Annotated in this window: 116 protein-coding genes, 1 other RNA gene, 2 pseudogenes and 2 riboswitches (1 of these 121 running past the window's edge); of the genes and pseudogenes, 52 read left to right on the top strand and 67 right to left on the bottom strand. The window is 57.9% G+C overall.

Annotated elements, in window-relative coordinates:
- Positions 1-643, top strand: a 643-nt coding sequence (locus CLH62_RS14350; protein ID WP_211285749.1) for a hypothetical protein, incomplete at its 5' end; no start/stop codon positions are given.
- A gap of 14 nt (positions 644-657) precedes the next feature.
- Here the strand turns inward: CLH62_RS14350 and CLH62_RS14345 are convergent.
- The 13 genes from CLH62_RS14345 to CLH62_RS14285 all read right to left on the bottom strand — a co-directional run bounded on the left by CLH62_RS14345 (position 658) and on the right by CLH62_RS14285 (position 8773).
- Positions 658-1641 carry a phage integrase gene (locus CLH62_RS14345; protein ID WP_099618803.1) on the bottom strand — a complete coding sequence of 328 codons (984 nt, stop codon included), beginning with the start codon at positions 1639-1641 and terminating at the stop codon, positions 658-660.
- Complete coding sequence (locus tag CLH62_RS14340; protein ID WP_099618802.1) at positions 1638-2903, bottom strand: hypothetical protein; 1266 nt, start codon at positions 2901-2903, stop codon at positions 1638-1640. Before CLH62_RS14340 ends, CLH62_RS14345 begins: the two co-directional genes overlap by 4 nt.
- A 130-nt stretch (positions 2904-3033) precedes the next feature.
- Complete coding sequence (locus CLH62_RS14335) at positions 3034-4248, bottom strand: zonular occludens toxin family protein (protein WP_099618801.1); 1215 nt, start codon at positions 4246-4248, stop codon at positions 3034-3036.
- A gap of 13 nt (positions 4249-4261) precedes the next feature.
- On the bottom strand, positions 4262-4582 hold the full coding sequence (locus tag CLH62_RS14330; protein ID WP_099618800.1) for a DUF2523 family protein: 321 nt from the start codon (positions 4580-4582) through the stop codon (positions 4262-4264).
- A 5-nt stretch (positions 4583-4587) separates the two neighbouring features.
- On the bottom strand, positions 4588-5913 hold the full coding sequence (locus CLH62_RS14325) for a hypothetical protein (protein ID WP_099618799.1): 1326 nt from the start codon (positions 5911-5913) through the stop codon (positions 4588-4590).
- Between the two features lie 118 nt (positions 5914-6031).
- Positions 6032-6301, bottom strand: coding sequence for a hypothetical protein (locus CLH62_RS14320; RefSeq protein ID WP_211285747.1), 270 nt, complete (start codon positions 6299-6301; stop codon positions 6032-6034).
- Positions 6302-6321: 20 nt separating this feature from the next.
- Positions 6322-6585, bottom strand: a complete 264-nt coding sequence (locus tag CLH62_RS14315; RefSeq protein WP_099618798.1) for a hypothetical protein — start codon at positions 6583-6585, stop codon at positions 6322-6324.
- The gene (locus tag CLH62_RS14310; protein WP_099618797.1) at positions 6582-6824 is read right to left on the bottom strand and encodes a hypothetical protein; all 243 of its coding nucleotides are present in this window, start codon (positions 6822-6824) and stop codon (positions 6582-6584) included. The genes CLH62_RS14315 and CLH62_RS14310 overlap by 4 nt, the downstream gene beginning before the upstream one ends.
- Positions 6825-6863: 39 nt before the next feature.
- Positions 6864-7160: a hypothetical protein gene (locus tag CLH62_RS14305; protein ID WP_099618796.1), complete on the bottom strand. Its 297-nt coding sequence runs from the start codon at positions 7158-7160 to the stop codon at positions 6864-6866.
- Positions 7161-7507: 347 nt separating this feature from the next.
- Positions 7508-7774 carry a hypothetical protein gene (locus CLH62_RS14300; protein WP_099618795.1) on the bottom strand — a complete coding sequence of 89 codons (267 nt, stop codon included), beginning with the start codon at positions 7772-7774 and terminating at the stop codon, positions 7508-7510.
- Entirely contained in the window at positions 7771-8298 is a 528-nt protein-coding gene (locus CLH62_RS14295) for a hypothetical protein (RefSeq protein ID WP_099618794.1), read from the bottom strand. The genes CLH62_RS14300 and CLH62_RS14295 overlap by 4 nt, the downstream gene beginning before the upstream one ends.
- Positions 8295-8573 (bottom strand): hypothetical protein, encoded by a 279-nt coding sequence (locus CLH62_RS14290; protein ID WP_099618793.1) that lies wholly within the window; start codon positions 8571-8573, stop codon positions 8295-8297. Before CLH62_RS14290 ends, CLH62_RS14295 begins: the two co-directional genes overlap by 4 nt.
- Positions 8570-8773: a hypothetical protein gene (locus tag CLH62_RS14285; RefSeq protein WP_041646358.1), complete on the bottom strand. Its 204-nt coding sequence runs from the start codon at positions 8771-8773 to the stop codon at positions 8570-8572. The genes CLH62_RS14290 and CLH62_RS14285 overlap by 4 nt, the downstream gene beginning before the upstream one ends.
- Positions 8774-8937: 164 nt before the next feature.
- Between CLH62_RS14285 and CLH62_RS14280 the strand changes: the two genes are divergently transcribed.
- The gene (locus CLH62_RS14280) at positions 8938-9597 is read left to right on the top strand and encodes an XRE family transcriptional regulator (protein ID WP_099618792.1); all 660 of its coding nucleotides are present in this window, start codon (positions 8938-8940) and stop codon (positions 9595-9597) included.
- 3 nt (positions 9598-9600) lie between these two features.
- Here CLH62_RS14280 and CLH62_RS14275 read toward each other — a convergent pair whose 3' ends face one another.
- The 11 genes and pseudogenes from CLH62_RS14275 to tnpA all read right to left on the bottom strand — a co-directional run bounded on the left by CLH62_RS14275 (position 9601) and on the right by tnpA (position 17468).
- Positions 9601-10701, bottom strand: a complete 1101-nt coding sequence (locus CLH62_RS14275; protein WP_099618791.1) for an MBL fold metallo-hydrolase — start codon at positions 10699-10701, stop codon at positions 9601-9603.
- Positions 10694-11317 (bottom strand): hypothetical protein, encoded by a 624-nt coding sequence (locus CLH62_RS14270; RefSeq protein WP_099618790.1) that lies wholly within the window; start codon positions 11315-11317, stop codon positions 10694-10696. The genes CLH62_RS14275 and CLH62_RS14270 overlap by 8 nt, the downstream gene beginning before the upstream one ends.
- Before the next feature lie 4 nt (positions 11318-11321).
- The gene (locus CLH62_RS14265) at positions 11322-11996 is read right to left on the bottom strand and encodes a hypothetical protein (protein ID WP_099618789.1); all 675 of its coding nucleotides are present in this window, start codon (positions 11994-11996) and stop codon (positions 11322-11324) included.
- Positions 11997-12730: 734 nt separating this feature from the next.
- Positions 12731-13135 carry a hypothetical protein gene (locus CLH62_RS14260; protein WP_099618788.1) on the bottom strand — a complete coding sequence of 135 codons (405 nt, stop codon included), beginning with the start codon at positions 13133-13135 and terminating at the stop codon, positions 12731-12733.
- A gap of 143 nt (positions 13136-13278) precedes the next feature.
- On the bottom strand, positions 13279-13620 hold the full coding sequence (locus CLH62_RS14255) for a hypothetical protein (protein WP_099618787.1): 342 nt from the start codon (positions 13618-13620) through the stop codon (positions 13279-13281).
- Between the two features lie 59 nt (positions 13621-13679).
- The gene (locus CLH62_RS14250) at positions 13680-13961 is read right to left on the bottom strand and encodes a BrnT family toxin (protein ID WP_099618786.1); all 282 of its coding nucleotides are present in this window, start codon (positions 13959-13961) and stop codon (positions 13680-13682) included.
- 467 nt (positions 13962-14428) lie between these two features.
- On the bottom strand, positions 14429-15754 hold the full coding sequence (locus tag CLH62_RS14245) for a hemolysin family protein (RefSeq protein ID WP_099618785.1): 1326 nt from the start codon (positions 15752-15754) through the stop codon (positions 14429-14431).
- A gap of 159 nt (positions 15755-15913) precedes the next feature.
- Positions 15914-16138 (bottom strand): annotated as a pseudogene (locus tag CLH62_RS21670) (transposase domain-containing protein); the annotation flags it as partial.
- A pseudogene (locus CLH62_RS14240) lies at positions 16135-16689 on the bottom strand (IS66 family transposase zinc-finger binding domain-containing protein); the annotation flags it as partial. The pseudogenes CLH62_RS21670 and CLH62_RS14240, both read right to left, overlap by 4 nt.
- 75 nt (positions 16690-16764) lie before the next feature.
- Entirely contained in the window at positions 16765-17100 is a 336-nt protein-coding gene (gene tnpB, locus CLH62_RS14235; protein WP_099618784.1) for an IS66 family insertion sequence element accessory protein TnpB, read from the bottom strand.
- Positions 17097-17468, bottom strand: a complete 372-nt coding sequence (gene tnpA, locus CLH62_RS14230; RefSeq protein ID WP_099618783.1) for an IS66-like element accessory protein TnpA — start codon at positions 17466-17468, stop codon at positions 17097-17099. The genes tnpB and tnpA overlap by 4 nt, the downstream gene beginning before the upstream one ends.
- Before the next feature lie 142 nt (positions 17469-17610).
- On the opposite strand from tnpA, the gene CLH62_RS14225 reads away from it, so the two are divergent.
- From CLH62_RS14225 to CLH62_RS14215, 3 genes are all read left to right on the top strand, one after another.
- Positions 17611-18267 (top strand): SDR family NAD(P)-dependent oxidoreductase, encoded by a 657-nt coding sequence (locus CLH62_RS14225; RefSeq protein WP_099618890.1) that lies wholly within the window; start codon positions 17611-17613, stop codon positions 18265-18267.
- A 19-nt stretch (positions 18268-18286) separates the two neighbouring features.
- The gene (locus tag CLH62_RS14220; protein WP_099618782.1) at positions 18287-18883 is read left to right on the top strand and encodes an exopolysaccharide biosynthesis protein; all 597 of its coding nucleotides are present in this window, start codon (positions 18287-18289) and stop codon (positions 18881-18883) included.
- 187 nt (positions 18884-19070) lie between these two features.
- Complete coding sequence (locus CLH62_RS14215; protein WP_099618781.1) at positions 19071-19958, top strand: chemotaxis protein; 888 nt, start codon at positions 19071-19073, stop codon at positions 19956-19958.
- On the opposite strand, the gene CLH62_RS14210 is transcribed toward CLH62_RS14215, so the two are convergent.
- The 5 genes from CLH62_RS14210 to mqo form a co-directional block, all read right to left on the bottom strand.
- Positions 19955-20818: a hypothetical protein gene (locus CLH62_RS14210; protein ID WP_099618780.1), complete on the bottom strand. Its 864-nt coding sequence runs from the start codon at positions 20816-20818 to the stop codon at positions 19955-19957. The two genes, CLH62_RS14215 and CLH62_RS14210, sit on opposite strands and share 4 nt — an antisense overlap.
- A gap of 46 nt (positions 20819-20864) precedes the next feature.
- Complete coding sequence (locus CLH62_RS14205) at positions 20865-22535, bottom strand: acetolactate synthase large subunit (RefSeq protein ID WP_099618779.1); 1671 nt, start codon at positions 22533-22535, stop codon at positions 20865-20867.
- 48 nt (positions 22536-22583) lie between these two features.
- Positions 22584-24608, bottom strand: a complete 2025-nt coding sequence (locus tag CLH62_RS14200; protein WP_099618778.1) for a hypothetical protein — start codon at positions 24606-24608, stop codon at positions 22584-22586.
- Positions 24609-24660: 52 nt separating this feature from the next.
- Positions 24661-25893, bottom strand: coding sequence for an ATP-grasp domain-containing protein (locus tag CLH62_RS14195; RefSeq protein WP_099618777.1), 1233 nt, complete (start codon positions 25891-25893; stop codon positions 24661-24663).
- A gap of 157 nt (positions 25894-26050) precedes the next feature.
- Entirely contained in the window at positions 26051-27532 is a 1482-nt protein-coding gene (gene mqo / locus CLH62_RS14190; RefSeq protein WP_099618776.1) for a malate dehydrogenase (quinone), read from the bottom strand.
- Between the two features lie 320 nt (positions 27533-27852).
- On the opposite strand from mqo, the gene nhaD reads away from it, so the two are divergent.
- The 4 genes from nhaD (at position 27853) to sorU (ending at position 31926) form a co-directional block, all read left to right on the top strand.
- Positions 27853-29103, top strand: coding sequence for a sodium:proton antiporter NhaD (gene nhaD / locus CLH62_RS14185; RefSeq protein ID WP_099618775.1), 1251 nt, complete (start codon positions 27853-27855; stop codon positions 29101-29103).
- A 9-nt stretch (positions 29104-29112) separates the two neighbouring features.
- On the top strand, positions 29113-30096 hold the full coding sequence (locus CLH62_RS14180) for a calcium/sodium antiporter (RefSeq protein WP_211285745.1): 984 nt from the start codon (positions 29113-29115) through the stop codon (positions 30094-30096).
- 225 nt (positions 30097-30321) lie between these two features.
- Entirely contained in the window at positions 30322-31548 is a 1227-nt protein-coding gene (sorT, locus tag CLH62_RS14175; protein WP_099618774.1) for a SorT family sulfite dehydrogenase catalytic subunit, read from the top strand.
- A gap of 57 nt (positions 31549-31605) precedes the next feature.
- Positions 31606-31926 (top strand): SorU family sulfite dehydrogenase c-type cytochrome subunit, encoded by a 321-nt coding sequence (sorU, locus tag CLH62_RS14170; RefSeq protein ID WP_099618773.1) that lies wholly within the window; start codon positions 31606-31608, stop codon positions 31924-31926.
- Between the two features lie 35 nt (positions 31927-31961).
- Here the strand turns inward: sorU and msrB are convergent, their stop codons facing one another.
- The 3 genes from msrB to chrA all read right to left on the bottom strand — a co-directional run bounded on the left by msrB (position 31962) and on the right by chrA (position 34347).
- Positions 31962-32387: a peptide-methionine (R)-S-oxide reductase MsrB gene (msrB, locus tag CLH62_RS14165; RefSeq protein WP_099618772.1), complete on the bottom strand. Its 426-nt coding sequence runs from the start codon at positions 32385-32387 to the stop codon at positions 31962-31964.
- 10 nt (positions 32388-32397) lie between these two features.
- Entirely contained in the window at positions 32398-33051 is a 654-nt protein-coding gene (gene msrA, locus CLH62_RS14160; protein WP_099618771.1) for a peptide-methionine (S)-S-oxide reductase MsrA, read from the bottom strand.
- A 114-nt stretch (positions 33052-33165) separates the two neighbouring features.
- Positions 33166-34347 carry a chromate efflux transporter gene (chrA, locus tag CLH62_RS14155; protein ID WP_099618888.1) on the bottom strand — a complete coding sequence of 394 codons (1182 nt, stop codon included), beginning with the start codon at positions 34345-34347 and terminating at the stop codon, positions 33166-33168.
- A gap of 158 nt (positions 34348-34505) precedes the next feature.
- Here chrA and CLH62_RS14150 point away from each other — a divergent pair, with 158 nt between their 5' ends.
- Complete coding sequence (locus CLH62_RS14150) at positions 34506-35480, top strand: metallophosphoesterase (RefSeq protein WP_099618770.1); 975 nt, start codon at positions 34506-34508, stop codon at positions 35478-35480.
- Positions 35481-35485: 5 nt separating this feature from the next.
- On the opposite strand, the gene CLH62_RS14145 is transcribed toward CLH62_RS14150, so the two are convergent.
- The 12 genes from CLH62_RS14145 to exaC all read right to left on the bottom strand — a co-directional run bounded on the left by CLH62_RS14145 (position 35486) and on the right by exaC (position 47735).
- Positions 35486-35968: a CDP-archaeol synthase gene (locus CLH62_RS14145; protein ID WP_099618769.1), complete on the bottom strand. Its 483-nt coding sequence runs from the start codon at positions 35966-35968 to the stop codon at positions 35486-35488.
- A 40-nt stretch (positions 35969-36008) separates the two neighbouring features.
- Positions 36009-37385, bottom strand: coding sequence for a class II fumarate hydratase (locus CLH62_RS14140; protein ID WP_099618768.1), 1377 nt, complete (start codon positions 37383-37385; stop codon positions 36009-36011).
- Positions 37386-37440: 55 nt separating this feature from the next.
- The gene (locus tag CLH62_RS14135; protein ID WP_099618767.1) at positions 37441-37725 is read right to left on the bottom strand and encodes a hypothetical protein; all 285 of its coding nucleotides are present in this window, start codon (positions 37723-37725) and stop codon (positions 37441-37443) included.
- Positions 37726-37855: 130 nt separating this feature from the next.
- On the bottom strand, positions 37856-39616 hold the full coding sequence (locus tag CLH62_RS14130) for a PAS domain-containing hybrid sensor histidine kinase/response regulator (RefSeq protein WP_099618766.1): 1761 nt from the start codon (positions 39614-39616) through the stop codon (positions 37856-37858).
- Complete coding sequence (ercA, locus tag CLH62_RS14125) at positions 39600-40763, bottom strand: alcohol dehydrogenase-like regulatory protein ErcA (RefSeq protein ID WP_099618765.1); 1164 nt, start codon at positions 40761-40763, stop codon at positions 39600-39602. The genes CLH62_RS14130 and ercA overlap by 17 nt, the downstream gene beginning before the upstream one ends.
- A gap of 44 nt (positions 40764-40807) precedes the next feature.
- Positions 40808-42646, bottom strand: a complete 1839-nt coding sequence (locus CLH62_RS14120) for a S9 family peptidase (RefSeq protein WP_228152847.1) — start codon at positions 42644-42646, stop codon at positions 40808-40810.
- A gap of 52 nt (positions 42647-42698) precedes the next feature.
- Positions 42699-43853, bottom strand: a complete 1155-nt coding sequence (gene pqqE, locus CLH62_RS14115; protein WP_099618764.1) for a pyrroloquinoline quinone biosynthesis protein PqqE — start codon at positions 43851-43853, stop codon at positions 42699-42701.
- Positions 43850-44125 (bottom strand): pyrroloquinoline quinone biosynthesis peptide chaperone PqqD, encoded by a 276-nt coding sequence (pqqD, locus tag CLH62_RS14110; protein ID WP_099618763.1) that lies wholly within the window; start codon positions 44123-44125, stop codon positions 43850-43852. The genes pqqE and pqqD overlap by 4 nt, the downstream gene beginning before the upstream one ends.
- Positions 44125-44880 carry a pyrroloquinoline-quinone synthase PqqC gene (gene pqqC, locus CLH62_RS14105; RefSeq protein WP_099618762.1) on the bottom strand — a complete coding sequence of 252 codons (756 nt, stop codon included), beginning with the start codon at positions 44878-44880 and terminating at the stop codon, positions 44125-44127. Before pqqC ends, pqqD begins: the two co-directional genes overlap by 1 nt.
- Positions 44877-45806 carry a pyrroloquinoline quinone biosynthesis protein PqqB gene (gene pqqB, locus CLH62_RS14100; RefSeq protein WP_099618761.1) on the bottom strand — a complete coding sequence of 310 codons (930 nt, stop codon included), beginning with the start codon at positions 45804-45806 and terminating at the stop codon, positions 44877-44879. The genes pqqC and pqqB overlap by 4 nt, the downstream gene beginning before the upstream one ends.
- Positions 45807-45861: 55 nt before the next feature.
- Positions 45862-45933 carry a pyrroloquinoline quinone precursor peptide PqqA gene (pqqA, locus tag CLH62_RS14095; protein WP_007153157.1) on the bottom strand — a complete coding sequence of 24 codons (72 nt, stop codon included), beginning with the start codon at positions 45931-45933 and terminating at the stop codon, positions 45862-45864.
- Positions 45934-46214: 281 nt separating this feature from the next.
- Positions 46215-47735, bottom strand: coding sequence for an acetaldehyde dehydrogenase ExaC (exaC, locus tag CLH62_RS14090; RefSeq protein WP_099618760.1), 1521 nt, complete (start codon positions 47733-47735; stop codon positions 46215-46217).
- Between the two features lie 376 nt (positions 47736-48111).
- A riboswitch (guanidine-I (ykkC/yxkD leader) is annotated at positions 48112-48218 on the top strand.
- Positions 48219-48276: 58 nt separating this feature from the next.
- Between exaC and CLH62_RS14085 the strand changes: the two genes are divergently transcribed.
- The 5 genes from CLH62_RS14085 (at position 48277) to CLH62_RS14065 (ending at position 55273) form a co-directional block, all read left to right on the top strand.
- Entirely contained in the window at positions 48277-49002 is a 726-nt protein-coding gene (locus tag CLH62_RS14085) for an urea amidolyase associated protein UAAP1 (RefSeq protein ID WP_099618759.1), read from the top strand.
- Positions 49003-49014: 12 nt separating this feature from the next.
- Positions 49015-49653, top strand: coding sequence for an urea amidolyase associated protein UAAP2 (locus CLH62_RS14080; protein WP_099618758.1), 639 nt, complete (start codon positions 49015-49017; stop codon positions 49651-49653).
- Entirely contained in the window at positions 49644-53279 is a 3636-nt protein-coding gene (gene uca, locus CLH62_RS14075) for an urea carboxylase (protein ID WP_099618757.1), read from the top strand. Before CLH62_RS14080 ends, uca begins: the two co-directional genes overlap by 10 nt.
- 91 nt (positions 53280-53370) lie before the next feature.
- Positions 53371-54438 carry a putative urea ABC transporter substrate-binding protein gene (locus CLH62_RS14070; RefSeq protein ID WP_099618756.1) on the top strand — a complete coding sequence of 356 codons (1068 nt, stop codon included), beginning with the start codon at positions 53371-53373 and terminating at the stop codon, positions 54436-54438.
- A gap of 223 nt (positions 54439-54661) precedes the next feature.
- Positions 54662-55273, top strand: a complete 612-nt coding sequence (locus CLH62_RS14065) for a TetR family transcriptional regulator (protein WP_099618755.1) — start codon at positions 54662-54664, stop codon at positions 55271-55273.
- Here the strand turns inward: CLH62_RS14065 and CLH62_RS14060 are convergent.
- Complete coding sequence (locus tag CLH62_RS14060; protein WP_099618754.1) at positions 55256-56155, bottom strand: bifunctional transcriptional activator/DNA repair enzyme AdaA; 900 nt, start codon at positions 56153-56155, stop codon at positions 55256-55258. The genes CLH62_RS14065 and CLH62_RS14060 overlap by 18 nt on opposite strands.
- A gap of 90 nt (positions 56156-56245) precedes the next feature.
- Positions 56246-57604, bottom strand: coding sequence for a type III glutamate--ammonia ligase (glnT, locus tag CLH62_RS14055; protein ID WP_099618753.1), 1359 nt, complete (start codon positions 57602-57604; stop codon positions 56246-56248).
- 160 nt (positions 57605-57764) lie between these two features.
- Between glnT and CLH62_RS14050 the strand changes: the two genes are divergently transcribed.
- The 3 genes from CLH62_RS14050 (at position 57765) to CLH62_RS14040 (ending at position 60764) form a co-directional block, all read left to right on the top strand.
- Positions 57765-58796, top strand: coding sequence for an alpha/beta fold hydrolase (locus tag CLH62_RS14050; protein WP_099618752.1), 1032 nt, complete (start codon positions 57765-57767; stop codon positions 58794-58796).
- Positions 58797-58989: 193 nt separating this feature from the next.
- A riboswitch (guanidine-I (ykkC/yxkD leader) is annotated at positions 58990-59097 on the top strand.
- A gap of 66 nt (positions 59098-59163) precedes the next feature.
- Entirely contained in the window at positions 59164-59979 is an 816-nt protein-coding gene (locus CLH62_RS14045) for an ABC transporter permease (protein WP_099618751.1), read from the top strand.
- The gene (locus CLH62_RS14040) at positions 59979-60764 is read left to right on the top strand and encodes an ABC transporter ATP-binding protein (RefSeq protein WP_099618750.1); all 786 of its coding nucleotides are present in this window, start codon (positions 59979-59981) and stop codon (positions 60762-60764) included. The genes CLH62_RS14045 and CLH62_RS14040 overlap by 1 nt, the downstream gene beginning before the upstream one ends.
- An 87-nt stretch (positions 60765-60851) precedes the next feature.
- Here CLH62_RS14040 and CLH62_RS14035 read toward each other — a convergent pair whose 3' ends face one another.
- The 3 genes from CLH62_RS14035 to pedF form a co-directional block, all read right to left on the bottom strand.
- Positions 60852-62627: a PQQ-dependent methanol/ethanol family dehydrogenase gene (locus CLH62_RS14035; protein WP_099618749.1), complete on the bottom strand. Its 1776-nt coding sequence runs from the start codon at positions 62625-62627 to the stop codon at positions 60852-60854.
- 193 nt (positions 62628-62820) lie between these two features.
- Entirely contained in the window at positions 62821-63777 is a 957-nt protein-coding gene (locus tag CLH62_RS14030; protein WP_099618748.1) for a substrate-binding periplasmic protein, read from the bottom strand.
- Between the two features lie 76 nt (positions 63778-63853).
- A complete protein-coding gene (gene pedF, locus CLH62_RS14025; protein ID WP_099618747.1) occupies positions 63854-64282 on the bottom strand; it encodes a cytochrome c-550 PedF in 429 nt (142 codons plus the stop codon).
- Between the two features lie 262 nt (positions 64283-64544).
- On the opposite strand from pedF, the gene CLH62_RS14020 reads away from it, so the two are divergent.
- From CLH62_RS14020 to CLH62_RS14005, 4 genes are read left to right on the top strand one after another with little or no spacing between them, the layout of a single operon-like run.
- On the top strand, positions 64545-65735 hold the full coding sequence (locus CLH62_RS14020) for an ABC transporter substrate-binding protein (protein WP_099618746.1): 1191 nt from the start codon (positions 64545-64547) through the stop codon (positions 65733-65735).
- 43 nt (positions 65736-65778) lie between these two features.
- The gene (locus tag CLH62_RS14015) at positions 65779-66753 is read left to right on the top strand and encodes a YVTN family beta-propeller repeat protein (protein ID WP_099618745.1); all 975 of its coding nucleotides are present in this window, start codon (positions 65779-65781) and stop codon (positions 66751-66753) included.
- 7 nt (positions 66754-66760) lie between these two features.
- Positions 66761-67483: an ABC transporter ATP-binding protein gene (locus CLH62_RS14010; protein WP_099618744.1), complete on the top strand. Its 723-nt coding sequence runs from the start codon at positions 66761-66763 to the stop codon at positions 67481-67483.
- A 1-nt stretch (position 67484) separates the two neighbouring features.
- Positions 67485-68288 carry an ABC transporter permease gene (locus CLH62_RS14005; protein WP_099618743.1) on the top strand — a complete coding sequence of 268 codons (804 nt, stop codon included), beginning with the start codon at positions 67485-67487 and terminating at the stop codon, positions 68286-68288.
- 230 nt (positions 68289-68518) lie between these two features.
- On the opposite strand, the gene CLH62_RS14000 is transcribed toward CLH62_RS14005, so the two are convergent.
- The 3 genes from CLH62_RS14000 to CLH62_RS13990 all read right to left on the bottom strand — a co-directional run bounded on the left by CLH62_RS14000 (position 68519) and on the right by CLH62_RS13990 (position 70981).
- Positions 68519-69190 (bottom strand): ATP-binding cassette domain-containing protein, encoded by a 672-nt coding sequence (locus CLH62_RS14000; RefSeq protein WP_099618742.1) that lies wholly within the window; start codon positions 69188-69190, stop codon positions 68519-68521.
- Positions 69183-69881, bottom strand: a complete 699-nt coding sequence (locus CLH62_RS13995) for an ABC transporter permease (protein ID WP_228152862.1) — start codon at positions 69879-69881, stop codon at positions 69183-69185. Before CLH62_RS13995 ends, CLH62_RS14000 begins: the two co-directional genes overlap by 8 nt.
- 74 nt (positions 69882-69955) lie before the next feature.
- Positions 69956-70981, bottom strand: a complete 1026-nt coding sequence (locus CLH62_RS13990) for an ABC transporter substrate-binding protein (protein WP_099618740.1) — start codon at positions 70979-70981, stop codon at positions 69956-69958.
- A 265-nt stretch (positions 70982-71246) separates the two neighbouring features.
- Between CLH62_RS13990 and CLH62_RS13985 the strand changes: the two genes are divergently transcribed.
- A complete protein-coding gene (locus CLH62_RS13985) occupies positions 71247-71927 on the top strand; it encodes a response regulator (protein WP_228152861.1) in 681 nt (226 codons plus the stop codon).
- Between the two features lie 55 nt (positions 71928-71982).
- On the opposite strand, the gene CLH62_RS13980 is transcribed toward CLH62_RS13985, so the two are convergent.
- The 4 genes from CLH62_RS13980 to CLH62_RS13965 form a co-directional block, all read right to left on the bottom strand.
- Positions 71983-74253, bottom strand: coding sequence for a hybrid sensor histidine kinase/response regulator (locus CLH62_RS13980; RefSeq protein WP_099618886.1), 2271 nt, complete (start codon positions 74251-74253; stop codon positions 71983-71985).
- Positions 74231-75400, bottom strand: coding sequence for a nitric oxide-sensing protein NosP (gene nosP / locus CLH62_RS13975; RefSeq protein WP_407657785.1), 1170 nt, complete (start codon positions 75398-75400; stop codon positions 74231-74233). Before nosP ends, CLH62_RS13980 begins: the two co-directional genes overlap by 23 nt.
- A gap of 200 nt (positions 75401-75600) precedes the next feature.
- Positions 75601-76704, bottom strand: coding sequence for a porin (locus tag CLH62_RS13970; protein ID WP_099618737.1), 1104 nt, complete (start codon positions 76702-76704; stop codon positions 75601-75603).
- Between the two features lie 172 nt (positions 76705-76876).
- Positions 76877-78310: a WS/DGAT domain-containing protein gene (locus CLH62_RS13965; protein WP_170005805.1), complete on the bottom strand. Its 1434-nt coding sequence runs from the start codon at positions 78308-78310 to the stop codon at positions 76877-76879.
- 323 nt (positions 78311-78633) lie between these two features.
- Here CLH62_RS13965 and CLH62_RS13960 point away from each other — a divergent pair, with 323 nt between their 5' ends.
- Both CLH62_RS13960 and CLH62_RS13955 read left to right on the top strand, forming a co-directional pair.
- Positions 78634-79557: an alpha/beta hydrolase gene (locus CLH62_RS13960; RefSeq protein ID WP_099618735.1), complete on the top strand. Its 924-nt coding sequence runs from the start codon at positions 78634-78636 to the stop codon at positions 79555-79557.
- A gap of 90 nt (positions 79558-79647) precedes the next feature.
- Complete coding sequence (locus tag CLH62_RS13955; protein ID WP_099618734.1) at positions 79648-80397, top strand: DUF8198 family protein; 750 nt, start codon at positions 79648-79650, stop codon at positions 80395-80397.
- Positions 80398-80418: 21 nt separating this feature from the next.
- On the opposite strand, the gene CLH62_RS13950 is transcribed toward CLH62_RS13955, so the two are convergent.
- Positions 80419-80697 carry a polyhydroxyalkanoic acid system family protein gene (locus CLH62_RS13950; protein ID WP_099618733.1) on the bottom strand — a complete coding sequence of 93 codons (279 nt, stop codon included), beginning with the start codon at positions 80695-80697 and terminating at the stop codon, positions 80419-80421.
- A 125-nt stretch (positions 80698-80822) separates the two neighbouring features.
- Between CLH62_RS13950 and ubiE the strand changes: the two genes are divergently transcribed.
- From ubiE to CLH62_RS13905, 9 genes are all read left to right on the top strand, one after another.
- The gene (ubiE, locus tag CLH62_RS13945; RefSeq protein ID WP_099618732.1) at positions 80823-81614 is read left to right on the top strand and encodes a bifunctional demethylmenaquinone methyltransferase/2-methoxy-6-polyprenyl-1,4-benzoquinol methylase UbiE; all 792 of its coding nucleotides are present in this window, start codon (positions 80823-80825) and stop codon (positions 81612-81614) included.
- Positions 81614-82255 (top strand): ubiquinone biosynthesis accessory factor UbiJ, encoded by a 642-nt coding sequence (locus CLH62_RS13940; RefSeq protein WP_099618731.1) that lies wholly within the window; start codon positions 81614-81616, stop codon positions 82253-82255. Before ubiE ends, CLH62_RS13940 begins: the two co-directional genes overlap by 1 nt.
- The gene (gene ubiB / locus CLH62_RS13935) at positions 82252-83895 is read left to right on the top strand and encodes a ubiquinone biosynthesis regulatory protein kinase UbiB (protein WP_099618730.1); all 1644 of its coding nucleotides are present in this window, start codon (positions 82252-82254) and stop codon (positions 83893-83895) included. The genes CLH62_RS13940 and ubiB overlap by 4 nt, the downstream gene beginning before the upstream one ends.
- A 27-nt stretch (positions 83896-83922) precedes the next feature.
- Positions 83923-84339 carry a phosphoribosyl-AMP cyclohydrolase gene (gene hisI, locus CLH62_RS13930; protein WP_099618729.1) on the top strand — a complete coding sequence of 139 codons (417 nt, stop codon included), beginning with the start codon at positions 83923-83925 and terminating at the stop codon, positions 84337-84339.
- A gap of 12 nt (positions 84340-84351) precedes the next feature.
- Complete coding sequence (locus CLH62_RS13925) at positions 84352-84681, top strand: phosphoribosyl-ATP diphosphatase (protein ID WP_099618728.1); 330 nt, start codon at positions 84352-84354, stop codon at positions 84679-84681.
- An 89-nt stretch (positions 84682-84770) separates the two neighbouring features.
- Positions 84771-85004, top strand: coding sequence for a Sec-independent protein translocase subunit TatA (locus CLH62_RS13920; RefSeq protein ID WP_099618727.1), 234 nt, complete (start codon positions 84771-84773; stop codon positions 85002-85004).
- Positions 85005-85015: 11 nt separating this feature from the next.
- Complete coding sequence (gene tatB, locus CLH62_RS13915) at positions 85016-85507, top strand: Sec-independent protein translocase protein TatB (protein WP_099618726.1); 492 nt, start codon at positions 85016-85018, stop codon at positions 85505-85507.
- Positions 85504-86289 carry a twin-arginine translocase subunit TatC gene (tatC, locus tag CLH62_RS13910; protein ID WP_099618725.1) on the top strand — a complete coding sequence of 262 codons (786 nt, stop codon included), beginning with the start codon at positions 85504-85506 and terminating at the stop codon, positions 86287-86289. The genes tatB and tatC overlap by 4 nt, the downstream gene beginning before the upstream one ends.
- A complete protein-coding gene (locus CLH62_RS13905) occupies positions 86286-87011 on the top strand; it encodes a 16S rRNA (uracil(1498)-N(3))-methyltransferase (RefSeq protein WP_099618724.1) in 726 nt (241 codons plus the stop codon). Before tatC ends, CLH62_RS13905 begins: the two co-directional genes overlap by 4 nt.
- On the opposite strand, the gene CLH62_RS13900 is transcribed toward CLH62_RS13905, so the two are convergent.
- From CLH62_RS13900 to CLH62_RS13880, 5 genes are all read right to left on the bottom strand, one after another.
- Positions 87003-87917 (bottom strand): DUF808 domain-containing protein, encoded by a 915-nt coding sequence (locus CLH62_RS13900; protein WP_099618723.1) that lies wholly within the window; start codon positions 87915-87917, stop codon positions 87003-87005. The two genes, CLH62_RS13905 and CLH62_RS13900, sit on opposite strands and share 9 nt — an antisense overlap.
- 70 nt (positions 87918-87987) lie before the next feature.
- Positions 87988-89211 carry a UbiH/UbiF/VisC/COQ6 family ubiquinone biosynthesis hydroxylase gene (locus CLH62_RS13895; protein WP_099618722.1) on the bottom strand — a complete coding sequence of 408 codons (1224 nt, stop codon included), beginning with the start codon at positions 89209-89211 and terminating at the stop codon, positions 87988-87990.
- On the bottom strand, positions 89204-90487 hold the full coding sequence (ubiH, locus tag CLH62_RS13890; protein ID WP_099618721.1) for a 2-octaprenyl-6-methoxyphenyl hydroxylase: 1284 nt from the start codon (positions 90485-90487) through the stop codon (positions 89204-89206). The genes CLH62_RS13895 and ubiH overlap by 8 nt, the downstream gene beginning before the upstream one ends.
- Before the next feature lie 6 nt (positions 90488-90493).
- Positions 90494-91813, bottom strand: a complete 1320-nt coding sequence (gene pepP, locus CLH62_RS13885; RefSeq protein ID WP_099618720.1) for a Xaa-Pro aminopeptidase — start codon at positions 91811-91813, stop codon at positions 90494-90496.
- Positions 91814-91839: 26 nt separating this feature from the next.
- Positions 91840-92439: a UPF0149 family protein gene (locus CLH62_RS13880; protein WP_099618719.1), complete on the bottom strand. Its 600-nt coding sequence runs from the start codon at positions 92437-92439 to the stop codon at positions 91840-91842.
- A gap of 182 nt (positions 92440-92621) precedes the next feature.
- Between CLH62_RS13880 and CLH62_RS13875 the strand changes: the two genes are divergently transcribed.
- The gene (locus CLH62_RS13875; RefSeq protein ID WP_099618718.1) at positions 92622-93191 is read left to right on the top strand and encodes a ZrgA family zinc uptake protein; all 570 of its coding nucleotides are present in this window, start codon (positions 92622-92624) and stop codon (positions 93189-93191) included.
- A 117-nt stretch (positions 93192-93308) separates the two neighbouring features.
- Here CLH62_RS13875 and CLH62_RS13870 read toward each other — a convergent pair whose 3' ends face one another.
- A complete protein-coding gene (locus CLH62_RS13870; RefSeq protein WP_211285740.1) occupies positions 93309-93830 on the bottom strand; it encodes a DUF3299 domain-containing protein in 522 nt (173 codons plus the stop codon).
- Between the two features lie 68 nt (positions 93831-93898).
- Here CLH62_RS13870 and CLH62_RS13865 point away from each other — a divergent pair, with 68 nt between their 5' ends.
- The 6 genes from CLH62_RS13865 (at position 93899) to CLH62_RS13840 (ending at position 97399) form a co-directional block, all read left to right on the top strand.
- Positions 93899-94615, top strand: a complete 717-nt coding sequence (locus CLH62_RS13865) for an ABC transporter ATP-binding protein (RefSeq protein ID WP_099618717.1) — start codon at positions 93899-93901, stop codon at positions 94613-94615.
- Complete coding sequence (locus CLH62_RS13860; RefSeq protein WP_099618716.1) at positions 94612-95886, top strand: ABC transporter permease; 1275 nt, start codon at positions 94612-94614, stop codon at positions 95884-95886. The genes CLH62_RS13865 and CLH62_RS13860 overlap by 4 nt, the downstream gene beginning before the upstream one ends.
- A gap of 125 nt (positions 95887-96011) precedes the next feature.
- Positions 96012-96218, top strand: coding sequence for a TIGR02449 family protein (locus tag CLH62_RS13855; RefSeq protein ID WP_099618715.1), 207 nt, complete (start codon positions 96012-96014; stop codon positions 96216-96218).
- A complete protein-coding gene (locus CLH62_RS13850; RefSeq protein ID WP_099618714.1) occupies positions 96218-96514 on the top strand; it encodes a cell division protein ZapA in 297 nt (98 codons plus the stop codon). The genes CLH62_RS13855 and CLH62_RS13850 overlap by 1 nt, the downstream gene beginning before the upstream one ends.
- A 63-nt stretch (positions 96515-96577) precedes the next feature.
- A non-coding RNA gene (gene ssrS / locus CLH62_RS13845) (6S RNA) lies at positions 96578-96759 on the top strand.
- Between the two features lie 4 nt (positions 96760-96763).
- Positions 96764-97399 carry a 5-formyltetrahydrofolate cyclo-ligase gene (locus CLH62_RS13840; RefSeq protein WP_099618713.1) on the top strand — a complete coding sequence of 212 codons (636 nt, stop codon included), beginning with the start codon at positions 96764-96766 and terminating at the stop codon, positions 97397-97399.
- Here the strand turns inward: CLH62_RS13840 and CLH62_RS21130 are convergent.
- Both CLH62_RS21130 and ilvA read right to left on the bottom strand, forming a co-directional pair.
- On the bottom strand, positions 97381-97542 hold the full coding sequence (locus CLH62_RS21130) for a hypothetical protein (protein WP_170005804.1): 162 nt from the start codon (positions 97540-97542) through the stop codon (positions 97381-97383). The genes CLH62_RS13840 and CLH62_RS21130 overlap by 19 nt on opposite strands.
- Before the next feature lie 275 nt (positions 97543-97817).
- Positions 97818-99353: a threonine ammonia-lyase, biosynthetic gene (gene ilvA, locus CLH62_RS13835; protein ID WP_099618712.1), complete on the bottom strand. Its 1536-nt coding sequence runs from the start codon at positions 99351-99353 to the stop codon at positions 97818-97820.
- A 150-nt stretch (positions 99354-99503) separates the two neighbouring features.
- Here ilvA and rpiA point away from each other — a divergent pair, with 150 nt between their 5' ends.
- The 3 genes from rpiA to ppa all read left to right on the top strand — a co-directional run bounded on the left by rpiA (position 99504) and on the right by ppa (position 102468).
- Complete coding sequence (rpiA, locus tag CLH62_RS13830) at positions 99504-100184, top strand: ribose-5-phosphate isomerase RpiA (protein WP_099618711.1); 681 nt, start codon at positions 99504-99506, stop codon at positions 100182-100184.
- A 143-nt stretch (positions 100185-100327) separates the two neighbouring features.
- Complete coding sequence (locus CLH62_RS13825; protein WP_099618710.1) at positions 100328-101467, top strand: acyl-CoA dehydrogenase family protein; 1140 nt, start codon at positions 100328-100330, stop codon at positions 101465-101467.
- Positions 101468-101940: 473 nt separating this feature from the next.
- Positions 101941-102468, top strand: a complete 528-nt coding sequence (gene ppa, locus CLH62_RS13820) for an inorganic diphosphatase (protein WP_099618709.1) — start codon at positions 101941-101943, stop codon at positions 102466-102468.
- Between the two features lie 74 nt (positions 102469-102542).
- Here the strand turns inward: ppa and CLH62_RS13815 are convergent, their stop codons facing one another.
- Entirely contained in the window at positions 102543-103595 is a 1053-nt protein-coding gene (locus CLH62_RS13815) for a DUF2333 family protein (protein WP_099618708.1), read from the bottom strand.
- A gap of 7 nt (positions 103596-103602) precedes the next feature.
- Complete coding sequence (locus CLH62_RS13810) at positions 103603-105603, bottom strand: bifunctional diguanylate cyclase/phosphodiesterase (protein ID WP_099618707.1); 2001 nt, start codon at positions 105601-105603, stop codon at positions 103603-103605.
- Between the two features lie 198 nt (positions 105604-105801).
- Between CLH62_RS13810 and CLH62_RS13805 the strand changes: the two genes are divergently transcribed.
- The 8 genes from CLH62_RS13805 to fis all read left to right on the top strand — a co-directional run.
- Complete coding sequence (locus CLH62_RS13805) at positions 105802-107412, top strand: GGDEF domain-containing response regulator (RefSeq protein WP_099618706.1); 1611 nt, start codon at positions 105802-105804, stop codon at positions 107410-107412.
- Positions 107413-107685: 273 nt separating this feature from the next.
- Complete coding sequence (gene aroQ, locus CLH62_RS13800) at positions 107686-108126, top strand: type II 3-dehydroquinate dehydratase (RefSeq protein WP_099618705.1); 441 nt, start codon at positions 107686-107688, stop codon at positions 108124-108126.
- Between the two features lie 27 nt (positions 108127-108153).
- On the top strand, positions 108154-108603 hold the full coding sequence (gene accB / locus CLH62_RS13795; RefSeq protein ID WP_099618704.1) for an acetyl-CoA carboxylase biotin carboxyl carrier protein: 450 nt from the start codon (positions 108154-108156) through the stop codon (positions 108601-108603).
- Between the two features lie 18 nt (positions 108604-108621).
- Positions 108622-109968 carry an acetyl-CoA carboxylase biotin carboxylase subunit gene (gene accC / locus CLH62_RS13790; RefSeq protein ID WP_099618703.1) on the top strand — a complete coding sequence of 449 codons (1347 nt, stop codon included), beginning with the start codon at positions 108622-108624 and terminating at the stop codon, positions 109966-109968.
- A gap of 2 nt (positions 109969-109970) precedes the next feature.
- Positions 109971-110867: a 50S ribosomal protein L11 methyltransferase gene (prmA, locus tag CLH62_RS13785; RefSeq protein WP_099618702.1), complete on the top strand. Its 897-nt coding sequence runs from the start codon at positions 109971-109973 to the stop codon at positions 110865-110867.
- A 61-nt stretch (positions 110868-110928) separates the two neighbouring features.
- Positions 110929-112152 carry a DUF3426 domain-containing protein gene (locus tag CLH62_RS13780; RefSeq protein ID WP_099618701.1) on the top strand — a complete coding sequence of 408 codons (1224 nt, stop codon included), beginning with the start codon at positions 110929-110931 and terminating at the stop codon, positions 112150-112152.
- 224 nt (positions 112153-112376) lie between these two features.
- Positions 112377-113375 (top strand): tRNA dihydrouridine synthase DusB, encoded by a 999-nt coding sequence (gene dusB, locus CLH62_RS13775; protein WP_099618700.1) that lies wholly within the window; start codon positions 112377-112379, stop codon positions 113373-113375.
- Positions 113372-113532: the 5' portion of a DNA-binding transcriptional regulator Fis gene (gene fis, locus CLH62_RS13770; RefSeq protein WP_099618699.1), read on the top strand. It continues 157 nt past the right edge of the window; only the first 161 of its 318 coding nucleotides appear in the window; the start codon lies at positions 113372-113374; its stop codon lies off the right edge, out of view. The genes dusB and fis overlap by 4 nt, the downstream gene beginning before the upstream one ends.

Raw genomic sequence — 113532 nt, 5'->3', positions numbered from 1 at the left:
TCAAGCAGGCTTGCTGGAAGTGACACTCAAATCGATTTCAAGCGCAATTGAATCAATGAAGAATGCTATTCTCTCTGAGGTATCGAAAGAAAATTTCCGGTTATCACAAGCTGCTTTAGAAACGATTGAACACAAAATAGCTTCAATGGAGATGAACGTTGGACTGGTAATAATGCCGATTGAGAGGTCGAAGAAAGATGAACTTCTTTCCGATCAGATCAAATTTATCAGAGAGATTACAAACCGATATCGCACTATAAGTCTAGGCTTAGAAAAGTGCGCGAATTTCCATAGATACCTATTCGAAACAGGGTTAGTAAAAAACATAGACTTCGATTCGACTGTCATAGAGAAAGAGGTAAACGGGTTCATCAATGAGTACGTACTTTACAAAAACTTCGAAGATGCAATTTCGGAGTCTTTGGACGATGAGGGCTCTTTAAAACAACCGGGACCCGACGGCGTGGCAATGTTCAGAAGAAGAATTCTCGACATCAAACACAACCTCGACATCAATAAAAAGGACATCTCGATCGTTGAAACGGTGCTTCAGCACCACCTACCACCCCGGGCAACCCTTGCCATACTTACCCACGCACCAGAGGAATGGAAAAATAGGATTTCGCTCAAAGCTAAGCGCTAGAGTCTGCAGCATTTTCAATACCGGGGTCCAAGGCCCACGGCTGCGCTCAAATAACCTTTTGATAAATGAGCGTATCTCATTGTTATACCGACAGACGAATGGCCAAGAATTCGTTGAAGAGACAAAATATCCCCGCCGTTCATGACAAAATGACTGGCAAAAGTGTGCCTTAACACGTGTGCAGCTTGACCTGGTGGTAACGCGATACATGATCTATCAAGTGCACGCCGGAACGCCGATAGCGAAAAGCTGAAACATCCATGCTCTTTCAGATGCTTTCCAATTTCCTCAAACAGTTCTTTGCTCACAGGAACGGATCTCGACTTTCCGCTTTTAGTGTTCACGAACGTGAGCTTCCCCTCCTGGACGTGGCGTAGCTGCAGATTCTCAGCCTCTCCCCACCTTGCGCCGGTTGCCAGGCAAATCCTTGTTAGAAGGTGGACGTGCGGGTTGTGGCTGAATTCCTCGATGGTTTTGAGTAGGTGGCGGATCTGCTCGACCGTAAGCCAGGATAGCTCCCGTTCATCCAGGCGGATCATCTCGACCTTCCTGATGGGGTTTTCGTAGTCGATCTCGTTCAGCCGGTGCAGTTGGTTGTAGACCGCGTTGAGGTAGCCCAGGTGGTTGTTCAGCGTTTTCTTGCTGGCCCCTTTCTGGATCTTATGGGCGCGGTATGCCAGGAAGGATGCGGGTTTTACGGTCCTAGCAATCGGGTTGCCCATGAATTCGGCCATCGCATCGAGACACCGCTTTCTCCGTTCACCGTCTTTCAGATGAACACCCTTCGCGTTGAACCATAGGTTGATCAACTGCTTCAAAGTTCGGTTGTCGGCTTTCGTCGGGTTCCACTCTCGCCCTTCTGCACGCTTGGCCAAAACGAAGGTTTCGAAGCGCTTTGCCTCTGCCTTCGAATCAAAACTTTTCCGGATGCGCTTAGAGCCACGGCCATCCGTGCGCAGGTCTACCTGCCATCGTCCCGACGGTAGTTTCTTGATCATGCGGCCACCTTGGTCAGCAGTCGTCGTCTTATCAGTCCATCCTGGACGAGCTGGAACAGCTCGTTTTCATAGATTTCCCGTCGCCGGTAATAGGCGCACAGGTCCTCCCAGAGTCCGGATTTTTTGAGACAGTCCCAGGCCTGACGAGGGTTAAACCGGTTGCGTGCGTATATGGACAGGAGATTGCCAAAGGCCAGGGAGACGTTCTTTTCGTTGCCGCAACCGGGTTCCTTTTTTGCGCGTTTGTAGAGCAGATCCGGGGCTGAATAGCCGAAGCCGATGTCTTCCCGGAGCTTGGTCCAGATGGGGTGTACCCATTCCCGCCTGACTTCGTAGCGGTTGCCCTGGAGGGCGTATTTCCAGAGGCCGGTCAGGTGCGGTACCGCATCCATGAAGGTGTAGATGGGCTTCATGTTGGGCGTGCCCTGGGAGATCTCGTTGACGATCCGGTGATGGAACCGGATTTCCAGGCGCCAGACGGGCTTCTCCGGGTCATAGCAGGTGTCCGGGAAGCACTCTTCGTTGCTGGCGCATTCCCAGATGCTTTCCATGAAGGCACGCTTGTCGGAGACGTCGATTTCCCTGGATTTGTCGTAGAGGCACACCTGCAGGCTGTTGGCCTTGCCGAAGGTGTAGGTTTCGCCTCGTCCGTTGACGGTGGAGCCTTCCAGGCCCTTGAAGTGCAGGTCACTGATCCCGTTGTGGACGCTGACGGTTTTGGCGCGGGTGACGAAGTGCTGCGGCAGATCCTGGGATGGTTCCCAGCCCTGGAAGTCGACGGCCAGGTGTAGGGCAATGCCAACGGGTTTGATCCCTTTCAGGAAGTACATGCCCCACTCTGCCAATTCGTCGTGAATCTCCTGGCTGGAGCGTTCGTAGAGCCAGCGGGGGGACGTTTCGATCTTGACGTGCGTGCCCTGGGTATCGGCTTCGGCGTAGAAGTTCTGGAGCAGGATCGTCAGGCCGTATTCCCGGTTTTGCAGGATGTATTTAAACCCCCCTCGCCTACCGGACTGGAGCCGGAACGGGATGTTTCGGATGGTCAAGGTGGCGTCGTAGCCGGATTCGTATTCCGTGGCGATGTCCGCGAGGATTTCCGGTTTGAGTCGTCCCTGGAACAATTGCCGGACGGTATCAACGCCGGTCCAGAGGACGTTGACCTTGCCCAGGTTCACCTGCTGACCTTCGGGACCGATAAACAGGTTCCCTTTCCCGATTTCGCCGGTTTCTACATCGATGCGTTCAAAGTCTCGAATCGTCATGTGTGGCTCACTGTGGTTCTCTGTGGTTGTAAATCGACTGTCGTCGTTTCCTATGAGACGTGTTACAGGGACGTCTCCGGGCTCCGCCCGCTCCCTGCCGCTCCTCGCCATCGTCGCGGCCGTCCGCGGGCTACGCCTCTTCCTTGGCTTTCATTAAGGGGTTGGGCAACGCGTAGGTGTCCGGCTCGATCTGTGGTCGTGGGTCGGGTTCTCTTATGCGGTCACGCTGGCAGAAGATGTCCTGGACCTTTTCCCCTTCCCACCAGAGCTGGGCGTAGCAGGGGCGCAGGTAGAGCACGCGGTAGCCGTAGCTGAACAGGTCCCGTTGGGTCAGGGAGAAGTCGCCCTGGCGATCCTGGCCGTGGAACAGGTAGGCGTGATTGACGTTGCCGGCAATTCTGAGGGCGGCATCCTGGAAGGGGTGGGGGTGTCTGTCCTGGGCTAGGCGACCGCCGTTCTCAGGATCAGCCTGAGGATCGCGGACATCACGACCATCAGACAGAGCATCAGGCCCAGCCGCATCGATACTCTGAATATCCGCCGGATCAACCGGGCTGTAAGCTCTTTCCCTCTGGAAGATGCTGACCGCAAGGTAGGCAAACACCAGTAGAGAAATAACTGACAGCGAAAGATAACCCACAACGCGTTTATCTTTAAAAACGCTTTGGGGTCCTTGATTGGACTGATGGTCGCCGGTCTTTGTGCTCTGGTAGGTGGCGAAGATCGTTGGGTCCGATTTGTATTCTTTCGGGACACCGTATGCATGGCTTTTGGCTTTGCCGTTGTTTTCCGGATCATGTTCAACCTCCCTCCATTTGCCCTTTTTCCAGGGCAGCAGTTCGCCCATGGAGTAATGACGGAAGGCCACCTGGGCGGCCTGTCGGATGTCCATGTGGACCTTGGATATGTTCGGGGTGCACAGGAAGACGTCCCAGTTGTAGTGCCGGTGCATGTCGTAGGCTTCGAACATGTCGGCGGGGCGTTCGTCCTGTTTGGCCTGGTCAGCGCCGCCTGGGTAATCCAGGTTCTCCGGCTTGAAGTCCTTGCGCTTGGCCGGGTAGATGGCCTGGGCTTCGTCGATGATGACCATGGCGCCTTGTGGGGCCCAGTGGAACCAGCGGGCCATGTAGTCCTTTTCGTCCCGGCCTTCGGTATTCACATTCAGGATGGCCGCCTCTTCGGGGAGGGTTTCGTTCAGGGCGTCCTCGACTTTTTCGAGTGAGTCGAAGCCTCTTATGTTGGTGACGACGGTGCGCCCTTCCTTGAGGGCGGGGATGGCGTGGCGCTGGAGGACGCCGAAGGACTTGTAGGAACCTGGGTGGCCGTGGTGGATGACGATGCTCATGGGTTACTGCTCCTTAGCCGATGACGTCCATGACGTAGCGGGTGACTCTGGCATTGATGATCATGTTGAAGGCCTCCGGGAGTTTCAGGTACGTGGCCACGCCCAGCACCTGGCTGTCGAGCTGGCCCCAGTAGGTTTCGATGGTGTCGGAGACGTTGAGCTGGCTCAGGACTTCCTGGGCGACGTCCCAGCTAAAGCCGATGAAGGCGATCTTGGCCTTGGTGGCGGCGATGACGAACCAGGCGCCAGCCTTGACCATCCAGTCGTCGATCAGGGCCGGGATGCTGTCGAAGAAGGCCCAGATGGCGTCGAAGAAGTTGGCGATGAATTCCATGGTGATTACCCCCTTGAGGTGAACAGGATGCCGGCGCTGATGAACGCGGCGCAGAACAGGACGATGGCCCCGAGGATGTCGAGACCCGGCAAGAAACGATTCAGGGAGAAGTTGACGTCCACGCCCATGATGGTTTTGGTGTTGTCGTCGACGGAACCGCCCCCGGTCAGGTTGGTGCTGAACATGGACTGGACTTCGCCTTTGATGTCGTTGAGCTTGGCCTGGTAGTCGGCCATGACCTGGTCGTACTCTTCGGTCGGGTCAGTCAGTTCGGTGTCGATGGGCTCACCGCTCCAGGTGACAGGGTCCGGGGTTTCTCCGTCACCCGTCCCATCACCACTGCCTCCGCCCCCTCCGCCGGGGATGTTGCCGATGGCGTCGGTAATGGATTGGGTGCCGTCCTTAATGTTCTTGCCGATGCCCTTGAGGGTTTCGTTGATGTTGTTGGTGTTGCTGTTCCCTTCCTCCTGGTTCTTGATGATTTCCTGGAGCTGTTTGGCCATGCCGTTGGTGTCGGCCTCTCCATCGCCATCACTGTCACCGTCGGGGTTGTCGGTTTCGCCGTCGGGCTGGTCTTTGTTGATCTGGGCGCACTGGAAGGTGGTATCGTCCGAACCGACGACAACCACCGATCCGGAGGGGCATTTCGGCGGGTTTGCGTCTCCCGGCAGGCACTGGGCCTGATAGTTGCCGTCACTGTCCTGTTTGAACGCATAGTCCCCGCCGTTGGGGCATTGGTTATCACCGCAGACGGAGGATTGCTGGTCACCAAACCCGATACTGCCGACGTAATCCTCAGATTCCGAGGTGCATTCGGAGGTGGGGTCATCCAGGCAGACGCTTCCGAGGGCGGAACCGGAGGCGCATTCCGGGGCACAGTATCCGCCCTGTTCGTAGTACTCGCCTTTTTCGGCGCAGTCTTCTTTTTCTTCCTGGAGCTGGCATCGCGGGTTCTCGCCCTCGCCAACGTCAACCCAACCTTGCTCACAGCCACATTCACCGACGGGCTGCCGTCCGGTAACCGGGTCGGGTTCGTGCATGAAGGCCGGGCACTCGGCGCCGTTCTTGTAGATGGTCACGATGCCCAAAAATTGGTCGAGCTTGTTATAAGCGACACAGGTGTAGCTTGCCGATCCGTCCGGGTTGGAATTCGTCTGTTTGATGTCGAGGTGATGATAGGACTGACCGGCCTCGGAATAGTACGCAGCACAGGCGCTGTTCGCGGTGGAATAGGGATAGGTTCCGTTATGTTTCCAGTCGTAACCCGCAAGCGCCGGAACAGAGAGCAGGCACAGGGCCAGGGTGATCAGGTGTTGGTGAATGCGTGCCATGGCGGTGACCGAATGAAAGAGGGCCGGATGGCCGGCCCTCTGGGTTTGCGTTAGTTGCCGTTGTATCCGAGGGCAAACATCGAGGCCCAGAGGGCCCCAATGAGGACTCCGGTAAACATTACCGGCGCAGGATGCTGACGATCATGCCCAGGCCGGTCACGATGGCGACCAGGGCAATCACGCCAGTGACGGCGGTGGTGACGTTGGTGGAGCCGTCGGTGAAGGCGCCGTCGATGGCGGCGGAGTGGTCCACAGCGGCGGCGGTACCCGCTGCAAAGCCTGCCACCAGGGCGGTGCCGAGTTTGGCGGCACGGCGGCCCCAGCGAGCCCGGGCCATTCCCCAGGTTTTGCCGTTTTCTTGCTGTTCCATTTCGATGAGTTGAGACATAGCGTTTTCTCCGGTTTGGTTTAAGTGACCTTCCGCATGACCTGGACAACCCGGCTCAGTGCGATTCCGATGGCCCAGAAGACCAGGGCCGAACCCATCACCAGGCCGATCATTTCAGGATCAGGCGAGAGGTATTCAGCAAACACCGTTTCGATGTCTTGTTGCTGAATCTGTTGAACCGTCCAGGTACCGCCGCTGCAGCCCATGACCGCGCTGCCGTTGATGACTTCGCTGGTCAGCGTGCCGGTGCATTGGTAGTTCTGGACGGTGTTTGCCTGAGTCACGCGTTTGCCCTCAGGCTGATGTTTGCGGGAAGGTGCAGCGGCAGTTTGATCCGTTGCACTTTCACCTGGTTGGCCTTCCGGGCTTTCCTGGAAGGCAGTTCGCAGTAACAGGCTTTGCAGGGCTGCTGGATCTTCCCGTTGCTGCTGTAGAAGAACTCGGAGTCTTCGGGCCAGTACTCGTTGCACTTGGTGCAGCGGCGTTCTGTGCCCAGTTCGGTGCGTATGACTTTTGCGACCATGGTTTAGATCTCCTTTTCCGACAGCCTTGCGTGTCCTGGTTACGCGGTTTTCTTGATGGGTTCCTGGGGCTTGAGCTCCAGGGCCTTGAAGGTGATCTTGCCGCCCTGCCCGGCTTTCATTTGGGCCTTGACGGTGAACATGGCCGGGAGGCGTTCGGCGTGGTTGCGCAGCTGGTCGATGTGCTTCCAGTCGCAGGCGATTTTCATGACTTCGTTTCCGACTCGGTTGTCGTCATCCGCTTCAGCGGGGGAGTAGGCCCACAGGGAACCGCCCCGGTTGCCGTCGATGTCGTAGCGGGTGGCGCCGATGATCATGAGGTTCAGGTAGTTTTCCATTGCGTGTGTCCTCTGGTTTCGTTGGGTGTTGCTGTTACTTGTGTTGCTGGTTGTCTTCCGTTTCCAGGTTGGAAATCAGGAAGGGCGTTGAATCTGGTGTTTTGCGACCCCTTCGGGGCGGGCTCTACTCGCTGCGCTCCTGGCCACTAAGGTGGCCACCCTTACGGGTAACGATCCCTGTCGCCTGCCGCGCTCCGCTTGCCTCCTGTGCTCATGGTTCGGAATCAAGGGGCGGCCGTCCTCCCCCGACATCCTCACCACTCTTCGTGCGCACTGTGGACCAGCCAGAGCCCGCCACAAGGCCAGGGGGCCTGCGGCCCTGGCGCTGCGCGCCAGCCTTGCAGCGGTCACTGCCCGGCCCCCTTTTCGTGCGCGAGTGGTGACGATGACGGGGGCGGACTCGAAGGCTTTTCAGGGGGTTGGTCCTGAGTGCCAAAGGTCGGGCAGCCAGCCTCCAGCCAGGCGCGCAGGACGGAACCGCCGAGGGTCCACAGGTCGGTGCCGCGTTGGATGGCTTCCTGCTGAAGTTGCAGGTAGATGGAGGACGGAGCGCAGACGTAGAAACGGCGCTCTTTGTCTTCCACCTGGTCCTGCCTTGGGGGGATGGTGCTCATGGTTGGGTCTCCGTGACGTTGGGAAGATCCAGGTGGCCACAGTCCCAGGCGTCCCTCAGTTGGATGAGGCGGTCAAAGGCCGGGCTGTGGTGGTTACTGGCTTCCAGTTCGTGGATCAAGGCGTCGGTGAATCCCGCCTTGCAGCGGGCCATGTAGTCGCACGGGTAGTCGGTGCGGACTTCCTGCAGGTGGCTTAGCCGGTGCAGGAGATTGTCAAAAAGGCCTTCCAGAGCCTGGGCAGTGAGCGCAGAGGACGGACGAGGGCCCTGGAAGGCAAAAGCGTTATCCCGGATTTCTTTGGCCAGAATCCGGTTTGTGAGCTGGCCGTGCAGGCGCTGGGCGACCACCTGGTGATGGAGTTTGCCCAACACGAACAAACGAGCGGCGGACTTAATAGCGGCGTCCACATCGTCGCTTTTCAGGGCCTTCAAGCCGGTTTCGAACACTTTGAGAGGCTCAGTCTTCGGGCGCTGAAAGGCGAAGCTGGTTAACTTGCGAGTAACATCTAGGCGAGCTGATTTCATGCGGCGGCCCTCAGTGCGGTGCAGGCCTGCCCCACAGCCCAGGCGTTGAAGTCGCGGGTGTCGTCCTGGAGGTAGAACTCGCCCCAGGTGATGGTGAGGTTGAGGCCGAACCAGTAGAGGTCGGAATCGGCGCCCATATAGGAAGACACCATTTTATGGATCTCGCTGACGCGTTGGGCGGTTTCCTCGTACTGACCGTCCTGGTGGGCTTCACAGGCTTGCTGGAAGCGTAGGCGCATGATGGTTTTCTTCTGGTTGCGAACGTCCGGAGTCATTGCCAGTCCTCCTGGTCCAGGGCCTGTTGAGAGAGCGCAGCGATGTTGACCATGCGCACCCGGCCGATTTTGAGTGAAGGCAGATGTCCTTTTTCGATCTGGCCCCTGACCTGCCCTTCCGTTAAGCCCGTGAGCTGGGCGTAGCGGTCCTGGGTCATGACGGGGGTTGCGATCAGAATGATTTGCTTTTGCTCGTCCACTGTTTTGCACTCTGCTACACTGACTTGCACGTTTATACGCTCATAATTGAGCGTTTAATTGCATGATGAGCAAAATTTAGCGCAGTCGGCTCGAGTCGTCAACGTTCTTTTGCGCACTTTGCGCTATTAATTGTTAAATTACGTGATTTATTAGGCGGCATGACATGAGTTCTGAAGAAAACATTGACGAAACTGGCTTCGCTGAGAGGTTAAAAGCGCTGATAGGGACTCAGTCAGCACGCGGCTTCGCACAAAAGGCAGGCATGGGTGACAGCACCCTAAGAGCAATATTGAATGGTGCGATGCCTCGCCTAGACAATCTATTGCGCATCGCTGCGGCAGCAGGCGTTTCTGTTGAGTGGCTTGCAACGGGAAAAGAACCGACGAAATCAGATTCTCAATTTGAAGAGGAGTTCGCGTTGATACCTGGATACAACGTCCAGGTAGCAGCTGGCCATGGATCAATTGCTGGCGATGAGACACCTACCAGAGAGCTGGCTTTTAGAAGGAAATGGCTTAGATTCCGGGGACTTAATGAGAATGATCTCGCTCTGGTATTCGCCAAAGGAGATTCAATGGAGCCCACGATCTCAGACAACGAGACCCTGATGGTGGACACCAGCGAAAAAAGGCTTCGGGACGGACAGATCTACGTGATTCGAAACGGCGACCATCTGTTGGTAAAAAGGATTCAAACTCTTTGGAACGACGGGGTTCAATTGCTGAGCGACAACACAGAGTATCCTCCGCAAGAGATACCACTTTCAGATTTGGAAGGTTTAGATGTGATTGGTAAAGTCGTATGGGTGGGAAAAGACCTCTAAAGCTTAAACCTTCATAGCCGCTTCATTAAGGTCAACGCTAAATTCAAAATTTTCATCTAGCGTGAGAGTGATTTGACCCAAAGTACGGGAATAAACAAGCCGCCTGCTCTTAGCAACCTGTTCTATTTGGCGCTCGACCTCACGTTCACGCTTGGGAATACGAACACTCTTAGGAACGGTTGTACAGTACAGATTAGAAGTTAGGGCAGATAAGCGTTTAAGATCCTCTGTTCTTGGTAGATCTTGTCTTGAAAAAGTAGTCAAAAATCCGACAGGATCGGCCTCTGTTAACTCAGTCCAAAATTTATCATGATGACCCGTAATGGAGCCATGATGCGGAATTTTAACGAATTTCGCCTTGAGGTCCGGACGCGTTTGAGAATTGACAACAGCATTCCAACCGATTAATTGGTTGGAGTGAGTTTCAAGGTCAGCACCAAGGATAATGCCAACGCCTTTTAAATTAACATGCAGAGCTGAGGCGCATAAGTTACTCTGAGGCCTCGGTATTATTCGTGAACGAGAACGACCTTTTTGGATCTCCTCATTAAACTCTGTCATTGCAGAAAGAATCGCATCCGAGGATGGAGATAAGCTAACTATTTCAACGCCATCTTTGCGATATAAAGGAGTTTCATCACTCATTAGCTTTATTGGCTTTGTAGCAGACGAATCCTTACCTGCGGCTTTAAGTCTAGGCGTCAGCAGTTCGATGACTTTCGCCAATTCCGAAACACCGGACGCCTGCTCTGAAGGTTGACGCCAGTGCCCGGAATAGGCCTTAGCGAGAGCAATGAATTCTTCCTTCATAAGTGCTGACGGAATAAAGATCGTCGCTAATCGACAGATTGAGACTATATCAGCCATTCCGCGGATATGATCATCGTGCCAATGGGAAATCACAACTCCCTTGACAACCTCACAAGGGTCCAGTCCCAGAGACTCAATGAACTGAATAGCCGCTGGCTTTTTAGTTTTTGGATCTAAACACGAATCTATTATAAACCAGTCACCATTACCAAGATTCAAACATAAACTTTCTCCGACACCCGGGCCAAAGAGCGTGAGACTGGCACTGTGACAAGCATCTTTTTGATCAGTCATCCATGAGAGATCCGACTAAATCAGAAATTTCTTTGGCTTTCAGTTGCGCATATTGGACTTCTGCATCCCGGAAGCCAACCAATCGCCTCAAACGAATGTCAGAAACCCTAGATACAGTTCCGGCAGGAGATTTTTCTCGACCAATCGTCCAAAAGAATTCAGCACCGATCTCGAGTGCATCTTGATCTGGAGGGCTAAGCTCATCAATTGAGATCGTTACTTCTTCATCTGGAGCAGATGGGTTTGTCTTATCTTTGATGACCGCGACGAATTCACCATCATTAACCGCAATAACGTAACCAATCCACGTTTGCAGGAGATGAAAGCTTCTCTTCAGTGGCTCTGAGACATTTTTCTCATACTGAACAGGTACTTTTGTACGATTATTTCTTACGATAAAGTTCGATGTATTCTTAAAAAAGCTGACTTTCTGAAGTAGCTTCTTATCAAAGGAACTTGTACTAATTTCTTTAATCAGGCCACCGCTAGCAGTAAGAAACGAATTCAAGTCTGAATCCATCAGTTCATTATTGACGCCAAATGAAGATCCCTCATAGTCGCCAGAAGAACTACCTGAAAAGAAGTTAGGATCAACAACTCTTATAATTGTTTCCATGTCATTAAACCCTTTCCAAAACATGCGTGAAAACTTTATCAGCAAACTCTACTTCCGCATCAAAACATGACATCAAGAAATCATATAAGGATTCGACTTTTTCCTCTTTAATAGCTTCTTTTATCTCTACATGGGCATTTTGTGAAAAACCGACATGATCTTTAGCAACACCATCTTCACCCGTAATTGCGAATACACCAGTGTTATACATTCCTGGCAACCCGTCAGTCCTTCCGGTTCGCAACTCAAGTCTGTTCATACCAACATGAGATTCTGGGAAGATCTCGTGCCAAATATCCTTGGGAGCCAACGTATCCCCTAACGCGTGCCATGATTTAGTATCTGGACAACGAAAAACACTCTTTTTATTTATCCCGATAGCATCGACAGGAGTTTCAGCTAAAATTTTGAAGGTACTAGCTACGAAATCCCTTAAATCCTCTAAACGTCCAGTATGCTTGGTTCTAGCTGTAAAACGGGCGTGAATAACCTCCACCTGAAACCACTCAGCAACGAACCTCGTGACATCGGAATGGCAGACCTCAAGCTCTGCAGCGGCTACCTCTTGCTCAGTCATTAATCCTTTAGACTGAAACCAAACAGGATGAAAGATTGCAGGATTGAATGACCCCACCAAAACAATCTGTACCTCTTGCTCAATCAGCTGATAGCCGTGCATCTAAGCCTCTTAAATCAAGGTGGGGAGCAAGCCCCAAGTAATAAACTCGATATGGAGAGGGAAAAACAGGTCCTCAACCCTAACCACACTTTCCCAATAATACGTTTCATTGAAAAGCTCAACAACTGTCACACGTGCTAGTAGCGAACGCAAATCGCAATCGGTTTTACGGGTTCTGAGTTGGTGCCAGATCTCTCCCTGACCAGTCACACCACTATGCAGGTGTCGCGCTTGCCAGGCATCCTTGCCAGCGGTGAGCCCTGGTCTTCCTAACCAGGTGGCTCGACGTCCATTGTGCTGCAAAAGAAACGTCAAACAACCAGACACCACTGAGTTCCGTGTGAGAGATAGCTTACATCCGCCCTCTAGACGTTCTCTAAATCTATTTCCTTCTGTTGAACTTTCTCAAGGAGTTGCTGATTTATAGTGAGGCTTTCCCATAAGTAATGTGCAGCCCTGTGACAATTTGGACAAGTTGCATATTCCGGCCCATCATGAACACCCATTCCGGACGAACGTGAACACCTATTCTGGTTCAACGTGAACAGTCATTCCGATTGAAGGTGAACACTTTTCCCGAGAAACCGGGACAGATTTATTTCTCCACAGAGGCGGGTTTGTACGCGAATGGGAATGCCCAGGATTTCGAGAAGATCGTGAACTAGTGGGTCGTCGATTACGTTGTAGCGACCGCACATATCCACCTGCCGTATCAAATCTGGAGAACTTGACCCTCAGTTAAGCAGATTTCGGTATCGGGAACACGCCATATCGCGATAGCCACGACTCTCTGGATCGCGATCTTGTTTGTACTGTGCTGTCCAGAAGTCGCAACTCTTTTTACTTTGGGAAATAGCGTTTTGTTTTCTTGCAGCCTCGTGCTTTGCCCGTCGACGTTCATCCGCCAAGCGCGTTTCCCGCTCCTGCCTGGCTTGAATTTCTTCAGGTGTTGGAGACGGCGCAGAAGGTTCGGAGATCGTCGGAAACTCTATATCAGTCGGCGTCGAAAGCCTTTTGCCCAGGGCATCGTTGAATGAATCCAGGACCACGAAGAAAATGAACCACCCTAGAACCGTTACGATGATCCAGGACACAATATTTGCTACAAGAACAGCGGAAAAGATTTTAAACCAAGACATCGTTCACTCCATTGAAACACGAGTAGGAAGCTTATCGAAGGTGTCAGCATAGTGTCCACGGAGTGGTTTTACGTGCGACTTTGCCTGGCGCTTAGAGCCCGTAATGGGCATCCCTGCCACATTCGGATCAAGATAACCTGAGCTCACCCACAAGCAACTTTGCCATTAGACTCATCAGGATCATCATCGCCGAGTTCACGCAATTCCGCTGCTCTCTCCCGTAGAATTCGCTTTTTCTCTGCATCGGCAAACCGCTTTAACACCTGGCGAATCAGGGGCTGGTAGCCAATGCCGTTGATCTCGGCAATCATCTTGAAGTCTTCAATCAGGGATTTCTGTAGCCGGATAGAGATAGGCTGCAGCCCAGCCGCTTCGTTCAGGGCTGCGTCATCCACGTTCTTGGATACGCGGACATACTCTTCATCACGACCCAGGCTTCCGTCTTCCCAGGCTTCTGGAGTGCCTTCAATCTTCTTTTTGCTCATGCTCTTCCTCCCGTCGCGTTCATTCTTCTGTTCTCTGTCACTGCGACTGTTGCGATGGGTTACCCAAATTTCCGGTAAATTCTCTCTTCCGTCTGGTTCGGTTCGTACGCTGTCTTAATAATGATGTCACCATTCTTAAGCATAAATGCCACTTTGAGGCGTCGCCCATAGTCTGTCTCAGCAATAAACCACTGGGTTGGTGGGTCGGTCTTGTGCTCTTCCCTGATGTCTTCCAAAAGGTTACCTTCCCGGTTTGCGAAACATTGCTGGACCTCCTCAAGGCTGACACCGTGTTTCTGTGCCAGCTTCTGCTTCACTGCAGATGAACATTTCAGCGTCATCGTGTCCCTCACCGAATTTGTATATACAAAGTATATACTGAAGGTTGACCAAAACCAACCAAGCCAAGTGTCAACAAAGTGTCCACCGCGCTGTGTTATTCTGTGGTTGTGTGTGGGGCTAGATTTTCGTAACTCACTGAGTTTACGAATATTGTGGTTTACTGTGTTGCTTTGAAAGGGTCCGGCATCGGGTTCAATTCCCGCCGTCTCCACCAAACAACCGCAAAAAAGCCCCTGATTTCAGGGGCTTTTTTTGTGCCTTTCGTAAGCGTCTGGCGATCACACATTGCAACAATCGCAGGCGTCCACTTTCGTGGTAACAACGCGTAGATCCCGTTGTTCTTATACTCGGTCAGAAAGGGGCAACAAATGCCCAACCGCGAGGCTCTTCACAATTACGGCCTTCTGATGGCTGCCATGGTTTCGTTATTACACGGCTCTTGGTACTGGTAGTAGAGCTTGTAGTTTTAATCCTGATGCGGTGCTGTGTTGTCTGCGTCGTCATCTACGTTAGGTGAAACCTGCCGAGTTACCAGCACTTTATCGACACGATTACCATCCATGTCGACGACCTCCATTCGAATCTCTTCGAAATCCAGGCGATCTGTCACACGCGGCAATCGCCCCAGGGTGGAAAGAATGAAGCCAGCGAGTGTGTGGTATGTGGATTCGTTCTCGCCCGGCAGGGTCTTGATTTCAAAATGTTCTTTGAATGACAGAAGGTCAACCTGTCCATCGACAAGCCACGTACCATCATCCCGCGCGATAAAATCTGGATCCGCAAACGCCTCTGGTAAATCGCCTACGATAGCTTCCATCACATCCCTTAGCGTGACCAAACCAAACACATTACCCAAATCATTTGCCACCAGCGCCAAATGATTTTGCGATTGTTTGAGCGACTCAAGCAATTGCAGGGCGGTGGTCGTTGGCCGGACCTTTAGTACTGGCTTTGCTAATGCGTACCAGTCAATAGGCTGCCCTTGCATCAGATTCTCAATGACATCCTGAGCCCGGACAATACCGATGACCTCTTCAAGGGCCCCCTTTACAACGGGGAATCGTGAGTGACCGCTGGCATTAATCCGTCGGCAATTTACCTCCAGGCTGTCCTCAACATCGATCGTAATGATTTCCTGCTTCAGACGCATGATATTGCCCACACGCAAGTCGTCTAGACGCAGGACATTGCGCACCATCACATGTTCGGATTCCTCCAGCACACCGGCGGCTGTGCCTTGTTTCATCAATGAGTGAATTTCCTCCTCGAACATCGGAGCATCTTCTGCGGGTTTTGCCCGTAGCAGCCGCAAAACAAGTTCTGTCGATTTACCCAAGAGTATTACTAAAGGACGTGCCGCCAGAGACAGATAATGCAAAGGGCGTGAGATGAGTTTAGCGATGCCCTCGGGGTTAAGTAGCGCCAGACGTTTTGGCACCAGTTCGCCAAAGATCAGCGAGAAATAGGTAATCAGAATAACCATTAAGGTCAGCGAAAGGGGTTGTGCATAAGGCTCCAGGATTGCCACGTCTAAGAGCGCTGCCTCGATCCTTCGCGCAATGGAGGCTTCGCCATAGGCTCCGGCCAAGATGCCGATAAGCGTGATCCCAATCTGAACCGTGGAAAGAAAACGCGAAGGTTCACTAGCCAGCTGCAACGCCACTTTTGCGGACTCACTACCGTCGTCAGCCGCTTGCTGCAATCTGATTTTGCGGGAAGAAACGAGTGCAATTTCTGACATGGCGAAAACGCCATTGAGCAGGATCAATCCGAAGATGATCGCGATGTCCATACAATCCTTAAATTGTCCGAGATCGAGCGAGTATAAATGACGGTCCTCAGCGTTGCACTTTGTTTCCGCTGGCGAAAATACGCTGTTAGGTCATTGAGTGGCGTCATTGCCGGAAATCACTAAATGTGCGACCACCGCAGTGAGTTGTAAATATCCCCATCACACCTTTTCGGCGATAGCCGGCTCCCAATTGTAGGGCAATAGCTCGTCGATGGCGTTGTTCTTCTGCGTCGGCAGCCGGGTCAAAACATCCTTCAGATAAGCATACGGATCATGCCCGTTCAGCTTAGCCGACTGGGTCAGTGTCATCACAGCGGCAGCACGCTGGCCACTGCGCAGTGATCCCGCAAACAGCCAGTTGGAACGACCCAGCGCCCACGTCCGGCGGTGGGGATGCCCTTGTCGATGACCTGCGGTGGCACCGGTGCCTGGATCAGGGTCTCGCAACTGTCACAGGCCCACTTGCCCCGGATATGGCCCTCTACAGTGAACTCGCCCGGGATGTAATCCAGCTTCTCACTGATGTCCTCGCCAATGCGCTTGAGCTGACAGCCGCAACGGCACTGGGTGTTTTCGGGCTCGTGGTGGATCAGGGTGCGGGCCAGTTCCGGTGGCAGTGGGGTGCGCTTGGGTTTTTGCTTTGGCCGGGCAGCTTTCTGCTCCTCGGTCATCACCTGTTCAAGCTCGGCTTCGATGGCCGCCAGGTCACTGTCGATCAGCTCATCCAGCAGCTTTCCCTGAACCGCATTGAGTTGTTCGCTGCGCCGGGCATACTTGTGGCGCTTGAGTATGGCTACTTCGTGAGTCAGCTTCTCAATGACCGCATCACGGTGCACCAAGGCGCGCTCCTTGTTCTCGACTCGATCGAACAGTTCCGTGGCAAGAGCACGGAGCTGTTCGGCAGAGAGTTGGTCGAGATCGGGGCGCTGAGTCATGCCGCCTAGTATGCCAAGTCCCTGTGCGGCAAGCGATTCGCGGTTCTGGCTATAGCGGCACCACGGCACTTGTGGTTACAGGATGGAGATGACGCCTTCCACGCCAATGCGCTGCCAGGGCAGGCCCTGAACCAGAGCGGACAACTGTTCCTCGGTCAGGGGCAGTTGGTCACCACGCCAGGTTTCGCCCCAGTGGAATTTGCCCCGGTTCAGCCGGCGGGCGCAGAGCCAGATACCGAGGCCATCGTGGATTAGCACTTTCATCCGGTTGCCCCGTTTGTTGGCAAACAGGTAGGCGCAATGGGGTCTGGCCGAACCGAAGACCTGGATGACTCGCGCCAGCGCCTTGTCCGGCCCCGCCCGCATATCCAGCGGCTCGGTAGCCAGCCAGATCTCATCGATACGGATCATCCCAATAGATCCCGCAGTAATGCGGCACACTGATGGGCCTGCTCCGCAGGCCACTCCACCACAACCGCACCGCCGGGGCGGGGAATCTCGATGCGGATGGTGCTACGCTTATCCGAGACCGATTGGTTGCCCGGTGCAGAGGTTGCCGCTGGCAGATTGACCGGAATAAATCCCGATGTTGCTGGTGTTTTATCCGCTCGCTGCGCCTCACTCATCCAGCGCCGGACCATGTTGGCGTTGAGACCGTTATCCAGTGAGATCCGGGAAACGGAGGCACCGGGTTCCAGGCATTTGGCGACAATCTCGGCTTTGAATTCCTGGGAAAACCGACGACGTTGGTAGGGTTTGGTTACGCTTAAGTTGTTCATGTTAAGTGTCCACTAGAAAATAGGTGGACACTATCCTGACGGCGGCAGCGCCAGGCTCAAGATGGGATTACCGGACGCTTACCGCCTTTCGACTTATCAGCCAGAGCGATTGATCAACAACACCATCAGAAAGGGCAAAACCATGACGATTTTGATCACAGGAGCCAATCGTGGCATCGGCAAGGGACTTGCCGATGCATGGAAGAAAGCGGGCGCTGAAGTCATTGGAACGGCTCGAAGCGAACCGGGCATGGAGCAGCTGGATGTCGCCGATCCGAACAGCGTTTCCGCTCTGGGCAAACGCCTGGAGGGTCAATCTGTATCAACACTGGTATGCAATGCAGGTATCCTGCTGGATCGCCATGAACAGCTGGATGATGGCTATCCACCGGAACTCTGGGCCAAGCACTTTCAGGTCAATGTGACGGGTGTATTCCTGACTGTGCAGGCGCTTCTGCCCAACCTCAGGTTGGCCCTGGACAGTGGCGCTACTCCGAAAATTGCCATTATTTCCAGCAAGCTGGGATCACAGACCTCTGCCGGTGGCGGACGCTACATCTATCGAGCCTCCAAAGCGGCCGCGCTCAATCTGGGCCGCAATCTCGCGATGGATCTTCGCGAGCAAGGCATCGCCGTGGGCATCTACCATCCTGGCTGGGTCGCCACGGATATGGGGGGCAGCCAGGCCGAGGTGTCAGTTGAACAGTCGGTCGCTGGCCTGCGCCGGCAGATTGATAATCTCACTTTGGCCGAAACCGGATGCTTCAAAGCGTGGAACGGCCAGGATCTGCCATTCTGAGGTATCTCTGGACGGACCTGTGAACTCCCCAGACGACCCAGCCAGCCTCGCCGAACTTCTGGACCGCCTTCGGACGGAAACCGAGGGTACGGCTCATGTCTCCGTGGGCAATGTCCTGAACGCCGTGGGTGAGCGCTCCTTCGGGCCGGTGGCTCTGGTTGCCGGTGTGATTACCCTGGCGCCACTGATCGGGGATATTCCGGGGGTGCCTACTCTACTGGGACTTTTGGTGTTGCTGACTCTGGGACAACTGATCTTTCAACGCCATTCGATCTGGATTCCCGCGAAGCTGGCGTGTCGGAATATTGAAAGGAAAAAACTGGTCAAAGGGCTGGACTGGATGGAGAAGCCGGCCCGTTTTCTGGATTGCTGGACGAAGCATCGGATGCCGTGGTTGGTCACTGGCCCAGGGCAGTACATTATGGCCACCCTATGCGTGTTGGTCGCCGCGGCAATGCCGCTTATGGAGATCGTGCCCTTCAGCGCCAATGGCGGTGGTCTGGCCCTGACGGCCTTCGGGCTGGCGATTATTGCCCGGGATGGGCTGCTTGCCCTGCTGGCGGTTGTTTCCACCGGGGCCACCGCCTGGCTAATACTCACCAACCTTCCCTGGTGATCCGGTGCTGAAGGATTCTGTCACCATTTGAAACAAAGCTCCTGAATCCCGTTCCACCCTAAAGCTGCTACTATTGCTACATACCTTAGTCCCTGGGCTATGCAGTCTCCGGCAAGCACCATACTGAACCATCCCTTGAAAAAGCTCCTGCCGCCGGGGGCTTTTGTATTAGAAAGGATCCGGCATTATGTCCAGCAAAGCGAAGCAGTCCCAGAAACTTCTGCTGTTCCGGCTTTCCGGCGAACGACTGTTCGGAATTGGCACCCTGAAGATCCGGGAAATCCTGCCTTTCATGCGGCTGACCAAAATGCCTCACAGCCATCATGCGGTGATTGGTACGGCAACCTTCCGGGGCTCCGCCGTTCCCGTTATTGATATGGCGGCTGCGGTGGGCTACCCGCCCCTGACCCGGGAAGAGCAGGAAAAAGCCTCGATTATCGTTACTGACATCCAGCGCCAGGAGATCGGTTTTCTGGTCCGCAGCGTTCAGCAGATAATCGAAACTGACTGGAAAGAGGTGAAGCCACCGCCCAAGGCTTTGGGCACCAGGGCATTTATCACCGGGTTACTGGACCTGGATGGCGATATCATCCAGCTGCTGGATGTGGAATTGCTGTTGGCCAAGGTGTACCCGGAATCATTGAACACGCAAGATGTGGTGCTGACGGATGTTCAGAGCGAGACCCTCAAAGCACTGAACATCCTGATGGTGGATGACTCCCAGGTGGCCCGCAAGCAGCTGTCGGACGTGCTGGACAGCAAGGACATTCCCTATCAGGTAACCTCCAACGGCGATGACGCCCTGCAGATCCTGCTGAGGGACGACGAGCTGGGCCGGCCGACAGACATTCTGGTCAGCGATATTGAAATGCCGGGCCTGGATGGTTATGAACTGACTTTCAACGTGCGGGATAACTCAGCGCTGAAACAGCCTTACATCATTCTCCACACGTCATTGAACAGTGAGATGAGCCTGAGCTATGCCAATCAGGTAGGCGCTAACGAAGCGCTCACCAAGTTTGATGCAGAGGAATTGCTGCAGGCGATGCTGAGAGGGGCGGAGCAGGCCCGCTAAGGTCTCAGCTCCTCAATGAAAGCGCTGGCGTCAGCGCGCATTTCGGCCAGTTTCAGCTCCCATTCTTCCCGGTAGCGATTCAGGGTCTCGTCACTGAGGCGGGTAAAACGCTCGCCGGTTTCCGCTACCGTCCGGCTGGCGTTGGCCAGGGCTTCCATGGTTGGCTCGTCCAGTTCATCGGCCTGGCGGTCCAGATCCCGGGCTGCCTGCTCGAGGATCACCTGGTCTTCCTCCGGTTTAGGCTTATCATCCTTCAGGGCCTCTTCCACGGATCGCTCAAGCTCCCTCATGGCCTCCTGCAGCTTTTCACCAAACTCGTCCATGGCGCTCTGGGCCTGGCGGCTCATTTCTTCAGAGTAGGCTTCCAGATCGCGGGCCAGCTGATCCATCTGCTGTTCCATCTCCCCCGAGGACGAGGAAAAACTGTCACTGAGTTTCTGTCCCAGCTTGGTCAGCTCGCCCATGATGTTGCTTAACGGAGATGGGTTCAGGATAGCGTCACCGGTGCGGTCGTAGTCCACCAGCCATTGATCGTTGAAACGCACGAGGTAGGTGATGAGCTCCAGCCGCTCGCCCTCGGTGCCGGCTTCCGCAGGAAGACGGGTCACAATGGTTGCCTCACGGCCTTCGATTATGACCCGGCCGAAGGAAGGGACTGCGTCGGTCCAGCTTCGTTTGTAGCCGTCGAAAGCAGCGGAGTCGGCCAGCGTGGAGTATTCCACAACGTCACTGGCATCGTTCTCTGCCATGGCCTGCCAGAACGCCGCGGCAACTTCCTGAGGGGTTTCTGGGTTACTGCAACCGGCGAGTACAACCAATGCGAGGGTGGCAATCAGGCCTCGAAAACAGGAACGGATCATTACTATGCTACCTCCGGTTTAAAATCCGAGGAGCATGATACACCGCTTACAGCCTGCAGGTCAGTTCCGCCAGCTCCTCATCGAAGACCCGGCGGTTTTCGCTGTAATCCACCGGCACTTCCACCAGGTGAACACCGCCTGCGGCGAGGGCGCTTTCCAGCGTTGGTCGCAGATCTTCTGTTCGGCTAATGTGATGCCCAGTGGCGCCATAGGATTGGGCGTAGGCAACAAAGTCCGGATTGCGGTAATCCAGGCCAAAGTTGGTGTAGCCTTCCTGCTCCTGCTTCCACTTGATCATGCCATAAGCGCTGTCGTTGATGATCAGCACCACCAGATTAAGATTGAGGCGCACCGCGGTTTCCAGCTCCTGGCTGTTCATCATGAAACCGCCATCGCCGCAGATGGCCATGACCTTGAGCCCGGGATACAGCATGGAGGCCATCATACCGCTGGGCAGGCCGGCACCCATGGACGCCAAGGCGTTATCCAGCAACACAGTGTTGTTGTCGTAAGCCGGGTAATTGCGGGCAAACCAGAGTTTATACATGCCGTTATCCAGCGCAATGATGCCGTCTTCCGGCATAACCTGGCGGACGTCGTGGACAATCCTCTGGGGAATCACCGGGAAGCGGGGGTCTTCGGCCCGCTCCTGCAGGTGGGAGTCCACCGCCACCTTCACCTCCATCAAGCGGGTGAAATCATGGTTGGAACACTGGCCACAATTCTCCGCCATGTATTCCACGCTGTTGGCGATATCACCCACCACTTCGTGCTGGGGAAAATAGACAGGATCCACATCGGCCGCGCTGAAATTCACGTGAATGACTTTCTTGCCGCCAGGGGTCATGAAAAACGGCGGCTTCTCCACGACATCGTGGCCAACGTTGATCACCAGATCGGCGCGGTCGATGGCACAGTGGACAAAATCGCCCGCAGAGAGGGCGGCATTACCCAGGTAACGGGGGTGTCGTTCATCCACAACACCCTTGCCCATCTGGGTCGTAAAGAATGGAATGCCGGTGACATTAACCAGGTGAAGCAGCGCCTGGGACACCCGCTTGCGGTTGGCACCGGCGCCGATCATGATCAGCGGATGTCGGGCTTCCCGGAGCATGTCGCAGGCCATTTCCAGGCTCTTCGGGCTGGCCGAGGGCCGGCGGGCATCGCTAGGCTTGAAGATATGAGTGTCGGAATCCGGCGTCTCATCCGCGATATCCTCCGGCAACTCCAGATGCACGGCCCCCGGGCGTTCTTCGGAGGCAAGCCGGAAGGCTTCGCGCACCTTGGCGGGAATGGTGTTGGCGTTGCTGATCTGCCGGGTGTACTTGGTCAGTGGCCGCATCAGATCCACTACATCCAGGATCTGGAACAGGCCCTGTTTCGAGGATTTGATCGGCTTCTGGCCTGAGATCATCATCATGGGCATGCCGCCCAGCTGGGCATAGGCAGCAGCGGTAACGAGATTGGTGGCGCCGGGCCCCAGAGTGGAGAGGCAGACACCGACCTGACCCGTCAGGCGCCCGTAGGTGGCCGCCATAAATCCGGCCGCCTGTTCGTGACGATTGAGCACCAGCTTGATGCTGGAGGTCCTCAGGGCTTCGAGGAACGCGAGGTTTTCCTCGCCAGGCACCGCGAAAATGTATTTAACGCCTTCATTTTCCAGCGCCCGGATGAACAGCTCGGCTCCGTTACGGGCCGGATGTTGCTCGTTGGCCATGAACTTCCTCTCGATCAATGAGTTCCAGGTGATCAGCAGGTTCCGGGATCAATCGATTCTTGGTGGCTCCGCCTGGAGGGCATCAGCGGGCACCCGGTCTTCACCCCAGCTGCGATACACACCCTCCGTTACGCGGCGAAGCTCATCTTCGCTCACTTCCGCCGGCTCACCCCGTTCCAGTGGATCGTAGTGAAAGATATAAAGCCGTGACGTGAACATCTCAAAAGGCAGTGACGACTCCCCGAAACGCTCGCCGCAACCGGAGGTACTCACCTGCACTCCGTCACCCCAGTTCTGGCCGCTGTCGTTGTTCGGGTTGAAGAAATACACCCGCATCTCGCCTTCCGGATCCAGCGTCACCCGAAGAATGGTAATGGCGTGCCAGCCTATGAACCGGGCGGCACTGTCGGTAACCGCGATGCCCGCTGGTTGGGGGTGTATCAGCGGCTGACTGCCATTGTAGTAGGGATGGTAACTGGCGTAAAAATGCCGGATAAATCCTTCCAGGTCGGTTAGATTGCCGGTTGCCACATCCACATTAATGGCAAACCCGCGGCCAGCGGACCAGCCGTGGAATTCAGGGTTCACCCATCGATGGGGGTCACCTTCACGGCCGACGCATAGTCGGCCCATCTCAGCGTAGATCCGGTCCAGGTGCGGCACCACCACAAGAGAAACCGGATCAAGGTCCAGAGTTACTTCAGAAGCCACGCCGCCCGCGCTTCGGGCAGAGGAAACCGGCTGGCCCTCGAAATGCATGACGATTTCGTTGTCCCGGGCCGCCCAGGCAACCATCTGCAGCAGGTAATCCGGGTCGTTGTAGGCCCACATGGACAAAGCTCGGGCCGACTGGCAAGTGGGGTTGTTACCCTGCCCCACACCCAGAGGCTGTCCCAGCATGTTCATCACCCCCTGCATCAGCCAGGCGGCGGGCTGGGGCTGATAGCCATAGGCGAACTGAATTCGCTCCCGCGCCTCGGGGCACAGGTTCAGGCGAGCCTGACGCCAGAGCGCAGGCGCCACCGGAGGCTGATAAAGTATGCCCCGCTCCAGAAGCAGCGCCAGGCCATAGAGGCCCTGGGCTGTCTCGGGAAAAATGGACCCATCAATCAGGGTCCGCACCAGGTCCCGGTAACACAGCAGGCAATCCCGGCCAGTACTCGACAGCCCCAGAGCTTCACTCAGCAGGGAGTCCTGTCCCTCCAGAATAAATCGAACGAAACAGGCGTGGTATGGCGATACCAGGCCGGTGTCATGCATAGACCGGGCAAAACCGGTGGCTTCGTTCTGTAACGCAGCACTGTCCATGGTTTCCAGCCGTTGCTGGTATACCGCTGTGCCCGGGTCCTCACTGCAGGCCCGTGTAGGCCCGTACAGGCTGGAAATCAGCCGGTCGGCACCCCGGCCGGCACTACCCAGATCGGCGTCCGGATCTGCCCGGCAGATCGCGATCTGGGTAATCATCCTGCGCACGTCACTCACACGGATCGGCCGTTGCTCGAGAATGCGCCAGATCTCCTCGATCAGGCTGTCGATGACGTGTTCATAACCAATATGACTGGCCACGTATTGAACCAGGGACTGACTGATCAGTGCCAGTTTGCCCTGCTCCCGCTCCGCTTCGCCGGTCATCCCGAACAGCAGCCCCAGATTAATAGCCAATACCTGGGTCAGGTAGTGATGGGCCTGCTCCGCCGAAACGCTCGGATGCAGATAACTTCCGCGGGCGACTAATAACAGACGGAGTTCACTGAAGGCTTCGATCACCACGGTGTCGGCATTCTGGCTCTGCAGCGAGTAAGTGGTGAGCGAAGGCACAAGGGTGGCGGGATCAGCCCAGTCGGTCCCTTCAAACACACCGGCCTCTTCAAGCCGCTGTGCTCGCGCTTCGATGGCCTGACATCCCTCCGGCTGCAAAAGCACACGCCGGGCAATATCAAACAGTTTGGGAAGTTTGCCGGCCTTTGCAAAAGGCCGGCTCTCTTCCATCGCCACAATGGACTCGTCCAGTTTTTGCACCAACTTGTCAAAGTTGACCACAGGTGCCTGACTGGCCGGTTGATTTTCACTCAAACGAAATTCCTCAGGGCCTGCATCAAACCCTTTTCATTAATGCATGCCTCGATTATACATAGAAATCGAGTTCTTCCTGATGTTTGAGCAGATCCCGCATGACATACGGGTCTTCGCCGAAGAAATAAATCAGCCCCCAGTGGGTACCGAATGCGGTGCGCTTGGTAACGGTCTCTTCCACCGGTGGTGTCAGTTCGTGGGATTCAAAGTACTCGTGATTCTCGGTTTCTTCCGGAATCTCAAGGCGGCTGACCACACGACGACGCGGGTAAACACCGAAACAGCCGGCGTAACCCTTGGCATCCACCACTTCTTTCGGGAAGAACGCGGCAATTTCCTCTTCGGTGGTTTTCGGATCGAACGCCAGAATCATGCCCTGGTAGGCGTTAAAACCGTAGGCCCGTTCCAGCAGTTCAAAGACCTTGAAGCCGGGCGGCCGGTACGCCACCTCGCCAAAGTACATGGTGCCGTCGCTGGTCACGAAATACTCCGGATGGACAAAGCCGAATTCAATATCAAAAGTCTTGATCAGCTTTTCGATCTCAGCGGTGATCTGGGCACGGTATTTTTCCAGATCCGGCGTCGCTGGCACGAACACCGAATAACCGAGAGTGACGTACTCGGAAATGTTGAGGAAGCGTATCTTTCCGTTATGAACCCAGGCCTCAACGGCGAATTCCCAGCCATCCAGGTGTGATTCCATCAGCACCGGAAATTCTTCCTCAGGAATGGTGTCAACTTCGTCCGGGGTACGAATCACCCGATGGCCCAGGCAGCCAGCCTTGTCGAAGGCCTTGAGGTGAATGGGGTCGTTGGGATCCCCGTCCAGCTTCAGCAGGGTCTGGTTCACTCGCTTCAGAAAGCGGATTACGTCATCGCGGTCATGGGCTTCTTCAAAGATACCCACACGAATACCGCCCAGCTGGGCGCGACGCTTCATCAGTGCCTTGTCGCGCAGCAACATGGCCTGACCAAAGAGCCTTGGGTTGCCCATCAGCACCGAGTTGATGGCTCCGGCCCACTCTACGGTCTCTTCAAATAGCGGAATGGCGACGTCTACACCCTTATCCTGGAGGATATGGGCGATCTCGACGGAACGGTCATTCAGGCGTTCGAAATTCCAGGGCACGTAAGGAATGTCGTGCTCTGTGCAGTAAGCTTCGGCCCAGTCGGGCGCAACGACCACATAGCGGCGGTCGAACTTGTCGGCTGCTTCAATGGCATTCAGGCTCCAGCCTAACAGCGCAATATACCCTTTCTCAGGATTGTAGTTTTGCTCGGTCATAGGCTCTCTCCTTTACTCAGGGTTAGCCTTATAACCCTACGCGGACAGTACAAAATCGCAAATTTTGTGACCTGCTTAACCAAAAAAAGCACTGTGGCTGGCTGGAGCGAATCCAGCAATCACAGTGCTTTCCAGTTTCTTAGATCGTTTCGGTATATCAGCCCAATTTCAGGGTGGACAGGGTCCGCTCACGCACTTTGCTCAGCAGTGCTTCATCGTTTACCAGCGACTGGCCATAGGACGGCACCAGCTCCCTCATGCGCCCCTGCCACTCCGGCGTCTTGATTTTTTCCGGGAAGCACCGCTCGATGACGTTGATCATCGCATTGGCCGCCGTGGATGCTCCAGGCGAGGCCCCCAGCAGTGCTGCCAGGGTGCCGTCTTTGGCCGCCACAATCTCAGTGCCGAATTCCAGTTTGCCGCCACCATCGTCAACCTGCTTGATAATCTGAACCCGTTGGCCGGCCATCCGCAGCTGCCAGTCTTCCTCTTTCGCTTCCGGGAAAAAATTGCGCAACGATTCAACACGGTCCGCGTGCGACTGGAACACTTCGCCGATGAGGTAGCGGGTCAGGTCCATATTGCTCTTGCTGACCGAGAGCATTGGCCGCAGATTGGTGGGTTTCACCGAACCGAGCAGGTCAAAAATGGAGCCCTGCTTCAGAAACCGGGTGGTAAAGCCTGCGAAGGGCCCGAACAGCAATGCCGGCTCACCGTTGATGATGCGGGTGTCCAGATGCGGCACGGACATCGGGGGCGCCCCGATTGGTGCCTTGCCGTAGACCTTGGAGTGGTGCTGCTCAACGACGTCCGGCTTGCGACATACCAGCCACTGACCACTGACCGGGAAGCCCCCGTAACCACGGGCCTCATCAATGCCGGATTTCTGCAGCAGCGGCAGCGCGCCACCGCCGGCACCCAGAAACACAAAGCCAGCTTCCAGCTTGGTCAGCTCTCCGGTTTTCTGGTTTTTGACACGCACTTTCCAGCGGCCGTTGTCACGCTGGTCGATGTAGTGCACGGGACAGCTGGTCATCAGCTCGAAGTTGGGCTGGGTTTCCAGCCACTTCACCATGCTGCGGGTGAGTGAGCCAAAATCCACGTCCGAGCCATGCCTGATCCGGGTCGCAGCCACGCGCTGCATCGGATCCCGGTTCTTGACCACCAGGGGCATCCACTCTTCCAGATCGTTCGGGGACTCGGTGTATTCCATTTCACGGAACAGGTGGTGAGCACTCAGACGCTCGAACCGGCGCTTCAGGAAGGCAACATCTTTCTCACCCCAGACAAAGCTCTGGTGTGGCGTACGATTAATAAAACTGCTGGGCTCCGGCAGAATGCCCTGCTCAACCAGATACGACCAGAGCTGCAGCGACACCTCGAACTGGGCATTGATCTGCAGGGCGCGTTCGATGGCCACGTCGCCATCGTCGGATTCGGGAGTGTAATTGAGCTCGCAGTAGCCGGCGTGGCCGGTGCCTGCGTTGTTCCATCCGTCCGTACTTTCATGGGCAACGTGGTCGAGACGCTCCACCATGACGATGTCCAGGGACGGATCCAGCTGCCTGAGCATCATACCGAGAGTGGCGCTCATGACGCCACCGCCGACCAGCACTACGTCTGCCTGTCTAACGGCCATTGGTTTTCACCCTAGCTAATGTTGAGCTTTTCGCCCCCTCACGATCAGCAAGAAGGCCTGTCGGAAGCCGGCCGGGCGCGAGGTAACCGACGCCGCCGTCTGCTTCCGGTCTGAATGCGCGCGCAATTATCCCGATTTCCGCCAAAATAATAAATTGCGATTGTCAATCGATGCGCTTTTTCCGGAAATCGCCGATATTCGGGTGCTGCAATTCCCACTTACGAACAGTGGTTTGCTACGGGTCAAAGGTCTAAAATCCGGCCGCGTGATCTGTCTGGCCGGGTCTGGCCTTTATTCTGAAAACCAGGACGGGATATCCCATGTCTGCCCTCGAAGCGATTCTGATTACTTTCGCAGTTCTGGCGCTGTTGGGCGTCATCTTTGAAGAAGCCATTCACATCAATAAGGCCAAGGTTACACTGTTCTTTGGCACTATGAGCTGGATGTTTCTGTTTCTGTTCAGCGATAACGCTGAAGAGACCTCAGCCATCTCCGCAGGACTCTCAGAGAGCATTGCCGAAATCGCGGGGCTCTGGCTGTTTCTTGTAGCAGCCATGACATTTGTCGCTTACCTGAACAAGAAAGGTATGATCGAAAACGTGATTTACCTGATCATGCCGAAGCAGGTAAGCGAACGGCGATTACTGTTCCTCACCGGCCTTTTCTGCTTCATTTTCTCCTCTTTGGCAGACAATATCACCGCCACTTTAGTCTCATGTTCACTGATTCTCTCCCTGGATCTTGAGCTGAAAAAGCGGATCCAGTTCGTCACCCTAGTGGTTTTTGCGGTCAACTCCGGAGGGGTATCACTGATCACCGGAGACGTCACCACGTTGATGATATTCCTGGCGGACAAGGTGGAAATACTGACCTTGCTGACCCTGGCCATCCCGGCCTCGATTACGGTTTTCATCCTTGCCCTGTTCCTCTCTGGGGGACTGACAGGAACGGTCACACTTCGCTCCAACAACACTCCGGTCCGGCCCGTGGACGCCATCATCAGCGGCCTGTTTTTGTTAACAATCCTGTGCACCATTGCCGGCAACGCCCTGTTCAGTATTCCGCCGGTTCTGACCTTCCTGTTTGGCCTCTCGATCATGTTTCTGGTGTCGCGATTCATGAGTGATGACTCCGATCTGGACCCGATTCTGGAATACATCCGTATTATCGAATTCGAGACCTTGCTGTTCTTCCTGGGCATCCTGCTGCTGGTGGGCATGCTCAAGGAGATTCACGCGCTCGATTCCCTGGTGGCCATATACGACGTTCTGCCGCCACTTTACGCCAACTACCTGATGGGCATCTTCTCGGCGGTTATCGATAACGTGCCGCTGACCGCAGCGCTGCTAAAAGCGGGCATCAACATGAGCCCCGGCGAGTGGATGGGGCTGACCTACGCAGTTGGCGTGGGAGGCTCATTACTGGTGATTGGCTCTGCCGCCGGGATTGTCGCCATGAGCAAGATCCCGGGGCTGACCTTTGCGGCCTACATGCGGTATCTTGCACACCTTCTCGCAGCTTACACCCTCGGTTATGCAGGGGTTTACATGCTTGGACGTTTCATCAACTGAGGTTTTTCTATGCTAATGGCATTGGGCGCAATCATCGCTGGCCTGGTTCTGCTGGTCTGGAGTGCTGACAAGTTCGTGGAGGGCGCAGCGGCGACCGCCAAACACCTGGGCATGCCAACCCTGCTGATCGGCATGGTGATCATCGGTTTCGGAACCTCAGCCCCGGAACTGGCGGTTTCCGCCATGGCTGCCGCGGACGGCAATCCCGGCCTGGCACTGGGTAACGGTTACGGTTCCAACATTACCAACATCGCCCTGATCGTCGGCCTGACCGCGATCATCGCGCCGATTGCCGTGCACTCCCAGGTTATTCGCAAGGAGTTACCGCTGCTGGTCGTGCTGACACTGATTGCCGGTGCCCAATTGCTCGACGGCGAACTGTCACGGCTTGACGGCTGGGTACTTCTGGGCGTTTTTGCTGCGGTAATGGGCTGGTCCATCTATCAGGGCATGAAGGGCAAGGCCGACCCGCTGGGCGGCGAGGCAGATGCCGAAATCATTGCCCACCCCATGCCGCTGAAAGCCGCCATCATCTGGCTGGTTATCGGCCTGATCCTGCTGGTCGTCAGCTCACGCCTGCTGGTATGGGGCGCGGTGTTCATCGCCCAGAGCCTGGGCGTCAGCGATCTGGTGATCGGCCTGACCATCGTCGCCATTGGCACGTCCCTGCCGGAACTCGCCTCGGCCCTCGCTGCCGTTAAGAAGAACGAGCACGATCTCATTCTTGGTAACATCCTGGGCTCGGGCATTTTCAACACCCTGGCCGTCGTCGGTCTGGCTGCGGTGATCCAGCCGCTGGCTGTTGATCCGGAAGTTCTCTACCGGGACTGGACACTGATGCTGGCGTTAACGGTGGGCCTGTTCCTGATGGGCTTTGGCCTGACCGGCTGGCGCAAAATGGTCAGCCGGGTTGACGGCACCATCCTGGTGCTGGTTTACGTCGCCTACACCGGCTACCTGCTCTCCACTGTGGTCAGCGCCGGAGCCGCCTGATCCGGCAACGGTGAAGCCGGGCTACCCGGCTTCACCGACACTCCCGAAACCCCAACCAATAACAAGGCTCGCCATCTCGCGAGCAGTGCGTCCCACCCCGAATAACCCACAAAAATATTGCTCAATTATTGGCCAGGCTCTATAAGTAATAAGGATATTACCTGCTCAAGTCAGCTGAGCAGCTCCTCACCGTCCAATGACAAGCCCAACAAGGAGAGACGGATCATGAAACCCGAAACAGCCCTACAGCGAGGCCTGAATGATCCGGGCCTTGAAAACCCGACCCGCCGCAGCCTTCTGCTCGGCAGTGCCGGCGCCATGGCAGCCGTAAGCCTGCTTGGCTTCACGCCGCTGGCCAGGGCGGAGGAGCCGAAATCGCTTCCCGATTACGCCGCCTGGAAAGAGCGCAACGCCCTGATTGTGCACAGCGCCAACACCATGGAAACCCAACGGGGCGCCATCGGAAACGGCGTCATCACGTCCAGCGATCGCCTGTTCGTTCGCAATAACCTGCCAGCCCCGCCGGCTTCGGTAACCGAAAACCCTGACATCTGGGAAGTTCGTATCGAAGGTGTCAAAAACCCTCGCACACTGACGGTCGGAGATCTCAAGAAGATGGGGGTAACCACCGTTGCCTCCGTGCTCCAGTGCTCCGGCAACGGCCGGGCCTTCTTCCCGCATGGTGCCAGCGGCACCCAATGGTCTGTCGGTGCCGCCGGCTGCATCATGTGGACCGGCGTGCCACTGAAAGACGTGGTGGAAGCGCTGGGCGGCCCGGCAGACGGTGCCCGTTACATAACCAGTACCGGCGGCGAAACACTACCCGACGGTCTTGATCCCAAGACAATCATCGTGGAACGCTCAGTACCCACCCGGGCCATGGAAACTGCGCTGCTGGCCTGGGAGATGAACGACGAACCACTGACCCATACCCATGGCGGCCCGTTGCGCATGGTAGTGCCCGGTTACTACGGTGTGAACAACGTCAAGTACGTGAAAAACATCGCCTTCACCGAAAACCAGACCGATGCCAAAATTCAGGCGTCAGGCTACCGGATTCGCGAAGTTGGCGTGAAAGGGGCACCAGACCAGCCGTCGATGTGGGAAATGAACGTCAAATCCTGGGTTACTGCACCACTGGAAACGGCGCGAAGTGGCCGGAACATGATCTATGGTGTGGCCTTTGGCGGCACGGTAGCCCTGGAAAAAGTGGATGTTTCCCTGGACGGTGGCAAAACCTGGAAACAGGCCCGATTCCTGGGGCCGGACCTGGGCCCCTATGCCTGGCGACCCTTTGTGATGGCGGCAGACCTGCCTGCCGGCGAACATCGCATTGTCAGCCGGGCGACGGATACTCAGGGCAACAGCCAGCCTGAGGGCCGGACCGAGAATGAGCGTGGCTATGGCCACAATGGCTGGAGCGACCACGGAGTCACGGTCGCCGTCAGTTGAAAACCCTCGGGGCTGGCCGTGAGACCGGCCGCCCCGACTCTCCCGGAATACAAGAACATGAGAAAGACTGCAGTACTGTTGGCGGCATCCCTGATCGGGATCTCGTCTCTGGCAAAGGCCGATGATATCGAGAAGGGAAAACAGGTTTTTACCCAGGAGGCGCAGCCTTCCTGCACCGTGTGTCACACTCTTGCAGACGCAGGCTCTGCAGGCGCTATCGGCCCGAATCTGGACGAACTGAAACCGACCAGAGAACGGGTAATCAACGCGGTCACCGGTGGCGTTGGCATCATGCCGGCGTTCAATGAATCCCTGTCTTCAGAACAAATCACGGCCGTGGCACATTACGTCTCCAGGGTAACCGGAGGGGATAAGTAACATTCGGGGGCGGGGCCCGCCCCCGAATGTTAGCTTTAGCCGTTTTCCTTGAACACCATCGCGTTCGAATTCAGGCAGTAACGCTGTCCGGTCGGTGGCGGGCCATCCGGGAAGACGTGCCCCAGATGGCTGTCGCACCGTGGACACCGGATTTCGGTACGGCTCATGCCCAGGCTGGTGTCTTCGATATATCGGATATGGTCTGAATCAAAGGGCTGAAAGAAACTCGGCCAGCCGGTCCCTGAATCAAACTTGGAGTTGGAACTGAACAGTGGCAGGTCACAGAGCCGGCAGTGGTAGACGCCGGCTTTTTTGTTGTCCAGCAAGGTACCGCAGAACGGATGCTCGGTCCCGTGGTCCAGCAGCACACGTCTTTCATCAGCCGTCAGATCCGCAGCCTTCTCCTCAACCTGTGCTTTGGTCAATGGTGTCAGGTCGTAACCTGCAGCGGAAACTCCCATGTGTGCCTCCTCAGGCCATGCTGCCTGTGTCGTTGTCCGTGTATTCCGGTTTCAGGCTGTCACCATAGCTGTCCGCCAGTTTTTCCATTTTCGGAGCAGCAACGGCCATGATGTAGGGCTGGTACGGATTCCGGGCAGCAAAATTCTGGTGGTACTCCTCCGCAGGGTAAAACGCCTCCAGCGGTTCCAGCGTGGTCACAATCGGGTCCGGATAGACGCCGGCCTGATTGAGCTGATGGATATAGGCCTCGGCTACCCGTCGCTGTTCCGGTGTCTGGTAGAAAACGGCAGAACGGTACTGGGTGCCACGGTCATTGCCCTGACGGTTGAGTTGGGTAGGGTCATGGGCCACGGAAAAAAACACTTTCAGCAGCTCACCAAAACCGACCTTTGCCGGGTCGTAGTGAACATCCACCACCTCAGCGTGTCCTGTGGTACCTGTGCACACTGCCTCGTAATTGGCTGAGCTGGAATGCCCCCCGGCATAACCGGACTGCACACTGGTAACGCCATCGATGGCCAGGAACACCGCCTCGACGCACCAGAAACAACCGCCAGCCAGAACGACTCGCTGTTCACCCTCTGCCGCAGGCAGATCCTGCTCCGGATCCGGAAAACGGCTTCGGGGTACGTTCAGACCTGGAATACTGCACGATGTCGTCATGGTGACCTCTGCGTTCGGATTTTCTGCCTGTTAGGCATCGATTGTGGCTGGAAAACGCCCAATTTGCCAACCGCCATGCCAGTATGGGCGAGAGCAGTCGAAAATATACGCTGATCAGCGCAGCAGGATCACTCCCGCCAAGGCGCTGGCGGGTGCCAGCAGCCACACCGGGACACGCCAGACGGCCAGACACAGCCATAAAACCAGTACCAGACCAAGATCGCCGGGGCCATGAACCGCCGACGTCCAGACGGGATCGTACAGAGCCGCCAGCAAAAGCCCGACGACACCCGCATTTACGCCCGCCAGGGCAGCCCTGGCCCTTCGATGCTCCCGCAGCCAGCCCCACAAGGGAAGACCCGCGAACACCAGCAAGGTTCCGGGCAGGAACACTGCGATCACAGCAACAATACCACCGGCCATGCCGGCCTCGGCTGCACCGAGAAAACCGGAGAAGGAGAACAGCGGCCCCGGCATTGCCTGTGCCACTCCATAACCCGCCAGGAAGGTGTCCGCAGGCATTGCCCCGGACGCGACGAAGCCCTCCTGCAACCAGGGCAGAACGACGTGCCCGCCACCAAACACCAGTGCCCCGGCCCGGTACAGCTCAGCACCAATCCAGCCGAGACTGCCCGACGTCTGCGGCAAAAAGGAGACCAACAGGAGAACGATAAATGCCAGTGCAAACAGAGCCGGCTTGCGGGACTGCACAGGCACATGCAGGGGTTCGGACGCCTTGCCACTGGTCAGATTCAGAAACGAACCCACCACACCGGCAACAGCCAGGGCCAGTATCTGCATCCAGGTCTCACCCAGCACCAGCAGACTCGCAGCCACCAGCAAGGCCATGGCAATGCGGGGGCGATCCGGACACAGTGTTTGCCCCATCTGCCAGACTGCCTGGGCCACCACTGCGACCACGAAGAGCTTGAGACCGTCCACCCAGCCCCCACTGCCGGCCTCGGGCCAGAAGCTCAGCCCGAGTGCAAACCCGATCATGATGACGGCAGACGGAAGGGTGAAGCCCAGCCAGGCGGCAAAAGCACCCGGGTAATGGCCACGCAGGAAGCCAATGGTCAGGCCCACCTGACTGGAAGCAGGCCCAGGCAACAATTGGCACAAAGCCAGGATTTCGCCATAGGCGCTATCTGACAACCACTGGCGGCGTTTCACAAATTCGTCGTGGAAGAATCCCAGATGGGCCGCAGGTCCGCCAAACGAGGTCAGGCCGAGCCGGAGGAACAGCAGAAAAATCTGCCAGCAAGACAACCTCTCATCACCTGCTTTCTCAGTCATAGGCACCTTGGTTATATTTGTTTCAGTGTTCCGTCTGGCATCAAACATGAACATTATGTCGTTTTGGTTGCATACCTTCGAGGGCCATCCATAATGACAGACAGGGTTTGCCACTTTGCACATCGGCCATGCCCGGCTCGGCATACAAAGGAAGAAAAATGACGGCAAGGGCTCGCACACCGGAAAGCCAGGACGAACTCCTGGAGTACCGCCTGAGCCTGAGACTTGGCCCCGTTCACGCCCGCCAAAGACTCGGCATCGAACGGGAAGCTGAAGCGAAGGTATTCGGGCAGGATCACAGCTCCTTCCATCTGGAAAACTGGGCCACGGCGCCCGGTTTTATCCGTACCTGCCTGAGAGCAGTGGGAATGTGGGGGCGTGGCCAGAGCAACAGCCGGCGCCTTAGCACCGTGCACAACCGCTTTCATCTGCACAATCTGCCTGCCGCCTTTGAGGGTTACCGCATTCTGCACCTGACGGATCTGCACGTGGACATGGACGAAGCCAATCTGCAGGCAGTTCTGCGCGAGATCGAGTCCCTGGACTACGATCTGTGTGTGCTGACGGGGGACTATCGCAAACTCACCTGGGGACCCATTGACGACGCCCTCGACGGCATGGCCCGATTGCGTGATGGCATCAGGGGCAAAGCTTACGCCGTGCTCGGCAACCACGACAGTGTCCGCATGGTGCCAGCGCTGGAGGACATGGGCTATCAGCTGCTGATGAACGAAATGGCCGCCCTTGAACGGGAAGGGCAAAGCTTATTCCTGGCGGGCGTGGATGACGCCCACTTCTTCAAGGTGCACAACCTGCACCGGGCTGGCGATAACATCCCGGCCGGGGGAACCAGCATTCTGCTCAGTCACACTCCGGAGATATGGCGGGAAGCCGCCCATGCCGGTTATGACGTTTTTCTGTGCGGCCACACCCATGGCGGCCAGATCTGCCTGCCCGGCGGCATTCCCATTACCCTGGATTCTGATTGCCCGCGCAGTCTCGGGCGCGGCTACTGGCGAATGAATGGCATGCAGGGTTACACCTCACCCGGTTCAGGCACCTCGGTGGTGAACATCCGGTTGAACTGCCCTCCGGAGGTCACCATCCATACCCTGACGCGAGGGCCGGATTAATAGGGTTAATGAGGGTGCCGGCGGATGCCGAGGCGATAGAGCAACGGTGAAGCGACGATGTTTGACAGGGTAAAGAGCACCACCACACCAATGACCACCCAGCCACTGACAGGCAACCACCACATTGCCAGCAACATGGGCAATAGCGCTTCAGGGATCTGATCCAGGCCGACCGCCCTGGCGCTCGAAGCCAGGCCCAGCCGGCGCTTGATGAAGCTGCTCAGCATGTCGCCAACGAGCCCGATAACGCCGAACACCACCCCGAAAATGAATCCCAGCCCGGTGACCAGTGAAAACAGCCCGCAGGCCAATGCCCCGGACACTACACCCCGCCAGGTCTTGCTTTTACCGAGAATGGGGCGTCCGTCTTTCCACGAGCGGCCACCATCGACCGGCGCTGACCAAAGTCCGTTGAGCAGACCAGCAGCAACTACCGGCGCGCCATTGGCAAGCACCAGCATGACAAACAGCTCCAGGGATATCAGCAAGCGCGTGGGCTCCCTTTAAAACAACCGGCAATACAAACGGTCAGGCGATTCCGCCCCGGGTCAGCTTCAGCGGATCCATGAGTGCTTCAAGCCTGTCGCGGCTCAGACCGCTGCGCTCCTCGGCAACGTCGATCACCGGGCGCCCGGTGCGGTATGCCTCCTTCGCAATATCCGCTGCCAGGCTGTAACCGATTTCCGGATTCAGCGCGGTTACCAACACCGGATTCCGGCCTACCCCGGCATTCAGGTTGTCAGCGTTGACGGTGAAATCCCGGATCGCCTTGTCCGCCAGCATAATCGACGCGTTGGAGAGCAGATCCGTCATGTCCAACAGGTTGCCGGCCACCAGGGGCAGCATCACGTTGAGCTGGAAGTTTCCGGACTGGCCGGCAATGGCCACCGCACTGTCCAGGCCCATTACCTGGGCACCGACCATGGCCACCGATTCCGGGATAACCGGGTTTACCTTGCCCGGCATAATACTGCTGCCCGGCTGCAGGGCCGGAAGGCTGATTTCGGCCAGGCCATGAATAGGCCCGCTGTTCATCCAGCGCAGATCGTTGGCGATTTTGGTAAGTACAATCGCCACACCTCGCAGCTGTGCAGAAAGCGCCACCGGACCATCCACCGCACTCTGGCCGGTAAACTTGTGCTCCATTGAGGTGAAGGAATAGCCGGTATTGGAGCGCAGGAACTTGATGAACTGGCCGGCAAACTCCGGTAACGCGTTGATCCCGGTCCCCACCGCAGTGCCGCCCTGGGGCACCGCCAACAGTTCGTCTGCTGCCGCTTCCACGCGTTTTTCCACGGCCAGAAGCTGTTCCCGCCAGGTTTTCAGTTCCTGGCCCAGGGTAACCGGCATGGCGTCCATCAGGTGTGTACGGCCGGTTTTTACCTGGCTCGAGAAAGCCGCCTCCTGCTCATAGATCACGCCGCGCAGGTGCGAGAGTGCCGGTAGAAGTTTTTCATGTACCGCGATAACGGCGCTGACGTGAATGGCGGTTGGTATCACATCATTGGAGCTCTGGCTCATGTTGACATGATCATTCGGATGCACCTCCTCACCTGCGTTGCGGGCGATGCTGGCAATGACCTCATTCACATTCATGTTGGTGCTGGTGCCCGAACCGGTCTGGTACCGGTCGACCGGAAACTGGTCCGCGTATTCGCCGTCCACCAGATTCTGGCAAGCCGCTGCGATTGCGTCCCGCAGGTCGTTGTCCAGAAGCCCGAGACTGGTGTTCGCCTCCGCTGCCGCCCTCTTGATCTGGGCCACTGCGGCAATGAACCCATGGGGCATCGGCTGGCCACTGACCGGGAAATTCTCGACCGCACGCTGGGTTTGCGCGCCCCAGAGTGCATTTTTGGGAACCTGGACGTCTCCAAGACTGTCCGTTTCCGTTCTGTATTCGCTCATGCTCCCTCCTACGTTGGGCTTGCCAGCGTTTACGTAGCGACTCTCGCTGTGTCTCTCAGCCGCCGCCCTGGGATCTCAGCCGGACATGGTCGCAAATGCCTGTCACCTGATCAAAATTCAGAATCAGGGTATGAACGGTATTGGTGTAGGTATCATGCAGGTGAAACTTGTAACGGCGCTGCTTTTCACCCTGAAGGAAACCATCGTATTCACGCACCAGCTCCCGCACGTCGCCCCCGGAATCCCTGCTCCAGGTGGCGTTGAACGGGCCCAGAACGGCACCGCCGGCCAGGCATATGGTGACTTCGTGGTTGGTAAGGCTGTTTTCCGGAGCACTCATGGCTAATCTCCCTTCAGATTTGCCTCAGGTAGGTTTAGTTAAGTGTAGTCCGGCGAATCTTTCTTTGTGTGCTAATGCCTTGCTTTGTGCGGCAATGCCCTGCTTTGTCCTGGCCACGCACGGTAGATTCTCAGCCAGAGGCAAGCAGGCTGGTCATCAGGGCTCTGAGCCGGTTTGGCTTGACCGGTTTGTTCAGGATCGGCAGATACTGGGCGCGCAGCAGTTTTCGGGTGTCGTCACTGCGATCCGCGGTGATGATGGCGGCGGGAATGTCCAGGCCAAGGTACCGGCGCACCCCGTGAATGGCGTCATAGCCGGTCAGCTCGTTATTCAGATGGTAATCGGCGAGCATGATGGCTGGTATCTGGCCAGTGTGCTCCAGTACTTCCAGTGCCTGAACCTTGCTGCCGGCGATCAGCACCTCGCAACCCCAGCGTTCCAGCAGTATCCGCATACTCTCAAGGACTGCCGGCTCATTGTCGATGACCAGAATGGAGATTCCGTCGAAGCCATCGGAGAATCCCTGACGAGTACCCGCACGAGGTAGTTCGTGCAGGGCTTGCGACGGCTCCATCGGCAGAGTCAGTACAAACCGGGAACCGCGCCCGGGCCTGGAAGACACATCAATATCATAACCCAGAATCCGGACCATGCGCTCAACAATGGCGAGCCCCAGGCCCACGCCCTGGCGACCGCCGGTACCCTGGGGCAGTAACTGGTGAAATTCCGTGAAGATCTCCCTGAGTTTGTCTTCCTCTATACCCACCCCGGTATCCCAGACCTCGATCCGCAACTGGTCACCCCTTGCTCTCAAGGCCATCACAACACCACCCTTCCGGGTATAACGGAAGGCATTGCTGAGCAGGTTTCGGAGAATGCGCGTAAGCATGCGCTGGTCGGTTTTGACCACGACCGGAATGGTCCGAATCCGGAAGGCCAGCCCTTCATTGGCGGCGACCGCCTCAAACTCTTCTGCCAGCGACTGGGCCAGGGCGGCCACATCGGTATACCCAAGATCCGGTTTCATGGCCTGCTGGTCGAGTTTCGAGATGTCCAGCAAGTCTGCCAGCAGGTCCTCCGCGCCCTCCAGCGCCCGGTGCACCTGATGCACCATACGGGTTTCCTGCTCAGGCAACTTGCTCTCCTGGAGCGCAGAAACCATCAACCGGGCGGCGTTCAGTGGTTGCAGCAGGTCATGGCTGGCCGCTGCCAGGTATTTATCCTTGCCACGGTTGGCTTCCTTGGCGGCCTCCATGGCAACCACAAGTTCCCGTTCGACCTTCTCCCGCTCCTCAATCTGATAGCGCAAGCCAACATTGGCGTTCTGAAGCGCCTCGGTGCGTTCTTCCACCCGACGCTCAAGAGTCGCATTCAGCTGTTCCAGTTTTTGCCGGGCCAGCACCCGCTCGGTGATGTCTGCCACAAAAGCTTCCACCACTTCCGGCCCAAGATCCGGCCTTCGCAACAGGGTGACAGCCACATGGACCGGCTTGTGATCCGCCCGCTGGAAGCGGGTTTCCCGGGCGCTCAGGCTACCCTCATTCAGCAGTTCCTGGCGGATGGCATCGAACTCGCTGGCGCTGCAGAACAGCTGTTCCCGCAACCGGATAACCCGCTGGGTCAGAGCCTCGGCGCTCTCGTACCCGCAGATTCGGGCCATCGCCGGATTGCAGGCCAGGAAGCCACCTCGAAGGTTGGCCTGGAAGATGCCATGCAGCGCGTTCTCGAACAGCCACTTGTAGCGGTTGCGCTCCTGCTCCAGCTCCTCAATCCGCTCCTGTAAGGCCGGGTAATAGTTCTTACGGACCGACTGGCTGCCGAGGCCAAGAAGATCGCCAATTCCATAGCCACTGTCGGGCCCATCGTCCGGAACGTCAGAGCGCTTCTTCATAGACAACCTGAACGTCCCGGAGCGATGATTTTCGGGGATTGGTGAGAATACAAGGGTCCTGCAGGGCAAAGCCGGACAGATGTGGAATATCGGAAACGCTGACTCCCAGCTGGGCCAGCCGTGCTTCCAGCCCCACTTTGCGTTTCAGCTCAACGATTCGCTGCATCAGCCGCTTCTTGATCTCCGGTTTGCTCATTCCCCGGGTATCGATATCCATGGCCTCGGCCACCCGGCGGAAACGGTCTTCCGCAGACTGGAAGTTGTAGGCCACCACATGCTCCAGCAACAGCGCGTTACACAGCCCGTGGGGCAAATCCAGAAACCCGCCGAGGCTGTGGGACATAGCGTGCACCGCCCCCAGAATGGCATTGGAGAACGCCAGCCCGGCCTGCATGGAGGCCAGCATGATCTGTTCCCTGAGGTAGGGATCAGCGATGTTCTCCACCAGGGGTTCCAGGTTACGGTTGATCAGCCGGATGGCTTCCAGGGCATGGGTGTCGGTCAACGGGCCGCTGCCTGTGGAGACAAACGCCTCAATGGCATGAACCAGGGCGTCTACACCGGTACAGGCAGTCAGGTAGGCATCCATGGTTTCCGTGACTTCCGGATCAATCAGGGAGACATCCGGCACCACAGCCTTGCTGATGATGGAAAACTTGAAACGGCGGTTCGGGTCGGAAATGATCGCGAACTGGGAAACGTCCGCCGAGGTGCCGGCCGTGGTCGGGATCAGGATCAGGGGTGGTGACGGGTTGGTGATGGTGTCCACACCCTCAAATTCCAGAATGTTGCGGCCGTGGGTCGCAACGATACCAATGCCCTTGGCGCAATCCATGGGGCTGCCGCCACCGATGGCGACAATGACATCGCACTCGCTGGATTTGTAAAGCTCGGCGCCGGTCATCACCTCATCAACTTTGGGATTTGGGGATACACCGGTAAAGACCGTGGAGCGGATGCCCGCATCGGTCAGAAGCGTCACGATCTCGTTGACCCAACCCGCGGCGGCAACTCCCGGATCAGACACCAGAAAGACATGCCGGGCACCAAAGTTACTGGCAAAATTGGCAACCGACTTCCGGGAGCCAGCGCCAAAGACAATTTCCGGTGAGACAAACTTTCGCAGGGTGGAGATATCGTGACTCATCAGACTCTACTCGACCGCTTGTTGTTATAAGAATAGCCGAGAGTTTAACTCAAGTTCTCCGCCTGTTCATTGGCCTTTCGGCTATGCTTTCGATAAAAGCTGAACATCCATTCAAGCATGCCCGCCTGGTTGGCCTGATGCCGGAAACCGTGCCCCTCCTGCTCAAACCAATGCAGCTCCGGCGCTCTCCCTGCCGCCTTCATGGCGTGAATCATTGCCCGGGTCTGTTCCGGCACCACCACCTGGTCCTGCCCGCCCTGGAAAAAGATCATGGGCCCGGCAATGCGGTCGGCATGATAGAGCGGTGTGCGTTCATGCCAGCGTTCTGGATGGGTATCTGGCGACCCCAGCAGCCAGTCCAGATACCCGGACTCGAATCGGTGGGTCATGGCCCGCAATCTTAGCGGATCAGTCACCCCGAATATGCTGGCGCCGGCAGCGAATTTTCGGCTCCGGATCATGGCCATCAGCGCCGTGTAACCTCCGGAGCTCCGCCCCTGAATAAACACCCGGTGGCCGTCCACCAGGCCGACCGAAGCCAGATGATCCGCGGCCCGCCCCATATCCTCGACATCTGCCACACCCCAGCGCCCCTCAAGGGCCAGCCGGAAGTCCCGGCCGAATCCGCTGCTGCCGCGGTAGTTCACTTCCGCAACGGCAAAACCCCGCTGACACCAGTACTGTACCTGGGGATTGAACACCGGATAGGCGGCAGACGTTGGCCCACCGTGAGCCACCAGAATCAGCGGTGGCATTTCCGAAGAGGCCTGCTTCGGCGTGTAGTAGAATCCATGGATTGGCTGTTCGCCGTGGCTGAGAGCCGGCACTTCGATATCCAGCGGCAGCGAGACACGGAGGTCTGGCATCGGCTCTTCGCCCCCCGCAACCACCCGCGCCTGTCCGGTTTGCGGATCGATTTCAAGGACGGCATCAAGACGGGTTGCGGAGCGGGCGATACAATAGAAATAACCGCCGGATGTCCTGAGGTAACGGAAATCACTGAAGTTCCGGGCAATACGCGTGCCCTCATCGCCCGGTGATGGCGCCAGCCACAGCTCTCCGGTTCCGTTGCGGTAATGCACTCTGGCCCAGGCACCATCCCCCAACGGGCAGTGGTGGGACTCCCCCAGTTGCCAGGGTGCATTGGCATGGTCCAGATCCGGTGACTGGCAGGCATGCCACTGCCCCTCATCAACCGTGGTATCAAGATGCCAGGGCTGCCACCAGCCTCCGATATCAGACAACACCCACAATCGGTTACCGTCAAACACCGGCTGTTGGGTGGAGGCTTCTTTAGGTGTTGGCCAAGTGCTGCATTGGTCGAAGCTTCCATCTTCGGCGAAGTTCGCTGTCCAGAGCTGGCTGCGAACCCAGGGCATATCCGGCAGTTGCCAGCTTGTCCAGGCCACATCGCCGCCGTCCGCTGACACTGCCGGTGCGCTGTAAAAATCCTGGCCGGAGTGGAGCACACGAAGTTCATCGTCCAGGGAGACTGCCACCAGTTGCTGCTGGCCATCAAACTCACGAACCGCCAGCACCCGTTGCCGGACTGTATCGGCGACCAGCCCGCCAAAGGCAGCTTCGGGGTCGTCAGTTAGCCGGGTGCATGTTCTATCGCTCAGGCCAATAAACCGGATCTGCTGATCATCCCCGACCACGAAAACACCATTGCCAGTGGCCGCCAACGCGCCACCGCCATAGCCGTTTACCCGACTGCGAATGCCCAGACCCTCGGGCCCCAGCCGAACGGGTCCCTGATCAGAAAGGTACCAGAGCGTATTGCAGCCCTCGGCAGGATCGGTCTGCAACCAGAATACACCAGCATCAGAAACCACCAGGTCGCCCCGTTGGATGTGCGCCGCACAGGCCTCGTACGCGCTCAACAGAGGATTGCCAGGCCCAGACCTTGCCAGGGAAGGTTCAGTCAGGGAGCCTTCAGCCCCGGAAAAACAGCCGGGAGTTGTTCGCATTTCGATACGTAAGTCCAGTAAGGCCGGCCGTGGCGTGATCAGCAGCCTTCCTCGCTGCCAGGATTCGATCATGGTACGACGATTTGCTGCATACTGGATCTGCGTTATCGGCATTACCGGTCAATAAATAGGCCTGACAGCGGCAGCCGCCAAAGTCTTTTTCCTTCTCATCGCAGGAGCGGCAGGGCTCTGGCATCCAGCTGTCACCCCGGTAGTGATTGAAGCCGGGGCTGTCGTACCAGATACTTTGCAAATCCATGTCTCGGACGTTGGGAAAGTCGATGGGCAGTAACCGGGCGCTGTGGCACGGCAACGCCGCTCCATCCGGAGCGACCGTCAGAAACAGATTGCCCCAGCCGTTCATGCAGGCTTTCGGCCGTTCCTCATAGTAATCCGGAGTAACAAAGATCAGCTTCATGGCCGAGCCGGAGTCGGCCAGACGTTCACGGTATTGATTCACCTCCTGTTCCGCCTGTACCAGCTGCGCTTTGGAAGGCATCAGCCCTTCCCGGTTTTCAAATGCCCAGCCGTAATACTGGCAGGTGGCCAGCTCAACATAGTCCGCCCCCAGCCGCTCACACAGGGCCATGATGTCGTTCATCTGGTGAATATTGTGGCGATGGATCACGAAATTGAGCACCATCGGGTAGCCGGCTTCCTTGACCGCCCGGGCCATGGCCAGCTTCTGGTCAAAGGCCTTGCGGGAACCGGCCACGGCGTTGTTCAGTTCCGGATCCGAGGCCTGGAAACTGACCTGGATATGGTCCAGACCCGCCTCGGCAAAGGCGTCCACTTTGGCCTCGGTCAACCCAAGTCCGGAGGTAATGAGGTTGGTGTAGTAGCCCAGCTGCCGTGCTTCAGCAATCAGCTCCGGCAGGTCCTGGCGCACCAGGGGTTCGCCGCCGGAAAAACCCAGCTGAGCGGCGCCCATGGCTCTGCCCTGCCGTAGCACGCTCACCCACTCCTCGGTGGTCAGTTCCCGTTCGGTCTGGGCAAAGTCCAGGGGATTAGAGCAGTAGGGGCATTGCAGCGGGCAGCGATAGGTCAGCTCCGCCAGCAGCCAGAGGGGCGGTCCCGCCTTGTGGGGGTTCACTGGTGCGGATGCCTCGGGGCGGGTCATGACAGTTCAATCCAGTGTTGCTGGCAGGCATCCAGGAGGAAACCGCTCACATCGTCCTCAAGGGACCCGGCGTCCGGAAACTGCTGCTCCAGGTTCGCAATGATATCGGCCACACTGCGTTGGCCGTCCACTTCATTGAGAATGGCTCCCGCGCTGCCGTTCAGCTTCACCATGCCTTCCGGATACAGCAGAACGTAACTTTCCTGGGCCGGCTCCCACTGGAAGCGGAAACCACGACGAAAACGCGGAACCTGATGCATGGCAGTCTCCATTACAGCCCCCGGTGCCAGACCTGCTGGTCAGTTACCGTATGGTACGGCGGCGTGTGGTGGCTGTAAGCCATGGTCATGGCATCCAGCATGGTCCACAGGATGTCCAGTTTGAACTGCAGGATCTCAAGGGCCCGGGTCTGCTGGGCTTCGGATGTGAAGTGATCCAGGGTAATAGTCAGGCCATGTTCGACATCCCGTCTGGCCTCCGACAGACGTTTGCGGAAATAGCGGTAGCCGCTCGCTTCAATCCACGGGTAGTGAGCCGGCCAGCTGTCCAGCCGGGACTGATGAATCTCAGGCGCGAACAGTTCAGTCAGGGAGGAGCAGGCCGCTTCCTGCCAGGTCGCACGGCGGGCGAAGTTCAGGTAAGCATCGACTGCAAACCGGACTCCGGGCAGCACATGGCGCTGGTCAATCACTTCTTCACGGGCAAGCCCCACCGCTTCGGCCAGGGACAGCCAGGCTTCGATGCCACCCACATCGCCGTCATGGCCGTCGTGGTCCAGAATCCGCTGCAGCCAGAGCCGGCGCACGCTGGCGTCCGGGCAGTTGGCCATGATGGCGGCATCCTTCTGGGGAATCCTGATCTGGTAGTAGTACCGGTTGGCCACCCAGCCGCGGATCTGTTCTGGCGTGCATTGCCCGCCGTACATGGCTTTATGGTACGGGTGGTGGATGTGGTAGTACTGCCCTTTGCCGCGGAGGGCCTGCTCAAAATCCGTGCGGTTCATGGCGGTGTTGGCTTTGGCGTTCATGGTTGCCCCGACAGGTCAATATGCATTCCATCCCAGGACACCTCAATCCCGTGGCGCGTCAGTTCCGCGCGCTCCGGCGAGTCCTCGTTCAGGATCGGGTTGGTATTGTTGATATGGATAAGAATCTTGCGCTTCGCCGGCATGGTGTCGAGCACCTCAATCATGCCACCGGGGCCGCTTTGGGCCAGATGTCCCATGGCCTGGCCGGTCTTGGTGCCCACTTCCTGGCGGATCATTTCATCGTCGTGCCAGACGGTGCCGTCGACCAGCAGCACATCGGCTTTCTTCATCCAGTCCAGGATACGCTGATCCGGCTCACCCAACCCTGGCGCATAGAGAGCTTTCCGACCGGTGCGGGTGTCGTGCATAAAGATGCCGATGTTGTCGCCCGGGTGCGGATTATCCCTGCGCGGTGAATAGGGGGGCGCATTGCTGAGCAAAGGAATAGCGGTAAGCCGGATGGACGGCGCACAGGGAATGGTAAACGACAACTGTTCAGACGCCTCAACCCGGCGCCAGTTCAGGCCACCATTCCAGTGTTTGAGCATGGTAAACAGGGGGAAGCCGCCACTGAGGTCCTCATGCACCTGCTCGGTACACCAGACGTCCATGGGCAGCCCCTCACGAAGCGATAACAGCCCGGTGGTGTGATCCACCTGGCTATCCATCAGGAGAATGGCGTCAATGCCGGTATCCCGGCGCGCTCTAGCCGGCTGCATGGCGTCAAAGGCGGCCAGCTGTGCACGAATGTCCGGGGAGGCATTAAACAGGATCCAGTGTTCGCCATCTTCACTGACGGCGATGGAAGACTGGGTGCGGGCGCGGGCGTTCAGGGCTCCCTTACGGAAGCCGTCGCAGTTGGCGCAGTTGCAATTCCACTGGGGAAATCCACCGCCAGCGGCGGAGCCCAGAACGTGGATAAACATGATTGAAAACTCCGAAAGTAAAACGGCCAGCAACTCAGGCTGGCCGTCTTAGCACTCAGCGGTTGGCGAAGTACATGGTGACTTCGAAACCGATGCGCAGATCTTCATAAGCTGGTTTGGTCCACATAATGCTTACCTCTGTTGTCGTAGTTGTTAGCGCACTGCGGGTGAATCAACGACATTGCCGATAACCCACTTATCATCCTAGTCGACCGGGATAGGAGGTCAATATGGTACTTTGGAACTGTTTTTGGGCCTCCGCAAGTTGTAGCAACTGCAGGGTCGGACCTAGCCATTGCCGAAAACGAAAAAAGGCCCTGGGAAGGGCCAAAAGAGATCAAGGTGCACATCCGATGTGCCGACTCACAGGCGGGCCCGTGTGGATAGGCCCGCTTACCGCTCAAAGAATCAGAAGAAACCCAGCGGGTTGATGTCGTAGCTGACCAGCAGGTTCTTGGTCTGCTGGTAGTGGTCCAGCGCCATCTTGTGGTTTTCGCGGCCAACGCCGGACTTCTTGTAACCACCAAAGGCTGCGTGGGCCGGATACTGGTGGTAACAGTTGGTCCATACACGGCCTGCCTGGATGGCGCGGCCCATGCGGTAGGCACGGTTGATGTCGCGGGTCCAGAGGCCGGCACCCAAACCAAACTCGGTGTCATTGGCGATGGCCAGGGCTTCTTCCTCGTCCTTGAAGGTAGTCACACCCACCACCGGGCCGAAGATTTCTTCCTGGAACACACGCATGTCGTTCCTGCCTTTCAGCAGCGTGGGCTGGACGTAGAAGCCGTTGTTGTACTGCCCTTCCATCTCCTCACGGCCTCCACCGGTCAGCACTTCCGCACCTTCCTGCTTGCCGATTTCCAGATACGACATGATCTTGTCGAACTGCTCCTTGCTGGCCTGGGCACCCACCTGCACGTCAGTATCCAGCGGGTTGCCACGTTTGATAGCTTTGGTGCGCTCGACAACTTTGGCCATGAATTCGTCGTACATGTCTTCCTGAATCAGAGCCCGGGACGGACAGGTGCACACTTCACCCTGGTTGAAGAAAGCCAGTACCAGGCCTTCCACACACTTGTCGATGAATTCCGGCTCAGCCTGCATCACGTCGGAGAAGTAGATGTTGGGGGACTTGCCGCCCAGCTCGACGGTGGAAGGGATGATGTTCTCGGCGGCACACTTGAGGATGTGCGAGCCCACCGGCGTGGAGCCAGTGAAGGCAATTTTGGCAATGCGCTTGCTGGTGGCCAGGGCCTGACCAGCCTCTATGCCGTAACCGTTGACGATGTTAATCACGCCCGGTGGCAGCAGGTCGCCGATCAGTTCCATCAGGACCAGGATGCTGGCCGGGGTCTGCTCGGCCGGCTTCATCACTGTGCAGTTACCCGCTGCCAGACAAGGCGCCAGCTTCCACACCGCCATCAGCAGCGGGAAGTTCCAGGGAATAATCTGGCCGACAACACCCAGTGGCTCGTGATAATGATAGGCCACGGTGTTGTTGTCGATGGCACTGGAGGTGTCTTCCTGGGCGCGGATACAGCCGGCGAAATAACGGAAGTGGTCCACCGCCAGGGGCAGGTCGGCGTTGATGGTTTCACGCACGGCCTTGCCGTTGTCCCAGGTTTCGGCGACCGCCAGCATCTCGATGTTCTGTTCAATGCGGTCGGCAATTTTCAGCAGAATATTGGAGCGCTCTGTGGTAGAGGTCTTGCCCCAGGCCGGTGCAGCCTTGTGTGCCGCGTCCAGGGCAAGATCGATGTCTTCAGCGCCAGAGCGGGGAATCTCACAGATAACGTCGCCGGTTACCGGTGTAATGTTCTCGAAATACTGACCCTTCACCGGGGCAACCCACTCGCCACCGATAAAGTTCTCGTAACGGGGTTTGAAAGAAACGACGGAGCCATCCTTTCCTGGTTGTGCGTAGATCATGGTTTCGACCTCTTGTTGTGTTTGTCGCAGGGCAACGCGGCCTTTCGCGTTTACCCACTCAATGTAGACCCCAGCGCGGGATAGTTGAATGATTCGATGGAGGTGAAAAACTCATCCCTTGGTAGTAGATGGCATAAGACCCTTGCCAGCACTGCCTTTGCTCCCATAAACCCCTGCGAATAAATATTGCACCGCAACCACCCTCGTCGACGCACAGATTTAGTGCATTCGCCCCACCAGGAAGCATTCGCCTTCCGCCCAGAAAATTAAAGTTCAACAGAAACAGTTGGTTATCAATTGGCATGGACTCTGCAGTAACCCTGTTACGCAGCGAGGAGTAGGTTACTGAAACCACAATCAAAGCGCCACAATCTGACCAATAGTCAACTAGGGTTCCGGTCTGCAATCGAATAAAGCAGACGACTGGTCCGAGAGTTGACGACCTTTTCCAAGGTTACACGGCGGGACAAAAGCCCGGGAGGATCGCTCAGTTACTGACGCCTCTCGTTTCTTTATACGCCCTAGCCAGGAGGAAAAGGCCATGTCATCCACAGCAGCTCCCCTCTACGACGATCTGATTCCCGGCGGATCCCACTGGTCTTTAAACATGCGCCGTGGCCATGTGCTGCGCCTGATTGACGAAACCGGCGGTGCCAGCGTCGGTATGCTGATGTACAACCCCGAGAACCTCCTCGAACGGTACAACATGCCGGACACCCTGAAGAACCAGCACACCTTTAAGCTGACCAGGGGCCATGTGTTGCTTTCGGATATGGGCCGGGTATTCGCTTCCATTGTTCGCGACGACCTGGGCTGGCACGACACTGTCAGCGGCACCTGCAATGCCGAGCTGGTCGAACAGCGCTGGGGCAAAAAGACCTATCAGGAAGTCCACAACCACTACCACCGCAACGGCTTCACCAGCTTTCTGAATGAACTGGCCAAGTACGGCCTGGGCAAGAAAGACCTGACCGCCAACCTGAACTGGTTCAGCAAGGTGCAGACCGACGACAACGGCAACATGGCGTTTGTCAGCGGTCACTCACATGCCGGTGCAACGGTGGACCTGCGTTTTGAAATGGACACCATCGTGGTACTGCACACCTGCCCGCACCCAATGAATCCGGCCAGCGAGTACCCCAGCCATCCCGTGCGTTACCAGTTGTTCAAGGCACCCGCCGTGACCGATGCCGACCCTTGCAGGCTCTCGTCTCCGGAGGCCGCCCGGGCCTTCGCCAACAACGCCCTGTACCACCTGTTCCAGTAACGGAGGCCGGACATGATCAAGCAAAGCGCATTGAAACCCGAAAACGCCGCCTTCCGCGAAACCGTACCGGCAGGCGAGTATTTCCTGAAAGTGGTCAAGGCCGGCGAGACCGTTCGCATTCTGGACCTCGAAGGTAACCAGGCTGCTGACACCCTGTTCTACAACGCCCACAATCCCACCGAACGCTACAGCGCCGTGGACACCATCCGCGACCAGGGCAATGTATACCTGACCGCCGGCTCGAAGCTGATGTCCTCGGAGAACAACGTGATGCTGGAGATCACCGCCGACACCTGCGGTCGCCACGATACCCTGGGCGGCGCCTGTGCGGCGGAGAGCAACACCACCCGTTATGCCCTCGAGAAAAAATGCATGCACTCCTGCCGCGACAGCTGGCTGGTGGCGGTGACCGAGCATGAAGAACTGGGCATGACCAAGCGGGACATCACCCACAATATCAACTTCTTCATGAACGTGCCGGTCACCGCCGACGGTGGTCTGACCTTTGCCGATGGCATTTCCGATGCCGGCAAGTACGTGGAGCTGGAAGCGAAGATGGATGTGCTGGTGATGATTTCCAACTGCCCGCAACTGAACAACCCGTGCAACGGCTGGAACCCCACACCGATCGAGGTGCTGGTATGGAGCTGAACGGCACCCTCAATAACCCCGACAAAGTCCTGATTGCCAATCGCGGGGCCATCGCCTGCCGGGTCATTCGCACCCTACGCGAGATGGGCATCACTTCCGTGGCGGTCTATGCCGAAGCAGACGCGGACTCGTTGCACGTGCGACAGGCCGACGAGTCCTGGTCGCTGGGCGCAGGCTCGGCGGCAGACACTTACCTGGACCAGGACAAGCTGTTTGACGTTGTTCGCAGGAGTGGCGCCGGCGCCATCCATCCGGGCTACGGCTTTCTCAGCGAGAATGCGGATTTTGCCCGCCGCTGCGATGCCGAAGGTGTGGTGTTTCTTGGTCCCACGCCGGAACAGATGGAGCAGTTCGGTCTCAAGCACACGGCCCGGGCCCTTGCCGAGGACGCCGGTGTGCCATTGTTACCCGGCACTGGCCTGCTGACTGACCTGGAAGAAGCTCTGAGGGCGGCCGAAACCATCGGCTACCCGGTGATGCTGAAAAGCACCGCCGGTGGTGGTGGCATTGGCATGTCCCGCTGTTACAGCGCCGAGGATCTGGGCAAAACTTTCGAGTCGGTGCAGCGCCTGAGCCAGAACAACTTCAGTAACAGCGGCGTATTCCTGGAAAAATTCGTGGAGCATGCCCGCCATATCGAAGTGCAGCTGTTCGGCGATGGCAAAGGCAGGGTTGCGGCCCTCGGCGAACGGGACTGCTCCGCCCAGCGCCGCAACCAGAAAGTAATCGAGGAAGCGCCGGCGCCGGGCCTGACCGACGACGTCCGCTCCCGCATGCACACCACCGCCCGGCAGCTGGGTGAAAGCATCGCCTACCGCAGCGCCGGAACGGTGGAGTTCATCTACGACCCGGATACCACCGAGTTCTATTTCCTGGAAGTGAACACCCGCTTACAGGTGGAGCATGGGGTGACCGAACAGGTTTACGGCGTGGACCTGGTGCGCTGGATGGTGGAGCTGGGGATGGGAACCCTGCCCGACCTGGCAGAGTTGAGTGGTAGCCTGACCGCTTCCGGCCATGCCATTCAGGCGCGGATCTATGCCGAAGATCCCAACAAGGATTTCCAGCCCGGGGCCGGCCTGCTCACCAATGTGGAATGGCCGGACGACGACGGCCTTCGCATCGACACCTGGATACAGCCGGGCACGGAAGTGTCGCCCCTGTATGACCCCATGCTCGCCAAGGTCATTGTCCACCAGCAGGACCGGGAGACGGCCCGTCAGCGGCTGATGCAGGCCCTTGACGACAGCCTGCTCTACGGCATCGAGACCAACCTCAAGTACGTGCGCCAGGTGCTGGACGATTCACGATTTGTGGAAGGCCGCCTGTTCACCCGCACCCTCAATGAATTTGACTACCAGCCAGCCACCGTGGACGTGCTCAGTGGCGGCACCATGACCACCATCCAGGATTACCCCGGACGGATCGGCTACTGGGAAATCGGTGTGCCACCCTCCGGCCCTTTCGACAGCTACTCGTTCCGGCTCGGGAATCGGCTGCTGGGCAACCCGGAAAAAGCGCCGGGCCTGGAAATCACCCTCAAGGGGCCGGTGCTCAGCTTTAACCGGGCCACCCAGGTGGTGCTCACCGGCGCAGCGCTGGACGCCACCCTGAACGATGAGCTTGTAGATTTCTGGCAGGTGATTGACGTACCCGCCGGCGCCACCCTGAAACTCGGCGCCACCACTGGCGATGGTGCCCGGGCCTATGTGCTGTTCCGTGGCGGTCTGGAGTGCCCCGAATACCTGACCTCCTGCAGCACCTTTACCCTTGGCCAGTTTGGCGGCCACTGCGGCCGCGCCCTCCTGGCGGGAGATGTACTGGGGTTGAACGATACCCGACCGGTTACCGCCACCACCCTGCCCAACGAACTGAAACCGACCATCGGCAAATCCTGGAAACTACACGTGACCTACGGTCCCCACGGGGCGCCGGACTATTTCACCGGCCAGGACATCGACACCTTCTTTAGCAGCGAATGGGAAATCCACTACAATTCCAGCCGTACCGGCGTCCGCCTGATCGGCCCGAAACCGGAATGGGCCCGAAGCGACGGCGGTGAAGCCGGCATGCACCCCTCCAACATCCACGACAACGCCTATGCGGTTGGCACGGTGGATTTCACCGGGGACATGCCGGTGATCCTCGGCCCTGATGGCCCCAGCCTGGGCGGTTTTGTCTGCCCGGTGACCGTCATCAGCGCCGATCTCTGGAAACTGGGCCAGCTCAAGGCCGGCGACAAGGTGCAGTTCGTGCCGGTCAGCCAGGATCAGGCGGTTGCCCTGAGGGAAGCGCTGGACGAATCCGTGGCCACGCTGACGGCTGCCACCGCGCACATCACGCCCATCAAACCGGAAACCCCGATTCTGGACTCGCTCAGCAATACCGAGCACGAAACCGGCGTGGTCTATCGGGCCGCCGGCGACAACTACGTGCTGGTGGAATACGGCCCCATGGAACTGGATATCCGCCTGCGTTTCCGGGCCCACGCCCTGATGCTGTGGCTGCGGGAACAGAACCACGATGCCATTCTGGAACTCACACCGGGCATCCGCTCCCTGCAGGTGCATTACGACAGCCAGACACTGAACCAGCGCACCCTGCTGGACCTGCTGATCAGTGCCGAGAAGGAACTGGAAAAACAGCCGGAATGGGACGTACCGGCGCGCATTGTGCACCTGCCCCTGTCCTGGGACGACGAAGCCTGCCAGACCGCCATCGCCAAATACATGCAGTCGGTGCGCAAGGACGCCCCCTGGTGCCCGAGCAACCTGGAATTCATCCGCCGCATCAACGGGCTGGACAGCATCGACGAGGTGAAAAAGACACTCTTCGAGGCGAGCTATCTGGTGATGGGCCTGGGCGACGTGTATCTGGGCGCTCCGGTAGCCACACCGCTGGACCCTCGTCATCGACTGGTGACCACCAAATACAACCCGGCCCGCACCTGGACCGCGGAAAACTCCGTGGGCATTGGCGGCGCCTACCTGTGCATCTACGGCATGGAAGGCCCCGGGGGTTACCAGTTTGTCGGCCGTACCCTGCAGATGTGGAATCGCTACCGCACCACCGACTTCTTCGAGGAAGGCAAGCCCTGGCTGCTGAGGTTCTTCGATCAGGTGCGCTTCTACGAGGTCAGCGCCGAAGAACTGCAACAGATCCGCCGGGACTTTCCCAACGGCGATTACCCGATCCGCGTTGAGGAAACCCGCTTCAATCTGAAGGACTACGAACAGTTTCTTGCCGACAACACCGACGGGATCCAGACCTTCACCAACAAGCGCAAACAGGCCTTCGATGAGGAACTGCAGCGCTGGATCGAATCCGGGCAGATCAACTTCAGTTCCGAAGCGCCCATCGAAGACACCGGCGAGGACGACATCGCCAACCTGCCGGCGGGCCAGCACGCGGTGGAAAGCCATGTGGCCGGCAACCTGTGGGAATGCCTGGTCAAACCCGGCGACACCATCGAAGCCCAGCGGCCGGTAGCGGTGATCGAGTCCATGAAGATGGAAATTGAATTGCTGAGCCCGGTCGCCGGTCGTGTCGTTGACGTGCGCCGGGAAGCAGGCCAGGCGGTTTCACCGGGCACCCCGGTGGTGATCGTGGAAGAGATCAGCCAATGAATGCCAACAATCCTGATATCAAAACCGACGTCAAATCCCAACTTTAAAAAACCAGATCGACCAACACGGGCATGGCCCGAGGAGAGACACCATGAAAACATCTGACCTGAACAAACGTCTGGCGGCCGGCCTGCTGACCGCCTCCCTGTCCATGGGCGCCCTCGCCGAGGAAAAGGATTCCTTCAGCATCGCCTGGACCATCTACGCCGGCTGGGTGCCCTGGCAGTATGCCGAGGACTACGGAATCATGAAGAAGTGGGCGCAGAAGTACGATATCGAGGTGGATATCGTGCAGGTGAACGACTACATCGAATCCATCAACCAGTTCACCGCCGGCCAGTTTGATGGCGTGGTGGCCACCAGCATGGACGGTCTCTCCATTCCCGCTGCGTCAGGCATTGATACCACCGCCCTGATCGTGGGTGACTACTCCAACGGCAACGACGGCCTGGTGTCTAAGGACGCCGATACCATCGCAGGACTGGAAGGCGGAACCGTACACCTGGTGGAGCTGTCAGTTTCTCATTACCTGCTGGCACGGGCTCTGGAAAGCGTTGGCTTGTCCGAGCGGGATCTGGATGTGGTGAACATTTCAGATGCCGATCTGGTCGCTGCATTCCAGACCGACGGCGTTCGTCACGTGGCGACCTGGAACCCGTTGCTGGCCGAAGTGGAAACCTATCCAGGCGCCACCAAGTTGTTTGATTCCAGTCAGATTCCGGGCCATATCAAGGACCTTACTCTGGTGAACACCGAGACCCTCGCCGACAATCCGAAGCTGGGCAAAGCATTGGTCGGCGCCTGGTATGAAACCATGAGCATCCTGGCATCCGATTCCGAGGAAGGTCAGGAAGCCCGGGCCTTCCTTGGCGAACTGTCCGGTACGGATCAGTCCGGGTATGAGGCCCAGCTTGCGGGTATGAAGATGTTCTGGGAGCCGCAGATGTCGGTGGACTTCATTAATAGCGAGGAAGCCCGGGAAGCCATGGACAGCGTTCGCCAGTTCTCCTTCGACAAGGGTCTGCTTGGCCAGGGTGCCATGAGCCCGGATTTCGTTGGCATCGAGTTTCCGGATGGCTCCATCATGGGTGATGAGGCCAACGTGAAACTGCGGTTTAATGATGACTACATGGTGATGGCTGTCGACGGCGAGCTCTGATTCTATCTTTGCTTGCCTGATTGGCTACCGAAGGGCACGATGTTCGTGCCTTTTTTTAGTGGCTTTGGGGGTGGGTTGGTGTGGGGAGGCCTTGCCAAAACACGCTCCTTCGGCCCATCCATGGGGCGCTTGGGCTCCGCCATCCATGGCTCCGCACAGTTTTGGCAAGGCCTCCCCACACCAACCTGCCAACTGCACAGTTAGCCGTCGAGAAAAACCATTTATGCGTCGCACCAAGGAAGATGCTGAGAGAACCCGCCAGACGGTATTAGAGGCTGCGCTAAAGCTCTTCAGCCGTGACGGTTACTCTCTTACGACCCTGAGTCGAATTGCCAAAGAAGCTGGTTGCAGTCGCGGGCCGATTTACTGGCACTTTGAAAACAAGGATGACTTGTACGAAGCGGTATTGGCCTACTCCCAGGAACCGCTGGTGGCTCTGGTCGCCGAATGCGCGTCGATGCGTGAAACACCGGTTGAGGCCATGGATCATTTCATTGAACGATGGCTGGGTTTGCTGGCCAATGACAGGAAATACCGGCAGTCTTTTGAGATTCTATTGAACAAAACCGAACTGACCGACGGCATGAGCCGGACGCTCAAACGGGAGCGGGCGCTGACGAAGTCTATTATCGGGTTGTTCCGGGATCTGGTCGGCCAGGCTGTGGAACGTGAGCTGATCAGTACGAAGGAAGATCCAGAGGATCTTGGTTTGCTGAGTTACACCTACCTGATGGGCATTACCCAGACCTGGCTGTTTTCACCGAAACTGTTTTCGTTGAAACAGGAAACAGCGTTTTTCCGGCGGCAGTTCTGGGTTCTACTGGGACGGGACTGAACCTTCCCTGGCGAGTAATCGCTGTTTTCGGTCCAGGCCCCAGCGATAGCCACCGAGCGAACCGTCGCTTCTTAGCACCCGGTGGCAGGGTATCAATACCGCGATGCGGTTTCGGCCGCAGGCGGAGGCTACAGCTCTCACAGCTTTGGGTTCGCCAAGGCGGCGGGCCAGCTCTGAGTAGCTCAGCACCTCTCCTTCCCTGACGCTCAGCAACAGTTTCCAGACCCGGGTCTGGAAAGTGGTTCCACGGATGTCCAGCGGCACGTTCGGGCGGGGTTTGTTATGGCGGAGGTGATCATCGAGCGCGGTCATCCAGGCGTCCAGTTCCGGGGATTCACTGGCCTTGGACGCGAAGAGCCGTGCTTTCGGGAATTCCTTTTTCAGCTGCTCGCACAATGACTCTTCATCATCACCGAATTCCGCGAAACACACGCCGTTTTCGGTGGCGGCCATCATCAACAGGCCAAGGGCGGTTTCCCGGCAGGCATAGGCAATGCTCTCGCCTTCTCCGCCTTTTTGATAACGGGTTGGAGCCATACCAACCTGTCGTTCCGGCTTTCCGTATACCCGGCTTGAGGAGCCAAAACCGGCATCGTAGATGGCATCGGTGACGGTTTGACCCGTTCTCAAGGCTTGCTTGAAATGTTTCAAGCGTAATGCGTCCTGATAGGCCTTCGGGGATACCCCAAAGGTTGCCTTGAACGCCCGTTGCAGACGGGAAGCCGAGAGGCCGGCGACAGCGGCGAGATCCGCCAGCCGAAGGGACTCATCCGGCCGGGCTTCGATATAGCGGGCAACGGCCACCATCCGGTCTGAAACCGGGGAGACCGCTTCGGGTTCCGTGGCAGCTGTTGGCAGCGGGCGGTAATGTGATCTCGGCATGGCTCGGGTCCTGTTCATCCGTCTATCCACTCGCCCACACTATGCCGTGATCCACCGGGTGCTGCCATCCGTTTCTTGCTGTTCCCCGGCTCAGAACATTTTCAGGTAGCGGTCGACCTCCCAGGACGATACGTGGTTCTGGTAACTCTCCCACTCCCCTTTCTTGTACTCCACGAAGCTGGTGAACATGGCTTCGCCGAAGACTTCTTTTGCCAGCGGGTCTGCCTCGAAGGCCTCCACGGCTTCACCCAGATTTCGGGGCAGGTATTCGATGCCCTGCTCGGCGATTTCGGCGTCGCTGTAGTTGTACATGTTCTCGTGATGGGGCGCGCCGGCGTCGAGGCCTTCGCGGATGCCTTCCAGGCCAGCGGCCAGGATCAGGGCGCTGCCTAGGTAGGGGTTGCAAGCGATATCCGCTGCACGGCATTCAATACGGCCGCCCATGCCGGGTATGCGGATCATGTTGGTGCGGTTGTTGGAGCCGTAGCACATGAATACAGGCGCCCAGGTGGAACCGGACATGCTGCCCTGGCGCACCAGGCGCTTGTAGCTGTTTACGGTTGGGGCGATCACGGCACTGATGGCGGCGCCGTGTTTCAGCACGCCGGCGATGAAGTGGTAGGCGATCTTGCTGATACCGCACTGGTGCAGGTCGTCACCCCTGGGCTCGAACAGGTTCTCGCCGGTTTTCAGGTCGGCCAGGGACATATTGTAGTGGGCGCCGCTGCCGGTGCGATCGGCGAAGGGCTTGGGCATGAAGCTGGCGAAGGTGCCGTGTTTGCGGGCAATTTCGTTGGCCATCATGCGGAAGAACACCAGGCGGTCCGCCATGGTCAGGCCATCGGCGTATTTGAAGTCGGTTTCGAACTGGCCATTGGCATCCTCATGGTCGAAGGAATACACATCCCAGCCCAGTTCGTTCATGGCATCCACCAGTTCGTCCATGATCGGCAGGTTGTCCATAAGGGTACGGGGGTCATAGCAGGGCTTGCCGAGGGTATCGCGGTCACTCAGCGGGGCAAAGCCGCCATCCTCGGTGTCCCGGAACAGGAAGAATTCGGTTTCGATGCCCAGATTGAAGCGGTAGCCCATGTCGGCCGCGGCACTCAGCTGACGACGGAAAATGTTACGGGAGCAAGCCTCAAACGGCTTGCCATTAAGGTAAAGGTTACCGGGAAACCAGGCCACCTGGCGGTTCCAGGGGCAGATGGCCAGGCCGTCGGCGTCTGGCATGGCAGCCACTTCGTCATCGGAAATATCCTGGGGCACACCATCAAGGGCCGCCCCAGTATAAAGCTCAGAACCCTCCATCATCTGGCCAAGGTGGGCCACGGGCACAAACTTGCCCTTGGTGATGCCATGGATATCCACGTAACTGGCAATGGCGTATTTAACGCCCGCATCCGCGAGCTTCTTCTTGAGGGCCTGGGTAGTGGTCAGGTCAGTCATGGTGTTTCCTCTCTGCAGCCCGGGTAAGCGGGCAGTCGGTTTATGTTCTGGCACGTTTCTTTCTAAGCTTCAGTCATTCAACTTACATGCCAGTGTGTATGTAAAAGGAAACAAAGACCTGGTCCCATGGGCCAAACCATGGCCTGAAGGAGAGGACAAAATGACAGAATTCCAATGGGTTAAAGAGAATTATGTTGCAGGAGATCTCGCCCTTTCCAGCGGAGACACCCTGCGCTCAGCGCGCCTTCACTACCACCAGATCGGGCAACTGAATGCACCAAAAGACAACCTGATCCTGCTGCCCACGTACTACGGTGGTGCAGCGGCCGGTAACCATCCCTGGGTGGGCCGCCACAGCCCTCTTGATCCCGATCAGTACTGCATCGTGATCCCGTCCCTGCTTGGCGCCGGGGAATCCTCATCGCCGTCAAACACCCCTGGGGAACAGGCTGGCCCGAATTTTCCCGCCGTGAGCCTTTACGACAATGTGATGCTGCAGAAACGACTGGTGGACGAGGTATTTGGTGGCGCCAGCATTGCCCTGGTGATGGGCTGGTCCATGGGCGGTATGCAGGCCCTGCAGTGGGGTTGTCTGTTTTCGGATCAGGTGCGAGCGGTGCTGGCGACCTGCTGCACTGCACGCTGTTACCCTCACAACCAGGTATTTCTGGAGGGCGTCAAAGCCGCCCTGACCTGTGATCAGAACTTTCGGGACGGCCACTACCCGAGTCCGCCGGAGCGCGGGCTTCGTGCCTTTGGCCGGGTGTACGCTGGCTGGGCCTATTCCCAGGCCTTCTTCCGCCGGGCGCGCTGGCGGGAGCTGGGGTTCGATTCCGTTGAGGCCCTGCTGCAATTCTGGGAGCAGGACCATCTGGCCCAGGACGCCAACAACCTGCTGACCGTGCTGAACACCTGGCAACGGGGGGATATCAGTGACAACCCGGCTTTTCAGGGCGACTACAACTCAGCCCTCGCCGCAATCACCATGCCCACGCGGGTCATGCCCAGCACCACGGATCTATACTTCACCAGAGAAGATGCTGCCGGGGATGCCGGGCGGATGCCGGGCGCCGCGCTTGAAGACCTGAATTCTGAATGGGGGCACATCGCCGGTGGTGCCGGGCGCGACGCACCGAGCCATCGTCAGATCCTTGCGGCAGCTGACTCACTTCTGGATCAGAGAGGGCCATGACAGTGCATCGCCCAGGGCAGCGCACCGTTGCGGTGCAAACATCTGATCCGATGCCACCCAAAATCCGCCGCCTCGCACCGATCAGGCCGGTTTTACGAAGCTGGCACACCATCTGCAATGCAGGAACAGACGGTTTTGATAACCCCGATCCGTTCACAGCAACACCGCAAACCGAGCGGCGAACACAACGGACACAATGGGTGACTAGGGTTCCGGTCCGGGCAGGCAACAACCCCGGATGGCTGGTCCGAGAGTTACCGACCTCTGGGAGGTTACACGGCGGGATAAAAGCCCGGGAGACCGAATCGCAAGGGATGTTGTTGCCCGCGATCACCTTGCCGTGTTGTGTGACCAGAGGAGACAACCTATGCGACTGATCAACCGCCATCCCGGGCGGGTCTCGGCCACCCTGCTGGGCCTGCTGCCCTTTCTGCTGATTATGCTGGTCTACAGCCTGGCCTCCCAGGAGCGCCTGGCGGAAAACCCTAACGACAAACTGCTGCCCGGCCTGGAACAGATGACGGCTGCGATTGACCGGATAGCCTTCGAACCGGACCGCCGCAGCGGCGATTACCTGATGTGGCAGGACACCACCGCCAGCCTTGAACGACTGGGGCTTGGCATTGGCATTGCCGCTTTGCTGGCATTGGTGGTGGGTCTTCTCAACGGGGTTCTGCCCCTGGTGCGATCCAACCTCGCGCCTCTGGTCTCGGCCCTTTCCATGGTTCCGCCCCTGGCAATACTACCCATCCTGTTTATCGTGTTCGGCCTGGGAGAGCTCTCCAAGGTCATGCTGATCGTCATTGGTACGGCGCCGATCATGATGCGGGATGTGGCCCAGCGGGTCCGGGAGCTTCCGGGCGAACAGTTGATCAAGATCCAGACTCTGGGCGCCAACTCCTGGCAGGTGATCACCCGCATGGCCCTGCCCCAGGTATTGCCCCGCCTGATAGATGCCGTGCGTCTCAGTCTTGGCCCGGCCTGGCTGTTCCTGATCGCGGCAGAGGCGATTGCGTCCACCGAGGGTCTGGGTTATCGCATCTTCCTGGTGCGCCGCTATCTGGCCATGGATGTGATCCTGCCCTATGTCATCTGGATCACTGTTCTCGCCATTGTTATTGATCAGTGTCTGCGTTTGACCAATCGCAGGCTGTTCCCGTGGTACAACGCAGGAGGCCACTGATGAGCTTTATTACCGTCAAGAATCTCTGGAAGCAATATGGCGATCAGGTGGTGCTGGAAAACCTGAATCTGAGCGTGAAACAGGGGGAATTCTGTACCCTGGTGGGCGCTTCCGGCTGTGGCAAGTCCACCTTCCTGAAAATGCTGCTGGGCCAGGAAACATCAACCCGCGGCGAGCTGCTGCTGGAGGGGGAAGCCTTTCCGGGTGAGCCGGACCGCAACCGGGGTATTGTGTTCCAGCGCTACTCGGTGTTCCCGCACCTGACCGTTCGCCAGAATGTGCTGTTGGGTCTGGAGCTGGAACAGAAGCCCTGGCTGGGCAAGCTTTTTGGCACTGCCCGCAGGGAAGCACTGGAGAAAGTGGATGCCATGCTGGAATCGGTAGGCCTGACTCCCTCGGCGAACAAATGGCCCCACCAACTCTCTGGCGGCATGCAGCAGCGGCTGGCCATTGCCCAGTCCCTGATCATGCGCCCTCGGGTGCTGTTGCTGGATGAGCCTTTCGGTGCACTGGACCCCGGCATTCGCGGCGACATGCACGACCTGCTGCTGAGGTTGTGGCAGGAAACCGGCACCACCATTTTCATGGTCACCCACGATCTTCAGGAAGGTTTTTATCTGGGGACCCGCCTGCTGGTGTTCGACAAGGTTCGCAACGACCCCCACGACCCCCAGGCGTTTGGTGCCACCATTACCTATGATCTTCCGATCGGGCAGACCGACCGAAAACTGTTCGATGACATCAATGAATCCGTGAGTGAAACCGCGCGGCATCAGGCCGCCTGAGCGTCTGATAAAAGGCGCCTGAAAAAGAAAAGGGGCCGCCCGCAGGCAGCCCCTTTCAGACCGGCACAACACCGGCGCTTTCAGAAATCAGTTGCTGGCAACGCGGTCCTTCGGCAGTTTGAAGGTCCAGACCATACCGCCCTGGTTGAAGTCCTTCACCACCTTGGCGACTTCACCACCCCAGAGAGGAACCGCACCACCCCAGCCGGAGGCCACGGAGACATACTGCTCGCCGTCCATGGTCCAGGTAACCGGGGTACCAACCACACCGGAACCAGTGTTGAACTTGTACACTTCCTCGCCAGTCTTGGCATCAAAGGCCTTCAGGTAGCCTTCCGGCGTACCGGTGAAAACCAGGTTGCCCGCGGTGGTCATTACACCACCCCACAGCGGCGCCGTGTTCTCGTAACGCCAGACCTCTTTACCGGTTTTCGGATCCATGGCGCGCAGAACGCCGATGTAGTCATCGTTAGCTGGCTTGATGGTGAAGCCGGCTCCGAGGAAGGCCGCGCCTTTCTTGTAGGAGACAGGCTCGTTCCAGATGTCCATGGACCACTCGTTGGAAGGCACATAGAACAGGCCGGTATCCTGACTGTAGGCCATGGGCATCCAGTTCTTGCCACCCAGAAACGCAGGCTGCGCGAGCACGGGCTCGCCTTTGGTACCCTCGGTGACGGTGGGATCACCCGGGCGACCACCCTCGGCGAAGATCGGGCGACCGGTCTCCGGGTCCAGGCCCTTGGCCCAGGTGATCTTGTCGACAAACGGGAAGCCACGGATGAAGTCGCCGTTCTCACGGTTCAACACGTAGAAGAACCCGTTGCGATCTGCGGTTGCCGCCGCCTTCACGGTCTTGCCGTTGTCCTGGTAGTCAAAGGAGATCAGCTCATTGACACCATCATAGTCCCAGCCGTCGTGGGGCGTGGTCTGGAAGTGCCACTTGATGCTGCCATCGTCCGGATCAATCGCCAGACGGGAAGACGAAAACAGGTTGTCTCCGGGGCGCAGGTGAGAGTTCCAGGGCGCCGGGTTACCAGTACCGAAGAACAGGGAGTCGGTGTCCGGATCGTAGGTGCCACCCAGCCAGGTGGCTGCGCCGCCGTTTTTCCACATGTCGCCAGGCCAGGTTACGCCGGCCTTGCCGCCGGAAATGCCGTTTTCGATCGCCTTGCCATCCTTGTAGACATAGCCCATGTGACCTTCAACGGTCGGACGGGTCCACAGTAAATCACCGGTATTCGGGTCATAGGCTTCCACCTTGCCGACAATTCCGAACTCACCCCCGGAAACACCGGTGATCAGTTTGCCTTTTACCACGATGGGCGCCGCGGTGATGGCGTATCCGGCTTGGTAATCCGCAACCTTCTTGATCCACATCGGCTTGCCGGTGTCTTTGTTCAGGGCGACAAGTTTGGCGTCGAGGGTACCGAAAATGACCTTGTCGTCGTACAGGGCAACACCCCGGTTGACCACGTCACAGCAGGGCATGATGCCGTCTGGCAGGCGGGCGTCGTACTGCCAGATCTCCTCGCCGGTCCTGGCGTCGATGGCGTAGACACGGGAATAGGAGGCGGTGACGTACATCACGCCGTCTTTGATCATCGGCTGCGATTCCTGGCCGCGCATTTTTTCGCTGCCAAACGAGAATGCCCAAGCCGGCTGCAGGTACTGGATGTTGTTGGTGTTCAGGTCTTCCAGGGTGCTGAAGCGCTGGCCCTGGGTGCCCATGCCGTAACTGACAATATCGCCCGGCGTTTTGTGATCATTCATGATGTCTTCGTCGGTGACCGCATAGGCCCCGTACGATACCGCCAGCGCCAGGGTGCTGGCAGCAATGCGAATCCCGAACTTGTTCGATCTCATGGTTGCGCTCTCCAATTCTCTTGTTTTCGGTTCTCTTGTTTCCGTTTCTTGGCGAACCGGGAACTTTTCCCGCCTCTGGTACGATTCTTCGCCTTGGCGGGAAAACCAACAATTACCCCCCGGAACAGGTTTTCTCATCACTTGGTCGTACTACCTGAAAGAAAGCGCCCGCCGGGGTTGGCGGGCGGCAGGATCAGAGTTCACCTTCGGCCCGGGCAATGGCCTGCTGATCCAGGAACTCCCGGTAGTAGTCGGGCACGCTGTAGCGCAGTTCCTCGCTGGCAAACAGCTCGTTCAGCTCGCCACTCTTGACCAGCTTGTCGACGATGGCTTCCAGGGCATACCCCAACTGCCGGTGGGTGTGCTTGATGGCCATACCCACATCCCACACCTGTTTGCCAATACCGGGAAAGCCGTTGCTCGCGGCCTTGAAATCTGCGTTCCCGGGCTTGGCCAGCTCATGATCGATTTCCGCCCGCATGCCCATCACGGCACTGACCTCGCCCTCACGCATGGCCTGGAAAGCCTCTCGCACGTTCGGATAATGCTGCACTTGCTCACGCATTCGGCCACCCAGTCCGGAGGTGAGATAGAAATCCGGCAGGGTATCGATCTCCACGCCGATGGGGTGGTACTGAAAGACAGCGACCGTTTCTACCGAGTCCAGCTTTTCCGGATTGTAGGCAACCTGCCAGGTTTCCTGCTGATAGGGGCCGAACAGCACCACCTGCTCGTTGATGTACTCCCCGGTGGAATCCTGCATGTAGGCATAGGTTTTGTCGTAGGGGACCCGCAACATCACGTCCGCCAGCCGGCGCTTTGCCAGGTAATGGCCCTTCCAGACATTATTGCGCAGATCATCCCCCAGATTCTCATCCGGCGTAATCCAGTGGACGATGAAGTCCACGCCCATTTCCTCGGCAATTCGGCGCCCGAGCTCAACATCGATCCCTCTTGGTTCGCCATCGACTTCATAGGAGTAAGGGGGGAAATTCTCGTAAACCCCCACTTTCAGGTACCCGGACTCAAGGATAATGTCGTAGGTCCGTTCCGCGGGCCGGTTCAGGAGCGGGTCTCCGTCGTCGATCCCCTGGGCCAGGACGGTCTGGGCAAGCAACAGCAAGGCAAGAATTCGAGACAGTGTTTTCATTGTTTTCTCCCAACGACGACAGGCCGGCACAGGGCCGGCCCGGATTCAGGCGTTAAAACCGTATCGGGTTGCTGCATTACTCCGGCTTGGGCAGTGATTCCACATAGGTACGGATCGCCCACATTGCGTTCTGGTCCAGGGTCTTTTTCCAGGACGGCATGCCCCGGTCGGTACCATTGCGAACGCGGCCAATGTAGTACTCGTCATCCCATTCCGTCAGTTCCCTCAGATCCGGTGTCAAACCGCCAGACATGGCCCGGATGCCGTGGCAGCCGGCACAGTTGCCTGCGTAGGCGCTCTCTCCGATCTCAACGGCCTGGGCGTTGAACTCGCCGTATTCGTTACCTTCCCGGAAAGGATTCTCGATAAGGACCTCATCGCCAAGCTTTGGCAGATTGCCCGTATCCACTTCCTGTGGTGTGACGTTGCCGTGCGCGAAAGCGAAGCCCGCCAAGCCAAGCATTGCTGAAGCAACAATTGCTTTGAGTGAAAAGGACGTTGCCATTGGTGCTACCTCTTTTTGTTTGGATTCCCCGTGGTTGGCTATTGGATTTGTCAGGTGCCAACTTGCTGATCTCCAGTCTAGGAATCCCCGCCTCCATTCCGAATGCCACTTTGGGGGTTTTGGCTTAGTTCCTTGGTAGTAGATGGGAGGTCCCGGAGCAGAAATCTCATCCTTTGGTACTGGCTGATTCCTACTTTCTGAATATTCCCGGAGCTTTTACCGTTCTCTAAGCTGAAACCACAACAACAAAGCGGAGAATTCCATGTCGTTGCTATCTCGGCTTTCCCGGCTATCCCGGACAGCGGCCGCAACTCTTATCACGATGGTTGCCGCAGCCCCGATCCAGGCCGAATCTCTGGACGTGCGGATCGGCTACCTGCAGTGGATTCCGGACCAGGGGCCGGTTCTTTCCAACGTAATTCCGGAACCGGAAAACGCCGGCCTGCGCGGCGCCGAACTGGCCATCGGTGATAACAACACCACCGGCAAGTTTCTGGGCCAGACCTATTCACTGCAGAGTGAGGTAGCAGGCTCTGAGGCGGCCGCCGTTGCAGCCTTTGAGGCCATGCGCCAGAAAGGCACCGAATTATTTGTCGTGAACGCGCCGGCTCAGACCCTGAAAGCCATGATCAACAAGTCCGGCGACAACACCCTACTCTTTAATGTCGGCGCCAAGGACGACGCCCTGCGTACCGGTCACTGCCACACCAACTTGCTGCACACCATTCCAAGCTATTCCATGCTCACCGACGCCCTGGGCCAGTGGCTGAGCCAGCGGCGCTGGAAGGAAGTATTCCTGATTACCGGGCCAACCGAGGCCGACAGAGGCTGGGCGAACGCCTTCCGTCGCTCCGCCAAACGCTTTGGTCTGGAGATTGTCGAAGACAAGCCCTGGACCTTTGACGCCGACCTTCGTCGCACCGCCTCCCAGGAGCTGCCCCTGTTTACCCGGGCCGATGACTACGATGCCGTGGTGGTGGCCGATGTGCGGGGCGATTTCGGGGAATACGTTCCGTTCAACACCTGGTTGCCAAGGCCGGTGGTTGGTACCCAGGGCATGGTGCCCGTTGCCTGGCATCGGGTGGTGGAAAGCTGGGGCGCCGCACAACTGCAGAGCCGGTTCCGGGAACTGGCTAGCCGCGACATGAACAGCGAGGACTACGCCGCCTGGGCTGCTATTCGCTCAATCGGCACGGCGGTAACAGCAATCGGCAACGCAAATCCGGGCGAGATTCGAAGCTTCCTGTTCAGCGACAAGTTCCAGCTAGCGGCATTCAAAGGCCGGAAACTCACCTATCGGGACTGGAATGGCCAGCTCCGGCAGCCAATTCCGTTGGTGCACCCCCGCGGGCTGGTGGCGCGAGCGCCATTCGAGAGCTTCCTGCACCCGATCACCACCATGGACACTCTCGGCTTCGACAAGCCGGAGAGTGAGTGTCGAATCAACGGCTGACCGTATTGGCGGCATCCCTTTTAAAACAAGAAGGAGTTACACCATGAAATCCGTGTACAAACAGACCGCCCTGGCCGCCATGATCGGCCTCTCGACCCCAGCGCTGGCGAGCCTGGCCTACGTGTCCAATGAGAAAGACAACACGCTTTCAATCATCGACACCGAGACCCGGGAAGTGGTCGACACCATTGATGTTGGCGCCCGCCCTCGGGGTATCCTTTTATCCAAGGATTACACCAAGCTTTACATCTGCGCCAGCGACGACGACACGGTGCAGGTACTCGACCTCGCCACCCGCAAGATCATTGATACCCTGCCCTCGGGTGAGGACCCTGAACAGTTCTCCCTGCACCCGAACAATAAGCACCTGTACATTGCCAACGAGGACGACGCCATCGTGACTGTGGTGGACGTGTCCAATAAGGACGTTCTCGCCCAGATTGACGTGGGTATCGAACCGGAAGGCATGGCTGTCAGCCCGGACGGTAAGTGGGCGGTCAACACCTCCGAAACCACCAGCATGCTGCACTGGATCAACACCGAGACCTTCGAGATCGAGAAGAACATTGTGGTGGGTCAACGCCCTCGCCATGTGGAATTCAGCAAGGACAGCAAGATCGCCTGGGCCTCGGCAGAGATCGGCGGTACCGTACATATTATTGATGTGGACAACCTCAAGCAGATCCATGAGCTATCCTTCAAGGTGCCCGGGGTCAATCAGGACCGGGTGCAGCCGGTGGGCATCGAGCTGACCTCAGATGGCAAATACGCCTTCGTGGCCCTCGGCCCCTCGAACCATGTGGCCGTGGTGGATGCCAATACCTATGAAGTACTGGACTACCTGCTGGTGGGAAGCCGGGTGTGGCAGCTGGACCTGGACAAGGACGAGAAGCACCTTTACACCACCAACGGTGTCTCGGGTGACGTTTCCGTGATCGATGTGGAGGACATGAAGGTGATCAAATCCATCAAGGTAGGCCGCTATCCCTGGGGCGTGGTTATCGATCCGACTTCATGACTACTTCATGACCATAGAAGCCAATAACCTCAGCTTTCGCTACGGCGACAAGCCTGTGCTCAAGGAGGTCAGCTTCGCGCTGACCTCGGGCCGTTTCCACGCTCTGCTCGGGCCCAATGGCGCAGGCAAGTCTACCCTGTTCGGTCTTCTGACCCGACTATTGGCGTTGCAGCAGGGGGATATCCTGCTGGCCGGCCAGTCCCTGAAAAAACAGCCGGCCGAGGCAATGCGCAAGATCGGTGTGGTGTTCCAGCAGAATGCACTGGATCTGGATCTGACGGTTCGCCAGAACCTACAGTATCACGCAGCCCTGCACGGCCTGTCCCGCAAGGAAGCCCGCGCCCGCGGCGATCGGGAGCTTGAACGTTTCGGGTTACTGGACCGGGCCAACGATGCTGTCCGCCAGCTCAATGGTGGCCATCGCCGGCGGGTGGAAATTGCCCGGGCCCTGCTCCATGAACCTTCCCTGTTGTTGCTGGACGAACCGACCGTTGGTCTGGATGTCGCCAGTCGCAGGGGGCTGAACGAGCACGTGCGCAGGCTTTGTGAGTCTGACGGCCTGACCGTGCTCTGGGCCACGCACCTCATCGAGGAGGTTCGCCAGGAAGATCGGGTGTTAATCCTGCATGAAGGAAAGCTGCTGGCGGACGGCGCGGGCCATGATATCTGCCAGGCTGAAGGCACCCGCGACCTGGCCGAAACCTTCCATTCCCTGACCGGAGCCGGATGATATGAAGCCTGCTCATTACTGGCACTGTTTTGTGGGTATCCAGACCCGGGAATGGCTTCGCTTCTGGCAACAACGGACCCGGTTCGCCAGCGCGCTGGTTCGGCCTCTGCTCTGGCTGGTGGTGTTCGCCGCCGGCTTCCGGGCGGTGCTGGGCATTTCCATCATCCCGCCCTACCAGACCTACATCACTTACGAGACCTATATTGCCCCCGGACTGTGCGGGATGATCATCCTTTTCAACAGCATGCAGGGAGCGCTTTCCATGGTGTACGACCGGGAGCTGGGCAGCATGCGGGTGTTGCTGATGAGCCCGCTGCCCCGGCCCTTTTTGCTGGTGACCAAACTGCTGGCGATGGGGGTGGTATCGGTTGGGCAGGTGTATGTGTTCCTGCTGCTGGCACTGCTGGTGGATGTGGAGCCGCCATTATGGGGCTATCTCGCGGTGCTGCCGGCGCTGGTGCTGGCCAGCCTCATGCTGGGGGCCATGGGGTTGCTGATTGCCACCTGGATCAAGCAGCTGGAGAACTTTGCCGGGGTGATGAACTTTGTCATTTTTCCGATGTTCTTCATGTCCTCTGCGCTGTATCCGTTGTGGAAGATGAACGAAGCGAGCCCGTGGTTGTACTGGGTGTGCCAGTTCAATCCGTTTACCCACGCGGTGGAGGCGATCCGCTTCTCCCTGTATCTGGAGTGGAACCCGGCAGCCTATGGCATTACTGCTGGGGTAACCGTGGTTCTGGTGATGCTTGCCACGGCCGGGTTCCGGCCTCAGCGTACCAAGATACTTGGGACCAAGCCTGCCTGATTTTGAGTAAGGCAGTCAGCGGGACAGGCTTCCCAAAAAACGCTCCTTTCGGCACATCCCTGTGACGCTTGGGCTCCGCCATCCATGGCTCCGCACATTTTTGGGAAGCCTGTCCCGCTGACTGCCCCAAACTCCGTGCAAACCTCGCAGGCTCGATGCAACCTCGTAGCCTCGCAGGTCTGATTAGTGAAGCGTAATCCGACAAACCCGAGAACATCACCAAATACCAACTAGGAACCAGCCGAATCCAGCCCACGAAGCCTCCCCAAAAGCCCGTCAATCAACCCCGGCTCACCAACCACATCATCCCACTGCAACCTCGCCGGCCGGCCATCCAGATACCAGAGGCGGTTCGCCAGAATCTCGGCATCGGCACCATCGTGGGTAACACAGATCATGGCCATATCGGGTTGGGAATCCAGGATCCCGGCAATCAGCGTTTTCAGCCCGCCGGCCATCACCGGATCCAGCGATGCAAAAGGCTCGTCCAACAACAGCAAGTCCGGCTTCACCGCCAGGCAACGGGCCAGGGCAGCCCTTCGGGCCATTCCAAGAGAAAGCTGATCCGGTAGGTATTGACCATAGCCGGAGAGACCAACCTGACTCAGCAGGTTTTCTGCCTCCCCCTCACTGGCACCGACCAGACGGAGGTTGGCATTCAGGGTTCGCCAGGGCAGCAGCCGGTGTTCCTGGAACAGGTAACCCACCCTGAGCTTGTCGCGCCCGATGACAGCGTCGCCCGGCACCATTTTGTCGAGGCCCGCAATGGCATTCAGCAACGTGGTCTTGCCGATGCCGGAAGGGCCCAGCAGGCAGATGCGATCCCCACGCTTAATCGTAGCGAAGATCTCCCCAAGCACAGGTTGGCCAAAGTCGCGGCCGGCGATTCGGAGTTCAAGCATGGGCGGCCTCCGGCTGGCGCCAGCGGGAGGCAATACGCTCAAGCGGCTGGAGGGCGGCCAGTTCAATGAGTTGCACTACGGCAATAAACGCCAGGCTGTAGGCGAGTATGGCGGCGACATCGAATACCTGGAAGGCCATGTGCAGCTGGAAGCCAACGCCGCTGGAGCGGCCGAGCAGTTCGACCACCAGAACGATTTTCCAGATCAAAGCAAGGCCACCGCGGGTGGCGGCCATCAGGTACGGAAACAGCTGCGGCACCCAGACTTCCCGGAATCGCTGCCAGCGAGTGAAGTCGTAGACCGTGGCCATTTCTTCAAGGCGATAATCCAGGCTGCGAGCCCCTTCCCGGACGGTGACAGCGACGTTGGGGACTTTGTTGATAACCACCGCCATCACGGCGGCTACTTCTACCAGGCCGAACCAGACGTACATCAGGATGATTGTGACCAGCGCTGGAAGGTTGAGCATCAGCACCAGCAATGGGTCGAACAGGGCGTTGGTGGTTCGTGAGCGGCCCATGGTGATGCCAATGGCGGTACCGAGAAGCATGGCAAGAATAAAAGCCACAACGACACGCCCGAGGGTGGCACCCAGATGGTGCCAGAGTTCTCCGGAGGCGGATTCCCTGATCAGGGTGTCGAGCACCTCCAGGGGTGTGGGCAGGAGTGGCGACTGGATAAGCCAGGCCATCAATGCCCAGAGCAGGACAAACGATGGCAAGACCACCCAGTGACTCCATGCTGGTGGGTGGCCTGAGCGGGTGTTCACGGTTGTCTCCGGTAGAACAGCTCCGCCGGCATCAGGTTCTCAGGGTCGGCTCCGGTAAGTGCCAGCAAACGATGCAGGTCGGCGATGCGCTGATCCGTGAGAGGCGCGGGCGTGCCAGCGACGAAACCTTTCCGCAGTGCATGGAACACACCCGTTGCAGGGCTTCGCATCAGAGGCCGCAACTTCTGCCAGTGGGATTCCTCGTTTGCCAGATCCACTTTCGCCTGCCGCAGGGATGCGGCGAAGCGATCCATCAGCGGGCCATGGTTTTCAGCCCAGTCCGCCGGAAAAACATAACCAAGCATTGGCAGGTTCCGGTCCAGATCCATGGCGGTGAGCAGGTCGGCCATTCCGAACGCGGAGCGCCAGCCGCCTTCTCCCTTCAGGCGGGCGGCAAAATGCCAGTATGTGACAATCGCATCCACCTGGCCCCGTTTCAGCGCCTGGCTCAACAGCGGTGGAGCCGCGAACTGGACGTCGGCGGATTCTGCCAGGTTAATTCCCAGTCGCGCTGCAACCTTCAGGAGCAGTATCCAGCCCTTGCTGTCCGGCCCGCCGGCCACGCCAATGCGTTTGCCGACCAGGTCCGCCACAGATTCGATGCCAGAGTTTTCAGCCACCACGATGTCGCCGATCTGGGAAGAGAAGGGCACGTACAGATAGGGGGTGCCGGCCTGGAACCGGGACTGCGCCCACAGCAGGTCGGCCACTGCCCCATTCACCGATCCGCTGGTAACCGCCAGTCGCGAGGCCGGGAGATTGGCGACGAGTTTCAGCTCGAGCTGGTAGCCGTTCTCGTGGTCCAGCTCCCAGTTCAGGATATGACCCAGCTCCCAGTGCGCTGTGCCAAACTGCAGCACGCTGATGGACAGCACTGGCAGCCCTTCGGGGTCGCCGTCACCGCCATCAGCGGGACTGATCAGCACGAACAGCAGCAATAACGCGGCAATGACCACTTGAACAAAACGGGTCGCAGGCGGCACGGATTGAAGAACTGGCTTTGTTGTTGGTTGTTGATTCATCCCTTCACGATACGAACCTGGCAGCCGGGCAAGAATAGTACTTTGGTGCCTGTTTTTTGGTGCGATGGTCGCATTCAACCCGGGACCAAGATCGCGTGTAATGAAATCATCACAATAATAACCAGAGGATCGGCATCGACTCCGTCGATTCCCTGCTCAGGAGGCCGCCATGTTCGACGAGCTTGATACCGCACTCTCTTCCGAAAACCGTTATCATGATTCGGAAGCCATCCCCGACAATGACAACTCACAGGTTGAAACATCCATGGAGCCGGCGTACAAGATTCTGATTGCCGACGACCATCCGCTTTTCCGGGAAGCCATCAGCAGCGTTATCGCTTCCGGTTTCGCGGGTAGCGAGATCATCGAAACCGCTGATCTGGACAGTGCCCTCGAAATCACCCGCGAAAACGATGATCTGGACCTGATTCTGCTGGACCTGAATATGCCCGGCATGCACGGCCTGACCGGCCTGATCACGCTGCGTAATGAAGCACCCACCATTCCGGTGGTGATTGTGTCTGCGGAAGAAGACAAACAAGTGGTGTTGCAGGCCATAACCTACGGCGCCTGCGGGTTCATTACCAAATCCTCGCCCCGGGCACAGATGACTGAAGCTATCCAGCAGATCCTGAACGGCAATGTGTACCTGCCCTCAGATATCATCCGCACCGGCAAGGAAAGCAGCAGCAACCGCCGCAGCCGGCACGAAGACAACCCGATCTCCCCGGAACTGCTGAACTCGCTCACCCGCCGGCAGTTGCTGGTGTTGGAGCGCATGTCCAAGGGTGAATCCAACAAGCAGATTGCCTACAACCTGAACATTGCCGAGACCACGGTGAAGGCCCATGTCTCTGCCATCCTGCGCAAGCTCGGGGTGCATAACCGGGTGCAGGCAATTCTGTCGGCCAGTGATGTGGATTTCAGTCAGTATCTGAAGCGATAACATTCTTCCCGAGAGCTTGTTTGTCGGATTACGCCTTTGGCTAATCCGACATCCGTTAAGGCAGACTTCCCCTCAACAAATGGCTCAGCGCACTGCGCAACTTCAGCGGCTTCACCGGTTTATTCATCAACACATGCCCAAGCTCACGAATGTGCTGCTTGAGCTCATTGGTGTAGTTGGCGGTAATCATCACCACTGGCGCCGGGCACCGACGACGGCCGTTGATCTCCGCCACCACATCCACGCCGTTTTCATCATTGTCCAGGTGGTAGTCCGCCAGAATCAGGTCCACCGTGGCGCTGGCCGGATCGAGCTGGCGCTCAAGATCTTCCAGCGACACCGCTGTCACCACCCGGCAGTCCCAGCCTTCCAGCAGGGTTTTCATGCCCTGGCAGATGGACTGATCATTGTCGATCACCCAGATCCGGGCACCGCCCAGACCGCTGTCGAAGGACACCGTGCGGTTCTGGTCCGGTTCCGGTCGCCTGGGCTGCAGCCGGCCAAGGGGAACCTTGACGCTGAACACCGAACCCTTGCCTTCGGTGGATGATACCGTCACCTCATGGCCGAGCATCCGCGAGATCTTGTCGACGATGGCCAATCCGAGTCCGAGCCCCTTGTCGGGCTGTGAACCGGCGGGCCGAATGCGTTTGAATTCCTGGAAAATCTCGGTGAGCTTGTCTTCCGGGATACCCGGGCCGGTATCCCAGACCTGCAGCAGGATATGATCCCGGCGTCGGCGGCAGCCCAGCAGAACCCGGCCATTGCCGGTGTACCGAATGGCGTTGGTCAGAAAATTCCTGAGAATTCGGGCCAACAGCTGGGAATCGGACTCCACGGTGGCCGAGCTGGCAACAAAATCCAGCCGCAGGCCTTCGGCCATAGCCATTTGCCGGAACTCCCTGGCGATGTTGTTTAGCAGATCCCGCAAGTCAAAGGCGGTGACGTCCGGCTTGATGACGCCGGCATCCAGTTTGGAGATGTCTACCAGAGTGCCCAGAAGGTTCTCCACGTCATCCAGAGATGTGCTTACCGAACGAACCAGACCCTCCGCCTTGGGACCGAACGATTGTTCCAGCAGCGCACTGGTAAACAGCCGGGCCGCGTTGAGAGGCTGCAACAGATCATGGCTGACGGCAGCCAGGAACTTGGTTTTCGAAAGGTTGGCCCGCTCCGCTTCCAGCTTGGCGTCCCGGAGCCGGGCCTCCACCGCCGCCCTTTCGGTAATCTCCTGGCGCAGCTGGTTGTTCAGACCGGTCAATGCGGCGGTGCGCTCTTTTACCCGGCGCTCCAGGTTATCGTAGGCCTGCTCGAGGGCCAGCGCGGTCTTGCGGCGATCGGTAATATCGCGAATCAGCACGAAGAAGCCGATGATGTCGCCCTGCTCGTCGAAGTTGGGCACATAGGAGCGGAGCATGTAGCGCACTTCGCCCTGTTCTCCAGCTTCTTCGAATTCAAAGGTCACATTGTGGCCGTTCATGACTTCCAGAATCTGGGGCAGAAGACGCTGATAAAACTCCGGCGTATGCACATGATCCAGGCGCTTGCCCAGGGGCGACTCACCCATTCTGCCGTACCAGGCCTCATAGACCTTGTTGCAGAACTGGATGGACATGTCGGCGCCGACGTAGGCTATCAGTGCCGGTACATGGTCGGTGACTACCCGGATCCAGCGCTCGCTTTCCTCCAGCGCCTTGATCCGCCGTGCCATTTCACTGTTCTTTACGTCGGTGATGTCGGAGTAAAGCACCACCAGCCCGCCTTCCCGGGTGGGTCTCTCAGTCATCTGCACCCAGCGTCCGTTGGACAGCAGAAAAACCACACCTTCCGAGTCCGGATGGCTGTGCTCCTCGACGATCAGACCGGACGTGAGGGCCTGCTCCTTGACTTCGTTAATGCTTGTGCCCGCTTCAGGCACCTCGACACCGGCCTGGCGCCAATAGCTTCGGAACCGACTGTTGCTCTGGATCAGGCAGTGCTGATTATCAAACAGAACAAACCCGTCGGCGATGCTTTCGATGGCATCGCTGAGGCGTTGGCGGGTGGTTTCGGCTTCTTCCCGGGCACGGTTCAGTGCCTTGTTACTGCCCTTCAGCTCCTCCATGGCCTGATTCAGGGCCTCGGTACGCTCCCGCACCTGCTCCGCGAGCACCACCGAATGTTCGAAGGCCGCATAGGGCTCGGGCTTGTGGGCTGAACCGGATTCAACCCGGACGATCAAGGCATCCCGGATCCGTTTGAGGCGCTCATTTTCGGCCTCAAGCTCGGCAATGCGCCGGTCCCGGTCGTCTCGCGCGGGGGGGTCAGTCTTGTCCGGAACGGGCATCAGGCTGGCCAATGACCACCCCCGTAAACGTCTGATTGATGTGCATGCCGTCAAACTGCTCGCCATAGGTGTTGAAGCCAATCACTTTGTGATGCCGCAGGAATTCCGAGACTGCTTCCACTTCCCCGGTCAACTCCGCCTCCAGCCGGCGCAGGAAGCAATCGCAGCCAATGGTCACCAGCGGCGGCCCCACCACTCGTTCGGCGGCTTCAATCTGGGTGCGCACGCTGTCCAGCAGGGATTCTGGCTCCATGGCGGTCATCACGATCCCGGTTTCCACCGCGCAGTAAAAGGTCAGGCTCTTGTCCGGATTCACCCGCTGAACCGAGCGCACGAAATAATGCCCGCCAATCTTCACCCCCATGGGTCGGAGGGCGAAGATCTTGCGGTCGAGGGCATCGACATCGACACCCACTGCACGGGCATAGGCATCGGCGGCAGGCTCAGCGTTGAGTTCGTATACGGTGCGACTTTCCGGACAGGCATCCGTCACCACCAGCTTTTCGCTACGCTCGACCATGTGGTGCGTTGAGAAAACACGAAAATCCAGGGGTGTATTCACCAGCAGCACGGTAGCGGCACCGGTATGGAACTGGCCGTCGTAAAACACGTGGGTGTTGGCCAGGCGCTCATCGTCACCGGCCGAGCCGCCGAACTGGGGAATGGTGCCCAGCGCAGCATTGAGAGTGGCCAGAACCAGTTCTTCACGGCTGGAAAGCCCGTCGAGAAGGGTTATCGCAAAGGTATTGTCCTTGACCGGCGCCAGTTTCGCGTCTCGACAAGTGGACAAGAGTCCGTCGATCACGCCTTGAGCGTCCTGCAGGGTAAACCGGTCCAGCTCCCGGATCAGTGCACAATCGATGGCAAAGTAGCGGTTATCAAAACCAATGGTGGTGATGCACCCCCGGCCATAGCCCTCCGGCGTAATTTCCCCGGCGGATGTACAGCCGCACACGCGCACACCCTGAAAGGCATGCTCGAGAGCAATGCCAAGACGGCCAAGATCGTATTCCGCGGAACAGAAAAACAGCACGCAACCGAGGTGTTCGTGGTTGAGCTGACTGGCGAGATTGGTGGCGGCCAGCATTGGGTCGCGAACACTGGAGCTCGCCACACGGACCGCAGGCAGGGTCGTCGCTGGCTTCATAACCGCGTATTCCGTAAACCGATGACTTTCCACCGATTGTACGGCATCCGCAAACGCAGCCAATGCGACTTCAGTGCTTTTTATAGGCGCGCCGAAATGATCGTAAGCCATTGATTAAACAACCTCCTGAATCAATGCCTGGCGGCGCTGCCGGTTTCCACAAAGGCAAACCGGCACTTTAGTCTTAGACAGGCTGGCGCTTAGAACATAACGATGGCGCCCAGGGCGATGGTGTCCGCCTCTGTGGTGGTTGCGCCGGTGGTGCGGTTGTTGTCCTCGTACATGTTGTACTCGGCAACCAGCTTGAAGTTGCTGTTTACGTCATGGAAGAAACCGATGGTTGTGCTCTCTGTCTCCAGATTCAGGATTTCCGCATCGGTTTCACCGTAGGACAGCACAATGCGGTTGGCGCCGAATGCGTAGGAACCCTGAACCAGGAAGCCATCGGCATCGTCTTCAGTTACAGCACCGTTGCCAATCAGAACGGGGTTATCACCTTTGGAAGTGAAGCCGGAAGCTGCCAGGGTGAGTCCGGCAACTGATGCCTTCACACCATAGCCAAGGCCGGTACTATCAACGGTGGTGGTGCCATTTTCGGCAGACTGGTAGCGGCCGTTCACCCAGCCGGTTAGCGCCACGTCGTTAAGATTGGCGCTGTAAGTCACCTCTGACTCAAACCTGGGTGCGGAATTTTCATCCGCCGTTGTTCCGGTAACCGTATCGGCAGGATCCAGCACACCTGCAGCCACCTTGAGGCCACTCATATCAGGCGAGCGGTAGGTGATCTGGGCGGAGGGCGTCGGGTATGGATAGCCCGCGCGAATGTTGCCAAAGGACACACCGCCCGCCAGGCCCGGGGAACCGAATCCCATCAGAATCTCATCCAGGAAAATATTGGAACGGGCGTACAGGCCGAAATCCTTACCGATCAATACCTGGCCGAAATCGCCTTCCACGGTGGCGTAGAACTGCCGAACATCAATGGCGGTATCTGTGGGTGAATCCAGGCTGTCATTGATGGTGGTCCAGAAAGAAGAACGTCCGCCGAGGGTCAGATCACCCATGTCCTTGCTGAAGTTGAAGCCGATGGTATTGGGTAGAAAGCCCATCTTTATGCGTGAATCGCGGACATCGTTCAGTTTGTCGTCACGGTTTACGTAGAAAGCATTGAAGTAACCGTCAACGGAAAAGCTGGTGCCATCCTGATTGTACAGTTCAACGGCTGCACTGGCGCCGGCGCTGGCGCCCATGGCCGCTGCCATGGCAATCGCTAACCCTGACTTTCTGAAGTTATTGTTTTTCATAGTTCCCCCGGTTGTTTTTGGAAATCTGGGATCGGAGTTCCGGGTTATCCGGCAACTCCAGGCTTGGTCTGTCGCCTGAATTCCATGGTCGGTTATGCGGGAGAAGGGGGAAATGCGTCTAGGGAGCAGGTTTTCTGCTCATTTGGGAGGCAACTGAAATGAAACTTTGGGATTAGTACTTGTCGGAAAAACCGCCGGAAAGACCTCCGGGAAACTGCGCCAGCTCCTGCAGGCAATCGTTCAGGAAGTCCTCGGGATCCGCCATGACCGCTTCATCGGCGACGACGCCGAACTGCACCTGACCCGCGTAGCTGACAATGCTGATGCCCAGGCCGATATTCCCCGCCTGGGGCACCCAGAACATCTGCTCGGATATCCGGCAACCGGCCATGTAACGGGTCTCCGCCGTACCAGGCACGTTGGAAACCACTGCACTGGCCTTGCGGTAGAAGGTATCGGCTACCGGCTCCCGCCAGGGTTCAGGAATAACCGTGGCGCTCGCCGCCAGCCCCCAGGCAATACCGGGTTGCCAGCTCTTCTTGAGTCTGCGGGTTTCATGCTTGATGCGGTAGAGGCGCTCCAACGGGCTTTCGCCATCCACCGGCAAAGGTACAAACACAGTTCCGAAATAGTTTCCCAGCGCGCCAGGCGCCGGCTGCAAATCCTCCGGCAGCCGACCGCGAATATCGACAGGTACCGCAGCGTGGAGAATCGCCTCATCCAGATCTTCGCCTTCAATACCCAGACGGGTCCGGATCGCTGCTGCCACGCAGCTGAGCAACACGTCATTAATGGTGGCATTGGTGGCTCTGGCTATGGCCCGGAAACGGTCCAGCGGAACCGGATCAGACCAGCGACAGTGCCGACGCCCCAGCAGTGGCCGTCTCAGATCCGTCACCGTATCTTCCGGCTCCACCAGGAATTCCGAGAATTCGTGTACCAGCTTCAGGCTCTTCTGGGCAACCCGCTCCAGCAATCGGCCCGCGTCCTGCCATTGATTCCCGCTGGCGCCATCTGGCCCGAGGCCGGCATTGGGCTCCTCAGACGACGGGTCCATTGCCATCAATTGTCCAAACCAGGCCTTTGCAGCCGATGTCCAGCGGGCCAATTCGGCAGTTTCCTGAGCGCCGTAAAGAGCAGGATGCTGCTGAGGCGATGGCGGACACAGACGATCAAAAATACCCAACAGGGACAGGCCATCGGCATAGCAATGGTGAATGCGCAGTAACAGCACGGCGCCGCCCTCGGCATTCGGGGCCAGCCAGAATTTCCAACGCGGGCGGTACATGGGCAGAGGCTGATTCAGCCGGGCCGACACCCACTCCCGGAGAGTCGCCGGCGTAAAGCGGTCCACCACCACATCGAGGTGATGCCGTACATCGAACATCGGGTCCGGCTCCCACCACCAGGCCGGTGACCGCTTCACCGGCATGTACCGGAAACGCTCCCAGGCCATCCAATAAACCCTGAGAAAATCCCGAAAGCGCGGCGCAGTCAGACCATCAACCCGCAGCATCACGGTGATGGTCATGGGGTTTTCCGGGCGCTCCAGGGCCAGCCAGGCCGAATCCGCAGGTAGCAGAAGGTGCGATTGCTCGTGACTCAAACCCGAACGTCCCTGGAAGAATGGTGATGGTAAGTAAAAACCGAACCCCGCATTGTGCCAGACAAGCCCGGCAGGCTCCACAGACGGAGCGGGTTTGCGGTGTTACAAAAAATTACACGTGAGTAACTATTCAGTCCTATACTGGTTATAAGCCTTAATGCAATGGTTATTAAACACCCGAATCAGTCATTGATTGGCTCTGGGGGACCGTAAAATCGGTATCCGGCGCCAATAACCTGGTGACCCGATCGGGGGTACAAAGGGATACCAGCACACTGAAATTCCAATAAAAGGTCCATTGCCGTGCTGGGGGGAGAGCAGTTATGAAAGCGAGCCATGTTCGCAAGTTGATAAAACCGATAGAAAGCGCCTACTCGGAAATGTTTTCGGGGCAGGTTTATCGCGTTGGCAAAGGCGCTGTTTCCGTTCGCAACCACAGCGGCAAGGCGGAACAGACGGTTGTCGGCGTGCATGGTTTTCTGGAAAACCACTGCTACTTTACCCAGGCCTACGAAGCGCCCACCACCGAGCTGATTCTTCTTACCTGCAGCAACTACCATATCCCGGTGAACGGCATTACGCCGGAGGCCCCGGATTGGGAAGTGCCGATCAAGCATCTTGAAGGCACCATTGAGTACGATGCCTGTATTCTGAACCAGGCCCTGTCTAACCTGCCTACCACCCAGAATGTTCGGGTACACGGCCATTCTCGGGGCGGGGCAGTGATTCTTGAGGCTATCAAGCAATGGCCGGAGCTTTTTGAAGATATGGAGGTAGTACTGGAAGCGCCAGTATTGCCCCAGGGTAAACTTCATGCCCTGGTTACCACGCTGCTGGAACCCGTCAGCCACGGCATGTGGCCATGGCTGATCCGCCTGATCAACAGCGCGCCTTCTTCGGCCTACGGCCAGACCTTCTTCGGCAAGATGAACCCGCGAAAGAAGCAACTGCTGAGTAAGCTGTTCTCTGCCACCAAGGACCATTTGACCATCGTTCGCAATATCGAAAACATCATGGACTGGATGGCGCGCACCGATACCAACATCTATAACCACGTCCGCCACGGCACCTTCCTGATCCCGGCGGTGGACCGCATTCTCGATCGTTCCTCCATGCTGGCCAGTGCCCGCCAGAGCCCGACCACCATGAGAATCGTGGAAACAGAAGCTCCGAGCCATTTCATTACCCTCGACAGCAAGGAATGGGTACCCGGTTTTGAAACCCTGCCGGCGGCCGCCCAGGGGTAGAGCGCCCTGCCCGACCGTGCTGCAAGACCTGATCAGCTCCGTTAAACTACGCCACTTCTCCTATGATCAGGTTTAGTGGAGCCGACCCCCATGTACCGTGAGCGCCTTGTCGCTACCGAAGCACGCTCTGAAAGCGCTCGCCGGCTGCAGCAGCTGTTGCTGGATTATCACGATTTCCGGCGGTTGAAAGCGGCGCATCCGTTGCTGGAAAATACATTCCGGGTGGCCGACTGGCAGGCAGAGCGCCTGAAAGCGACCCACCTCGATCTCTACCAGCACCCCGGTTACCACCACGGCCTGGAGTTTCTGCTGACCGATCTTTACGCGCCGGCCGGCATGACCCACAGGGATGACAACATCGACCGGGTATTCCCCAAGATGGTGAAGTGGTTGCCGGATAACCTGCTGGACACCTTTGCCGGCCTGGTCGAGCTGAACCTGATCACCCAGCAGCTGGATCTGGAGCTGGCAGAGCTTTTCCATCAACAGGGCATACCCACCGATTCGCTTACCAACGATCACTATTGCACTGCCTACCGGGCCAGCGAACGCCTGGATCAGAGGAAAAAACAGATTACCCTGGTGGCGGAGGTCGGCCAGCAGCTCGACCGTTACGTCCGCAACCGCACTCTCGGCTGGTTGCTGTCCATGAGTCGCGCGCCGGCGGAATTGGCTGACCTCACCGATCTGCATAGCTTTCTGCACCGGGGCTACTCGGCGTTCAGGAAGATGGATGATGTAAATTTACTGATCGACCGACTGGTCACCCGGGAGCAGCAGGTGATGCGCAATATATTGAGTGGTCACCCTGAGCCTTTCAGCCTGCCGGGCGACCTGTAGCAGTCCCAATAAGTCTATTCCTCAGACCTTGATGATCTGATCCAGCTGGGAATGGATTTCCTGCTCGATTCGCGATTTGAAGGGGCGCAGCATCATGCCGAGCTCCAGGTGGATATGCAGATCTGTCGGGGTGATGTTCAGGTGCCCCTTGACGCCACTGCGCTTGAATTTCAGTTGGTCGCCTTCCCACTGGTAATGCACGTCGAACTGGCTGGACAGATCCTGTGCCAGGGTTTCGGCAGCCTGCCTTGCGTGTTCTTTATCCAGGGCGTGCGGGCGGTGTACATCAATAACGGACATGAATCGGTTTTCTCTTGAATTTGGACGGATTTACAGTTTAGGGCGCTATTAAACTCACCGCCACCCTTGTAGCAACCCCGTCAGCGGTTAGAATACGGGGTTCAGATTCTGACAGGACATCCCCCATGAGCGAGCAGCAAACGCCAGCCGGCCAGGCCGGAAACAGCAACGGCCAGGACGACGTCACCCACTTTGGCTTCCGCAATGTGCCCAAGAGCCAGAAGGCAAGCCAGGTGGCAGAGGTTTTCCACAGTGTGGCTGGCAAGTACGACCTCATGAATGATCTGATGTCCATGGGCATCCACCGTCTCTGGAAACGCTTCACCATCGAGCTTTCCGGTGTACGGCCAGGCCATCAGGTGCTCGACATTGCCGGTGGCACCGGCGATCTCACCATGAAATTCTCGGATCTGGTGGGGCCATCAGGCAGGGTTGTGCTGGCCGACATCAACGCCTCCATGCTCCAGGTCGGCCGCAGCCGGCTGACAGACCGCGGCTACGCCGGCAACATCGAGTATGTCCAGGCGGATGCCGAGCACTTACCGTTCCCGGACAACAATTTCAACGCCGTTTCCATCGCGTTCGGGCTGCGAAACGTGACCGACAAGGATCAGGCCCTGCGAGATATGACCCGGGTTCTCAAACCGGGCGGCAAGCTGATGATCCTGGAGTTTTCCAAGCCCACCAATCCGCTGCTGAGCAAGGCCTACGACACCTATTCGTTCTCCGCACTTCCGCTGATGGGTCAGCTCATTGCCGGTGACAGCGAAAGCTACAAATACCTGGCGGAATCCATCCGCATGCATCCAGACCAGGAAACCCTGAAGGGTATGATGGAAGAAGCCGGCCTGGTGAACTGCAAGTACTACAACATGACCGGCGGCATCGTCGCACTGCACGTGGGAATCAAGCCCTGATGTTTCCCGGCCCCACCCTGCTCTCTGCCATCACCGCCATCCTGGAAAGTGCCCTTAACCGGGCACTGGAATTGGATCCGGCCGGACACCAGGCACTGATGAAGGCATTGGCAGGGCCGGTGCAGCTCAACATCACCGATCCGATTACCTTCTCCTATACCCTGGACCGAGCCGGTAACCGGGTCCTGGTTGGCAGCCAGCCGGCGCAACAACCGGCCCTGGAGATAACCGGCAAACCTCTCGCCTTTGCTGCCCTGGCAACCGGTGACGACCGCGTCTTCGCCGATGGCCGCCTTCAGGTCACCGGTGACACGGCGCTGGCCCACCAGCTTCAACGCGCGCTGAACCAGCTGGAGCCAGACTGGGAAGCGGCCATGGCCCGCCACATCGGCGATGTCCCCGCCCATTTTCTCGGCCAGCGCATTCGCGGTGCCGTCCGCTGGAGCCAGCAGGCACTTCACTCTCTCAATACCAATATCGAAGAGTATGTGCACGAGGAAAGCCGCGGCCTGCCAGGGCGACGGGAACTGGAAGCCACCTTCGAGGACATCGATGACCTTTGCCTGCGCACAGAACGACTGGAGGCCAGGCTCAACCTGATGGAAAACCGCGGCACCACTGACGAACCGGAGAACCCGTGACCCGCCTGCAACGCCTGTTTCGAATTGCCTGGGTATTTTGCCGTTACCGGCTGGACACGTTTCTGCCGCTGTCGGAGCTGCCCGCCCCCCTGAAGGTGTTTTTCCTCCTGGCTCCGTGGCACCTGTTTCCACAACCCAAGCTCAGCCGCGGGGACCGGCTGCGCCTGGCGCTGGAGGAACTGGGACCAGTCTTCGTCAAGTTTGGCCAGATACTCTCGACGCGAAGAGACCTGTTGCCGGATGACATGGCCGAATCCCTGAAAAATCTCCAGGACCGGGTTCCGCCCTTTCCCAGTGACGTTGCCCGGGGCATCATCGAAACCTCCCTGGGTGCACCGGTAGCCGACCTGTTTGCCGAATTCAGCCCGGACCCGATGGCCTCGGCATCCGTTGCCCAGGTACACGCCGCGACGCTGCGCAACGGCCAGAAGGTAGTGGTCAAGGTATTGCGACCCGGCATCGAAAAGGTCATTCGCCAGGATCTGGCCCTGATGTACCTGATGGCCGGGCTGCTGGAAAAATACTGGTCCGAAGGCAAACGCCTGCATCCGGTGGAGGTTGTGGAAGACTACGACTCTACCATTCACGATGAACTGGACCTGCAGCGGGAAGCTGCCAACGCCAGCCAGCTGCGCCGGAATTTCGAGAATTCCTCACTGATTTATATTCCGTTCATTGACTGGGACTACACGCGCAAAACCGTGCTGGTAATGGAGCGCATTCATGGCATTCCCATCGCCGATACCGCAGCCCTCAAAGCGGCCGGTGCGGATATGAAGGTTCTGGCAGAGAAAGGGGTCGAGATCTTTTTTACCCAGGTGTTCCGGGACAGCTTCTTCCACGCCGACATGCACCCCGGCAATATTTTCGTGGACGTCTCAAATCCCGCCGATCCCCGTTACATCGCCATCGATTTCGGGATCGTCGGTACCCTGGCACCGGACGACCAGAGCTACCTCGCCCGCAACCTGCTGGCCTTTTTCCGCCGGGACTACCGCCAGGTGGCGCAGCTGCACATCCAGTCCGGTTGGGTACCACCGGATACCCGGGTTAACGAATTCGAGGCAGCGATCCGTACCGTTTGTGAGCCCATTTTCGAGAAGCCCCTGAAAGACATTTCGTTCGGCCACTTCCTGCTGCGCCTGTTCCAGACCGCAAGACGGTTCAACATGGAGGTGCAGCCCCAGCTGGTACTGCTACAGAAAACCCTGCTGAACGTCGAAGGCCTGGGCCGCCAGCTCTACCCGGAACTGGACCTCTGGAGCACGGCCCAGCCGTTCCTCGAAACCTGGATGCGTAAGCGCATTGGCCCGTCCGGACTGATCAAGTCACTCCAGTCGCATCTGCCGTCCTGGCTCGAACAGTCACCGGAAATGCCCCAGCTAGTGCACGACGCGCTTCTGCAACTCCGACATTCCGGGCCCACAGAGCAGCAGAATCGGGCTACACTGGAGCTGCTCCGGGAACAGCAGAAGCGTACCGAGCGACGCTGGCGCAGAACCGCTGTAGCCGCAATACTGGTTGCCGGAGCGCTGCTCGGTACCCAACCCGAGTCCCGGCAGTGGGTTGACGAGCTGCCTGCCTGGGGGTGGGCACTGTTCGCTATTGCCGGCGGACTGGTTCTCCGAGGCGGCCGATGACCAATAAAGACTTCAGGATTCACAAAAATGCAAGATTGCTCCGATAACGTCGAGACCCCTGACTGGCTGGATGCTGTCCGTTGGACACCAGAAGGCCTGGTGCCGGCCATTGCCCAGGACGCGGAGACCGGTGACATCCTGATGATGGCGTGGATGAACCGGCAATCTCTCAGACTGACAGCCGAAGAAGGCCATGCGGTATACTGGTCCCGTTCCCGGGGCAAGCTCTGGCGCAAGGGCGAAACGTCCGGCCATGAACAGGTGGTCCGGGAGATTCGACTGGACTGCGACGAGGATGTGATTCTGCTGAAGGTGGAACAAAAAGGTGGTATCGCCTGCCATACTGGCAGACGCAGCTGCTTTTACCGGGCCCTGAAAGACGGCCAGTGGGTCAGGGTTGACCCGGTGATCAAAGACCCGGACGCCATTTACGGCAGCAACTGAGGAGCACGGACAGTGAGCGATGTACTGGAAAACCTGGCCAGGGTTCTTGAAGCCCGAAAGGAAGCAGACCCGGAAACGTCCTATGTAGCCAGCCTCCATGCCAAGGGTCTGAACAAGATCCTGGAAAAGGTGGGAGAAGAATGCACGGAAACCTTGCTGGCGGCCAAGGACGCAGAACATTCCGGTGAAACCCGGGATGTGGTCTACGAAACCGCAGACCTGTGGTTTCATAGCCTGGTAATGCTATCCAGTCTCGGACTCGGCCCCAAGGACATTCTCGACGAGCTGGCCAGCCGGTTCGACCTGTCAGGACTCGAAGAAAAAGCGTCACGGAACAAGTGACCGGGAGTACCCCTAACGGGGGTTTCCGCGAACGGATTCTGGTAACGTACAATGTCACGGAACAGAAACATTAAAACGAGGACCCCGTAATGGGTATCAGCATCTGGCAATTACTTATCGTACTCGGCATTGTTATTCTGTTGTTCGGAACCAAGAAACTGCGCAACATCGGTAGCGACCTGGGTGGCGCCATCCGCGGCTTCAAGAAGTCCATGGGCGACGACGACTCCAAGGATGAGGATAAGGAATCCCTGGAAGGCAAAACCGACGAGCAGCCGCAACAGGCGGCTGAAGAAAAGCCCCGGGACAAGTCCCACAGCTGAGATCAGGCTGAATGTTCGATATTGGCTTTCTTGAGCTGCTGATCTGTGGCGTCATTGCGCTGTTAGTGCTTGGCCCCGAGCGTCTGCCCACGGCAGCCCGCGCGGCCGGGCGGTGGGTGGGCGGTGCCCGACGCATGGTCAGCCAGTTCACCTCGGAACTGGACCGGCAGCTGAAAGCTGACGAACTCCGTGAAGAACTCCGCAAGGCGGGGGATGTGGGTCTGGACGACGTTCAGAAAACCGTGCGCGGCGCTCTGGATGAAGCCAAAAAATACGAGCATATGATCCTGCCCGAGAACGAAACCAAAAAGCCCAGGCCTGCTCCGGCGACCCGACGGGTGGCCGGAAGCCAGCCAACCAACGCTGCAAGTGAACCTGATCAGCACGATGCCGGCGTTGCTTCACCGGAATCCGGCGATACCTCCCCTGTCGGGGAGGCCGCCGCCGAGAATACCAAGGATCAGCCTGAAACCCCGCAAAGTCCGCCGGATAAACGTTCATGAATGCAAAGCCAGACGGTAATCAGATGCCTCCGGAACACCAGGAAATGCCTCTGATTGAGCACTTGCTGGAACTTCGCAATCGCCTGCTGAAAATGGTTCTGGCGGTGGTTATCTGCTTTGCTGCGATCTACCCGTTCGCCAACGAGCTGTATCTTTGGTTGTCCGAACCCATCCGTTCGCTGCTGCCGGTCGGCCAGACCATGATCGCAACCGACGTCACCTCGCCATTCTTCGCGCCACTGAAGCTGGCGCTGGTACTGTCGGTGTTCGCCGCCATCCCCATTATTCTCTACCAGCTCTGGAGCTTTATAGCCCCGGGGCTTTATGCCCATGAGAAGCGGCTGGCCTTCCCGCTACTATTTACCTCGGTGCTGCTGTTTTACATGGGCGCAGCTTTCGCCTATTACGTGGTGTTCCCGCTGGTGTTCGGTTTTTTCACCGCCATCGGCCCGGAAGGTATCGTTGAACTGCCCGATATCAGCAGCTACCTGAATTTTGTGCTGAAAATGTTCTTCGCCTTCGGTGTCGCATTCGAGATACCCATCGCCACCGTGCTGCTGATCCTGACAGGTGCTACCACTCCGGATGACCTGGCTGCGAAGCGCCCCTATGTTGTGGTCGGCTGCTTTATCATCGGCATGCTGCTGACCCCGCCAGATATCATCTCCCAGACCCTGCTGGCGGTGCCCATGTGGATCCTGTTCGAGATTGGCATCCTGTTTGGCCGCCTGGCGAGACGCGAAGTAGAGGAACCGGAAGCCGACGAGCCTGCCGGCGAATGAACCTGGCGTTACTGTTCGACGAAGACTTCGTCGGCCCTGACCGGGTTATCCTGCGCGGCCGCCGCCTCACCCATTTGCAGTCCGTTATCAAGGTGGCTACCGGTGACACGGTTCCCGTCGGCCGCGCCGATGGCAACATGGGTATGGGCGAGGTTCTGAGGCTTACGGATACCGAAGCGGAACTCAGGGTGACACTGGATCAGATGCCGCCTACCCCCCTTCCTCTCACGCTGATTCTGGCCATGCCCCGGCCAAAGATGTTTCGCCGTATCCTGCAAACCTGCGCCACCCAGGGCGTTAAGGATATCTGGCTGATCAACAGCTACAAGGTGGAAAAAAGCTTCTGGCAAACCCCGTGGCTGTCCGAAGACCATGTGCGGGAAAACCTTATCCTGGGACTGGAACAGGCAAAAGACACGGGGATACCCCGGGTGCAGGCACGAAAGCTGTTCAAGCCGTTCGTGGAGGATGAGTTGCCGGCTCTGCTGGAGGGCAAACAGGCGCTGGTGGCTCACCCGGGAACCAGCATTCCCTGCCCGGTGCACCTGAACCGCCCCACAGCCCTGTGCATCGGCCCGGAAGGTGGCTTTACGCCCTACGAAGTCGAAAAACTGGAAGAAGCCGGCTGCCGGGGCGTCCACCTGGGCCCCCGCATCCTGCGAATGGAAACCGCTGTACCGGTTCTGGTCAGCCGGTTGTTCGACGCGTGCTTATCAGGCTGATCGTGCCTGCCACCAGCGGGCCAGCGGAGTGATCAGCGCAACCAGAATCGCCCCGGCCAGAACACCGAACAGGCCGTTCGCAACGGTGGGGATCAGTGTCGCCGTCATGCCGCTGAAGCTCTCGGCAAATTGATGAATGGCATCGTAAACCGGCGTAAAACCATGAGTGAGAATACCACCGCCCACCAGGAACATGGCTAGAGTACCGAGCACGGACAGCGTTTTCATCAGATAAGGCGCCAGCCACAATATCCCTTCACCGAGCTTCTGCAGAAACGGGTTGTCTTGCTGGCTGAGATACAGCCCGCCGTCGTCCAGTTTGACGATGCCGGCAACCAGGCCGTAAACCGCTACAGTGACCATGATGGCGACCACCACCAGAACCATAAACTGCATACCAATGGTTTGGGTGGTTACGGTGCCCAGGGTGATGGCAATAATCTCTGCGGAGAGAATGAAATCGGTGCGGATGGCGCCCTTTATTTTGTCCTTTTCTACCGTACGAAGATCCACCTCAGGGCTCTTCAGCGCCTCATGCAATTTCGCCTTGTGTTTTCGGTCCTCTTCACGATGAAGGAACTTGTGCACCAGCTTCTCAAAGCCCTCGAAACACAGGAACGCTCCACCAAGCATCAGCAGTGGCGTCACTAGCCAGGGTATGAAGAAGCTGATGGCCACGGCGGCGGGCACCAGTATCGCCTTGTTGATGAATGAGCCCCGCGCCACTGCCCACACCACCGGCAGTTCCCGCGCAGGCTTTACCCCCGAAACCTGCTGGGCGTTCAAGGCCAGGTCGTCACCCAGGACACCCGCCGTTTTTTTCGTTGCGGCTTTGGTCATCAGGGCAACATCGTCCAGTACTGTGGCGATATCATCGATCAGTATAAGTAGACTGCTTCCTGCCATTAGACATTCCTTTGCTGCAATGTTTCAGGTGGTTGGGAGGGTGATTCAGCGGACTGAATGATAACAGTGCTCAGGTATTCAGCCCCATAGCCTCTGCGGCAATACGGTTCTTGACCGGCCCCAGCTGATTGAGCCAGCGCAGGCCAGTGTTGCGCAGCCAGCGCACTGGCAGTTCGTCGCGGCCAAACAGCTGCTTGAAGCCCTCCATGGCCGCCATCATGGTGAGATTTTCTCCTTTGCGGCGGCGCTGGTAGCGCTCCAGAACCAGCTCATTGGCCGGGGACAGGCCAGCCTTCCGTGCTCGTGACAGCTCGTCCAGAAGGGCGCGGACATCACCATAACCAAGATTGGCGCCCTGCCCGGCCAGAGGATGGATGGTGTGAGCTGCGTCCCCCACCAAGGCGAAACCGGGTGCAATATAATCCTTAGCGTGGCGCTGGCGAAGCGGAAACGCAAACCGGCGGGAAACCGCTTCAACCGCTCCCAACTCCCGCTCAATGGCCCGTTCAAGCTGGGCGGCAAATGCGCTGTCTCCCAGCGCCATCAGCCGCCGGGCCTCTTCCGTGTCCTGGGACCAGACGATGGAACAGAAATGCTCATCTCCGGATTCTGTCAGCAGCGGCAGGAACGCCAGCGGCCCGGTCAGTGAAAACCGCTGCCAGGCGGTATACCGGTGGCTCCGGCTGGTTCGCACCGTGCACACAATGGCTTGCTGATCGTAGTCCCATTCCCGGGTTGGCAAACCCACCCACTGACGCAAGCGCGAGTTGGCACCGTCGCAGCCCACCACCAGCGCGGCGGCCAAGGTCCGACCATCGTCCAGTTCCACACGGCAACCACCGGAAACCCGCTGACATCCGGTGACAGTCGCACCGTCGATCACCTGAACGGGGCTTTCCGCCAGGGCAGAAAACAGGGCCCGCACGATACTGCGGTTCTCGATAATGGTCCCCAGGGCCCGGGCCTGGAGTTCGGCCGCGTCAAAGTCTATGCGCCCGGTACCGTCACCATCCCAGACGGTCATGATCTGGTAAGGACAATGGCGGCCAGCGGTAATATCCGCCCACACGCCGAGTTGCTCCAGCAGTCGCTGGCTGGCAACCGAGATGGCACTGACCCGGGGCTCAAAGTCTGCCACGGTTTCCACAGGATCAGGTGCCTGAACCAGGGTTCTATGTTCGGCCCCCTCAACGAGGCCTACATGCCAACCCTGGCGGGAAAGGCCCAGCGCCAGGGCCGAGCCGATCATGCCGCCACCGGCAACCAGTATATCGAAGCTTCCTGGCTCACTCATTGCGCGTCACTTCCCTGTCGAGTTTGCCCGGCCTGCCTATTACCGCCCGACGCCCACCCAGACCCATGGCCTTGCTGGCAAACCAGCGCTTCGCACCGGGCAAGAGATCCAGGCCCACCAATCCCGCATCTCGAGCAGCGATGATCGGCGGCATGGACTGGCCGAACAACCGCACCAGCGAATCGGAGAACCGGACCGTCTGCTGCCAGTCCCGCCGGTGCAGCGACTGATACCGCCTGAGCACATCCAGGTCGCCAATGGATTTGCCCTGCTCTGTCGCCAACCGGAACTGCTCTACCAACGTCATCAACCCCCGCAGGGCCAGATTGAAGCCTTGTCCCGCAACCGGGTGAAGCGCGTGGGCCGCATTGCCCACCAGAGCAACACCGGGCCGGACAGGCTCGTCGACCGTAGTCAAGGTCAATGGGTAATGATGGCAGGTGCCGATTCGGGTGAACCGCCCGAGGCGCCAGCCAAACCGTTCCTGCAGCCGACGACATTTGTCATCATCCGACAGTTCCAGAACTTCCGCCAGAGCCTTGTCGGTCAGTGTCCATACCAGTGCGGACTGGTGTCCCGCGCGGGCTGGGGAGCCGTGGGGCAACAGAGCCATGGGTCCAGCATCGGTGAAGCGCTCAAAGGCACTAAAGCCATGGCTGTCACTGGTGGAGACGTTGGCGATCAGGGCGTTCTGGCCATAACTGTGGTGACTGGGCTGGAATCCGAGTTTCTCGCGTAATCCGGAACGTCCGCCATCCGCCACCACCAGGCAGTGGGCGGTCATTTCCCGGGTGCCGTTATCACCAGTGGTCAGTTCCACCCGGACGCCATCGGGAATTGGCGTCATATCTGTCACTTCGGCTGGTGCCTGCCACTGAACGCCGGTTTCCAGCAACTCCCGCATCAGACACAGGCCCATCCAGCGATTGTCGGCCACGTAACCCAGCGCTTCCTGCCCGTGCTCGGAGGCATGCAACCGGGTCACCCCGAAATGGCCCCGGTCCGACACATGAATGTGGTGAATCGGGGTCGCATGTTCTGCCAGCCGGCGCCATAGGCCAAGCTCCTCGAAGATCAGCCGGGAGCCCCAGGCCAGTGCCGTGGAGCGGGCGTCGTAACTGGGCTGGTAACTCTCGGGCAAAGCATCGGGCGAGAGCGGAAACGCCTCCACAACGGTAACCCGGAGCGAGGGCACCATCCGGGCCACTGCCAGGGCGAGAGTTGCCCCGGCAAGTCCACCGCCGGCAATGATCAAATCGGTATCAGGCTTGGTCACAGGTTGTCAGTCCGCCATCAGGGCTTCAATGTCGGCGATGGTTTTGGGAACTGCATCGGTCAGAACCCGGCAACCACCTTTGGTCACCACCACGTCGTCTTCAATACGGATGCCAATGCCACGCCACTTCTCGTCCACATCGGTATTATCAGGCGCAATGTAGAGTCCGGGCTCAACCGTCAGAACCATTCCGGACTCCAGCTGACGCCAGGCGTCACCTACCTTGTAATCCCCCACATCATGCACATCCAGCCCCAGCCAGTGGCCGGTGCGGTGCATGAAGAAGGGTTTGTAGGCCTCGTTGGCGATGGCGTCTTCCACCGTGCCGGACAACAGACCCAGATCGATCAAGCCCTGGGTCAGCACCTTCAGTGCCGCCTCATGGGGCCGGTTCCAGTGGTTTTCCGGAGAAACCGCCTCAATGGCCTGGTATTGCGCCGCCAGGACCACCTCATACAGGGCCCGCTGCTCGGCGCTGAATTTGCCGCTGACCGGGAAAGTCCGCGTGATGTCGGAGGCGTAGCACTGATACTCACAACCGGCATCAATCAATACCAGGTCGCCCTCTTTCAAAGGCGCGCTGTTCTCGATGTAATGGAGGATGCAGCCGTTGGCCCCACCGCCAACAATCGAAGGATACGCCGTTGATCGGGCACCATGCTCCATGAAGGTGTGAATCAGTTCAGCTTCCAGGTTGTATTCGAAGCCGCCTTTGCGGGCGCGCTTCATGGCCCGGCAGTGGGCCTCGGCACTGATCTCGCCAGCCTTGGCCATGATTTTGATTTCGTTGGCGCTCTTGTAAAGCCGCAGGTCGTGAAGCAGGTGCTCCAGCGCCACAAACTCACCGGGCGGGTGGGCGCCACTGCGGACCTTGCTGCGAATCATCTTCACCCAGTCCATAACCCGGGCGTCGAAATGATCGTCCTTGCCCAGCGGATAGTAGACCCGGCTGCGGCCTTCGATCATGCCCGGCAGGATGTCATCAATGTCTGAAACCGGAAAGGCGTCGTCCAGACCATAATGCTCTATGGCCCCCTCCGGGCCCACCAGAAAACCGTCCCAAAGCTCTTTCTCCGGATGCCGCTCCTTGCAGAACAGGACGGACTCGCCATGTTCCCGCCCCGGAATCAGGGCCAGTACCGCCTCTGGCTCACCAAAACCGGACAGGTAATGAAAATCGCTGTCCTGGCGGAACGGATGCAACACGTCCCGATTGCGAACACGCTCCGGCGCCGCCGGAATAATGGCAATGCTGTCCGGCGCCATCCGCTCCATCAGCTTGCGACGGCGTTCGGCAAACTCCTTCACGGGTATCATGGAGGTCATACACTCTCCTGCAGTCGTTGGCCTGCTCAGTGCAGGGTCGGCGATTCAGACGCCGGCTTCTCCGGGGCATTGAACTCGGTAAACACCGCCAGCGCCCCCAGCCGGATGTATTCGGTAATCTCCAGCAGCTGCTGCTCGCTTTCGTCGTCCGCTTCCTCATCGTCCGATAGCTGGCTGATCGCCACCATATCCTCAATCAGCTCGCGGATCTCGTCCGGAGCCTGCCCCAGGGACTCACCAGCAGACAGGGCCATACCTTCCAGAAACCCCCGCACCCAGGCAATGAGGGCCTCGAGACGCTGTTCAATGGCATAGTCGTCGTCAGGCAGTAAAGGATGGAAACTCATGTCTGCCGATTTCAAGAGATCCAGGGTCTGCTCGTAAGCACTATTCATGAACGGGGCGAGGTCGTCGGATTCATCGACAGCGCTTTCAGGCAAGCCCATGTGCTCACACACCATTGCCAGCCAGTCCAGTTCTTCTATACGGGATCCGGCAGCCAGTCGACCACACAGAACTCCATGCAGTTCGGAGGGATGGCTGAACGCCTTGTGGGCAGTAAAAACATTGGCCCAGCGCTCAAATTCAGCGGCGCGGGCAGCACCGGAAGTGTCGGTTTCTGACATGAAACAGGCGAATCCTGTGTTGTTGAATGAGGTCTCTATCCTAGCATTCAGGGGATCCCAAGGCACTTTTTCGGGAGCCAACGGCCATACACATTTCCCTGCACCGGATATCATTAGTTGATTTTCAACAGGGGAATCCACAAAATGTTATAACATACCATCTTCAGCCACGAGACAATGCCATGACCTCGAATAAATTACCTGCCCAGATCCTGGCGGCGGCTACGATTCTGACTGCCGCCCCCTTATCGGCCAATGCCAGCGATAACCCGGGCACGCACCAGCACGGGCACGCCGAATTACAGGTGGCCATCAGTAACAACCAGGTTGACCTGATCTTCACCTCCCCCGCCTACAACCTGCTGGGATTCGAACACGAAGCCCGCACTGGGGAGCAAGAAGCCAGCGTCAAAGAAACCATCGCCTGGTTAAGAACCACCCCCCTCGTGAACACACCTGAATCCAGCTGCAGAATCCAGGACGCGGACGTGCACTACGAAGCGAATACCGGTGATGACGACCACCGCGATCAGGGGCATGACCACGACGAAAAACCCGCCCGCCATTCTGATATCGAAGTCTCCCAGTCGCTGACCTGTTCAGGGCTGGAAGGTTCGAACGAACTCACCACTCCTCTGACCATCCGATTCCCGGGACTGGAGCATCTCAGCCTGGAGTGGGTCTGGCCCGAAGGACAAGGCTCAGGCCGCTTGGCTCAAGGGGAAAGTCTGTTCAAGCTTACCACCCATTGATGGGGCGTGGGTGCGGGGCTTGCCAAAATCGTGCGGAGCCAGGGATGGCGGAGCCGAGCGTACAGGGACGTATTTACAGCGTATTTTGGCAAGCCCCGCACCCACGCCACCCCAAGGTCACTCGTCGTAAGGTTCAACCTCGGTAGCAACCATGGAATAAGAAGATGCGCCAAGGTCATTCTCAGTACGCTCAATCACCAGCTTACCCTCGATCCAGACCGGATCGTACAAGGCCTCCAGGGTAAAGCCCTCTTTGTATTTAACGTGAATAATCTGATTCGGAGGCGGTGGCGGCACATGAATACAGGCGCCGTAGTAGGGCACCAGGAAAAACTCCAGAATACGCATATCCTGAGTGGTTTTCAGAGGCACCACAAAGCCGGGAATACGCCCTTCCACATTTCCCATTTCCGGCACAACCCGACCGGTCATGATCTCGTCCGGCAACAGGGGCGCACCATCGCCATCATGCTCAATCTCTGGCATATTCTCCAGCAGCGCGAGATCCTCGGCAGGCATCAACTCCAGCCAGTCGATCTCCCGGGGTTCAGCCCGGCCTGCCGCAGGGATCAGAAGTACAAGAGCCATCACGGTGGCCAAAGGCAGATAGCATCGTGCCCATGCAGGGGAAAGAGTCATCGGATCAAACACTCCTGGGATCGGATTCCGGAAAAACGCCATCATACACCGGGCAGACAGCAACCAACATGACCAGCAAGACAGACTCAGGCAGCAACAGTTCCCCGTTCCCGGAAACTGCCATCGAGGCTCACGGCCTTGGCTTTTCCTGGCACCCCGGGCAGGAAACCCTCTCCTTTCCGGATTTCACCCTGAATCGGGGCGAACACCTGTTCCTGCACGGCCCCAGTGGCAGCGGTAAAAGCACATTACTGAGCCTGCTCGCTGGCATGCTACGACCGGGCAACGGTACAATCCGCGTCCTTGGTACCGACCTTTATCAGCTCGGAGCCGGCGCCCGGGATCAGTTTCGGGCCGATCACATGGGCGTGATTTTCCAGCAGTTCAATCTGGTGCCCTATCTGACCACCCTGGCAAACGTCACCCTGCCCTGCCATCTGTCCGCACTCCGGCGAGATAATGCCGAGCTCACGGTGGCAGACGAAGCGGCGGGACTGCTTCGGGCCCTCGCCATTCCCGAAGACCACTGGCAGCGCAAGGTCACGAAACTGAGCATTGGCCAGCAACAACGAATCGCCGCTGCGCGGGCACTGATCGGCGCACCCGGCCTGATTCTGGCAGATGAGCCTACCTCTGCACTGGATACCGACAACCGGGACCGCTTCCTGGAGCTGTTGCTGAGCCTTGCGCATCGGCACAAAACTTCGGTTCTGTTCGTCAGCCACGACCGATCCCTGGCCAGCCACTTCCATCACCAGCTGGAACTGCGGGGTAGCCGGGGATGAAAACACACCTCGCTTTATCACTGGCTCTGGCCAGCCTCTGGCACAGAAGAAAGGTTCTGGCCCTGGTGTGCCTGACCCTGACCCTGAGCGTTTCGCTGCTTCTGGGCATCCAATACCTGCGCACGGAGGTCAAACAGTCTTTCACCACCACCATCAGTGGCACGGATCTGATCGTGGGTGCCCGCAGCGGCCAGCTGAACCTGTTGCTATACACCGTGTTCCATATCGGCGATGCCACCAACAACATTCGCTGGTCCACCTACCAGGCCCTCAAGAACGACAGCCGCCTGGACTGGCTGATTCCCATCTCCCTGGGAGACAGCTACCGGGGTTACCGGGTGGTCGCCACCGATGAGAACTTCCTGAAGCATTTCCGTTACGGCCGTGACCTGCCGCTGGCTCTGGCGGAGGGAATCTGGTTTACAGGTGTATTTGATGTTGTCCTCGGGGCCGGCGTTGCCAGAGACCTCGGACACCAGACCGGCGAAAAACTGGTCCTGTCCCACGGCGGAGGACGGACCAGCTTTTCCAACCACGAAGACACCCCGTTTACTGTCACCGGCGTACTGGAACCCACCGGTACGCCGGTGGACCAGGCGGTTTATATCGGGCTGGCTGGCATGGAGGCCATGCACGTAGGCTGGGAGTCGGGCGTTGCCATACCCGGTCGGACAATGACATTGGAAAAGGCAGAAGGGCGCGACTTCGTACCCGAGGCCATTACCGCTGCATTTGTCGGCATTGACCGCAAAATCCTGACTTTCCGACTGCAGCGGGAGATTAACCAGTTTGCCGGGGAGCCTCTTTCTGCCATCCTTCCAGGCGTGGCCCTGAGCGAACTCTGGCGCCTGATGGGCCAGTTCGAGAGAGCGCTGCTTGGCATTACCGGCTTTGTCGTGATTACCAGCCTGATCGGGCTTATCGCCGTTTTGCTAACCCTGCAGGCCCAGCGGGCTCACGAGATAGCCGTGCTGCGGGCGACCGGCGCCTCGCCGGCACTAATTGCCTCCCTGTACATAATCGAATGCGTTTCCCTTGCCCTGCTTGCCTGCCTGCTGGCTTTAATGATCGGGGCGGCGGGCATATCGCTGGCAAGTCCCTGGCTGCTGACCAGTTACGGCCTGCAGATAACCCTGCGGCCACTGACAGCGCCAGAATGGGGGTTGCTGGCATCAGTACCCGTCGCTGCTGCTCTGGTGTCACTGATCCCGGCGCTCAGCACCTGGCGCCAGAGCAAAACGCTTGGATTCGGGGAGGCGGCCGATCAGTGATCTGCATCACGCAGGCGCTGCAATGACAACCCTGTAAATTGACCGACTTAGCGTCCACACTTATAGTGAGGGAGCATCTGATTGACTCTGAATCGCAATTACCTCAAACCACTGCTGGGCAAGTCATGGAACAGTCCGAAGTACAGGCATTAGCGGACAAGCTGGACAGGCTGATTGAGCGCTGTCAGAAACTGGAGCGGGACAACGCCACACTGCGGGAACTGCAGGATGACTGGAACCGGGAACGGGCCCAGCTGATGCAGAAGAACGATCACGCGAAGCACAAGATCGAAGCCATGATCGGCCGCCTTCGGGCACTGGAGCATCACTGATGGCACAGCAATCCACAACCGTTGAGGTGAAGATCCTCGACAAGGAATACCTGGTCGCCTGTCCTGAGGAAGAACAGGACGCACTGATCAGGGCCGCAAGGCATCTGGATAGCAAAATGCGGGAAATCCGCGCTGGCGGCAAGGTGTTCGGCACCGAACGCATCGCTGTTATGGCTGCCCTGAACACTACCCATGAATTGCTTGAACGCGACACCATGTCCGACGCCACCAGTACACTGCTCAGAGCCATGGACAACAAACTCGATGGCGCCCTCGGTGATGGCTCGGGCCGTTAAAATCCGCACAGAATGCATTACAGGTGTTGCAATCGGCCCCGACCCTGCCCGTATAATGGGATCAACTTCCTGGGCTGTTCGCTATGGTCGGATACGTCCTCGAGCCGATGCGCATTACCCAGGTGGCTACTTCAGGGCATTGTGAGCACGTCCCCGTAAGGGGAAAGCCTAATATGTCACAGCGGCCACCGACCTTGAACTCTGGGTTCAAGGGCAACATCCGATAACGGCAGCCCGGGAAGCTTTATTTTGAGCCAGTTTATCGCCCCCCAACCGTTTGAATCCCATCCGGACACCCTGTCACGCAGTGAACTTCGCAAGCGCCTCCGGCAACAACGGCGCGCCCTGAGCTTTGAACAGCAGCAACAAGCCGCTGAATACCTGGCCCTGAACCTGCTCAAAAATCCTGATCTGCACCGCGCCCGACACATTGCCATCTACCTGCCCAACGACGGCGAGATTGATCCGCACGTCTACCTGGACATCGCCCGGCGCAAGGGGATTTGCTTCTATCTACCCGTACTGCACCCGATTCATGACGGCAGATTGGTGTTCAGCCCCTACTACGACGGCGTGGAATTGACCGTCAACCGTTTCGGCATTCCCGAACCGGCCTTCAGCAAAGGTCTGCGACGGCCGGCATGGGCTCTGGACGCAGTCCTTTTTCCATTGGTAGGTTTTGACGAGCAGGGTGGACGTTTGGGGATGGGGGGTGGCTTCTATGACAGGACGTTCGCGTTCAGCCGGATACGACCAAGACTGGCCCCAAAACTGATCGGGCTGGCCCATGACTTCCAGAAGGTGAGAAAGCTGCCTGTGGAGCCCTGGGACGTGCCCCTGCACAGCGTGGTGACGGATAAACAGCGTTACCGGTTCAGGGGCTGATTCATTACCTGAACGGAGCCAACAATGGCGTCATTTCTCGCCGCCTTGTCTTCAGAGGCGTGAATGGATGTGAAACCAGTTATCACAAGGCCTACCGCAAAAATCAGCACGATTGCGCGAATGATGTCCGGCTTACCGCCCATGACGCATATTCCTGTTTCAGGTAGAGGTAAATCTCAGGTAAATCAGAGAGCTATTCTTGTTATCAAGAATTAGACGAAAGATTAACACCTATATCGAGTTTTACAATTTTTGACAGATTAAATTTTAGTAATCTTCCTCCGCACTCGCTGAACCGGGGAGGCAGGCCCCTCCCGGAACTGTGCGGAGCCATGGATGGCGGAGCCCAAGCGTCACATGGATGTGCCGCAAGGAGCGTGTTCCGGGAGGGGCCTGCCTCCCCGGTTCTCGCACCCTATTAAGATGACCGAGCGTTACCCTGCCCCAAGAACAATTGATAAGCCTCGTTATCCGTCATGTTCTCGTAGCGGAAGCCAACCTTGTCGAGCATCTTCTCGAAGTCTGCCACTTCGTCATCCTCAACCTGGGCACCCAACAGGACACGACTGTAGGCCGCGCCGTGGTTTCGGTAATGGAACATGGAGATGTTCCAGCGGGTCCCGAGTGACATCAGGAACTTCAGCAACGCCCCCGGACGCTCCGGGAACTCGAACTGGAAAACCTTTTCGTTGGTGATGCTCGGGGCGTGGCCACCGACCATGTGGCGGATATGCTGTTTGGCCAGATCACTGTCGGTCAGGTCGACCACCGAATAACCGGTTTCGCGCAGGTCCTGAACCAACTCCTCGCGGCCGTGGCCTCCTGCCGCAATCTGGATACCGACAAAAATGGTGGCGTTGGTGGCATCGGCATAGCGGTAGTTGAACTCGGTAATACTGCGCTTGTGCAGAGCATTAATGAAGGTCTTGAACGCTCCCGGCTTCTCCGGAATGGTCACCGCCAGGATGGCCTCGCGCTTTTCACCCACTTCCGTGCGCTCGGAAATATAGCGCAGTCGATCAAAGTTCATGTTGGCACCGCTCAGGGTGGCAATCAGGTTTTCGTCCTCGATCTGCTCCCGTTCGATGTATTTCTTGATGCCGGCCACGCCCAGCGCACCTGCCGGTTCGGCAATGGACCGGGTGTCTTCGAAGACATCCTTGATGGCAGCGCAGATTTCATCGGTGGACACGGTGATCACCTCGTCCACGTGATCCTTGCAGATTTCCCAGGGGTACTTGCCAATCTGCTTGACTGCTACCCCATCGGCAAAGATGCCGACCTCATCCAGCACCACGCGCTTGCCAGCCTTCAGGGCCGCCTGCAGGCAATTGGAATCCTCGGGCTCCACGCCGATCACCTTGATTTCGGGGCGCAGGTACTTGATGTACGCCGCCATGCCGGCAATCAGACCGCCACCGCCAACGCAGATAAAGATGGCGTGGATCGGCTTGCTGAACTGCCACATGATTTCCATGGCGACCGTGCCCTGGCCGGCGATCACATCGGGGTCGTCGTAGGGCGGAATGTAGGTATAACCGTGCTTCTGGATCAGCTCCTGAGCATGAGTAGCGGCTTCATCAAAGGCATCGCCTCTGAGAACCACCTTCGCACCGTGATCCCGTACCGAGCGAACCTTGATTTCCGGCGTGGTCTGCGGCATCACAATGACGGCCTTGATGCCGAGTTTTTTCGCCGCCAGAGCGACACCCTGGGCATGGTTGCCAGCCGAGGCACAGATCACTCCCTTGGCTTTCTGTTCTTCGGACAGCTGGGCAATCCGGTTGTACGCGCCGCGAATCTTGAAGGAGAACACCGGCTGAAGGTCTTCACGCTTGAGCAGGATATTATTGCCAAAGCGCTTTGACAGACTACGGGCTTCAGTCAGTGGTGTTTCGATGGCTACGTCATAGACGCGCGCATCGAGTATCTTCTTGATGTAGCGTTGCGGCATAACATTTCCGGTTTCTGTTGGTTTGTGGTTGATGGTCGGCTGGGAAAAACCCACAGTGTAGGAAGTTTGCACGGTAGCCGTCTATAAGCAGACCGCCCGGAAGCGCTATAATGAACCATAATCCAGCCAGAATTGCAGAGGGAGCTTCCCATGACTCAGGACGAACTGAAAAAAGCCGTCGCCAAAGCCGCAGTGGACTACATCGCCCCACGCCTCGATAGCGACAGTATCATCGGCATTGGCACTGGCAGCACCGCCAACTTCTTTATCGACATGCTTGCCGAGCAAAAGATTGAGTTTGACGGTGCCGTCGCGAGTTCTGAAGCCACGGCTGAACGCCTGAAAAGCCATGGTATTCCAGTGTATGACCTTAACAGTGCTGGCGACCTGGAGTTTTATGTCGATGGTGCAGACGAAACCAACGAACGTCTGGAGCTGATTAAGGGCGGCGGCGGCGCCCTGACCCGGGAGAAGATCGTAGCGGAAGTTGCCAAAACCTTCATTTGTATTGCCGACGATTCCAAGATGGTTGGAGTGCTGGGCAAATTCCCGCTGCCGGTGGAAGTCATCCCCATGGCCCGAAGCCATGTTGGCCGGGAAATCGTCAAACTCGGTGGTGACCCGGTTTACCGGGAAGGCGTGGTCACCGACAACGGCAACATCATTCTTGATGTTCACAACATGGACATCTCCCGCCCCATCCAGGTAGAGGAAAGGCTCAACAACATTGTGGGTGTGGTCACCAATGGTCTGTTTGCCCGCCGCCCGGCCGACCTGCTTCTGCTTGGCACCAAAGACGGCGTCAAGAGCATCCCCCGCAAGGGCGCCTGATCCAAGCCAGTGTGCTCACCCAACAGAGCTGGCCTTCCGGGCCAGCTTTTTTATTGCCTGGCGACACACAAACCAAGCGCTTGCTTGGTGCTGAAATTTGCGCGACACTGCTGCCATTGATTCCGATCACAGGGAGTTTCACCGTGTCTGAGTATTTCAACGAAACCCATGAGCAGGTGCGCCAGTCTGCCCGCAAGTTCATCAATACCCATGTCCTGCCCCACATTGATGACTGGGAAGAGACCGGTGAATTCCCACGGGAGCTCTATAAAAAAGCCGGCGATGCTGGCCTGCTGGGCATTGGTTTTCCCGAAGCCCTGGGCGGCGTTGGTGAAGGCGACATCTTCCTGAAAGTAGCGGTATCCGAAGAACTCATGCGCTCCACCTCCGGCGGCCTGGTTGCCGGCCTCGGCTCCCTGGACATCGGCCTGCCCCCGGTCGCCAAATGGGCAAAAAAGGAAATCCGTGAGCAGGTCGTTCCACCAGTGCTGCGGGGCGAAAAGATCGCCGCCCTCGCCGTTACCGAACCCGGCGGTGGATCGGACGTTGCCAGCCTCAAAACCCGGGCCGTTAAAGACGGCGACCACTACATCGTCAACGGCAGCAAAACCTTCATCACCAGCGGCATCCGCGCTGATCACTACACTGTTGCCGTCCGCACCGGGGGCGAAGGCCATGGTGGTATCAGTCTGCTGCTCATTGACCGCGATATGCCCGGGTTCTCCACCGGCAGGAAGCTCCGGAAAATGGGCTGGTGGGCCAGCGACACGGCCGAACTCTTCTTCGAGGACTGCCGCGTCCCTGCCGACCGCCTGATCGGCGCCGAAAACGCCGGCTTTATTGCCATCATGAGTAACTTCCTGGCCGAGCGCCTGAGCCTGTCCATCATGGCTTACATGACCGCCCAACTCGCCTACGAAGCTGCCATCGACTACACCAAACAACGCCAGGCTTTCGGCCGCAGTATTGCGGGCTTTCAAGTGACGCGGCACAAACTGGTGGACATGGCCACCCAGATCGACATTGCCCGGGAATACACCTACCGCTGTGCCGCCCTGATGCAGGCCGGGAAGAACCCGATCAAACAGGTGGCCATGGCCAAGAATTTCTCGGTAGACGTCTGCGAAAAAGTCACCCGGGAAGCGGTGCAGCTGTTCGGTGGCATGGGGTATATGCGGGAAACCGTGGTTGAACGGCTATACCGGGACGCCAAGATTCTCTCCATCGGTGGCGGCACAACCGAAATCATGAAGGAGCTGATTGCCAAACAGATCAAGCTCTGAGCCCTGGGTTCCGCGTTAGCCCTCTGATTCTGCCCCAGCCTGTCATACTGGGGGCGGGCCATGTCAGTGGCTATTCCAAAACACGCTACAAGCACATCCATGTGCGCTTGTTTCGGGCCGTCCTTGGCCCTCTACAGTTTTGGAATAGCCACTGACACGGCCCGATCGAATTCTGTGCAATCCTCGCCTCATAAGTCGCATCGTTGTATTTCATCGCGGTCTCGCCGGCACCGCCTCCAAGTCTGGGCGGGTGTCTGGAAGAGCATTCCGAAAACGTGGAGCGCCAAGGATGGCGCGACCGAGCCCTACATGGACGTATTTACGGGCGTTTTTCGGAATGCTCTTCCAGATACCTGCATGCACCCAATTCAACGACCAAGGTTTAGTTTCGAACTGCAGGAGACTCCCGTATAATTGCGTCCACTTTTTAACCGCAGTTAAACGTACCTTTAACGTACCAGGAAGGATCGCTCATGCAATTCGACAACATCCCCGCAGGCAAGAACCCGCCTGAAGATATCTACGTTGCCATCGAAATCCCGGCCAACAGCTCCCCGGTCAAGTACGAACTGGACAAAGACATGGGCGCCCTGCTGGTTGACCGCTTCATGGCTACCCCGATGTTCTACCCGGCCAACTATGGCTTCATCCCGCACACCCTGGCCGACGACGGCGACCCTCTGGACGTGCTGGTTGTTACCCCCTACGCAGTCCAGGCTGGCTCCGTGATTCGCTGCCGTCCGGTTGGCGTTCTCAACATGGAAGACGAAGCCGGTGGCGACGCCAAACTGGTGGCAGTACCTCACGACAAGTTGACCACCACCTACCACAACGTCCGGGAAATCACCGATCTGCCCGAGCTGCTTCGTGACCAGATCAAGCACTTCTTCGAGAACTACAAGACTCTTGAGCCAGGCAAGTGGGTCAAGGTTCAGGGTTGGGACAATGCCGACGCTGCCAGAAAAGCCATCATGGATTCCGTGAACGCCTACAAGGGCTGATCCGGTATTTCCAGGGCATAAAAAACCGGGCATCGTGCCCGGTTTTTTATGCCCGCCAACCTGGCGTCTGGTCTTCAGCCTCTGGAAAGCAGATCCCGCATGTCACTGATCGCCGCGCTGGCCCGGGAAAGATAGGCCGCCATGGTCAGTGAGTGGTTGGCGAGAACGCCAAATCCGCTGCCGTTCAGTACCACCGGGCTCCACATCGGACCCTGGGCACCCTCCAGCTCAATGATCACCTGTTTCACACTGGACATGGCGTTTTTGTCCTGCAGTACCTTCCGGAAGTCCACTTCAATGGCACGGAAGATATGCAACAAGGCCCAGGAGCTCCCACGGGCTTCGTATAAAACATTATCAATCTGGGTCCAGGGCGTTTTCACATCAATGCCCCCGGTTTCTTCCTGTAGCGGGTTGTCCATGTCCACGTTGGCCACTGCATCAGATACTGAGGCTTTGCCGACACTCTCACCCAGTGTTCTTGAGAGGCTGCCGATTCTGGTTTCCAGGTCCGCCAACCAGTTTGCCAGATTGTCCGCCCGAGCGTAGAACTGGGCGTCAGCCTGCTCCGGGCTCGACAAGCGGTTGAGGTAGCGCTTCAGGGCCTCGATGCCGCGTCGGTATTCCGCTTCGGTGGACGGGATGGCCCAGCTTCCGCTGTCAAAGTGGAATTGCGGCTCTGCGATGGTCAGGTCCGGGTCCTCCGCAGACTGGCTCTGGGAGCGGGCGATATCCCTGCGCATGGCCCGGGACAGATCCCGGAGCTGCACCAGCACCCCGAATTCCCAACTGGGCATGTTATCCAGCCAGACGCCAGGCGGAAATATATCGTTGGAGAGATAGCCGCCGGGCTTTTCAAGCAGGGTTTCGGCAATCCGGATCATGGTTACCGTCGTCGCAAAACCGGTAACGGGTTCACGCTCCATGGAATTGGCTACAGAGCGGGTATGTTCACGCACCGAAAACGTGTCAGGTTCGCTGCTCCAGTACATGCCGACGATAACGGAAACCAGGAGATACACCACCAGCAACACCAGAATGAGTTTGCCAATAACACCGCTGCCCCCGGCATAATCCTGAACATCGTCTTTCTTGTCCCTGAAGTACTGTCTGATTTTGCCTGGCATATGACTTTTAATCCCCTGTCTGTTGATTGTCAGCGGCAAACGGCCGACCAAGATGGTAACCCATGGCTCCGTCGATACCCAGCGTACAGAGTACCGAGTATTCCGCTGCAGTTTCCACTCCTGTGGCAAACACCTTTACCCCGCGGCTGTGGGCGATGGCGACCACCGAATCCAGATAAAACCGGTTATCCTCGTGGGTGTCGATATCATGAATAAAGCTGTTATCGATACGCACACCCTGAAATCTCAGATTTCTCAGGTAACTGAAAGGCACGCCCCCGACACCGAAGCGATCAACCAGGACTGGCACGCCGAGCCGCCCGAGTGCCCTTACCAGCAAGCCCACTGCCGTTCGATGATGATGAATTGTTTGTTCGGAGATCCCGACCCAGAGGTTGTGGCCCAGCGAATCGGCCTGCTGAAGCTGTGCCAACAGATCCAAGCGGAACGCTTCGCTGGCAACAGAGGCGTTGCCCAGAGAAATTGCCAGCGGCTGATCCGGAAACTCTGCCAGTCGCTCCAGCACCCGCTGGACCAGCAGGCGGTCGAGATCCGCAATCAGACCAAACCGCTCCGCCATGGGTACGAATGTGCCCGCTTTCAGGGTGCCTTCGACAGACTCGATCCGTGAGAACACCTGATGATAGACGGGCATCAGCCTACCTTCATTAACCATGGGCTGGAGCCAGAGCGACAAATTCTGCTGATGAATCGCCTGGCTGATAATCACCCGCCAGGTTTCCAGATTATGGTGGCCATCCTTCTCCGGGTCTGCCAGATGGCAGCCGGACTCGGCCCTGCCCTGGGCATTACGCAGCGCCTCATCGGCAGCGGCCATCAGATCCCGGGCGCCCCGGCCCTCGCGGGTTTTCGCCAAGCCCGCGTGCACGGCAGTGTCCATGGGCGACGCCAGATCCGCGTACACCCCATCCAACTCGGTAACCAGTTGCCGGCACCAGACGCCTGCATCGGCGGGTATTACACCGGGCAGGAACAGGGCGAACTCGGCACCGGTTCGTCGCCCGGCAAAAGCGCCCGCATGAAACGTGACAAAGTCGGCAATCACACTTGCGACACGCAGAAGCAGGCGGTCAGCCTCGTTTCTGCCGTAGGCCTGGTTGTAATCTGAGAAATCCGCCAGTTGGATCAGCATCAGAACCCCGAGCGCTGCTTTTTCCTCGGATTCCACTTCCACTTTCAAACGCTGATCAAACGCTCTCCGGCTCGCCAGGCCAGTCACCGAGTCCTCGTTATTGACCCGGCGCAGATGCTGGATGAGCCGGGCCTGCCCTTCAAATAATTGCCCGAGGTCATCCGCCATCTGGTTCATGGCATCAGTTACCCGATTGATTTCCCGGGTCGACTTGATCGCTACCCGTTTGCGAAAATCTCTCTGCCCGAGCGCCTGCGCCTGGGTTTCCAGGGCATGAAGGGGGCTCAGGGTACGGCGAAGCAGTACAAACAGCGCAAACAGACCTATCCCGCCAAGAACAGCGGTACTCGTCGTCAAACCGATGGTTATTCGCCAGAGATCCTGATAGGCACGGCCGGGGTGGCTAATAACCTGCACGGTTCCCAGGCGACTCCAGCCACGAACCACCTCCGCTTCGGCAACCGGCAACGGAAGAGCCGCGAGGGACCGGAACCAGGAGGGCACACCAACATCGCTAAGGGTTATTGCCCGGCCTGCGATCTGCTCATTCTGGTGATTCAGATAACTGATCGACAGGTAGCGCCCGCTGTCGAAGACCGCATCAATCAGTGATGCAGAGGCAACCGGGTCACGCCCATCAATGGCATTGGACAGTGACAAGCCGATCGCAGTTGCACCATCCCGGGCATGACCCGCCAACTGGTCCGAAACATAACCCCGAAAATAGCCAAAACTGGTGATAAACACCGCCACCAGAAGCGTCACCAGCAAACTGCCAGTAAACACCAGAAGGATTGTCCGCAGAGTGAGGACACCCTGCTGCTTCCGGTTGATGGTGATTTGCTTCCTTGCCATGAGGAGCTGCTCCGGATTGGCTGTGAGCCAGCCGGCCAGGTGATTGTGACCTGCACCGCAGAGTTGACAAACATTTACAGTGCGCAACCTACGCCGACAACATTAAACACTATAGACTCTGCAAAAGGACTAAGGTTGAAAAATTGTCCGCACCGGGGAAGGACAACCAATAACGAAAAAGAGACAGGCCGGAGCAACATGAACGACGAAAGCCAGAAAGAAAAACTCAGGCAGCATTTCGCACGCCGTGTAACAACCCAGGCCCGGGTTGTTCTGGATACCTGGCAAAAGATTCACGAAGACCGTGAGAAGGCCGCGGCGCATCGCGCGGAATTCTCCGCCGCCACAGACAAACTGGTCCGTTATGCACAGCGTTTCGAAATGGTCAGCCATGCTGAAGCGGGCCAGACCATCCTTGAGCTGATAAACCACTGGGAGGCCGGTTCAGCACTGGACGAGACTCTGGAACGGAAACTCCAGGATGCCATCGAATCCCTCTCCCAAAGCACTCTGCGCCGGACAGACCGCAACAATTCCGAAGTGCCTCACCAGTTCCGTCGTACCCCGGTTTACATTGCCCTGGCAAATCAGGAGATGGCAGGCCGTCTGATCCGTCAGCTGGAATTTTTCGGCTTCCGGGCCTCAGCCTTTGCCAGTGCTGAAGATCTGACCGAAGCCTGCGCACTCCACAAGCCGGAAACCATCCTGGTGGATGTTAACTTTGGCGGCACGCCCAATGCGGGCATCGCTACCATTGAACATCTGCAGGAACGTCACGACACGCCCATTCCGATCATCTTCATGAGCGACGAGGATGGTTCCATCGAGACGCGACTGCAGGCTTCCCGCTGTGGCGGCGAGGAATTCTTCTATCCGGCGGTTGATCCGGGCCAGCTGATCGAGAAGATCGAAACCTACACCCATGGCAATACAGTGGAGCCTTACAAGGTACTGGTACTGGACGACTCCCGGGCCCAGGCCAAATACATGGAGACGGTGCTGAAAAAGGCGGGCATGACCGCCCACATCATCACTGACCCGATGCAGATCATTCATGCCCTGGAGGAGTTTTCTCCCGAAATCATCATCCTGGACATGTACATGCCAGGCTGCACCGGCATGGAAATCGCCCGGGTTATCCGCCAGCAGGACCGGTTTCACAGCGTCCCTATCATTTACCTGTCTGCGGAAGAAGATGTCAGCAAGCAGCTCCACGCCATGAGCCTGGGCGGTGACGACTTCCTCACCAAACCGATCGACCCCAAACACCTGATTGCCACCATCCATAACCGTGGACGGCGGGCCCGTTCGCTGCTGGCGCTGATGATACGCGACAGCCTGACCGGGCTGTTCAACCACACTCACACCCTGCACCTGCTGGATCAGGAAATTGTCAGGGCGCGGCAGAAAGACCAGCCTCTGTGCTTTGCGATGATCGACATCGACTATTTCAAGAAGGTGAATGACACCTTTGGCCACCCGATTGGGGATCGTGTGTTGCGGAGCCTGTCGATGTTCCTCAAGCAGCGCCTGCGCAAAACTGACCATATCGGGCGTTACGGCGGTGAGGAATTTGCCATCATCCTGCCCAACACCCGCCCAAGCGATGCGAGGAACGTGCTCAACGAAATTCGCGAACGCTTCTCGGAACTTCAGCAACCGGCGGGGGACAGGGAGTTCCATGTCACCTTCAGTTGTGGCATCGCAGACTGGAATGAGGAGACCTCCCAGGCCATGTGCGAGCGCGCGGACCGGGCGCTCTATACCTCCAAGGAACTCGGCCGCAACTGCGTCACCCTGGCGGATTGATCCTCCTGCCCCGCCAGGCAAGGCTCAGCTCTTGCCCGGCGCCTGCCATTTATGAAACCAACGTCGTATAGAAGTTCTCTCCATCGTTGACGACAATGATTGTCATCAACGGAAAGATCCCGTTTCGCTTCATTTGCCGACTTTTTACGACCAATGGACAACAGGGAAGATTGTCAAAAAGTGTTGATATAAGGGAAACAAGCACGCACCATTGGGGGAACTTGCCGTTAATTTCGGCGATCCTGTTGTAAAGACATCAAGGCAGACAGAACCATGTCGACAATTCTCGTGCTCCATGGCCCCAACCTCAACATGCTCGGCAGCCGCGAGCCAGAGGTCTATGGTTACGAGACACTGGCCGATATTGACGACCGGTTGCGCTCACGGGCGGCAGAGAAAGGCCATCACCTGCTGCACCTGCAGTCAAACGCCGAATACGAACTGATTGAACGGGTTCACGAAGCCCGGGCGGAAGGCGTGGATTTCATCATCATCAATCCTGCCGCTTTCACCCACACCAGCGTTGCCCTCCGGGATGCCATGCTGGCTTCGGGAATCCCCTTTATTGAAGTGCATCTTTCCAACGTGTTTGCACGGGAACCGTTCCGGCATCACTCCTATTTCTCGGATATCGCCGAAGGCGTTATCTGTGGGCTGGGCAGCCAGGGGTACGACCTCGCACTTCAGGCCGCCCTGATACGTATTCACCGATAGACCTGACAAAACGGGACTGGACTGACTATGGATATTCGCAAAATCAAGAAACTGATCGAGCTGCTTGAGGAATCTGATGTCGAGGAGCTGGAGATTCATGAGGCCGATGATTCGGTGCGCATCTCTCGCCGCCGCGAACCAGCCGCCGCACCCCAGTATATGAGCCATTACCCAGCGCCCCAGCAGGCAGCCCCTGCCCCGGCGGCTTCGGCTCCGGCCGCTGAAGAACCTTCAGCTCCGACCGGCCATACCCTGAAATCCCCGATGGTGGGCACTTTCTATCGCTCCCCGTCTCCCACAGCCAAGGCGTTTGTGGAAGTCGGTCAGACCGTCAATGTGGGTGATGTGGTCTGCATCGTGGAAGCCATGAAGATGATGAACCAGATCGAGGCTGACAAGAGCGGAACGATCACCGAAATCCTGGTCGAGAATGGCCAGCCGGTAGAGTTTGACCAGCCCCTGGTCGCCATTTCCTGAACGGGGTGATAGTTACTCATGGCCATGTTAGAGAAAGTACTGATCGCAAACCGGGGTGAAATTGCCCTCCGGATTCTGCGCGCCTGCAAGGAGCTGGGCATCAAGACTGTGGCAGTGCACTCCCAGGTCGACCGTGATCTGATGCACGTACGCCTGGCAGACGAGTCTGTCTGTATTGGTCCCAACAGTCCGACCGACAGCTACCTGAACATCCCGACCATCATCAGTGCGGCAGAAGTCACCGACTCCGTGGGCATTCACCCCGGCTATGGTTTTCTTGCCGAGAACGCCGATTTTGCCGAACAGGTCGAGAAAAGCGGATTCCGTTTTATCGGACCCAAGGCCGAGACCATTCGCCTGATGGGTAACAAGGTGTCTGCCATCAACGCCATGATCAAGGCCGGCGTTCCCACCGTGCCGGGGTCAGATGGCCCGCTCGACGATGATGAAGAGCGGACACTCCGTATTGCCCGGGAAATCGGCTATCCGGTGATGATCAAGGCCGCGTCCGGCGGCGGTGGTCGCGGTATGCAGGTGGTTCACTCGGAAGCGGCCCTGCTCAAGGGCGTCCAGATCACCCAGAGTGAGGCCAAGAATGCCTTTGGTGATCCGACGGTGTACCTGGAGAAATTCCTGGAGACGCCCCGGCACGTAGAAGTTCAGGTGCTGGCTGACATGCACGGTAACTGCATTCACTTGGGCGACCGCGACTGCTCCATGCAGCGCCGGAACCAGAAAGTCATCGAGGAAGCCCCGGCTCCGAACATTAACCAGGAGTCCCGGGAGCGCACCCTCAAGGCCTGTACAGATGCCTGCAAGGAAATCGGCTACGTTGGCGCCGGTACCTTTGAGTTCCTTTACCAGGATGGGGAGTTTTTCTTCATCGAAATGAACACCCGGGTCCAGGTGGAACACCCGGTCTCCGAAATGGTGACGGGCGTGGATATTGTCCGCGAACAGCTGCGCATTGCCAGCGGCCTGCCGCTGCAGTATACCCAGGATGATATCCGCATTTCCGGCCACGCCATCGAGTGCCGGATCAACGCGGAAGACCCGAAAACCTTCGTGCCAAGTCCGGGCAAGGTCACACACTTCCACGCGCCTGGCGGTAACGGTGTGCGGGTTGATTCTCACCTGTACAGTGGCTACACGGTACCGCCGTTCTACGACTCGCTGATCGCCAAGCTGATCACCTGGGGTGATGATCGTGAGATCGCACGGCGGCGCATGAAGAACGCACTGGACGAGCTCGTGGTCGAGGGTATCAAGACCAACCAGCCCCTGCATCGAAGACTGGTACGCGATGGCGGCTTTAAACAGGTAGACTTCACCATCCACTACCTCGAGAAACTGATGCGGGATTAATCATGCCCTGGATACAACTCCAGATCCCGGCTGATCCGGATAACGCGGATCAGCTGGAGGATCTACTCATGGAGATGGGCGCTGACGCCGTCTCCATGGAAGATGCCGCCGACCAGCCCCTGTACGAGCCGGACCCCGGCACTACCCCTCTCTGGAGCCAGACCACCGTTACCGGCCTGTTTGACTCCAATCGTGACATCGAGCAACTGTGCGCCGATATTCGTGATGCCTGGCACCAGCGAACTCAGCAAGCCCTCCCTGAAATCGAAGTGACACTGGTTGAAGACAAGGACTGGGCACGGGCCTGGATGGACGATTTCCAGCCCCTGAAATTCGGTGAACGGCTCTGGATTGTTCCAAGCTGGCACGACGCTCCAGACTCGGGTGCCGCCAATCTGATGCTGGACCCCGGCCTCGCCTTTGGGACCGGCACCCATCCGACGACTGCCCTCTGCCTGGAATGGCTGGACGGGCAGGACGTGCAGGGCAAGCAGGTTATCGACTATGGCTGCGGCTCGGGTATTCTTGGCCTGGCTGCCCTGCTACTGGGCGCTGACCATGTCATTGGTGTCGATACCGATCCCCAGGCCCTGGAAGCCAGCCGGGAAAACGCCCGCCGGAATGGCGTCGATGAGAGCAATCTGGATCTCTATTTGCCAGAAGACGAGCCCGACACCCAGGCAGATGTCATGCTGGCAAACATCCTGGCCCAGCCACTGATCGGCCTTGCGCCCCACCTTGCGGCACGGACCAGACAGGGCGGTGATCTGGTGCTGTCGGGCATCCTGTCTCATCAGGCCCGGGAAGTGATGGCGGCCTACGAGCCCTGGTTCGTTATGGACGAACCCGAACAGCGTGAGGAATGGATACGCCTCACAGGACGCCGCAACGACAGATGACGAATACGGTCTTAACGACTAAACTCCGACACTTGTATCCCAGTCGCTTTCAGGAAGAAGCATGACCCAAAGCAGCCTGCAGACACAGTGCCCGAATTGCCAGACCCGCTTCCGGGTAACCGACGATCAGCTTGGCATTGCCAAGGGCAAGGTGCGCTGCGGGAGCTGCATGAGCGTCTTCAACGCCATCGAGCATCAGGTCATTCCCGCCTCCGGCCCGAAAGCGGGGACGTCGGCCATCACCGAAAAACCGTCACCCACGTCACCACCATCGGACTCCTCCAGCGCCAGCGAAGAAGATTTCGTCTTCGCCGACAACCCTGAAGAAGACGCCGCAGAAGGGCGTTATGCCGGCACCAAACTGACCTTTTCCGACGACGAACTCAGCGACAGTTTCCGGAGCTTCGACGAACGCGAAGCGACGGATTACAAGGATGCCGAAACCGACACCTCGAACGAGGACGTCGATGAAAGCTGGGCAGAAGCCATCCTGAAAGAAGACGAACCGGCATCCCGGAAACAGACACCTGCTCGGCGCTCCGAACCGACACCTGAGCCGACGTCCAAACCGGAAGCAGAATCCGAACCGAGCCTCGAACAAGAGCCCGTGTTCGATAGCACACCATCGTCGTCTGCCGCCGGTCCGAAACCCGCAAAAACAGACGATCCCTTTGACGAATTCGTTGACGAGACCGGTTTTGATTTCGATGAGCCAGATCGCCCCAGGGACTCTTTTCATGCCGAGCCCCCCTTCAGGGATCTGCGACGGGACCCGGTTGGCGCTGAGTCCGGCAAAGGCGGCGGCATCCGCACTCTGGTCTGGAGCCTGATTGTTCTGATACTGGTGGGGGTTCTCGTCGCCCAGGTTACCTGGTTCCAGTTCGACCGCCTGTCGGCCATTCCGGAGCTGCGACCGTTTTACGAAAAAGGCTGCGAGCTGGCAGGCTGTGAACTCAAACCGCTTATCAACGTCGATGCCATCCAGAGTCGAAAGCTGGTGGTAAGAACCGACCCGGATAACCGCTCTCAGCTTGTTGTTGACGCCGTGATCATCAATCGTGCTGACTTTGAACAGCCGTTCCCGGCCATTGCCCTGACCTTCTCCAACCTGAACGGTGATGTGGTTGCCCAAAGTGTGTTCACACCCGATGAATACCTCGCCGGGGAAGGCAAAGAGCTGGACGCCATGCCTACTGATACGCCCGTGCGAATCGCCATCAGCATCCGGGACCCGGGCCGCGACGCCGTGAACTACAACATCCTGTTCCGCCCCCACTCACCCTGATTCAGCAGGCAAGTATTTCCTCAGCTGGCACTGCCGCCGGCCATCGCGCAGCACAAAAGTCAACCAGAAAGAGCGAAAAATAATCAGTTTTTTCGCCCTCCAGCCCCTTCAATCAAAGTGCCCCCGGCGGTATCATTAGCGCCCTTCGGATGCTGGATCGGTTATTTATTGAACAACCGCTCAGATCCGGCCTTGCTTAACCCGCTGTGACACGGACTCAGATCATGCTGCCAACGGCAAAAATCGGGCCGTACACCTTGCCCAATCCTTTGATTGTTGCGCCCATGGCTGGTGTAACAGACCGACCGTTCCGGCTGCTGTGCCGGAGGCTCGGTGCCGGCCTGGCAGTGTCGGAAATGGTCATAGCGGATAGCAAACTCTGGCATACGCGCAAGTCCAGGACACGCCTGAACCACGAAGGTGAACCGGAGCCCCGTTCGGTGCAGATCGCCGGCGGTGATCCGCAAATGCTGGCCGACGCCGCGCGACAGAACGCCGAGTTCGGGGCCCAGATCATCGACATCAACATGGGCTGCCCGGCCAAGAAGGTCTGTAACAAGGCGGCGGGCTCGGCACTGATGAAAGATGAAGCGCTGGTGCGCGATATTCTCGAGGCGGTGGTCGGTGCGGTCAATGTTCCCGTGACCCTGAAAATGCGTACTGGCTGGGACCGGGACAACCGCAATGCACTGGTTGTTGCCCGGATGGCCGAGGACGCCGGCGTACAGGCCGTGGCCATCCATGGCCGGACCCGTGCGGACAAATACGAAGGCGATGCGGAATACGACACTATTGCGGATGTGAAATCCCGCATTGGCATTCCGGTGTTTGCCAACGGTGACATCACATCCCCGGAAAAAGCCCGGGAAGTGCTCCGTCACACCGGCGCCGATGGTTTGCTGATCGGTAGAGCGGCTCAGGGCAGTCCCTGGATCTTCCGGGAAATCCAGCATTTCCTGGAAACCGGGCGCCACATGCCTGCCGCGGCGCTGGACGAAGTGGAGGATATTCTGAGCGAGCATTTGCAGGCCCTGCACAGCTTCTATGGCGAGACCATGGGTGTGCGTATTGCCAGAAAACACGTGGGCTGGTACCTGCAGGCCCACGACCCGGGTAAACAGTTCCGCAAAGGCTTCAACGTCATCGATGATGCGCTGGAGCAGAGAGACACGATTCAACAGTATTTTGCAGGCTTACGAAATGGAGAGGTATTCGCAGCATGAGCGCTGAGACTTTGGCAAACGAAAACCTGAGCACCCCGGCCAACGATGATATCCATCAGTTGCAGACGGTGAACAGCAGCGGCAACAGCGTCACACTGCGTGACAGCGTTGAGGTTGCCTTGAAAAACTACTTCGCCCAGCTGGATGGAGCTCCGGT

Source organism: Marinobacter guineae, assembly GCF_002744735.1.
Lineage (GTDB): Bacteria > Pseudomonadota > Gammaproteobacteria > Pseudomonadales > Oleiphilaceae > Marinobacter > Marinobacter guineae.
Note: the sequence above shows the minus strand (reverse complement) of the source record. Positions and strands in the feature narration are given on the sequence as shown.

Bases quoted from the DNA above. Each gene is read 5' to 3' on its own strand.
- CLH62_RS14345 (WP_099618803.1), bottom strand. From the start codon at position 1,641: ATGATCAAGAAACTACCGTCGGGACGATGGCAGGTAGACCTGCGCACG.
- CLH62_RS14340 (WP_099618802.1), bottom strand. From the start codon at position 2,903: ATGACGATTCGAGACTTTGAACGCATCGATGTAGAAACCGGCGAAATC.
- CLH62_RS14335 (WP_099618801.1), bottom strand. From the start codon at position 4,248: ATGAGCATCGTCATCCACCACGGCCACCCAGGTTCCTACAAGTCCTTC.
- CLH62_RS14330 (WP_099618800.1), bottom strand. From the start codon at position 4,582: ATGGAATTCATCGCCAACTTCTTCGACGCCATCTGGGCCTTCTTCGAC.
- CLH62_RS14325 (WP_099618799.1), bottom strand. From the start codon at position 5,913: ATGGCACGCATTCACCAACACCTGATCACCCTGGCCCTGTGCCTGCTC.
- CLH62_RS14320 (WP_211285747.1), bottom strand. From the start codon at position 6,301: ATGTCTCAACTCATCGAAATGGAACAGCAAGAAAACGGCAAAACCTGG.
- CLH62_RS14310 (WP_099618797.1), bottom strand. From the start codon at position 6,824: ATGGTCGCAAAAGTCATACGCACCGAACTGGGCACAGAACGCCGCTGC.
- CLH62_RS14305 (WP_099618796.1), bottom strand. From the start codon at position 7,160: ATGGAAAACTACCTGAACCTCATGATCATCGGCGCCACCCGCTACGAC.
- CLH62_RS14300 (WP_099618795.1), bottom strand. From the start codon at position 7,774: ATGAGCACCATCCCCCCAAGGCAGGACCAGGTGGAAGACAAAGAGCGC.
- CLH62_RS14295 (WP_099618794.1), bottom strand. From the start codon at position 8,298: ATGAAATCAGCTCGCCTAGATGTTACTCGCAAGTTAACCAGCTTCGCC.
- CLH62_RS14290 (WP_099618793.1), bottom strand. From the start codon at position 8,573: ATGACTCCGGACGTTCGCAACCAGAAGAAAACCATCATGCGCCTACGC.
- CLH62_RS14280 (WP_099618792.1), top strand. From the start codon at position 8,938: ATGAGTTCTGAAGAAAACATTGACGAAACTGGCTTCGCTGAGAGGTTA.
- CLH62_RS14275 (WP_099618791.1), bottom strand. From the start codon at position 10,701: ATGACTGATCAAAAAGATGCTTGTCACAGTGCCAGTCTCACGCTCTTT.
- CLH62_RS14270 (WP_099618790.1), bottom strand. From the start codon at position 11,317: ATGGAAACAATTATAAGAGTTGTTGATCCTAACTTCTTTTCAGGTAGT.
- CLH62_RS14265 (WP_099618789.1), bottom strand. From the start codon at position 11,996: ATGCACGGCTATCAGCTGATTGAGCAAGAGGTACAGATTGTTTTGGTG.
- CLH62_RS14260 (WP_099618788.1), bottom strand. From the start codon at position 13,135: ATGTCTTGGTTTAAAATCTTTTCCGCTGTTCTTGTAGCAAATATTGTG.
- CLH62_RS14255 (WP_099618787.1), bottom strand. From the start codon at position 13,620: ATGAGCAAAAAGAAGATTGAAGGCACTCCAGAAGCCTGGGAAGACGGA.
- CLH62_RS14250 (WP_099618786.1), bottom strand. From the start codon at position 13,961: ATGACGCTGAAATGTTCATCTGCAGTGAAGCAGAAGCTGGCACAGAAA.
- CLH62_RS14245 (WP_099618785.1), bottom strand. From the start codon at position 15,754: ATGGACATCGCGATCATCTTCGGATTGATCCTGCTCAATGGCGTTTTC.
- tnpB (WP_099618784.1), bottom strand. From the start codon at position 17,100: ATGATCCGTATCGATGAGATCTGGCTGGCTACCGAGCCGCTGGATATG.
- tnpA (WP_099618783.1), bottom strand. From the start codon at position 17,468: ATGAACAACTTAAGCGTAACCAAACCCTACCAACGTCGTCGGTTTTCC.
- CLH62_RS14225 (WP_099618890.1), top strand. From the start codon at position 17,611: ATGACGATTTTGATCACAGGAGCCAATCGTGGCATCGGCAAGGGACTT.
- CLH62_RS14215 (WP_099618781.1), top strand. From the start codon at position 19,071: ATGTCCAGCAAAGCGAAGCAGTCCCAGAAACTTCTGCTGTTCCGGCTT.
- CLH62_RS14210 (WP_099618780.1), bottom strand. From the start codon at position 20,818: ATGATCCGTTCCTGTTTTCGAGGCCTGATTGCCACCCTCGCATTGGTT.
- CLH62_RS14205 (WP_099618779.1), bottom strand. From the start codon at position 22,535: ATGGCCAACGAGCAACATCCGGCCCGTAACGGAGCCGAGCTGTTCATC.
- CLH62_RS14195 (WP_099618777.1), bottom strand. From the start codon at position 25,893: ATGACCGAGCAAAACTACAATCCTGAGAAAGGGTATATTGCGCTGTTA.
- mqo (WP_099618776.1), bottom strand. From the start codon at position 27,532: ATGGCCGTTAGACAGGCAGACGTAGTGCTGGTCGGCGGTGGCGTCATG.
- nhaD (WP_099618775.1), top strand. From the start codon at position 27,853: ATGTCTGCCCTCGAAGCGATTCTGATTACTTTCGCAGTTCTGGCGCTG.
- CLH62_RS14180 (WP_211285745.1), top strand. From the start codon at position 29,113: ATGCTAATGGCATTGGGCGCAATCATCGCTGGCCTGGTTCTGCTGGTC.
- sorT (WP_099618774.1), top strand. From the start codon at position 30,322: ATGAAACCCGAAACAGCCCTACAGCGAGGCCTGAATGATCCGGGCCTT.
- sorU (WP_099618773.1), top strand. From the start codon at position 31,606: ATGAGAAAGACTGCAGTACTGTTGGCGGCATCCCTGATCGGGATCTCG.
- msrB (WP_099618772.1), bottom strand. From the start codon at position 32,387: ATGGGAGTTTCCGCTGCAGGTTACGACCTGACACCATTGACCAAAGCA.
- msrA (WP_099618771.1), bottom strand. From the start codon at position 33,051: ATGACGACATCGTGCAGTATTCCAGGTCTGAACGTACCCCGAAGCCGT.
- chrA (WP_099618888.1), bottom strand. From the start codon at position 34,347: ATGACTGAGAAAGCAGGTGATGAGAGGTTGTCTTGCTGGCAGATTTTT.
- CLH62_RS14150 (WP_099618770.1), top strand. From the start codon at position 34,506: ATGACGGCAAGGGCTCGCACACCGGAAAGCCAGGACGAACTCCTGGAG.
- CLH62_RS14140 (WP_099618768.1), bottom strand. From the start codon at position 37,385: ATGAGCGAATACAGAACGGAAACGGACAGTCTTGGAGACGTCCAGGTT.
- CLH62_RS14135 (WP_099618767.1), bottom strand. From the start codon at position 37,725: ATGAGTGCTCCGGAAAACAGCCTTACCAACCACGAAGTCACCATATGC.
- CLH62_RS14130 (WP_099618766.1), bottom strand. From the start codon at position 39,616: ATGAAGAAGCGCTCTGACGTTCCGGACGATGGGCCCGACAGTGGCTAT.
- ercA (WP_099618765.1), bottom strand. From the start codon at position 40,763: ATGAGTCACGATATCTCCACCCTGCGAAAGTTTGTCTCACCGGAAATT.
- pqqE (WP_099618764.1), bottom strand. From the start codon at position 43,853: ATGACCCGCCCCGAGGCATCCGCACCAGTGAACCCCCACAAGGCGGGA.
- pqqD (WP_099618763.1), bottom strand. From the start codon at position 44,125: ATGGAGACTGCCATGCATCAGGTTCCGCGTTTTCGTCGTGGTTTCCGC.
- pqqC (WP_099618762.1), bottom strand. From the start codon at position 44,880: ATGAACGCCAAAGCCAACACCGCCATGAACCGCACGGATTTTGAGCAG.
- pqqB (WP_099618761.1), bottom strand. From the start codon at position 45,806: ATGTTTATCCACGTTCTGGGCTCCGCCGCTGGCGGTGGATTTCCCCAG.
- exaC (WP_099618760.1), bottom strand. From the start codon at position 47,735: ATGATCTACGCACAACCAGGAAAGGATGGCTCCGTCGTTTCTTTCAAA.
- CLH62_RS14085 (WP_099618759.1), top strand. From the start codon at position 48,277: ATGTCATCCACAGCAGCTCCCCTCTACGACGATCTGATTCCCGGCGGA.
- CLH62_RS14080 (WP_099618758.1), top strand. From the start codon at position 49,015: ATGATCAAGCAAAGCGCATTGAAACCCGAAAACGCCGCCTTCCGCGAA.
- uca (WP_099618757.1), top strand. From the start codon at position 49,644: ATGGAGCTGAACGGCACCCTCAATAACCCCGACAAAGTCCTGATTGCC.
- CLH62_RS14070 (WP_099618756.1), top strand. From the start codon at position 53,371: ATGAAAACATCTGACCTGAACAAACGTCTGGCGGCCGGCCTGCTGACC.
- CLH62_RS14065 (WP_099618755.1), top strand. From the start codon at position 54,662: ATGCGTCGCACCAAGGAAGATGCTGAGAGAACCCGCCAGACGGTATTA.
- CLH62_RS14060 (WP_099618754.1), bottom strand. From the start codon at position 56,155: ATGCCGAGATCACATTACCGCCCGCTGCCAACAGCTGCCACGGAACCC.
- glnT (WP_099618753.1), bottom strand. From the start codon at position 57,604: ATGACTGACCTGACCACTACCCAGGCCCTCAAGAAGAAGCTCGCGGAT.
- CLH62_RS14050 (WP_099618752.1), top strand. From the start codon at position 57,765: ATGACAGAATTCCAATGGGTTAAAGAGAATTATGTTGCAGGAGATCTC.
- CLH62_RS14045 (WP_099618751.1), top strand. From the start codon at position 59,164: ATGCGACTGATCAACCGCCATCCCGGGCGGGTCTCGGCCACCCTGCTG.
- CLH62_RS14040 (WP_099618750.1), top strand. From the start codon at position 59,979: ATGAGCTTTATTACCGTCAAGAATCTCTGGAAGCAATATGGCGATCAG.
- CLH62_RS14035 (WP_099618749.1), bottom strand. From the start codon at position 62,627: ATGAGATCGAACAAGTTCGGGATTCGCATTGCTGCCAGCACCCTGGCG.
- CLH62_RS14030 (WP_099618748.1), bottom strand. From the start codon at position 63,777: ATGAAAACACTGTCTCGAATTCTTGCCTTGCTGTTGCTTGCCCAGACC.
- pedF (WP_099618747.1), bottom strand. From the start codon at position 64,282: ATGGCAACGTCCTTTTCACTCAAAGCAATTGTTGCTTCAGCAATGCTT.
- CLH62_RS14020 (WP_099618746.1), top strand. From the start codon at position 64,545: ATGTCGTTGCTATCTCGGCTTTCCCGGCTATCCCGGACAGCGGCCGCA.
- CLH62_RS14015 (WP_099618745.1), top strand. From the start codon at position 65,779: ATGAAATCCGTGTACAAACAGACCGCCCTGGCCGCCATGATCGGCCTC.
- CLH62_RS14010 (WP_099618744.1), top strand. From the start codon at position 66,761: ATGACCATAGAAGCCAATAACCTCAGCTTTCGCTACGGCGACAAGCCT.
- CLH62_RS14005 (WP_099618743.1), top strand. From the start codon at position 67,485: ATGAAGCCTGCTCATTACTGGCACTGTTTTGTGGGTATCCAGACCCGG.
- CLH62_RS14000 (WP_099618742.1), bottom strand. From the start codon at position 69,190: ATGCTTGAACTCCGAATCGCCGGCCGCGACTTTGGCCAACCTGTGCTT.
- CLH62_RS13995 (WP_228152862.1), bottom strand. From the start codon at position 69,881: ATGGCCTGGCTTATCCAGTCGCCACTCCTGCCCACACCCCTGGAGGTG.
- CLH62_RS13990 (WP_099618740.1), bottom strand. From the start codon at position 70,981: ATGAATCAACAACCAACAACAAAGCCAGTTCTTCAATCCGTGCCGCCT.
- CLH62_RS13985 (WP_228152861.1), top strand. From the start codon at position 71,247: ATGGAGCCGGCGTACAAGATTCTGATTGCCGACGACCATCCGCTTTTC.
- CLH62_RS13980 (WP_099618886.1), bottom strand. From the start codon at position 74,253: ATGCCCGTTCCGGACAAGACTGACCCCCCCGCGCGAGACGACCGGGAC.
- nosP (WP_407657785.1), bottom strand. From the start codon at position 75,400: ATGAAGCCAGCGACGACCCTGCCTGCGGTCCGTGTGGCGAGCTCCAGT.
- CLH62_RS13970 (WP_099618737.1), bottom strand. From the start codon at position 76,704: ATGAAAAACAATAACTTCAGAAAGTCAGGGTTAGCGATTGCCATGGCA.
- CLH62_RS13960 (WP_099618735.1), top strand. From the start codon at position 78,634: ATGAAAGCGAGCCATGTTCGCAAGTTGATAAAACCGATAGAAAGCGCC.
- CLH62_RS13955 (WP_099618734.1), top strand. From the start codon at position 79,648: ATGTACCGTGAGCGCCTTGTCGCTACCGAAGCACGCTCTGAAAGCGCT.
- CLH62_RS13950 (WP_099618733.1), bottom strand. From the start codon at position 80,697: ATGTCCGTTATTGATGTACACCGCCCGCACGCCCTGGATAAAGAACAC.
- ubiE (WP_099618732.1), top strand. From the start codon at position 80,823: ATGAGCGAGCAGCAAACGCCAGCCGGCCAGGCCGGAAACAGCAACGGC.
- CLH62_RS13940 (WP_099618731.1), top strand. From the start codon at position 81,614: ATGTTTCCCGGCCCCACCCTGCTCTCTGCCATCACCGCCATCCTGGAA.
- hisI (WP_099618729.1), top strand. From the start codon at position 83,923: ATGCAAGATTGCTCCGATAACGTCGAGACCCCTGACTGGCTGGATGCT.
- CLH62_RS13920 (WP_099618727.1), top strand. From the start codon at position 84,771: ATGGGTATCAGCATCTGGCAATTACTTATCGTACTCGGCATTGTTATT.
- tatB (WP_099618726.1), top strand. From the start codon at position 85,016: ATGTTCGATATTGGCTTTCTTGAGCTGCTGATCTGTGGCGTCATTGCG.
- tatC (WP_099618725.1), top strand. From the start codon at position 85,504: ATGAATGCAAAGCCAGACGGTAATCAGATGCCTCCGGAACACCAGGAA.
- CLH62_RS13905 (WP_099618724.1), top strand. From the start codon at position 86,286: ATGAACCTGGCGTTACTGTTCGACGAAGACTTCGTCGGCCCTGACCGG.
- CLH62_RS13900 (WP_099618723.1), bottom strand. From the start codon at position 87,917: ATGGCAGGAAGCAGTCTACTTATACTGATCGATGATATCGCCACAGTA.
- CLH62_RS13895 (WP_099618722.1), bottom strand. From the start codon at position 89,211: ATGAGTGAGCCAGGAAGCTTCGATATACTGGTTGCCGGTGGCGGCATG.
- pepP (WP_099618720.1), bottom strand. From the start codon at position 91,813: ATGACCTCCATGATACCCGTGAAGGAGTTTGCCGAACGCCGTCGCAAG.
- CLH62_RS13880 (WP_099618719.1), bottom strand. From the start codon at position 92,439: ATGTCAGAAACCGACACTTCCGGTGCTGCCCGCGCCGCTGAATTTGAG.
- CLH62_RS13875 (WP_099618718.1), top strand. From the start codon at position 92,622: ATGACCTCGAATAAATTACCTGCCCAGATCCTGGCGGCGGCTACGATT.
- CLH62_RS13870 (WP_211285740.1), bottom strand. From the start codon at position 93,830: ATGACTCTTTCCCCTGCATGGGCACGATGCTATCTGCCTTTGGCCACC.
- CLH62_RS13865 (WP_099618717.1), top strand. From the start codon at position 93,899: ATGACCAGCAAGACAGACTCAGGCAGCAACAGTTCCCCGTTCCCGGAA.
- CLH62_RS13860 (WP_099618716.1), top strand. From the start codon at position 94,612: ATGAAAACACACCTCGCTTTATCACTGGCTCTGGCCAGCCTCTGGCAC.
- CLH62_RS13855 (WP_099618715.1), top strand. From the start codon at position 96,012: ATGGAACAGTCCGAAGTACAGGCATTAGCGGACAAGCTGGACAGGCTG.
- CLH62_RS13850 (WP_099618714.1), top strand. From the start codon at position 96,218: ATGGCACAGCAATCCACAACCGTTGAGGTGAAGATCCTCGACAAGGAA.
- CLH62_RS21130 (WP_170005804.1), bottom strand. From the start codon at position 97,542: ATGGGCGGTAAGCCGGACATCATTCGCGCAATCGTGCTGATTTTTGCG.
- ilvA (WP_099618712.1), bottom strand. From the start codon at position 99,353: ATGCCGCAACGCTACATCAAGAAGATACTCGATGCGCGCGTCTATGAC.
- rpiA (WP_099618711.1), top strand. From the start codon at position 99,504: ATGACTCAGGACGAACTGAAAAAAGCCGTCGCCAAAGCCGCAGTGGAC.
- ppa (WP_099618709.1), top strand. From the start codon at position 101,941: ATGCAATTCGACAACATCCCCGCAGGCAAGAACCCGCCTGAAGATATC.
- CLH62_RS13815 (WP_099618708.1), bottom strand. From the start codon at position 103,595: ATGCCAGGCAAAATCAGACAGTACTTCAGGGACAAGAAAGACGATGTT.
- CLH62_RS13810 (WP_099618707.1), bottom strand. From the start codon at position 105,603: ATGGCAAGGAAGCAAATCACCATCAACCGGAAGCAGCAGGGTGTCCTC.
- CLH62_RS13805 (WP_099618706.1), top strand. From the start codon at position 105,802: ATGAACGACGAAAGCCAGAAAGAAAAACTCAGGCAGCATTTCGCACGC.
- aroQ (WP_099618705.1), top strand. From the start codon at position 107,686: ATGTCGACAATTCTCGTGCTCCATGGCCCCAACCTCAACATGCTCGGC.
- accB (WP_099618704.1), top strand. From the start codon at position 108,154: ATGGATATTCGCAAAATCAAGAAACTGATCGAGCTGCTTGAGGAATCT.
- accC (WP_099618703.1), top strand. From the start codon at position 108,622: ATGGCCATGTTAGAGAAAGTACTGATCGCAAACCGGGGTGAAATTGCC.
- prmA (WP_099618702.1), top strand. From the start codon at position 109,971: ATGCCCTGGATACAACTCCAGATCCCGGCTGATCCGGATAACGCGGAT.
- CLH62_RS13780 (WP_099618701.1), top strand. From the start codon at position 110,929: ATGACCCAAAGCAGCCTGCAGACACAGTGCCCGAATTGCCAGACCCGC.
- dusB (WP_099618700.1), top strand. From the start codon at position 112,377: ATGCTGCCAACGGCAAAAATCGGGCCGTACACCTTGCCCAATCCTTTG.